Below are 107,744 nucleotides of genomic sequence, written 5' to 3'. Positions count from 1 at the left end.
CGGGGCATCATTGTGTTCGGGGCCGATCTATGGGCCAGCGACTGGGAGGAGATGACGCCGGAGCAGCAATTGAAGCTCGTCACCGATCGCCTCGCCGCGAGCGGCAAGGGCATCATCCTCTTCCACGACAACAAGGCGCGCACGGCCGCAATGATGCCGGCGTTTCTGCGGTATCTAAGGGAGAACGGCTATCGGGTGGTCCACATCGTACCGGCTGGCGCATCACAGAAAAGCGCCGAAACGCGCTGATGCCGGAATGTCACGCCGGGGCAAAATGGGGTGATTTGGGGGCAATTAACACTCTGTTCATGCTACGGCGTGCAAAGATGAGGGCGGCTACGGCTGAACCGTTTTGAGCCATCTCCGACCTATCTAGGCGCCAATTGCATGGGGGCAGACGAGGTTCATGATCGGAAGTAGCGTTGTTTTGCGGACGCGATCGTGGATCGTCCTTTGTCTGGGAATGCTCACCGTCGGTTCGCCGGCTGCGCTTGCGGCCGACTGTCCCGGCCACCCCGACGCCCTCGGCACCTCCCGCACCCTCGTTGTCGATCCGCGCGAGCATCCGCTGATCGGCACCATGCAGTACCGCGAGACGCTGCCGCTGAAGGACCATGAGGTCGTCCTGACCTTCGACGACGGTCCGATCCCGAAATATTCCAACCAGGTGCTCAAGATCCTCGCCGACGAATGCATCAAGGCGACCTTCTTCATCGTCGGCAACCAGGCCAAGGCCAATCCGGACGGCGTGCGCAAGCTGGTGGCGGCGGGCCACACCGTCGGTACGCACAGCATGGACCATCCCCTGACCTTCGACCGGATGCCGATCGAGAAGGCCGAGGCGGAGATCAATGGCGGCATCGAATGGACCGCAGCCGCGATGACCGATCCCTCGCAGCTCGCCCCGTTCTTCCGCATTCCCGGCCTGATGCGCGCCGAGGGCGTCGAGAACCATCTGATCTCGCGGGGCATCCAGGTCTGGAGCGCCGACTTCCCGGCGGATGACTGGCGGCACGTGTCGTCCGACCGCGTCTACCAGCTCGCGATCCAGCGGCTGGAGGCCAAGGGTAAGGGCATCCTGCTGCTGCATGACATTCAGGCCCGCACGGTGGCGGCGCTGCCCAGGATCATCCGCGACCTCAAGGCGCGCGGCTATCGCATCGTGCATGTGGTGCCCGCCACCGCCGAGCGGCCGGCGACGCCGACCACTCAGGTCGAATGGCTGCTGCATCCGCCATCGGAGACGACGCCGATCGCGCGCTGGCCGCGCGTGCCGAACTTCGTGTTCACGCAGACCAAGACGCTGCCGGCGCCCGCGCTCGCCGACCTCAATGCGCAGGCCGAGCACCAGTCGCTGCTGCCGCGCCGGAGCAAGGGCCAGATGGACCTCGCATCCACCCTGCCCGTGCCCGGCCGCGATCTGTTCGCGATTCCGGAAGGCTCGGTCGAGGTGCTGATGTCGACGACCTTGTCGCGGCGCGCCGCGACCCGGCTTGCCATGGCGGCGGAGAGGCCCCACCCGGCCAAGGACAAGGCAGCACAGGGCAGAGCTGCGAAGGGCAAGACGGCCAAGCTGCACGGGCGGAGGACCGCCCAAGCGGCGCCGGCGGCAGAGGATCATGCCGCGCAGCCCGTCGACATCGTACCCAAGAACACCGCATCCAAGGGCGCCGCTTCCAAGGGTGCCGCTTCCAAGAGCGCAGCGCCCCGTCCGACCCGCGTCGCCAGCCTGAAAAAACGCGCTTAGGGCCGCTATTGCCGCATGATGGCGGCGACGCAGAGCAGCACGATCAGCGCCAGGAAGAACAAGTCCATGTAGGACTTGAGCTCGCCGTCGCGCCGCAGCCGCGCGACGTCGGCGATCACCTGCTTGCGCGCGCTGGTGCCGCCCGAACCGTCGTTGATCGGAGCCTGAAGGCGCTTGGTCTCGGCCTCCAGCTTCTCGATCTTCTGGAAGAAGTAGAACGCCCGCAGCGTCGAGGCCGCGCGCATGGCGGCATAGACCAGCACCAGGATCGCCAGGATCGCCCGGTTCGGATACTTCTCCATGAAGTTCAGGCTGAAATAGACCACAGCCATGAAGGCGAAATTGGTGAGGAAGCGATAGACGAAGCTGAGAAAGACCATGCTGGCTCGAACCTTGAGGGGGTCGCAACTCTACGATGTTGCAAAGTGCGGGATCGGGACCCAGACCGGAACGGCGAGCCTGGATACGGCCCGTCTACGCCAAGTTTGTTTCAACAAAGATACTGCCGCCCCCGCAACTAGCCGCCTTTTAGCCTGACGCGGCCATAAGGCAAGCCGGGGCTTGGCCCTGGCCTCGCGCGCGCGAAGGGCCCGCAACGGCTCAATAGCGATTTGGCCGAAGGCGCGGTAAACTGCGACCGCCGCCAGATGTGGGGTTCTTCCGATGCCGAAGAAGGGAATCACGGGCCACGACGACTGGGTTCTGACCGAGGCTCTCGCGACCGCCCTGGTCGCGCTGGAGCAGCTCGAGCCGAAGCACCAGCCGAACGCGCATATGGACGACATCCGCAAGCTGCTCGCCAACGGCAAGGAGCCGGCAGCGGTGAGCCTGCACCTCGCGCAGGCCAAATGCCGCCTGTTTCCCGAGCTCGACCCGTTGGAGATCTACCGGGAATACGGTATCGGCGATGAGTATGGCTGAGGCGGCGCGTCAGGGCAGCACAAGCCCTGCGCGGCGCAGCGGGTTAGTTTTGCGAGGTCTTCAGCAGCGGGCATTCGCTTTGGCTCAGCGGAAGATAGGCTTCCTCGGCAGGGATCGTCTCGACCACGCTGTAGTAGTCCCAGGGGGCTTTCACGTCCGCAGGCTTCTTGACCTCGACGAGATAGAAATCGTGCACCAGCTTGTTGTCGGCGCGCAGCCGCGCGCCCGGTGCATAGAAATCGTCTACCGGCATTGACCGCATCTTCTCCAGGACGGCATTGGTTTCATCTGTGCCCGCGACAGCCGCGGCCCTCAGATATTGCAGGACGGCCGAATAGACGGCGGCTTGTGGCGCGGTCGGCATGGCGTTGTGAAGCTTGTAGAACCTCTGGGCGAACGCCCGCGTCGCTTCGTTGAGAGCCCAGTACCAAGCGGTGACCGTGGTAAGGCCCTTGGCGGTTTCGGGACCCATGGCGTGAACATCGGTCAGGAACATGAGTTCGGCGACCGCCTTCTGAGGCCCCGTATTCATGCCGAATTCGTTCCATTGCTTCATCGAGGTCACGAGCTGTTCGCCGGCATTGGCGAACGCGATCACCTTGGCCTTTGAGGCCTGGGCCTGGAGCAAGAACGAGCTGTAATCGGCATTTCCCAGCGGATGAAAGACTGCGCCGAGCGACTTGGCGCCGCTCGCCGCGAGCACGCGCTGTGACACTTCGACCATGTTGCGTCCGAACGCGTAGTCGGACGCGATGAAGAACCAGCTGTTATATCCTTGCGACACCAGCCTGCGGACCGAGCCGGCGACCAGATTGTAATTGTCGTGCAACCACATCAGGCCGGTGGGCGAACATTGCCTGCCACCGATTTCGGTGGTTCCGACCGCAGAGTAGATAACGATCCTGTTCTTGTCGCGTGCGATCGACTGGATGGCGAGCGCAACGGCAGAATTTCCGACATCGGCCACCATGTCGATGCCGTCCACGTCGAACCATTTGCGGACGATCTGGGCACCGATGTCCGGCTTGTTCTGATGATCGGCGACGACAATGTTGACCTTGAGCCCAGGCGTGGCCTTCTGAAAATCCTCGACCGCCATCTTCGCGGCGACAACAGAGCCTGGTCCGGCAAGGTCCGACAAGGGTCCCGCCTGGTCGTTGATGATGCCGATGCGGATCACATCGCCGGAAAAATCGCCGGCCTGACTCCGTTCGGCGCATGCGACCGCCCCGAGCGTCAGGATGAGGCCGAAGGCCGACCGGCAAACCCGGATAGGCCATGACTTCGACGCGCCTGCGCGATCCACCATCTTCCCCTCCACTCTGCCCGCGAGGACTGCCGGCGATGACTGCCCTGAAATCGCCGGTGCTACCCCTCCTGGTGAACAACTTTCCTGACGAATTCCAGTCGACGCGCCTGCGCCGGCGCAACCCGCTCCTTCATGGCGGCCAGGATCGCCGCCGGTGCCGTATCCGGCGAGCCGGCATTGAATGGGGGTGCGGGATTGTATTCCATGCGGAGCTGGACCATTTCCGCTGCCGCGCGGCCTCTCAACATCGAGACCAGCGTGAGTGCAAAGTCGATGCCGGCGGTTATGCCGCCGCCGGTCATGCGGTTGCGGTCGATGCACACCCTCTCCCGCGACACCTCCGCTCCGAAAAACGGCAAGGCATCGGTCGCCGTCCAATGCGTGGCCGCGCGATAGCCTTTCAGGAGACCGGCTGCGCCGAGTACGAGCGAACCGGTGCAGACCGACGTGACGTATTTCGCGCCGCGCGCCTGCCGACGCAGAAAGGCAAGCACCTCCTCGTCCAGCATCAGCTCGTCGGTGCCATAGCCGCCGGGGACACAGATCACGTCGAGTTGCGGGCAATCAGCGAATGTGATGGTCGGCGTCAACGCGATCACGGAATCGCTCGGTACGGGCTCGATGCATTTCCAGATCAAATGCACCATGACGTCAGGCAGGCTGGAGAAGACCTGGGCAGGACCGGTGAGATCGAGCTGTGTAACGCGGGGAAACACCAGAAGGCCGATCTGCAACGGACCCGACATATCCAACCTCGACATCGCGCTTGACGACGTCAGCGTGCCATGTTGGCCTTGTGGTCGGAAACGGCGTAATTCCCTCATTTTTGGACGCGTCCATGATCGGCTTCCTGATCTTTCCCGAATTCCAGCTGCTGGATGCGGCCGGGCCGATCTCGGTGTTCGAGATCGCAAGACGTCACACGCCGAATGCACCGCGCGTGATCAACGTTGCGGCGAAGGCCGGGGCGGTGCGCAGTTCGTCTGGCACCGAGATGCTGGCGCGCAGCCTGCGATCGGCGAGCTCCGTTACGACTCTTTTCGTGGCTGGTGGAGAGGGCGTCGAAGCTGCGGCGCGTTGCAACACCACGATCTCCTTCATTCAAAGACTGGCGCGCCGTGGCGTGCGCATGGCCAGCGTTTGCTCCGGCGCCTATCTGCTCGCCGAGGCCGGCGTCCTCGATGGCCGCTGCGCAACCACGCATTGGTCCTGTACCCGCGACTTCATCGGGCGCTATCCGAAGGTCAGGCTCGAACCGGACCAGATCTTCACACGCGATGGCGGCGTATGGACTTCGGCGGGAATCACGGCCGGGATCGATCTGGCGCTCGCCATGATCGCGGAGGACCATGGCGAGGAGATTTCGCAGGCAACCGCCCGCCAGCTCGTGCTCTACCATCGCCGCAGCGGCGGCCAATCGCAGTTCTCGAGTCTTCTCGAGCTGAAGACGCCGAACGGGCGCTTCGGCAGCCTGTTGTCGTGGGTGCGCGAGAATCTGGATGCGTCTCTCACGGTCGAGGCGCTTGCCGAGCGCGCAGGGCTGAGCTCAAGGCATTTCGTCCGCTCCTTCATCGCCGAAACCGGATCTACGCCGACAAAGGCGGTCGAACGCTTGCGCGTCGAGGTGGCGCGGGAGCGGGTGCAGTCCTCCGGCGAGACGATCGAGCGCGTCGCGCGAACCACCGGCTTTCGCGACCCCGAGCGGATGCGAAGGGCCTTCATCCGGGCCTTCGGTCAGCCGCCACAGTCGGTGCGACGCTCCGCCCGGATCGCGAGAGCTCCGGAAGACCGGGTTTAAGGCCCGCCGGCGACCGATCCCGCAATCACCATGACCAGCGCGCCGAGGTCGATCTTGCCGTTGACGGTCAGCTCCTCCGAGCCCTTCGCGTCTGCCGCGCCCTGGACCTTCAGCGATTGCGGCCGGTCGGCGGCCTGGCGCTGCAACTCGCCGACGATCGCTTCCTTGAGCTTCTCTTCCAGCATGGGCTCTTCCTTCGCGGGTCCGTCCAGTCAAGACGGCAGCCCGCGCTTCGTTCCCGTCACGCAAACCGCGGCGGCAGGCTGTTGTGGATCGTGCAGGCGGCGATGGCGGCATGGCCGAACGCGACCGATATCTGGTGCAGGTCGGTGACGACGTCGCCGATGCCGTAGAGCCCGGTGATCGACGTGCGCTGATGATCGTCGACCTCTAGATAACCCTCCCCGGTATGGTCGGCGCCAAGCGCCATCGCGAGCTGCGAGCGCACCTGCGCACCCATGGCGGGATAGACCATCTCGAACTGCGCCGTATGGCCGTCGGCGAAGACGGCTTCGACGCCCTCGCCTCTTCGCCGCAAACGTAGATCGGGCGCGAAGACGACCTCGACGCCCGCCTCGGCCAGCCGTGACGTTGCCGACCGATCGTCATCCGGTCCGGTCGCGAGCAGCGTCACGTCGCGCGAATAGCCGCGCAGGAACAGCGCCTTGCCCGCGGCACGCGCGAGTGGGCCGATGACGCCGATGCGGCGGCCTGTCGCCTCGAAGGCGTCGCAGACCGGGCAGTAGCGCAACAGGCCGTCGGCGACGGCGGCGCGCCAATCGTCGAACGGCGGATGCGTGTCGACGATCCCGCAGGCGAGAATGACGGTGGCGGCCGCATGCGTGCGGCCATTCCAGCTCGCTTCAAAGCCATGTTCGTGACGCTGCAACGCGTTGACCTCGGCCTTTACGCGCGTGACGGCGAGATCGTGCAGCTGGGCCGACATCCGCTCGACCAGCTCGGTGCCGGACAGGCCGTGGACGAAGCCCGGGACATTGTGGCTGCGCGGGATCAGCGCCGCCCGGCTCGCGCCGGCGTCCACGACGCAGACGCGGCGGCGAAAGCGCGCCAGATAGATCGCAGCCATCAGTCCGGCCGGGCCGCCTCCGACGATCAGGCATTCAAGCTGCGCGCCGGTCATTTCGGGTTCGGGTCCGCAAGAGCGGCGCCGGGCTCCTCGAGGTGCCCGCTCCGCGCCAGCCGGACCGCGTTGCCGAGTGCGCGCGCCGCATTCTGCACCCCCTGCTGGAATTCGTGGTCCTCGTCGAGCTCGCGATGCGATGTGGCGTATGGCTCCCCGTAGCCGACATAGCCGTCGAGTTCGGCGTAGCGGCCCGCCGAGATCAGCTGCATGTCGGTCAGCCAATCGGACAAGGTCCGGCGCACGCCCTCGGCGCCGACCGCGTCGCCGTGAACGACGACGCCGAAATGGCGGCCGGCGAGATGGCGCGGATAAGGCCAACCCTTCAGCTCGATGGCCTTGGCTTCCGCGGCGTTCTTGCCGTGGGTCGAGGTCGGATCGGGATTGCCGCCGTCGGCGCAGACCATGCGGTCCATCATCGCCTTGAGCCCGGCGGGCACGTGATACCAGTTCACGGGGGTCACGATCAGAATGCCATGCGCCGCAACCCAGAGCGGATAGATCTCGTTCATCCAGTCCTGGGTCTGGCCCAGCGAATAGTTCGGATAGCAGCTGCACGGCCAGTGGCACAGCGGCATGGCGGTGCCGACGCAGGACTTGCAAGGATGAATGGTCTTGCCGAATTCCGAGGCGAGGCGCGACAGATCGAGGATGTCGACGGCAAATCCCATCTCGATGAAGACGGGCTCGGCCAGCTCGACCAGCCGCCAGGTCTTGGACATCTCGCCGGGGCAGGTGTGCTCGCTGCGGGCCGAGCCGTTGATGATCAGGATGCGAGGCGTCACGTCGGCATCGTCATGGCGCCGCTGCGCCTCCAGGATTTTTGCGCGCGCATCCAGCCAGTCGACGGCGAGATCGTAGTCGGGGTCGGCGAAGCCTGCGCCGGCCTTCCGCGTCAATGGTGCCTTGCGCGAATGGCTGTAGGCGTCCCAGGCCGCCGCGATGATGGCATCGAGCTCACGGCCGAGCGGAGCAAAGACGGGATCGACGAACTGACGCCTGTAGCGCCGCTCGAACTCCTCGCGCGACAGCTTGACGGGCGGCATCCCGTTGCGAATGTCGGCATCCGTCATGCTGGCTCCTGGCGAAGTCGGTGTCCTCCGACCAACCCGGCGCCCAGCGTGCGGTTCCCAACACTCTACCGGCGAGCAAGCTCCTGCGGCGCATCGAATTTGGCGATCCGTTGATCGAGCCGCCACAGCTCGATGCGATGCACCAGGACGAGCGAGGCGGCTTCGCGCTTGGCCTGCTCGTCGTCGTCGCAGACCAGGTTGATGCATCCGAACACGTGCCCGTCCGGATCGATCTGGAACGCGCGGTAATGCTTGATGCTTGCCACTATGATTGTCCTCGCCTTGGAGCGACGGGTGCGCTCAGCCAATCCGTGAGGTTCAAGGTCACTTCGTTCTGCTTGGCGCGGCGCAGCAGCATCTCGCGTTCCCGGCCGGGCGGCAGGCTGAGCGCGCGCTCGCGCGCGCTTTCGGCAAAGGCGGCCAGCCGCTCCTGAAGCGTTTGGGTCTGTTTCCTGCGGTTTCGTTTGGCGGTCATTTCACTTTCGCGGAAAATTCGGTTGTGGGGAAATAGGCCCCGGCGGGGGATCGGGCGCCGGGGCCCGAGTTCTCTTGTCACTCAAGTCGCTTGCCGGTTGAGGCGGCTCAGCCCGGCAACGATTGTAGCTTCCGTCGCAACGGCCGGTTCCAGCATTTCAATAAGTTAACGCTGCGCGATTTTGCGCAAAGCACAACGCAGGACCGATCGATCCGGACTGCGCCGGAACCGAAATGCTGATTCGTATGTTCAAGGACGACTTGAAGGAGGATCATCATGGCAAAAGCAGCATGGAAACGACCGGGCTCGCCGATCGGCCGCAAAGGCCCGCGCAAGGCAAATCCCGCCTACAAGCGCCGCGCGCGCGAGCCTTGGACAGCGGCGGATGTGAGCAAGCTTAAGCAGCTTGCCAAGGGCAACACGCCGACCGGCGTGATGAGCATCAAGCTGCGGCGCCCCGTCGCGGCGATCCGCAGCAAGGCGCAACGCGAAGGGATTTCGCTGCGGCCGGTCAACCGCTCGCCCTACAACCGGCGAAGCAAGGCCGCGAAGCGGCGCTGACGACAGGCACCGCCAGGCGCCGTCGACCTAGCTCGGCGGCTGCAGGCCCGGCGACCTCAGCCACTCGCTCATCTGAGACCCCGTTTCCGCCTGGCGCGCCTTGCGCAAGATCTCGTCGCGCGCCGCGCCGGGCGGAAGCAAGCTGGCCTGTTCGCGTAGCCGCTCCGCCTCAGCGGCGAGCCGCGCTTCCAGGGTGTCGATTTGCTTGAACCGATGTCGCGTCCTCATCAGGCGTCCTCCTGGTGCATGAGGTCGAGCGCGCCGTTGCGTTCCGACGGGGTTGGTGGCTTCCCGGCTGCATAGCGGGGCCGATGATCTAACGTTCCAGAAACGGAACGGTTGCAGTTTCTGCGAAAACACCGCAGTTACGATTCCTCGTTGTCGCGGCGCGCCTTGATCTCGGAGCGAAGCATGGCGCTGTCCATGACGGCCAAACGCAAATCGTTCACCGCATCGCCGTAGCGCCCCGCAACTCGTCTGTGCTGCTCCCGGAGGGCGCGGCTCTCTTCGATAGCGCGAGTGGCGCGGGCAAACAGGGCGTCAGGCATCCGTTACGATGCCACAACGCTCGAGCGCGCGCGCTTGCATAGGTTACTCAAATCGCGCCAACGGCTCAAAAAGCGCCGGCGATTAACCTGGATTAAGCCGTCACAACCCCGCCGGGACCGTTCTCGACCGCGCGCCCGGTGGCCCTGAAGGGGATTTACGGGCAGATCCCCGATTTGCTTAGCTGAAACGCCGCAGCGGGTGTACGGTGACATTATCACTGGCTGAGGCTCTGCCCGTAGGCGCCGGTGGCTGAGAGACCGATGGTGCTCCCGCCTGCGTGATCCAGGGGAGCGCTTGATGGCCAAGCAGATTCACCGTCTGTTGCAGTCGGACGAGAAGCACGTCGAGGAAGTTCGCAAGACAATCCGCAAGGCACGAGCAGCGCTGGAGCTGCCCCTGCCGGATACGTTTCTCGGCCGGCAAACTCAAGAGCCCTTTCCAAGTGAACACGATGTGCGGGACGGGCATCGGCATAAACCGGCCTGATTGCGAGCATGACGCCTGCGCCGGCCGATGTCAGTGAAGAGACTCGTCCGCGCCGCGCCGGAACGGCGTCACCGGACCGCTTCGGTCGTCCGGTACAGCCGCAGATAGCTCGGCGAATACAGCGCCGCGTTCTTGAGCGCATCGAGGTCCGGGATGGTCAACGTTCGCTCCCGCAGCACGATCAGCCCCGCCGCGCGCAGCTCCTGGAGCGTCCGATTGAGGTGGACGACGGAAAGTCCCGTAGCATCGGCGAGATCCATTTGCGTCACGGGCATGAGGCAGGATTTGCCGTCGACCATCCCCACCGGGCGCAGCCGCTCCATGATTTCGCAGAAAAGATGCGCGACGCGCTCCAGCGCGACGCGACGGCCGAGATTGATCGCCCATTCGCGCTGGATCGCGCTGTTGAGCAGCGTCTCGCACCAGAACGCTTCCGACAGCGTGGGGTTGTTGGCGAGGAGGTTCTCGAAGCGGGCGCGCTTGATCTCGGCATAGACCACGGGCGTCAGCGCCACGATCGAATGGTCCATTTCCGAAAGCAGGTAAGCGTGCGCATCGCAGCTCTCGCCCGGGAAGATGAAATTCACGATCTGTCGCCGGCCGTCCTCCAGCGTCTTGTAGCGGCCGAGCCAGCCCGACAACAGGATTCGGACGCCATCGACGGGATCACCCTCGGTGATCAGATCCTCGCCGGATCCGGCACGCTGAAGGCCCTCGAGCATGGCGTATTCCAGCGATGCGCGTGCCTCGCTCGACAACGGCCGCAACGCGCTCAGCCGGCGAACGACCGGCTCCAGGACGGTGCGATCGGCTGTCGACAACGGCATCAGGCGGCCACCACCGGTGTGTGGAAGGCACGCTTGGTCAGGGGAATGGTGATGGTGCATTGCAACCCGGCCGGGTTGAATGTCATCGTGGTCTGCCCCTTCAGCTCGAACGCCAGCGTGCGCTCCAGAAGCTCGGTCCCAAACCCTTTTCGCGGCCTTGCCGTCACGACCGGTCCGCCACGCTCGCGCCATTCGAACACCAGCTCCGCCAGATCGGTGCTCTCATCGACGCGCCAGGTCACCTCGATGCGCCCGCTCGGCTGACTCAAGGCGCCGTATTTGAGCGCGTTGGTCGCGAGCTCGTGGATGGCGAGTGCGAAGGTTTCGGCGGCCTTGGGCTGGAAGCGGACCTTGGGGCCCGAGACGCGCATCTGCTCGCCTTCCCTGGCATTGTAGGCGAGCAGCTCCTCGACCACGAGATATTCGAGATCGACGCCGCCTTCGGGATCGCGCGTCACCAACGCCTGGGTGCGGGCGAAAGCATTGAGACGGCCGTCGAGATGGGAGGCGTATTCCTCCACGGTCGAGCTCGTTTCCGCTGAGCGGCGGGCAATCGAGCGCACCACGCCGAGCGTGTTGCGAACCCGGTGCTGGAGCTCGGCCAGCAGCAGGCGCTGCCGTTCCTCGGCACGGGTGATTGCGGTCACGTCGATGAAGGTGACGACGACGCCTGCGATGAAGTTGTCGACGCTACGATATGGCAGGATGCGCACGATGTAACGCGTGCCGCTGTCCGGCGCGCTCAGCTCGCGCTCGACGCTGGCGAGCGTGCGCAGAACGCGGCGGACGTCGTCGTAGAGCTCCTCGATCGGGATGCGCGCCTTGATATGGCTGATCGGCCGGCCCGTGTCGGTCTCGACCAGATGCAGGAGCTGCGTGATGGCGGGCGTGAAGTTCATCACGCGCAGATCGTTGTCGAGGAAGACCGTGGCGATCTGCGTGCTCTCGAGGAAGTTCTTGAGGTCGCTGGTGGCGCGCGTCAGCTCCTGAACGCGGTGCGCCAGCTCGCCGTTCACGGTGGTCAGCTCCTCGTTGACCGACTGCAGCTCCTCGCGCGAGGTCTCGAGCTCCTCGTTGGCCGACTGCAGCTCCTCGTTCAGCGATTGATATTCCTCGTTCGAGGATTTCAGCTCCTCATTGGTGCTCTCGAGCTCCTCGATGGTCGCCTGGAGGCGTTCGCGCGTGGCGCGCAGATCATTCTCGAGGCGCTCGACGTGCTCGGTGCGCACCAGCGCGTTCGGATTGCCCTGGTCGGATTCGATCGCCCGCGCCGGGCCGTCCTTGAACAGAACGACGAAACTACGGTGGCCGCCCACGCCGTCCTGGATCGGCTCGACGGTGATGTCGACGAGGACGCGGTGACCGTTCACGCCAAGCTGCACCTGCTCGGCATGAACCGGCTCGTTGGTGTCGGCGGCGCGGCTGAGCGTGGTGCGCAATTCCAGCCTGAGATCGCGGTGCACGAGCTGCAGCAGGTCGAGCGTGGCGGCGCCCGCCGTCGGCTCGATGTAACGGCCGGTGCGCCCGGAGAAATGCAGGACCTGGAAGTTCTCGTCGGTGATGACATAGGCCGGCGCATAGCGCTCCGCGATGCGATGCGCGCGCCGCTCCAGGCCGACGTCGGGGCCGAACGAGCGCATCGTCGGCACCTCGACCGGCACCCTGCCCGCCGCAGTCGTGATCGGAAATTCCGGCGGCAGCCGCGTTCCGGTCTCGAGCTTCTTGAAGATTCGGGCGCGGCGATCGACCGGAGAGAACAGCTTCGGATGCCGGGTCACGTTCTCGGAATTGCCGAGGAACAGATAGCGCTCCGATAGCAGCGCGAAGTGGAACAGCGGAATCACGCGATTCTGCAGCTCGGCGTTGAGATAGATCAGCAAATTGCGGCAGGAGACGAGGTCGAGCTTGGAGAACGGCGCATCCTTGATGACGTTGTGCTGTGAGAAGATGCACATTTCGCGCAGCTCCTTCACCACGCAATAGGTATCGCCCTCGCGCACGAACCAGCGCGCCAGGCGCTCGCTGGTCATATCCGCCTCGACATTGGTGCGATAGCGGCCGACGCGGGCGGTCGCGAGCGCCCGTCCATCGATGTCGGTGGCGAAGATCTGGACCTGCGGCACGGAATCCATCCGCGCCATGTGCTCGCGCAGGAGGATGCCGATCGAATAGGCCTCCTCGCCGGTGGCGCAGCCGAGCACCCAGACGCGGACCTGCTGGCCTGCCGCCTTGCCCTCGAAGATCTTCGGAATGATCTGCGTCTCCAGCACCTCGAACTCGCGCTTGTCGCGGAAGAATTCGGTGACGCCGATCAGGAGGTCGTTGAAGAGGTACTGCGCCTCGTCCTTGTCGCTGCGAAGGTAATCCACATAAGCGGCGATGTCGTCGATCCGGACCACCTGCATGCGCCGCTGCACGCGGCGCAGGAAGGTGTTCTGCTTGTAGCCGTGGAAATCGTTGCCGGTCTTGTTTCGCAGGATGTCGGCGATGCGCGACAGCGAGCTGGCGGCCGCGGCGAGGACCTCGTCGAAGCCCTGCTTCTCCTCCAGACGCCTGAGATGACGGGCATAGACCTGGATGTGCTCGGGGATATCCTCGGGCGGCAGCACATAATCGGCAATCGCAGCGGGCGTGTTGCCGTCGAGATGCCCGGTCTCGTCCGCGTTTGCGATCTTCTCGGCGATCGCGAGGCCGCCGTGATCCTTCAGCGTCGCCGTGCCCAGCGTACCGTCGCCGCCGGTGCCCGCGAGGATGACACCGATCGACTGCTCGGCGCGCTCCTCGGCCAGCGAGACCAGGAAGCTGTCGATCGTGGCGCGTTCACCGGGCGCCTGCTCGGCCTTGCGGATCGCGAAGCGATCGCCCTGGATGGTGGTGATCATGGCCGGTGGACACAGATAGATCGTGCCGCCTTCGATCGGGTGGCCGTCGGCGATATCGGCGATCTTGCTGCCATTGGAATTCTGCACGACGTCGCGCAGCTGCGGCTCGTCGAACGCCTCGTGGTGCTGAAGCGCCAGCACGATTGCTTGATCGTCCCCGACGGTCAGCTTGGCGAAGAAGCGTTCGATGCTGTCCCGCGCGCCCGGCGAGGCGCCGACCCCTATGATCAGCGGGGTCTTGCTCTGGTGCTGTGCGTCGACCGGCTGGTCGCCGTTTTCGGTCATGGCTCTGGTCGCTCACTGGCTGGCGGGAACCCGATGGGCGCCCCGCCCTGCAAATAGCAGAATCCGATATTATCCCAACACATCAAAGGCAGAAATGTCCCGGGCGTCTATTTGCTCCAGCTAGCCCGATTCAGGGGACGAGCGCGAGTGGGCCGCCTGCTGCTGCGCTGCGTCGAGCGGCGCAGTTCGGGAGATCGGCGTCAGGCGCCTTACGCTTCCGAATTGACCTCGCGCTGGAGATAGGCCACGCGCTGCTCGATCAGGATGCGGTGGCGCTCCCATTCGACCAGCGTCTGCTTGAGCAGATCGACCAGCCGCTCCGCCTGACACGTGTCGTGACCGCCTGCCATGAGCTCGAGCAGCCGGTCCTCCTGATCTCGAACCCGCAGCCAGCCGCTCTCGATGTCGTGCTCCGCCTTCACCAGCAGGCGCTGCTCAGCATCGAGCTGCGCGGTGCGTTCGGCAAGGGAGATGGCCATGGCCGCGCCCTCACGCCTCCCGTTTGCCCACGGAAGGATCGAGCGACTTTAGCACGACGCGCCGGATCATGTCGGCATATTCGCGGTATTCGAGCGCCCGAGCCTCGTACATTTCGGCGACCGCAGCCCGGCCGCTGCGCCGGCCATCGGCGGCCATGCGCTGCACCAGCTCCGCCCGCTCCTCGATGATCCGCAATGCCACGCGCAAGGCTTCGTCGACGCGCCCCTCCTGCTCCTTGGCGAGCGCATCGGCGGTGAAACCGTGGCCGACCTGGCAGCGGAAACGCATCGGGCGGGCGTTCTGGACCTCCGAGAGCACCCCGCCGCAGGCTGGACAGGTCAGGGCGACAGGGTCAGCCATAGAAACGAGACTGTCACTTCCGATCCGCTCGCCGGCCGCGATCTCGACCTCGAGCCTGATCTCGGGCGGGATTGGCAGCGCGGCGCCGGCCTGCTCCCTGACGAGCTCGGACAGCACGTCACCCATTGTGGCGCCCGGAACGCAGAGGTCGACCGTGGTCGCCTCCATGGCGCGCCGCGGCATCTCGTCGGAGATCGCATCTGCGGGGTCCTGCACCATGGCCAAGCCGCCGCAGCGCTTGATGGCGTTGAGGCCGGCCGCACCGTCGGACAACAGGCCGCTCAGGAGCACGCCGATGACGCGCGGCCCGTGATAGAGCGCGGCCGAGCGGAACAACGCATCGATCGCCGGCCGCACCATGTTCTCGCGCGGGCCGCGGCCGAGGAAGATGCGGTCCTCCGTGAGGAGAAGGTGATGGTCAGGGGCCCCCAGGTAGATCTGGCCGGGCTCGATCTTCATGCCGTTCTCGGCCTGCCGTACCGGGAGCGGCCCGGCACTGCCGGCGACCGTGGAGAGGATGCCGATGCCCTGCGCCGGAATGTGCAGGACGACGAAGACGGCTGCCGGCAAATCCGCGGGAAAACGGCCCAGAATCTGCTTCAATGGAGCGGTCGCCCCGGCCGAGCCCCCGATGACAATGATGTCGCGGTTGGCCATGGAACCCGCCTCCAATTGCATCGTTTGCTGTTTGCACCAAGGCGGATCGCCGGCCTATGTTCCTATGCGTTTGGAGGCCGAAACAGCATGGCGACGTCGCATCAGCGCGCAGAGCTCAAGGGGCGCCGCATTTTCGTGGTCGAGGACGAGTATTTTCTCGCCGATGACATCGGCAAGACATTCCGCGCGCTGGGTGCGGAGATCGCCGGTCCCGTCGGCCACCTCGAAGACGCGCTCAAGATCCTGCACGACGGCAGCGTCCTGGACGCCGCCGTGCTCGACGTGAACATCCGCAGCGAGATGATCTTTCCGATCGCGCGCGAGCTGAGAGCGCGGAACGTGCCGTTCCTGTTCACGACCGGATACGACAAGATCACGCTCGGTCCGGAGTTCCAGGACGTGCCGCTATTGGAAAAGCCGATCGATCTTGCGGCGATGGCACGGAAGCTGGCCGGGCTCATCGCCGAGCAGCCGATCCAGTGAACAGCGGTTGAACGGGTGCAACCGAGCGACGATCAAAATAAATGCGCGATGGCAAGCCAGGCGGTCACCGCCAGGCACAGGACAACTGCGGCGTAAGGTAGCGCGACGCGCAAGACGGCAAGCTCCCCCACTTCAGCTCATCATCATCCAGACGATTGCCACCATCATTACGAGAAAACCCGTAACCGCAGTCGCGACAAAGGCCTGTTCGATACGATCCATTGCCATCGCAGCCCCCGCTTGTTTCAGCCCGTGCAATTTGACGGTTTGAAGGCCGCGGCGCATTAGGCTATGTGAATCGAAGGTCTCCTTATCTCCGCAAGACGGTTCGCGCCGCTCCGCAGCATTGCGCGCGCGTCGCTTACGATCTTGCGGTACCCGGCTCCGCCATCTTGCGGTGCTGCTTGGCCAGCATCTCGTTCGGCGTGACGTTCGCAACCGTGGTCTGGATCTTGTTCTTCAGCCCGGTGACGATATCGGCCTCCCCGCGCAGCATCGCATCGAAACCCGCCTTGGCGACATCGTAGGCGCCGTCCTTCTTGTCGGTGCCGACCTTGGTGTCCATCATGTCGGCGCGGCGGAAGAACTCGGTCTCGGTCGCACCCGGCATCAGGCAGGTCACTGTGACGCCGCTGTCGCGCAGCTCCTCACGCAGCGCAAACGAGAATGAATCGAGGAACGCCTTGCTGGCGTTGTAGGCGGCCTGGAAACTGCCGGGCATGAAGCCGGCGATCGAGCCGGTGATCAGGATGCGGCCGGCATTGCGGCGGAGCATCTCATTGCCGACGCGGTGGATCAGATACAGCGTGCCGGTGATGTTGGTGTCGATGAGGTGCTTCACCCTGGCAAAGTCCTGGTCGAGGAAAGCCTTGCCGAGGCCGATGCCGGCATTGGCGAGCAGCGCGTCGATCGGCCGGTCGCCGATCGCCGCGCACAGCTTATCGACGCCCTCGGTGGTGGCGAGATCAGTCTCGACCGGCTCCACGCTGACGCCGTGCCGGCGCAGATCGACGGCCACCCGCTCGATCTGAGGCTCGTCCGCGGCGATGACGAGGTTGAACCCGGCCTGCGCGCAGCACCTGGCGAGTTCCAGACCGATACCGGTTGAGGCGCCTGTGACGACGGCGAGATGATTGGCGGGCATGCGGGAAATCCTTGCGATTGAGTCCTTGGAATCGAGGTGATCACGCTCAATCGCCGCCCTGCTCTCTCGTTCCAATTGCGTCGTCGTTCCTATTTGCGCAGGGCGAAGAATTTGCAGGCAGGCGATAGCAACCATCGTTCGTGCCTGGACTTAGATGGCACGTGGCTCAACCGGGAGGACGGACGATGAAGGCGCTGGTCTGGCACGGCAAGGAGGACATCCGGTGCGACACCGTCACTGACCCGGAGATTCAGGATCCACGCGACGCCATCATCAAGGTGACGAGCTGCGCCATCTGCGGCTCCGACTTGCACCTCTTCCACAATTTCATTCCGGGCATGCTGCCCGGTGACATCATGGGCCACGAGACCATGGGCGAAGTGGTCGAGGTCGGCTCGGGCGTCAACGGCAAGCTCAAGATGGGCGACCGCGTCGTCGTGCCGTTCACGATCATTTGCGGTGAATGCGACCAGTGCAAGCGCGGAAATTTCTCGGTCTGTGAGACCACCAACCGCAAGCGTCATCTGGCCGACAAGGTGTTCGGGCACGCGACGGCAGGCCTGTTCGGCTACACCCATCTGACCGGCGGCTATCCCGGCGGCCAGGCCGAATATCTCCGCGTGCCCTTTGCCGACGCCACTCACATCAAGGTGCCGGCGGGCATTCCCGACGAGCAATTGCTGTTCCTCAGCGACATCTTCCCGACCGGCTGGCAGGCCGCCGCGCAATGCGACATCGAGCCGACCGACACGGTCGCGATCTGGGGCTGTGGCCCGGTCGGACAGATGGCGATCCGCAGCGCCATCCTGCTCGGCGCCAATCAGGTGATCGCGATCGACTGCCTGCCGGAGCGGCTCAGCATGGCCGAGGCCGGCGGCGCCACCACGATCAACTTCGAGACCGAGAGCGTGGTGGAGCGGCTCCAGGAGCTGACCGACGGCAAGGGCCCGGAAAAATGCATCGATTGCGTCGGCATGGAGGCGCATGTGATGCCATCTCTGCCCGACACCCTGCTCGACCGCGCCAAGCAGATGGTGATGGCCGAGAGTGACAGGCCCCACGTGCTGCGCGAGATGATCTATGTCTGCCGTCCCGGCGGCATCATCTCGGTGCCAGGCGTGTACAGCGGCCTGTCCGACATGCTCCCGATGGGCGCCTTCATGAACAAGGGCCTGACGATGCGAACCGGCCAGACCCACGTCAACCGCTGGACCGACGACCTGCTCCGCCGCATCGAAGAAGGCGAGATCGACCCGTCCTTCGTCATCACCCACACCGTCCCGCTCGCCCAGGGACCGGAGATGTACCAGGTGTTTCGCGACAAGCGCGATTCCTGCGTCAAGGTCGTGCTGAAGCCCTGAGGAGCAAGCCATGTTTCACTTCTCCAACATCGTGCGTACCAAGGGCGACCCCAAGATCGTCGCGGGCGGACCGAGCCTGAAGCAGCCGGCGGACCAGCTCGCGCGCGCACTCGGCTGGTTCAGCATCGGCCTCGGCGTCGTCGAGCTCTTCGCACCGAGGCGCGTCACGCACACGCTGGGCATGGAAGGCCGTGAGACGCTGGTCCGCGCCTTCGGCGTGCGCGAGATCCTTGCCGGGATCATGTCGCTCTCGGTCGACAAGAACGCCGGCCTATGGGCCCGTGTCGGCGGCGACGGCCTCGATGCCGCCGCGCTGATGTCCGGGCTGACGTCGGACAATCCCAAGAAGGGCAACATCGCCCTGGCTCTGCTGATGGTCGGCGGCATCGCCGTGCTCGACTACCGCGCTGCGCAGGACACCAAGCCGCGCCGCCCGCCGCGCGATGCACGGCGCAAGCTCTATCCGAACCGCAGCGGATTCCCGAAGGGTATCGAGAGTGTCCGAACTGCGGCAAGGCAGATCGCGGGGCATGTTGGGCGCAACGAGGTGAAGCAAGGTGATGAGCGTCGAGTCCCGTGACGAAGCTGCGTGGTGGGAATCCGCCGTCATCTACGAGATCGCGCTGATCTCATTTCAGGACTCCAACGGTGACGGCAAGGGCGACCTTGCCGGACTGTTGTCGCGCATCGACTATTTGAAATGGCTCGGCGTCGATGCGGTGTGGCTGACGCCGATCCACAAGAGCCCCTTCCGCGACCTCGGCTACGACATCTCCGACTATTGCTCGATCGATCCCGCCTTCGGCAGCCTTGAGGAGTTCGATCGCCTGCTCGAGGCGCTGCACGGTGCGGGCATCCGGCTCATTCTCGACCTCGTCCCCAATCACACCGCGCACGATCATGCATGGTTCGTCGAGAGCGCAAGCTCGCGCAACAGCGCGAAGGCGGATTGGTACATCTGGGCTGATCCCGCCGAGAACGGCGGGCCGCCCAACAACTGGCTGAGCCGGTTCGGCGGCAGCGGCTGGGAATGGTGCGAGGCGCGCCGGCAATATTACTATCATTCCTTCCTGGTCGAGCAGCCCGACCTCAACTGGCGCAACCCACAAGTGCGCGCCGCGATCGCCGAGACCATGCGGTTCTGGCTCGACCGCGGCGTCGACGGCTTTCGCGTCGACGCCAGCGCGGTTCTGATCAAGGACCGGCTCTTGCGCGACAACCCGCCGAACCCCGAGGCCGAGGGCAAGCCGCCGCCGCAGCGGAACACGACGGTGTTTACCGACGACCGGCCCGAGACGATGGATTGCATCGAGTTCATCCGGGAGGTGATCGATGCCTATCCCGGGCGGATGCTGTGCGGCGAGGTCCAGGGCAAGACCGACCGCATCGGCCACTTCTACGGCAACGGCCGGCCGCGCCTGCATCTGCCGCTCAACTTCGCCCTGCTCGATTCCAAATGGGACGCCCTCTCGCTGCAGGCCACGATCGACGCCTATCTCAACGCCATCCCGGACGATGGCTGGCCGGTCTGGGTCATCGGCGGCCACGACAAGCAGCGGGTCGCGAGCAAGATCGGCGAGGCGCAGATGCGCGTGCTGGCGATGCTGCTGATGACGCTGCGGGGAACGCCGTTCTTCTTCATGGGCGACGAGATCGGCCGCAAGCGCGTGCCGATCCCGCCGGGCCGCGTTCACGATCCCTTCGAGAAGCTCGTGCCCGGCTATGGCCTGTGCCGCGATCCCGAACGCGCACCGATGCGATGGGACGACAGTCCCGACGGCGGCTTCACCACGGGCCGTCCATGGCTGCCGCTCGAGCCGCCCGATGGTGCGGCCAACGTCGCCGGACAGCAGCGCGACAAGCGTTCGATCCTGGCGCTGTTTCGCGCGCTGATGGCGCTGCGGCGCGAGCATATTGGTTTGCAACGGGGCGAATACGAACCGCTGCGGTCGCAGAACGATGTCCTGGCCTACAAGCGGCTGGATGGCCGTAACGAGATTCTGGTCGCGCTCAATATCGCGGCCGAACCGCGGAAATTCCACTGGCAAGGCCGCGGCCGTCTCTTGATGTCGACGCATCTGGATCGACAGGCCGAGCCGGTGCCGGATGCGTCCATCCTGCTCCGCGGCAACGAAGGCGTGATCATCACGCTCGAACCTCGGTGATATCAGCAGGAACCATCCGCGTTTCGAAGAGTCTCATCAATGCTTTCCGGCGTCTCCCCCCGCCGCCGGAGGCAGTTTGCAAGACCGCAGCCCCGGCGCCCACGCCCCCTTCAGGCGCCGGGGTAGCGGCGTGAGCCCGTCGGCAGGACATATCGGAGGCAGCTCATGGGCAAGACCAAAGGTCTGCAGCAACGGATCGCCGGCAAGGCCAAGCAGGCCGTCGGCGAAATCATCGGCGACCAGGATCTGCACGATGACGGCAAGGCGCAAGCCGAGCGCGGGCGCGCCGAACAAGACAAGCCGAGCGAACTCAATCCGCTGAAGAAGCTCAAGCAGCTGACGTGAACGCAGAGCCGCGACCAGCGCTCGCGAGTGGGGCGCGGCGCAGCATCGGCGAGCGGCGGCGTTCGCGCTGGATTGCCGCGGCCGCCCTCGGCCTGATCAGCAGCACGTTCTCGACCATCGTCAGCCAACTCTTCGCCGCCCGCATCGGCCGCGATGCCGCCGTCGACTGGATGACGGTCGCCGCAATTCCTGCGCGCGATTGGGCGATCAGCTCCGAGCCATCCTGGAGCGCAATCCTGACCGGGATCGCCTTTCACCAATGGGCCGATTTTTCCTGGGCGTTGGTTTTCTTTGGCGTGCTCGGACGCTGGACGGCCGACTTGCGGCCGATGACGATCCTGCTGCTGGCGCTGCCCTGGGCCGTGTTCTCTTCAGGCATGGAATGGTTCGTGCTGGTGCCGCTGTTTCCGTTTTGGCAGCCGCTGTTCACGCTGCAACAACCCTACTGGATCGGCCTGCTGGTCCACGGCTCCTCGGCCGTGATGTATCCTCTGTTCGCGCGCCTGCGCTGGAAGCGCGGGACTGCGCCTGACAGCGACGTGCGGTTCACCAATATGTGGATGACCGGCGCGCTGGCCGCGATTGCGGTGCTCGGTGCGGTCGCAATGTTCGGCGGTCACGGTTACGAGCCGCCGTGGATGGGCCGCGACAGGGATCACGACCAGGCCTACATCCGTCACATGACCACGCATCATGCCCAGGGCATCGAGCTGGCACGGACGGCGGCCGAGCGCGCGCAGGATCCACATCTGCGGAAGCTCGCGATGCTGATGGTCGCGAGCCAGACGGGCGAGAACCAGATCTTCGAGAATTGGTGGCTGAGCTGGTTCGACACGGAGATGCCCGATTGCAGCACCGAGGAGCGTGCGGCGATGCCGGGCTTCCTGACACCGGCCGAGATGCGCCAGGTCAAGACCGCGCCGCCGGACCAGTTCGACGCGCTGTTCGTCGAGGCGATGAGCAGGCACCACCGCGGTGCGGTCAGGATGGCCGACCGGATGTGGCACAGCCGCGGCGACCCTCGCCTGCGCATCATGGCGCACGCCATCCGCCACGCGCAGCAGGGCGAGATCGCACTGATGCACGGCACGAGCGGCGTCGCCGCCGTGACCACAGGCGTACGCAACATGCTCGGCGACAACGTCAATTGAGTGCGAGGAACCTTGATCGGCGAGCGGCTTGCTGCCTCCGCGATACCCCAAGCGAACGTATCAAACGTTAATGCTTTCCGCCGTCGTTCTCGGCCACACTTGGAGCCGATGGGGGATCGGAGATCAAATGCAGGCAGGATTTGCATTCTCGAAACTCGCCGACCGCCTGACGAGCCTCGTCGAACTGACCCCGGACCATCTCGATCTGCTCGCGGACATGCCGAGCAGCATCGCGCATTTCGGCGCGCATCAGACCATCCTGCGCCACGGCGATGAGGCAACGCAATGCTGCCTGGTGCTCCAGGGATATCTGTCCTGGCAAAATGACGAAAGCGCAGATGGCCAGATCACCGCGATCTGCGTGCCCGGCGACATCGCCAACCTGCAAAGCCTGTATCGCCCGCGCATCGAGGGCAACCTGACCGCACTCGGCCCCGCAATCGTCGCGCTCGTGCCGCACCGCTTCTTTCGCGAGCTCGCGGTGCGTTCTCCGGCGATGTCGCATGCCCTGCTGTTGATTCTGCTTGCCGATCACGCCATCCAGCGCAACTGGACGGTGAACCTCGGCAGCCGGGACGCATTGACGCGCGTGGCGCATCTGCTTTGCGAGATCACCGTTCGGCTGCAAGCCGTCGGGCTCGCCAGAGACTTCAGATTGTCCTCGCCGTTCACCCAGTCCGATGTCGCCGCGGCCTGCAGCATCTCCCCGGTCCATGCCAACCGCACCATCCAGGAGCTGCGCCGCTGCAATCTGCTGCAATGGCAGGGCAAGACCTTGACCATCACGGACTGGCCGGGCCTGGTCCGGCTTGCCGGTTTCGACCCGGCCTATCTGAACATGCGATCCGGCGCGGACGTTGCAATGCCGGCACATGTGAGACCGGTGACGGCCGACGTCGCCGTCGCTTGAGGAGCTTGCGCGGCTCGACGAGACCGCATCGTAGCTCCCTATTCTCGCCACACCTCGGCCAGCTCTTCTGCCGTCACCAGGTCGACCTGGCCGTGAAAGCGGGTGCGATACATCGTCATCAGCGCGTCGTGGCCGACGTCGGACGAGCTGCACAGCGCGTCCTCGATGATGACGATCCTGAAGCCGAGATCGACGGCGCTCAGGACTGTCGAGAGCACGCAGACGTCCGTTTCCGCGCCCGATATCACGACGGTGCCGACGTTCTTCTCGACCAGCAGGCTCGCAAGACCGGGATTGCTGAACGCGGAATAGGCCGGCTTGTCGATCACAGCGGCCGGCGGAACGAACCGGGCCAAGGCCGGCACGAGCTCCAGAGCCGATGATGGCAGATGCCTGCGCGTCGCCTGGCGCCAGCGGCGGAAATAGGCCTGCCACTGCCCAGGGCGATCCTCCGGATCCTGCGGGGTGATGAAGCGTGTGAAGATCGTTCTCTCCGCGTGGCGCGAAACGACCGAGACGATTGTCGGCAGGACGCGCTCCATCCACGGCGTCGCCCAAAGGCCGTCCGGAGCAAAAATGTTCTGCATGTCGATGCACAGGTGAACGGCGCCGCGGACCTCGGCAACATCGGACGTAGCGTCCCTCATCAGCCTCCACCTTCAAGCGCATTCGGCGACCAGTTGCGAATGCAAGGCGAGGGCTTTGGTTCCGAAGCGCCGCCATGCGGCGCGAACCTGGGCGAAAACCCGCCCAGAAAAGCTATAAAAATGAAGGTGGTGCGCTCGGAGGGACTCGAACCCCCACGGTGTTACCCACTGCCACCTCAAGGCAGCGCGTCTACCAGTTCCGCCACGAGCGCTAGGAGATGCCGGCCTGAGGTCGTTCGGGTGGCCGGATCAGCGGCCGCGGATCTAACAAATCCATCAGGGGGATACAAGCCTGCAAAGACCCTGAATTCCACAAGCTTGGCAGGAATTCTCACCTGCCCGGATCGGCCCTATCAAGGCCCTGGCCCTACCGGGTCCCCGGCGAGCGCGGCAGCATCTGCTTGACCTCGACCGCGATTCGGTTGCGGTCGACCAGCACGACGCCGGAGGCGACCGGCAGGTTATTGGCGAGCACCTTGACCTCGTCGGCCTCGGTTGCGTCCAGCTCGATGATGGCGCCGCGGGAAAGACGTAATACCTGATGGATCGGCATGGTGGTCGTCCCGAGGACGACCATGAGATCCACGGTGACTTTGTCGAGAGTGGGCACTGTCAGGACCGCCGCAACTTGGGACTTACGCCAAAGGACTTGGCATTTGCTCCTGATCATCACCACGTTATGGTTAGCCAATGGTTAATTCGCCCCAAAACCCCGGCCAAGAACGGCGTCAGGACCAGCGTCAACACCTCGATTTGACGTCGTTTTCCGCCGCGGGCGGCGAAGTCGTCGAATGGCGGATTTCGGACGCTCCGGTGCCCTATCCGGAGGCGATGGCGACCATGGAGGCGCGCGTCGCGGCGATTGCCGCGGGCGAGGCGCCGGAATTGGTCTGGCTGCTCGAGCACCCCCCGCTCTACACGTCGGGCACATCGGGCAAGGAGAGCGACCTGCTCGAAGCCCGATTCCCGACCTTCGCGACGGGGCGCGGCGGGCAGCTCACCTATCACGGGCCCGGCCAGCGCGTGGCCTACATCATGCTCGACCTCAAGCGCCGCCGGCCGGACGTGCGCGCCTATGTCGCGAGCCTGGAGGAGCTGATCCTGAAGACGCTGGCCGCCTTCAACGTCCGCGGCGAACGGCGCGAGGACCGGGTCGGCGTCTGGGTCAGACGCCCCGACAAGGGGCCCGAGCACGAAGACAAGATCGCGGCGATCGGCGTCCGCCTGAAGCGCTGGGTCTCGTTTCACGGCATCGCGATCAATGTCGAGCCGGAGCTGTCGCATTTCGCCGGCATCGTGCCCTGCGGCGTCGTCGACCCCCGCTACGGCGTCACCTCGCTGGTCGATCTCGGCCAGCTCGTGACCATGGCCGATGTCGATATCGCGCTTCGGCAGGCGTTCGAAGAGCTGTTCGGACCGACCCGCGCGCTGCTGCCGGAAACGGCCGTCTAATACTTTTTTCTGTTTGAGCTGACCGCGCACGCTCTCCGCCCCTGGCGGAATCAGCTACGCTTCATTCCGGTGTCGCCCACGCCTCCCCCCTCCGCCGGGAAAGCAGACCTCATGCCGGGCGAGTTGATCATCGGCCGACTGTTCGAGCGCCAGGCATAAGGAGGGGTTGCGATCCATGCTCGCACTGGGAGGTTTTGACGATGAAACTGTCTGCACCGATCTACCATCTGAAGCGCACGGCCAAGCGCCTGTCCCGCGATGCCGGCATTCCGCTCCACGACGCGCTTGACCGCGTCGCTGCGACGGAAGGGTTTTCCGCCTGGAGCATGCTTGCGGCCAAAGCAGCCGCACGGACTCCGGCGAGCAAACTGTTCGCGCAATTCCGTCCGGGCGATCTGGTGCTGGTCGGGGCGCGTCCCGGCCAGGGCAAGACGCTGATGAGCCTCGAACTTGCCGTCGAGGCCATGAAGTCCGGCCATCCCGCCGCGTTCTTCTCGCTCGAATATACCGAGAAGGATGTGCTGGATCGTCTGCGGGTGATCGGCGTGGAGCCCGCGCAGTTCGACAAGCTGTTCGAGGTCGATTGCTCGGACGTCATCAGCGCCGACTATGTCGTGAAACAAATGGCATCGGCGCCGCGCGGAACGCTCGTCGTGATCGACTACCTGCAACTGCTCGACCAAAGGCGGGAAAATCCCGATCTGACGGTGCAGGTGCGCGCGCTGAAATCGTTTGCGCGCGACATGGGGCTGATCGTCGTCTTCATCTCGCAAATCGACCGGTCCTACGATCCCGCGGTCAAGCCCTGCCCCGATCTCGGCGATGTACGCTTGCCGAACCCGCTGGACCTGAAGCTGTTCGACAAGACGTGCTTCATCAACGACGCCGAAGTGCAGTTCCGCGCCGCGAGCTGATGGCTTCAGGCCGCGGGTGAGATCGTTCACCCGCGGCCTCCGGCATCACGCCGCCTGCAGCGAAACCTCGAGCTTGCCGGCGATGTAGCGCCGTTCCTGGGTCAGGCCGCCGAAGCCGTAGGCGTCGCCCTTGACCTCGTCGACATGCAGGTAGGTCTCCGGATGCAGCGGACCCAGGATCTCGGCCATGCGCTTGAACATGGCGGCGAGATAGGCCGCCTTCTCGTCCTTGGTGTTGGTGCCCTCGGTGACGTGGATGTCGATCCAGTAGCTGGCGAGCTTCTGCTCGGCGAGCGACTTGCCGCCGGCGAACCAGTCGCCGGCATCGACCGACTTCACGATGATGGCGGTGACCTTCGGGTCCTTGTGCAGGATTTTTGCGGTGAGCTCGGACACGGCATTGGCGATGTCGGCCTTCAGCGACGGCGACTGGCGGGACGAGGTGTAGGACACGGTGATCAGCGGCATGGTGGTTCTCCCTAAGATGCCACGCGACCTGCGCGGCGTTGGTGAGAAGCTAGACCTGCGGGCGTCATTTTGGTATCTTATCTCTACTGATATCAATGATAACGATCTGTAATGACAGCCACGCTCGACATCGCCACCGTCCAGGCCTTCCTGCTGGTCGCCGACCTCCAGAGCTTTACCCGTGCCGCCGAAGCGCTCGGCACGACGCAGGCGGCGGTCAGCCTGAAGCTGCAGCGGCTGGAGACGCTGCTGGCAAAGCGGCTCGTGGAGCGCTCGCCACGCGCGGTCCGGCTCACCTCCGACGGCGCGGCCTTCCTCGATCGCGCCCGCGCGCTGATGGCGGCGCATGATCGCGCGCTGTCGGGCGACGCGTCAGCCGCGCAGTCGCTCACACTCGGCATCTCCGATCACGCCGCGGGACCCGAACTGGTGCCGCTGCTCGAACGGTTGCATGCGATGTCGTCGAACCTCACCCTCGCCGTCACCATCGGCTTCTCGCGCGAGATGCAGGATGCCTATGATGCGGGCGAGCTCGATGCAGTGATCGTGCGCCAGGAAGGCAGCCGCCGCGGCGGCGAGAAGCTGGCCGAGGACGAGTTTGGCTGGTTCGCGTCACGCCGCTTCACCCTGCCGAAGGGTGAGCCGCTGCCGCTCGCAACACTCGCCCCACCCTGCGGTGTCCGCGCCGTCGCCGTGCGCGCGCTCGACAAGGCCGGCCTTGTCTGGCGCGAGCGCTTCGTCGGCGGCGGCGTCACGGCAGTGGTCGCAGCAGCCCTTGCCGGGCTTGCGATCGCGCCGCTGGCGCGGCGGATCGCGCCGGCAGGGTTGGTCGACATCGGTCCTGCGCAAAAGCTGCCGAAACTCGGCAGCTCCAAGGTGATGCTGCATTCGAAGGTCAGCGATCCCGCCAAGCTGGCGGCGCTGCGTGCGGTGGCGGCGACGTTTCGGAGCGTGGCGACCGCCTAGCGAAACCACTGACCTTCCTCCCCGGCGTATCTGCCAGCGACGAACCAATAGACAAGTCCCGCGGAACCGCCGGCGAGAACAAACGCGGCGCCGAACGAGCCGGCGACCTGGAACAGCAGCGCGCAAAACAGCGATCCAATCGCGGCGCCCGAAGCCGCGTAGAACAATAGGGATCGGATGCGCAGCCGTTCGGCGAGCCAGATCACCGCGCCAGCCGGAAGCCCCGTTAACGTGCAGACGACAAGCAGCGTCAGCGGGAGCACGAAGATGAGCATCAAGGCGATGCCCACCAGTTGTCCAGCGCTATTCATGGCTCCAATGAAGATGGCCAGTATGATGGAATGCAGGACCGCAGATGCGGCCACGCATCCGCGGAACCAACCGTTCACAGCGCGAGGACATTCATCGCAGGACATGATACAACCTCACAAGATCGCCTCGAACGCACTGCGCAGCGTCTCGTGGCGGAACACGAAGCCGCGGCTCAGCGCCTTGTTCGGCAGCACGCGCTGGCCGCCGAGCAGCAGCTCGTCGGCAAAGCCGCCGCCGATCCGGCGGAGCAGGCCGCCGGGGATACGGAACACCGCAGGCCGGTGCAGGCGGCGGCCGAGTTCTTCCGTGAATTTTGCATTGGTGACCGGGATCGGCGCGGTGGCATTGACGGGACCCGCCAGATCCGGCGTCGCGATCACATAGGCGATCAGGCGGATCAGATCGTCGCGTTCGATCCAGGACATCCACTGCCGCCCGGTGCCGAGCGGGCCGCCGAGGCCGAACTCGAACGGCGTCAGCACGCGCGTGATGAAGCCGCCTTCGGTGCCGAGCACGAGGCCGATGCGCAAATACACCACGCGCACGCCAAGCTCCTCCGCCGGCCGCGCCGCTCCCTCCCAGGCCGCGCACAGCTCGTGGCTGAAGCAGGCGTGAGATTTGGCCGACTCGGTCAGCACCTGGTCCGCCCAAAGGCCGTACCAGCCGATCGCCGAGCCGCTGATCAGTACCTCTGGCTTGCGCGCGAGCCGCGCGATCAGTTTGACGATATCGCCGGTCATGTCGATGCGCGAGCCGATGATCTTGGCGCGCTTCGCTTCGGTCCACAGGCCGTTGCCGATCGGCTCACCGGCGAGGTTGACGATGGCATCGATCTGCGTGTCCGAGGCGAGCTGATCGAGGCTCGTGATCAGCGTCACCGGCGGCGGCAGCATCTCGGCTTTCGCGGGATTGCGGATCAGCGCGATGACGTGGTGCCCTGCCCCGCTGAGGCTTGCCGCAAGCCGGCTGCCGATGAAGCCGGTGGCGCCTGATATCAGCACGGTCTTGCGGCTGGGTAGCTTTTCAACAAGCCCGGCCGCCGGCACGCTTCGCATGCGGGCGAGCCGGTGCATCGCGGCAAAATCCCTGACGCCGCACAGCGCAGCGCCGAGTGCGCAGGCGATCGCGGCGATGCTGAGCAGACCCTGATAGACGACGGTCACGCCGACGGGCTGCATCGCCCAGGCGATCAGCACGGGCAGCAGCAGCACCAGGATGGCGCCGTAATTGATCGCAAGCAGCGTATGATTGATGCGCTCGCTCGGCGGCAGCTTGCGGCTCAGATCCTCCTCGACGAAATCCATCAAGGTGATGACGATCTCGGCGACCAGCACCGCGACGATCAAGACCGCCAGCACGCCGTGAACCTCGAGCCAGCCGAGCACCAGCAACAGCAGCGCATAGAGCATGTTGCGGATGCCGTGCAGCTTCAGCTCGAAGCGCTGCGACGGCCGCCAGGCCAGGCGCTCGGTGAATTCGTGGTGATAGAAGGTGTCGAACACTCCCATCACGATCTGGATGGCGATGAGTGTCCACAACAGCGGCGTCATGATACGGCCTCCTTGAACAGGACGGACTGATGGATCAGCGCGCCGTGACGCGGGTGAGTGACGTCGAGGGTGAAGCGGAAAGCGCCCTCGCCGAGATCTCGATGCGTCACGATCAGCTCGCCCGGCGTCAGCCAGCGCGGCAGCGGAAGCCACAGGCGTCCAAGCTGAAGGCCGTAGCCGGCGCTGCGAAAGATCAGCACCTGATCCTCGACCGCGATGCGCAGCGCCATCGATACGCCGAAGCCGACATATTCCTCGAGCCCCGTCGGACCGGCAAAACGCTTGGCGGAATGGATCACCTGCGGAAAGCCGCGCTTGCGCGCGCAGATGCGCGTCCAGGTCTGACCGCCGGTCGCGCCGTCCTCGGTGACCGTGACGATCATGGGCACACCGATGTCGCGGCCGGTGGGCAATGGTCCGCCGATCAGGCGCGCGGCCTGCGCGAACCACCAGCCGAAATCGCTGAAGGCGAGCTCGTCGACCACGCCGACATAGACGACACTGTCGCCGTCGGCGACGCGTTTCGAGAAGCGCCGCCAGGTCGCGAGCGGCAAGCGGCCCCAATCCTCGTCCGACAGCAGCGCGCGGAAACGACGGTCGTCGAGCAGTCTCGTGTGAGCGGAGGTCGATGCGTTGGAGCCTGATAGTCTTGCCGACGTCATCACACCCTCCTCGACACTATTTGACCTTGCCCAGCGGCAGCAGGTTGGCGATCTTCTCGCCAAGCCGCATCAAGGCGACCAGCCGCGGCCGCGGCACTTTCAGCATCTGCATGAACCAGTGGTCGGCGAGCTCGGTGAACGCGAGCATCTCCTTCAGGCGCTTGGCCGCGACGGGACTGATGCCGGGATCGTCCGTGGCATCGGATACGCAGGCGCGCAGCGCTGCGATCGCCGGGTCGATCTCCCGCTCCTTGCGCCGCGCCGCGATCCTCGCGGCGATCTCCCAGATGTCGGTCTCCGCCTCGTAATGGTCGCGGCGGTCGCCCAGGATCGGCACCCGCCGGATCAGGTTCCAGGCGAGCAGCTCCTTCAGCGAGTTGGAGACGTTGGAGCGTGCCATGCCGAGCGTGTCGGCGATGTCCTCGGCGGTCATCGGCGCCTCGGCGAGATAAAGCAGCCCATGAATCTGGCTCACCGAGCGATTCACTCCCCACTCGTCGCCCATATCGCCCCAATGCAGGATGAAGCGCTCGACGGCGGCGGGAAGTTTCTTCTTTCCGGTTATTTCTGTCATGACAGAAACATCTGACGAACCCGATTTCTTGTCAAGAAGAAGCCTTGCATACGGCCCCCCAGGCCTGCCTAAAAATGTCCCAGATGGCGGGAACCATCCCGACCTCTTCGGCGTTTGTTCCCGTCGAGGCGGGGTCCGGAATGGCCGAAAAGTTCAGTCAACAGAGAGACCTGTTCGAGAGCGAGCGCAGTTTTCGGCTGTTGGTTGAGGGTGTCGCCGACTACGCCCTCTATATGCTTGACCCAAACGGGACCATCACCAGCTGGAACATCGGCGGCGAACGCATCAAGGGTTACCCCCCCGAAGAAATCCTCGGCCAGCATTTTTCCCGTTTCTACACCGAGACCGACCGGGCCAATGGCAAGCCGGCGCGGGCGCTCGGAATCGCGCGCGAAAAGGGCCGATACGAGGAGGAAGGCTGGCGCGTCCGCAAGGACGGCACGTTCTTCTGGGCGAGCGTCGTAATCGACCCGATCTACGAGGACGGCAGGCTGATCGGCTTCGCCAAGATCACACGCGACATCACAGAGCGCCGCAATGCCCAGCTCAAGCTCGAGGCGATGCAGAAGCAGCTGGCCGAGTCGCAGAAATTCGATGCGCTCGGACAGCTCACCGGCGGGGTGGCCCACGACTTCAACAATCTTCTGATGATCATCAGCGGCAGCCTTCACATCCTGAAGAAGAACGCCGCCGACGACCCCAAGCTCGAGCGCGCCATTTCGGCGATCGACACCGCGACCAAGCGCGGCGCAGCGCTGACCAACCAGCTTCTCACCTTCGCCCGGCGGCAGAGCGTCAACCCGCAGGCGATCGATTTTGCCGAACGCGTCGCGGCCATCCGCGAGGTGCTCGACGCGGGCGTCGGCAGCTCCGTGCGTATCGCCTTCGACATTCACTCCGACACCTGGCCGATCAAGGCCGACGTCTCCGAGCTCGAGACCGCGCTGCTCAACCTCGTCATCAATGCCCGCGACGCGATGCCGGACGGCGGCACGGTGACGATCGCGGCACGCAACGTCGTGCTGAATGAGGCGCCCCTCGTCGGCGATTTCATCGCGATCGACGTCCGCGATACCGGGCTTGGAATTCCCTCCGACGTCCTCGACAAGATCTTCGAGCCGTTCTTCACGACCAAGGCGATCGGAAAAGGCACGGGCCTCGGCCTTTCGCAGGTCCACGGCTTCGCCCACCAGGCCGGCGGCACGGTGAAGGTGGCAAGCGAGCTCGGCAAGGGCACGACATTCACCATCGTCCTGCCGCGCGGCACGGATGTGCCGTCGCGGGAGACGGCGGGAACGGCGTTCCGCGGCAGCGGCACGGTGCTGCTGGTCGAGGACAATCCCGATGTCGCGCTGGTCAGTATCGGTCTTCTGGAGCAGCTCGGCTATCAGGTGCGCCGTGTCGCCGATGCCGAAGCGGCATTGCGCGAGATCGAGAGCGACGGCGTCGATTTCGTGTTCTCGGACATCGTCATGCCCGGCAAGATGGACGGCCTCAGCCTCGCCCATCACCTCCGCCAGATCCGTCCCGGCCTGCCGATCCTGCTCGCCACCGGTTACAGCGAGGTCGCCGCCGGCGTGCGCGGCGATTTCCCGATCCTGCGCAAGCCCTACGAGATCCACGAGCTGAGCGAGGCGATCTCGAAACTGCCAAGGTGAATGTTTCTTCTTCACCTCTCCCCGCTTGCGGGGAGAGGTCGAATTCGATCGCAGATCGAATTCGGGTGAGGGGGTACAGGTCTTTCTACGACCGCTCGCGTTGAGAGAAGCCCCTCACCCTAACCCTCTCCCCGTAAGAACGGGGCGAGGGAACGCACCGCCTGCGGGGAAAGAACACCTACACCGTCGGCAGTACGGAAAACGCTTCCCCTGCCCTGCGCAAATTCAGCTCATCCACGCTTGCGGTTTCACTGGTGACACTGTCGACGCGCGAGAGCGGCGGGCCGTGGCGGCACAGCGCGACCATGTCGGCAACGTGCGTCGGCGCACCCGCGAACAGCGCTTCCACGCTGCCGTCACGGCGGTTGCGGACCCAGCCTTCGAGGCCACACGCGGCGGCCTGGAACTCCACCCAGGCCCGATAACCGACGCCTTGCACGCGGCCGCGGATCATGACCTGGAGAATCACCCGGCTCATGGCTTCGATCCGAGCCAATCGGCGCTACGCGTCTTGACCGCGGCCTCGCGCGCAACGCGGGCCATCAGCTCCGACGATGCCACGCCCTTGAGGCTCTTTGGCGCCGTGCCCTCGCGCAACGCCTTCTGCGTCTCGTACACAGCTTGCGTCGCCGCGGCGATCGGCGCATGGCCCTGCAGCGCGATGCGGACGCGCTGACCCCCGAGATAATCGAGCCCGCTCAATTCCTCCGACGCGCCGCCGAGCACGATCGGCAGGCGCGTGGCGGCGGCGATGGCTTCGAGCTCGGCACGCGACTTGACGCCGGTGAAAAACAGCGCGTCGACGCCGGCCGCCTCGTAAGCCTGGGCGCGGCGAACCGCATCATCGATCGAGGTGATCGCGGCTGCGCCCGTGCGGCCCATGATGACCAGCGAGGGATCGCTGCGGCCGGCGAGCGCCGCCTTCATCTTGCCGACGCCCTCTTCGAGGGAGATCAGCTGCGCCTTCGTCTCACCAAATGCCGCCGGCAGCAGCGTGTCCTCGATGGTGAGGCCGGCCGCGCCGGCCGTCTCCAGCTCCTGCACCGTGCGGCGCACGTTGAGCGCATTGCCGTAGCCGTGATCGGCATCGACGAGCACCGGCAGCGCGGAGGCGCGGGACATCCGCCGCATCTGCTCGGCGAGCTCGGTGAGCGTGATCAGCGTGACATCGGGGTCGCCGAGCACGGCGAGAGAGGCCACCGATCCGCCGAACATGCCGAGCGGAAAGCCGAGATCCTCGGCAATTCGGATCGAGATCGCGTCATAGACCGAGCCGGGATGGACGCAAATTGGGCCCGACAGGGTGGAGCGCAGTTTCTCGCGGCGGGAACGAAAGGCCATGGTGCCCTCTCAATTGTTGCGACGCAGCCGCAACATACTCCGTCATTGCGAGCGCAGCGAAGCAATCCAGAATCTTTCCGCGGAGGCAGTCTGGATTGCTTCGCTGCGCTCGCAATGACGGTGTTGATGGGGCCCGACGAGAGCCCCACTCACACGCTTACGCAAACTCCAGGATCAGCGCGTCGACCGCAAGTGTCGCGCCGGCGCTGGCGTGAATCTTCTTCACCGTGCCGTCCTGCTCGGCGCGCAGCACGTTCTGCATCTTCATGGCTTCGACCACGGCGAGCGTCTCGCCGGCCTTGACCTCCTGCCCCTCGTTCACCGCGATCGAGACGACGAGGCCCGGCATCGGGCAGAGCAGCTTCTTGCCGCTGTCGGAGGCCGTCGTCACCGGCATCAGCCGTGCGGAGGTCGCCTCGGCCTCGGTCCAGACATAGACCGGGACCTCGACGCCCTGATGCGCGAGACGGATGCCGTTCGGAATCGGCCGCGCCTGCACGGCGACGAACTGCCCGTCGATGGTGCCCTGCCAGACCGGATCGCCCGGCTTCCACGGCGACTGCAACAGATGCGCAGTGCCGGCCTTGCCGTCGGCATCGATGAAGCGGATCGCGATCGCCTCGCCTTCGCGCGCGACCTCGAGCAGGATCTCCTGGCGGTCGAGCCAGACTGCGCGACGGCGCTCGCGCTGCACGACGCGGCCGCCCATCTGGCCGGAGATCTGCCGCTTGCGCGCCCCCAGCACATGATCGATCGCGGCGCCGACCGCGGCGATGCGCCGCGCGACCTCGCCTTCAGGCACCCGCACCGCAAAGCCCTTGGGGAATTCCTCGGCGATGAAGCCGGTCGAGAGCCGGCCCTCGCGCCAGCGCGGATGATGCATCAGCGCCGACAGGAACGGGATGTTGTGGCGGATGCCATCGACATAGAACGAGTCCAGCGCGGTGGCCTGCGCCTCGATCGCAGCCGCGCGCGAAGGCGCATGGGTGACGAGCTTGGCGATCATCGGATCGTAATGGATCGAGATCTCGCCGCCCTCCTGCACGCCGGTATCGTTGCGGATGGTGATGCCGTCCTTGCTGGCCTCCGCCGGCGGACGATATTTCACGAGCCGCCCGATCGAGGGCAGGAAGTTGCGGAACGGATCTTCGGCATAGAGGCGCGATTCCACCGCCCAGCCCGTCAGCGTGACGTCCTTCTGCGCGATGGCGAGCTTCTCGCCGGCGGCGACGCGGATCATCTGCTCGACGAGGTCGACGCCGGTGACGAGCTCGGTGACGGGATGCTCGACCTGGAGGCGCGTGTTCATCTCCAGGAAGTAGAAGCTCTTGTCCTGGCCTGCGACGAACTCGACCGTGCCGGCGGAATCATAGTTCACGGCCTTGGCGAGCGCGACCGCCTGCTCGCCCATCTTGCGGCGGGTCGCCTCGTCCAGCAGCGGCGACGGCGCTTCCTCGATGACCTTCTGGTTGCGGCGCTGAATCGAGCATTCGCGCTCGCCCAGATAGATCACGTTGCCATGCTTGTCGCCCAGCACCTGGATCTCGATGTGGCGGGGATCGACGATGAACTTCTCGACGAAGACGCGGTCGTCGCCGAACGAGGCCTTCGCCTCCGCCTTGGCGAGGTTGAAGCCCTCGGCGACCTCGGCCTTGGAATGGGCGATGCGCATGCCCTTGCCGCCGCCGCCGGCGGAGGCCTTGATCATGACGGGGTAGCCGATCTCGTCGGCGATGCGGACCGCGTGCTTGTCGTCCTCGATGACGCCGAGATAGCCCGGCACGGTCGAGACTTTTGCTTTTGCGGCGGCCTTCTTGGACTCGATCTTGTCGCCCATTGCCGCGATCGCGCCGGGGTTCGGGCCGATGAAGACGATGCCGGCGGCTTCCAGCGCGCGCGGAAACGCCTCGCGCTCGGACAGGAAGCCATAGCCGGGATGCACGGCCTCGGCGCCCGTCTTGCGACAGGCCTCGACGATCTTCTCGATCACCAGATAGCTCTCTGCCGCGGCCGGCGGGCCGATCAGCACCGCCTCATCGGCCATCTCGACATGAAGGGCATCGCGGTCGGCCTCGGAATAGACCGCAACCGTTTGAATTCCCATCTTGCGGGCAGTCTTGATGACCCGGCAGGCGATTTCGCCGCGATTGGCGATCAGAATGCGTTTGAACATGCTTTTCTTGAGTCTCGACCTTGGGCGGGACCCCTTCTCTGGCCGTTCGAGCCTATGGGAGGGGCCGTGTGGCTCCCGTGGTACATCAAAATGGGCCGGAGGCAACGGTCTAAATCCGGGGACTCTGGCGTACCAGCGCAAGACCGAAATGGGCCACCCGGCGCGCCCTGGGCACGCCGTGCGGCATCCTTAGGGCTTCCCAGGCTTGGCCACGTCCCGGACCAGGTCATGGATGAAGCCCAGCTTGCCGACCACCGCGGACGACAGGATAAAGGGATAGAGGTCGCGCAGGCCCATGGCGCGGTTGACGCTGTTCATGGCGAAGGTGAAGGGCAGCCATGCGTTCACCAGCGCCTCGACATCCCTCGCTTCGTAGGGGTTGAAGCGGATGCGCGCGGTCAACTCCCCGCCGCGGTCGATCTTGGGACGCACCTCCATGCCGAACTCGGCGGCCATTTCCAGGGTGTCGACGATGTGGAGGTAATGCGCCCAGGTCTCGGCAAAATCCTCCCAGGGGTGGGTCGTGGCATAGGCCGAGACGTAGTTCTGCTGCCAGTCCGGCGGCGGCCCTTCGGCGTAGTGACGCTGCAACGCCTGGCCGTAATCGACGGAATCATCGCCGAAGACGGCGCGGCACTGGTCGAGCTTGCCGCCATCGCGCACCAGCACGTCCCAGAAATAGTGCCCGACCTCGTGGCGGAAATGCCCGAGCAGCGTCCGGTACGGCTCGCCCATCTCGAGCCGGCGCCGCTCGCGCTCGATGTCGTCGGCCTCGGTCAGTGCGATCGTGATCAGGCCGTTGTCGTGGCCGGTCATGACCTTCTCGCCGCTGTGCGGATCATCGGCGAGAAAATTAAAGATCAGGCCATGCTCGGGATTGTCCTGGCGGGTCTGGAGCGGCAGCTTCCAGCGGATCAGGGAATAGAATAGACGGTGTTTTGCCACCTCCAGCTCGCGCCAGCCGGCGAGCTGCGCCGGATCCGAGAGGTTTGGCACCGTCCCATTGTGACGGCAGGCGCGGCAATAGCCAGTGGTATCGGCGGCGTCGGTCAGCCAGTTGCAGGCGTCGTACTCGGCATTCCGGCACAGCATCCGGCTTTCGCCCTTGTCGGCGAGGATTCTCCATGCCGCCCCGTCGGCCTCGATCGCCGACATCGTCTCCTTCTCCGGCAGGAAGGCGATCCGATGGCCGCAGCGTTCGCAGGCGCGGTTCTCGAAATAGAGGACGTTGCCGCAGGCCTGGCAGACAAAGAGCTTCAAGATTTAGCCTCGTGGGAAAGGAAAGCTTGTAAGAGAGCTGGCGCCTCGCGACGACGCATCAATCAGCCGATCGTTCCAGTATTCGGAACAAATTGCCAGACCGGACGTTGCCACCGCGTACTTCTCCACGTTCAGGCTCGCGCCACCATTTCCGGGCACCACCTGCCCTCTAAACAATGGCCATCACGCCCCGTCTGTGTGAATATCGGTCCGGCACGCGCGCACCTAGATGACAACGGCCGATGCCTTGAACGATCCCTTGCCCGAAACCATCGCCGCCGAAAGGCTGCGCCAGCACCTCGAAGACGTCGCGCGCGAGCGCGACAACGCTTATCGCGCGCTGCAGGAGCGCGAGGCCGAGCTGGCGCGCATCCAGCGCATCGGCAAGGTCGGCGGCGTCGAGGTCGATTTCCGCGAAGGCTTCAAGAACCGTCGCTCGCCCGAATATCTGATGATCCACGGCCTTCCGCCGGAAGCCGCCGAGGAGTCGCACGAGGATTGGGTCAACCGCATCCATCCCGACGACCGCGACGCCACCGTCAAGCATTTCTTCGACGCACTCGCCGGAGCGAGCGAAGACTATAGCGCCGAATACCGCATCATTCGCCCCAGCGACGGCGAGACCCGCTGGATCCGGGTGGTCGCCAAGATCGAGCGCGACAAGGACGGCCGCGCCATCCGGCTCGTCGGCGCCCATATCGATATGACCGACCAGGCGCTGGCGCGCGAGACACTGCGCGAAAGCGAGGAGCGCTTCCGGCTGATCGCCGACAGCGCGCCGGTGCCGATCTGGGTCACCAAGCTCGACCGCAAGCGGTCCTTCGCCAACCAGGCCTATGTCGATTTCGTCGGCCTGCCCTACGATCAGGCCATCGATTTTGACTGGCGCAAGGTGCTGCACCCCGACGACCTGCCGCACGTGCTGCAGCAATCCGTCCAGGGTGAAGCGTCCCTCAAGCCCTTCGTGCTGGAAGCGCGTTACAAGAACGCCAGCGGCGAATGGCGCTGGCTGCGCTCGGAATCGCAGCCGCGCTGGGATGCGACCGGCAAGCATATCGGCTTCATCGGCGTCGCCCACGACGTCACCGTCGCCAAGCAGGCCGAGATCGAGCTCAGGCGGCTGAACGAGACGCTGGAAGAGCGCATCGCCGAGCGCACCGCCGAGCTCGAAGCCAACCAGGCGCGGCTGCGCGCGATCCTGGAGACCAGCAATCAGTATCAGGGCCTGGTCAATCTCGAGGGCGAACTGGTCTACGCCAACAAGACCGCGCTCGCCGGCATCAAGGCGAATTCCGCCGACGTGATCGGAAAGCCGTTCTGGGACACGCCCTGGTTCACCGGCACCGACGGTATGAGTTGCGCCGTGCGCGAGGCCTTCGAGACGGTGCTCAAAGGCGAACCCGTGCGGCTGGAGATGCGCCTGCGCCTTCCCGTCGGCGAGCGCGATTTCGACTTCGGCATGCGCCCCGTACTCGACCGCCACGGCGCCATCACCGGCGCCGTGCCCGAGGCGGTCGACATCACCGAGCGGCGTCGCGGCGAGGAAGCGCTGCGGCAGTCGCAGAAGATGGAGGCGATCGGTCAGCTCACCGGCGGCGTCGCGCACGACTTCAACAATCTCCTCACCATCATCCGCTCGGCGACCGATTTCCTGCGCCGACGCGAGCTGCCGGAGGAGCGCCGCCGCCGCTACGTCGATGCCATCTCCGAGACGGTCGAGCGCGCCTCCAAGCTGACCGCGCAGCTTCTGGCCTTCGCGCGCCGCCAGCCGCTCAAGCCGCAGATCTTCAACGTCGGCAGTCAGGTCGAGGGCGTGGCGCAGCTGGTCCGCCCGCTGGTCGGCGGCCGCATCGAGATCGCCGTGGAGATTCAGGACGCCGATTGCTTCACGGTGGCCGACATCGCCCAGTTCGAGGCGGCGCTGATCAACCTCGCCATCAACGCCCGTGATGCCATGGACGGCGAAGGCCGCCTCACCATCGCCGTGCGCAAGGTCTCGGGAATCCCGAGCCTGCGCGCACAATCGGCGCGCGGCGGCGACTATGTCGCGATCTCCGTCAGCGACACCGGCAGCGGCATCGCGCCGGAACATCTCGACTCGATCTTCGAGCCGTTCTTCACCACCAAGGAGGTCGGCAAGGGCACTGGCCTCGGTCTCAGTCAGGCCTTCGGCTTCGCGAAGCAGTCCGAGGGTGACATTGCGGTGACGAGCACGCCGGGCAAGGGCGCGACCTTCACCATCTATCTGCCGCGGGCGCAAAGCCCGGCGACGGACAAGGAAGCCGCGGCGCTGAGCCACGAGGCGGCCACGACCGGGCGTGGCTATCGCGTGCTCGTGGTCGAGGACGATGACGAGGTCGGCCGCTTCTCCACCGAGCTCTTGGAGGATCTCGGCTATGTCGTCCGCCGCGCTGCCAATGCGAACGCGGCGCTGGCGATCCTCGGCGAAAACGAATTTGCCGTCGACCTCGTGTTCTCCGACGTCATCATGCCCGGAATGAACGGCGTCGAGCTCGCCGGCATCATCCGCGAGCGCTATCCGGGCCTGCCCGTGGTGCTCACCTCCGGCTACAGCAACGTGCTCGCCGAGAACGCCCACCGCGGTTTCGAGCTGATCCAGAAGCCGTATTCGGTGGAATCGCTCTCGCGCATCCTGCGCAAGGCGATCACGGAGAAGCTATCGGTGGCAAGGTGAGTGTGACATTCGCTAGAAGCAGCCACAAATTCCGTCATTGCGAGCGCAGCGAAGCAATCCAGACTGTTCCTGCGGCAAGACTCTGGGGGAAGACAGCCGTTCCGACATCGGTTATCGATGCCGAATGACTGACCGAACCTCAAGGACTGACCGTGCCGTCTAACGCCATCTGGGCCTGGAGCATCACCGCCGTCGCGACCGCAGGCGTCATCATCCGGCCCCTATCCCTGCCCGAGGCGATCTGGGCCGTGATCGGCGCGAGCGCGCTGGTGCTGCTCGGCTTGCTGCCGTGGCAGGACGCCCTTGTCGGCATCGAGAAAGGTGTCGACGTCTATCTCTTCCTGATCGGCATGATGCTGATCGCCGAACTGGCGCGGCTTGAAGGCCTGTTCGATTATCTCGCCGCGCTTGCGGTGGAATATGCACGTGGCTCGCCGCAGCGGTTGTTCCTGCTGATCTACCTCGTCGGCACGCTGGTGACGGTGCTGCTCTCCAATGATGCCACCGCGATCGTGCTGACGCCGGCCGTCTATGCAGCGACGCGCGCGGCCGGCGCGAAGCCGCTGCCCTATCTGTTTGTCTGCGCCTTCATCGCCAATGCCGCGAGTTTCGTGCTGCCGATCTCCAACCCCGCCAATCTCGTCGTGTTCGGCGCGCACATGCCGCACCTGACGGAATGGCTGCGCCTGTTCGCCCTGCCCTCGGCGGCGTCGATCCTGCTGACCTACATCGTGCTGCGCCTGACCCAGCACCGCGCGCTGAAGGAAGAGACGATCGCGCGCAGCGTACCGCATCCAAAGCTCGGACGCGGCGGCAAGCTCACCGCAATAGGCATCGTCGCGATCGGCATCGTGCTGGTCACGGCGTCGGCGCTGGACAGGCAATTGGGTCTGCCGACCTTCGTCTGCGGCGTGGCGACGGCCGCCATCGTGCTGCTGATCAACCGGCAATCGCCCTTGCCCGTGCTGCGCGGCGTGTCCTGGAGCGTGCTGCCGCTGGTCGGCGGGCTCTTTGTCATGGTCGAAGCGCTGGTGAAGACCGGCGTGATCGCGCAGCTCAGCGCGCTGCTGCATCAGGCGGTGGCGCAGTCCGTGACGAAAGCCGCCTGGAGTGTCGGTATTGCCACCGCGCTCGCCGACAACATCGCCAACAACCTCCCGGTCGGCCTCGTCGCCGGCTCGGTCGCCGCCAGCGATCATCTGCCCGCGCCGGTGGTCAGCGCCATTCTGATCGGCGTCGATCTCGGCCCCAATCTGTCGATCACCGGCTCGCTCGCCACGATCCTCTGGCTGGTCGCGCTCCGGCGCGAGAAGATCGAGGTCGGCGCCTGGCCATTCCTCAAGCTCGGCCTGCTGGTGACGCCGCCGGCCCTGATCGCGGCGTTAGCCGCCGCGATCAGATAGCACTCGTCTTCAGTCGTTCTCGTAGCCGTAGACTTCCGGCAGGATGAAGATTGCCGCGAGCAATCCGATCAGCGGGAAGATCGCGACCATCAGCGTGGCATTCGCCTGCCCGATCGCGGCAAACACCGTCGGGAACAGGAAGATCGCCAGGAACGACGGCAGCTTCACGAACATGTAGGCGAAGCCGCTTGCGGTGCCGCGATATTGCGGACGGGCGACCATGGTCGGGATGGTCATGCAGTTCGAGGCGTCCCAATAGTGGCCCCACAGCATGCCGGCCGCGGCGAACGGCAGCAGCATCTTGTTGTCGGTGTAGAGCGCGAACGCGGCGACCAGCAGCGATACCAGCACGATGGAGAAGCCCGCGATGGAGATGCCGCGATGGCCGATTTTCGGCGTCAGCAGCGGCCCGACCCATCCCGACAGCGCTGCGAAGGAAAACAGCGCCATTGTCACCAGGTTGATGCCGAGCACGCTCGACACGCCGACCATCACGAACAGCACCGGCAGGTAGAACGCGAAGGTCGAGAACTCGCTGGCCTGCGCGAAGCAGGCGATCCAGCCATACAACGTGGCGCGCCAACGAATCGGATCTTTCTTGAGGTCGGCGAGGAACGCGCGGGTGCTGGTTTTGGGAACCACGACGTCCCGATCCGGCAGCATGTCGAGATTGTCGTTGAACATCTCGCGCGCGACCTGCTTGGCTTCCCGATAGCGGCCCTTCTGCACCAGCCACACCGCCGTCTCCGGCACGTCGTGACGCATGATGAGGATGATCAGCGCCGGCACCGCGCCGAGGCCGAGCGTCACGCGCCACAGCATCTCGTGGTTCATGTCGACCAGAAGGAAGATTACGATGACGCCGATGGTGAGGACCTCACCGACGGCGAACATGAACTGCCAGCGGTTGCCCATGACCTCGCGCTCGCCCTTGGCCATGGATTCCATGATGTAGGTGTAGCCGGTCGAGATGTCCGAGCCGAGCGGAATGCCGAGCAGGAAGCGGATCACGACGAGCCAGCCGACGCTGGGCACGAAGGCTTGCGCCAGCGCCAGCACAATGAACAGCACCATCGTGACCAGGAACATCACGCGGCGGCCGATCTTGTCCGACAGCCAGCCGCCGAGCAGCGCACCGATCAGCGCCCCACCTTGCGTGCCCGCGGCGGCAAGGCCGAGCATCAGCGGATCGGGATTGTACTGCTCCTTGATGAAGATCAGCACGAAGGCGATCGAATAGAGGTCCCAGGCCTCGACCAGGATGGAGGCCATCATCAGCCAGCCGACCTTGTTGCCCTTGGGACTGTAGTTCGTGATGAGGTAGCGGACGGCGGCTTCGCTCGCGGTCGCTTGTGGCATCGCCATCGTTGACATTCTTCTTCCTTTCTTCAGAACTCTCTAAAGCGCGATGAGATCAGGATCTCATCGCGCTTTAGCTTGTTGTGTTGTGCATGATCGCTTCGGAAAACCGCTGCACACTTTGCGCGAGCGCGGCCCTTCGGGTCCGGACCATGCTCTACGCACCGAGCAGCGGCTCGATGCTGCAATCGAGCAGGCGCGGATCGATCCCGGCCTCCATCCCTGAGAACATCTCGCCCATGTAGTCGATCAACGCATCGCTCGCCTTCACCGCGTCCTCGACGCGGCGGTTGGCGACGGCTGCAAGAATGGCGAGATGATGATCGATCGTGCCTGACAGGTCCGCCTGCCCCGGCATGAAGCGGTGGTGGATGTAGCCGATGCGGCGATACAGCGTGTGCAGCGGCCGAAGCGTGTGCACCAGGAACGGCTCGCCGGCGGCCTCCAGCACCAGCGCGTCGATGCGGCGGTCGAGGCTGTTGAACTCGTCGAGTGTCAAAGTGGCGCGACGTTCGCGCAGCAAACGCTCGATGTGCAAGGCCTGGTTGCGGTGGGAAAGACTGGCGCGATCCGCCGCGAGGCGAATGACAAAACGCTCCATGTCGCGTCGCAGGCCGAGCAGCATGCGTTCGCGCGCCAGATCGATCGGCGCGATGTTGAGGCCATGACGGGGCCGGATGATGATGAGGGTGTCGGCGGAGAGACGATTGACGGCGTGATGCACCGGCGTGCGGCCAAAACCGGTGATTTGCTGCAATTCCAGCATGGTCATGAACTGGCCGGGCTTGAGCTCGCAATGAACCAGGAGCTCTTCGATCCTTTGATAGGCCAACTCGAAAAAGTTGAGACGATTGCTGCGGGAGCGCCGGCCTCCGCCGTCATCCTCGTCTTTCACCACTTCGAGCGCGCGCTTGCGCCGTGCCATGTCGTCCTCCCGTCAGCCCGCGCTCTCGTTGCAGGATGGCGCCCTGGTTGTGGCACCCTTAAAACATGTTGTGATATATTACAAGCAGGCGTAAGACGTCGGCATGGCCTGCAACATGTTGCAGCGCAAAATGAGACGTCGGGTGCGAAGCGCCTTTCGATGGGAGGATAGTTGCCGTGAAGATCACGTCGATCGAGACACTGCGCACCGAGGAATTTTCCAACGTCATCTGGGTCCGCGTCCACACCGACACCGGCATGATCGGCCTCGGCGAGACCTTCTACGGCGCGGGCGCGGTCGAGGCGCAGATCCACGACACCTTTGCCGGCCGCCTGCTCGGCCGCAATCCACTGCACATCGAAGCGATCCATCGCGACATGCTCAACCTGCCGATGGCGCAGTCCTCCACCGGCGTCGAATACCGCGCGGCCTCCGCGATCGACATCGCGCTGTGGGATCTGTTCGGCAAGGTCTGCGGCCAGCCGGTGCACCAGATGCTCGGCGGCCTCTGCCGCGACAAGCAGCGCATCTACAACACCTGCGCCGGCACCCAATATGTGCGCTCGACCAATATCAGCCCGGTGGCCAATTGGAATCTCGGCGCCTCCAAGGGGCCCTATGAAGATCTCGACGGCTTCATGAACCATGCCGATGCGCTGGCCGAAAGCCTGCTCGAAAGCGGCATCTCGGCGATGAAGATCTGGCCGTTCGATCCGGCGGCGCAGGAGAACAAGGGCCTCTACATCACCGCATCGCAGATGAAGCAGGCGATCGAGCCGTTCGAGAAGATCCGCAAAGCGGTCGGCGACAGGATGGAGATCATGGTCGAGCTGCACTCGCTGTGGAATTTGCCGACTGCCAAGCAGATCGCCCGTGCGCTCGAGCCGTACAAGCCGACCTGGTACGAAGACCCGATCCGGATGAACTCGCCGCAGGCGCTGGCCGAATATGCCCGCTCGACCGACGTCTGGGTCTGCGCCAGCGAGACGCTGGGCTCGCGCTTCCCCTACAAGGACATGCTCGACCGCGATGCCATGCATGTGGTGATGGCCGATCTGTGCTGGACCGGCGGTCTCACCGAAGGCCGCAAGATCGCGGCGATGGCCGAGACCTATCACCGGCCCTTCGCACCGCACGATTGCATCGGCCCGATCGGCTTCATCGCCGCCATCCACATGTCCTTCAGCCAGCCCAACACCCTGATCCAGGAATCCGTGCGCGCCTTCTACAAGGGCTGGTACAATGAGCTCGTCACCACGATGCCCACCATCAAGGACGGCTATGTCTTCCCGATGGAAGGTCCCGGCCTGGGCGTCGACCTTCTGCCAGCCGTCTTCGCGCGCACCGATCTCATCGTGCGCCGCTCCAACGCTTGAGGATCTATTGAGATGAGCACCGCCCTCTTCGACCTTTCCGGCCGTACCGCGCTCGTAACCGGCTCCTCCCGCGGCCTCGGCCGCGCCATTGCCGAGGGCATGGCCAAGGCCGGCGCCAAGTTGATCATCAACGGCGTCGATCCCAAGCGTGTCGAGCAGGCCGTCGCCGAGTTTCGCGCCGCCGGCCATCAGGCCGAAGGCGCCGCCTTCAACGTCACCGATGAGGCCGCAATCGTGGCGGCGTTCAACGACTTCGACAAGAAGGGGATCGCCGTCGATATCCTCATCAACAATGCCGGCATCCAGCACCGCAAGCCGCTGGTCGAGTTCACCACCGACGAATGGCGCAAGGTGATCGAGACCAACCTTACCAGCGCCTTCGTGATCGGGCGCGAGGCGGCCAAGCGCATGATCCCGCGCAAGCGCGGCAAGATCATCAATATCGGCTCGCTCGGCAGCGAGCTGGCGCGCCCCACCATCGCGCCCTACACCGCCGCCAAGGGCGGCATCAAGAATCTCACGCGCTCGATGGCGGTGGAATGGGCCCAGCACGGCATCCAGGCCAATGCGATCGGACCGGGCTACATGCTGACCGACATGAACGAGGCGCTGGTCAACAACGCCGACTTCAACAACTGGCTGATGGGCCGCATCCCCTCCAAGCGCTGGGGCAAGCCGGATGAGCTGGTGGGCGCCGCGATCTTCCTCGCCTCGGACGCGTCGACCTACGTCAACGGCCAGATCATCTATGTCGATGGCGGCATGATCGCCGCGATGTGACCGCCAAGACAGCGAAGGAGCAAGCCATGCGCGCCGTCGTCATCCACGCCCCGAAGGACCTGCGGATCGACAATTATGCCGATCCGGCCCCCGGCCCTGGCGAGGTCCGCGTCAAGATCGCCAATGGCGGCATCTGCGGCTCGGATCTGCACTACTACCATCACGGCGGTTTCGGCGTCGTGCGGATCCAGCAGCCGATGGCGCTCGGTCACGAGATCGCCGGCGTCGTTGCGGATGTCGGTGACGGCGTCACCAGCGTCAAGCCGGGCACGCGCATCGCGGTCAACCCGAGCAAGCCGTGCGGGGCGTGCCTGCATTGCCAGGAGGGCCTACGCAACCAGTGCCTCGACATGCGCTTCCTCGGCAGTGCGATGCGCTTTCCCCATGTGCAGGGCGGCTTTCGCGAGTTCATCACGGTCGACGCGACGCAGGCCGTGCCGATCGCGGACAAGCTGTCGTTGGCGGAAGCTGCGGTCGCCGAACCGCTCGCGGTGTGCCTGCATGCCGGCAAGCAGGCCGGTCCCCTGCTCGGCAAGCGCGTGCTGATTACCGGCTGCGGTCCGATCGGCGCGCTGATGATTTTGGTCTCGCGTTTCGGCGGTGCATCCGAGATCGTTGTCACCGATGTCGCCGACGCCCCGCTCGCGGTCGCGAAAAAGCTCGGCGCCACGCATGCCATCAACGTCGCGACCAATGCCGCCGCGCTCGATCCCTGGCGCGCCGGCAAGGGCGTGTTCGACACGCTGTTCGAAGCCTCCGGCAACCAGGCCGCGCTCCGCACCGCGCTCGACGTGCTCAGGCCCGGTGCGACGCTGGTGCAGCTCGGCCTCGGCGGCGAGATGACGCTGCCGATCAATTCGATCGTCGCCAAGGAATTGCAGCTCCGCGGCACCTTCCGCTTCGATCCCGAATTCGAGCTCGCGGTGCGCCTGATGGGCGACGGCCTGATCGACGTCAAGCCGCTGATCACGGCCACCATGCCGTTCGAGAACGCCGTCGCCGCCTTCGAGCTCGCCAGCGACCGCTCGCAGTCGATGAAGGTGCAGCTTACCTTCTAGGTGCGTCGTTGGCCTGCTGGCTGTCGATCAGCCGGTCGCTGATCAGCCGCACCGCCCCGCGCTTCCAGGAATAGTCGGCGCCCATGCGCAGGCCACTGTCGCCGCGCGCCAACACCGCGCCGGTTCTGGCGTCGCGAACCTGGAAGCCTAGCGTGTATTCGGTGCGGCTGACGCGGCGCACCACGCCGATCAGCGATTGGTCCGCACCGAGCTTGCGTGCAATGGAAGCCTCGCAGCCGCCGCAATCCCGCAAAGCGCCGGTTTTCCCCGCCTCTCCGCTAACGTCGACGATCCGGTAACGGCCGGAATGCCCGAGCGCCTCGCGCACACCGCCAGTGACCTCCGCGAGATATGACGCATCTGACGCAGCGGACGCGCCCGCTGAAGCGGCCGTCATGTCCTCGAGCTCGAAATCGAACACGGCAAGCTCGACCGGCGCAGGCGTGCCGAGCGCAGCCATGACCTCGCGAGACACAAAGATCTCGGCGCGCTCCCATGCTTCATCATTGTCGCCGCGGAAGCTGTAGAGCTTGTCCAGCACGAGCGTCTTGGCGCCGACGTTGATCACGGCGACCTTGGCCCATTGCACCAGCGTGCTCGTCTTCTGAATGCCGCCGACCACCTTGAACGCCGCGCCGTCCTGGGCCGAGGGCACCAGCCGATAGCGCCCACCCTCGCCGATGTCTCGTCTGAGTGCGGCCATGAACGCCGCCAGCCGCCGCTCGTGGGCGGCGGTCTGGTTGGTCGGCTCGGCCGAGGTGTCGGTGTAGCTGAAATCGTCCATGGCAACCCCGATGGCGGACTGCGCAGCGACGGGCGAGCAGGAGAGGAGGAAGAGGAGGAAGAGGAGACAGGCAGAGAGAACCGGCCGGGAGCGGTGCATGAACGGACCTCGTGGATGGAACGCAAATCTGCGCGGGCCACCTCACGCCCCGCAGCCGTCGCCGTCCCGACCAACGCCGGGAAAATTTCACGACGTTGCACTGCGGCAAGTCGGGAACGCTTCCCGCCGCTGGCGTTCTGCCCTTTAATGAGGCGCGACAAGCCCGTTCGCACCAGGTGCAAGCCGATGTGGAATCGCCCGAGGTTCGATCTCAAGGTCCGTCTGACGCTGCGCGTCGCCGCAATATCGGCCGCCTGCTTCGCCGCGATCTCCACCTATTTCCTTGTCACGGCTGACCGCGCCGCGCATGCGCGCATCGACGGCATCGCCGCCATCGTGGCGAAGACCCTGGAGCTGCAGCAAGGCAAGGTGCAGTGGGCGGCAAGCCCTCGCTCGGACTTTCCGAACCTCGACCCGGTGTCGGCCCATGTCATGACGCCCGGCCTGTGTCTTGGATTCCGTGGGCCGAGCGGCGAGATGCTGCAGCGTTTCTGCAGCGGCGCGCCTGCCCCGGCCAGCCCGCCGCCGCAAGCCTTCGCCGCCTTCTATCGCGGCCTGTTCGACCCCGGCCGCGAGGCGGCGCGGCCCGTGATCGTGCGCGGAACCAAGCTCGGCGAGACCGTGGTCTCGCTCGACCCGGCGGTGCAGACGGCGGACGCCTGGCACGAGGCCGGCCGCCTGATGATCGCGCTTGCGATCGCGCTGCCGCTGCTCTGCGCGCTGGTCTATGCCGCACTGGCCCGCGCGCTGCACCCCACCCGCATGATCGGCAGCGGCCTCGAACGCATCGCCGCCGGCGACCTCACCGCCCGGCTGCCGCCATTCGACCTCGCCGAGCTCTCCGCCATCCGCGACGTCTTCAACCATCTCGCCGAAAGCCTCGACACCGCGCTCGCCGAGCGGAGCGAACTGACGCGGAAGCTGATCGCGCTCCAGGACGAGGAGCGCCGCCATCTCGCCCGTGAGCTGCATGACGAATTCGGCCAGTCGCTCGCCGCGATCCGCGCGCTGGCCGCATCCGCCCGCCAGACTGCGGCGCAGGACTGTCCCGGCTTGCTCGGCGAATGCGACAGCATTGCCCGCACCGCGACCGGCATGATGGAGACGCTGCGCGGCGCGCTGTTCCGGCTGCGGCCGCCCGATGTCGACGAGCTTGGCCTCGTCGCCAGCCTCGAAGGCCTGGTCTCGGGATGGAACGGCCGCAGCCGCGGCCAGCCCCGCTTCGAGATCCGGTTCGACGGCGCTTTCGAAGGCGTACCCGCCGCCGTCAGTGCCAACCTGTATCGCATCGTGCAGGAGGCGCTCACCAACGCCACCAAGCATGCCGGCGCAACGAAGGTCAGCCTGCATCTGACCATGGCCGACAGCGAGATCGCGCTCGCGATCGAGGACGATGGCCGGCCGAACGAAGCTGCCGCCAAGTCCGGTATGGGCCTGCTTGGCATGCGCGAGCGCGTCGCTGCGCTTCGCGGCCGGCTCAGCTTTGAGACCGGCCCTCACGGCTCGGCGCTGCGCGTAATCATTCCGCTCGCGGCTGCCGCGTCTGAGGCCCTGGAGCATGCGGCATGAGCGCAGTTGAAGCGACGATCCTGCTGGTCGACGACCATTCCGTCGTCCGCGAGGGCTATCGCTCGGTGCTCCAGAAACAGCCGGGCCTGCGCGTCGTCGCCGAGGCGGCCGACGGTGCGGAAGCCTATCGCCTGTACAAATCCGAGACGCCCGACCTCGTCATTATGGACCTCAGCATGCCGGGCATCGGCGGCATCGAGGCGGTCAGGCGGATCAGGCAGTGGGACAAGACTGCGCGGATTCTCGTTTTCACCATGCACGAGAACGCCGGCTTTGCCGTGCAGGCGATCCGCGCCGGTGCACGGGGTTACGTCACCAAGACCAGTCCGCCCGAGACCTTGGTGCGCGCGGTCAAGGACGTGCTCGCCGGCAAGATCGCCATCAGCCCCGACATCGACCACGAGCTTGCGCTGAGCCGCATCAGCGGCGAGACCTTGGCCGCCGACGTGCTGACGCCGCGCGAGTTCGAGGTGCTGCGGCTGCTCCTCGCCGAGAACACGACGGAGGAGATCGCCGAGACGCTCCACGTCAGCCCGAAGACGGTGGCGAACCTGCATTCCCTGATCAAGGACAAGCTCGGCGTCGGCTCCGACATCGAGCTGGTCCGGCTGGCGCTGCGCCAGGGCATCTTGACCGAGGTCGATCTCGGCGAGGCCTGATCGCGGCGTGGCCGCAGATCACTCACGCGCGACCACCGAGTCCAGCCACGCGCAGTTGAGCGGCGGCACGCGCGGATCGGCGACGCGCACGCCGCGGGCAGCGGCGTCGAGCCGCATCTCGCGCATCCGCTTGCGCTGCTCTTCGGGCATATGCAGCCGTTCGTGACCCCACAGGGAGGGCCCATCAAAGGTCTCGTGCGGCTGCCAGGTCTCGGGATCGATGACGCGTCCGCCCCAGCCGTACTCGATGAAGAAGCCGGACGGCGTATTCACATAGAACGAGGTCATGTGGTCATTGGTGTGCCGGCCCAGCGTGTAGGCGATGCGTCCCTCGTCCATTTGCGCGAGGTCGTAGCCCTGCCCGACATCGTCGAGGCAGCCGAGCTCGACCATGAAGTGATGCATCGCCTTTCGCCCCGAGCCGACCATCGCAAAGGAGTGGTGGCGGCCGTTGACGTGGAAGAAATAGAGCCCGTAAGGCTTCAGCCCGAAATCGGAGACGTGAAAGCCGAGCACGTCGCGATAGAACGGCAACAGCGGCTCGACGTCCTCGACGTTGAGCACGACATGCCCCATGCCGAGCGCCCCGGTGCGGAAGCCCGAGATCGGGCGGCCCGGCCTGAACGGCTCGCTCGCAAGCTCCGGCTTGCAAAAAGCCTCCAGCCGGTTGCCGGCGGGATCGGCAAACGCGATCAGCTCGGCGACATGCCTCTCGTCAGCGAGCGCGCGCGAGCCTCGGACCACCTTGATGCCATGGCTTTCCAGCCGTCCAGCCAACTTGTCCAGTTCGGCCGTCGAAGGAACTTCCCATCCCATCACCGCAAGGCCGGCATCGCTGCCGCCGTCGACGATCAGCCGCTGCTTGCGGTCGTCCATGCGGAAGGCCCGCATCTTGCCGCCGCGATCGACCTGCTGCATGCCGAGCAGCCCGGTCGCCATCCGGCTCCACTGGTCGAGCTGGGACGAACTGATTCCGACATAGCCGAGCGCTGCGATTTCCATCGAATTCCTCCCGAAGGCATCGCGGCCGCCGTATTGCGGCGAGCTTGATACCAGCCGCGCGCGATCCTACGGTGGCGTTCCGCAATCGCCTCGCGTTCGCAACGACAATAAGCGCGCCGCGATATGCCACAAGGGAGGAAGTACGAAGTGTCCAAGGAGCGGACGCGGAACGGCCAGCCTCGGCAGTCTGAGGGCGTCCGCGCCTTCAAGCGCGGGCTCGACGTGCTGCAGGAGGTCAACCGCTCCGGCGGCATCCGCGCCGGCGACGTTGCCCGCGCGCTCGACTTGCCCCGACCCACCGTCTATCGCCTGCTCGAAACCCTGGAGGAGCTCGGCTATATCGCCCGCAGCGCCAGCGACGATCGTTTTCGCGTCACCCGGCGCGCGTTGAGCCTCGGCGACGGCTACGATCCCGGCGTGGTGATCTGCCAGGCAGCGGCGCCTTATCTCGCCGATCTCAGCAAGAAGCTGGTCTGGCCGGTCGATCTCTCGACTTACGAGAACGCGGCCATGGTGGTGCAGGAGACCACGCATTCTCGCAGCCCGCTCTCGATCGACCGCGGCATGATCGGCAAGCGGCTGCCGATGCTGCGCACGTCTGCGGGCCGCGCCTATCTCGCCGCCTGCCCCGCGCGCGAACGTGATCTCATCATCAATCATCTCCGCCGCATCGACGAGGTGGACGACCGCCCCTTCCTCGACCAGGGCCGGCTCGACCGCATGATCGCCGAAACCGCCGCGCGAGGTTACGCCATCCGAAGCGAGGGCGAATACAATCCCAAGACGGCATCGATTGCCGTTGCCATCGTGCGGGACGGCGCCGTATTCGGCTGCATCTCGATCATATGGATCCGCTCGGCGCTGGGGATCGACGAAGCGGTGGCGCAGTTCGCGAACCAACTGCTGGACACGGCGTCGGCCATTCCTGTCGCGGGTTAGAGATCGTCCGCTGGGCGGACACTTGGCACGCCGGCGTTGAAGGGCCGGCCTTGCCTGGGGAAAAGATACCCCATGCAAGATAAATCCACCCCAAAAGAGTTTGACGTCGTGATCGTCGGCCGCGGGCCGGTGGGTGCCACGCTCGCCAACCTGCTCGGCCTGTGCGGCGTGCGGACGCTGGTGCTGGAGCGCGAAGCGCGGACCTATCATCTGCCGCGCGCGGTGCATTTCGACGATGAATGCATGCGCGTGTTCCAGACCATCGCTCTTGGCGACGCGATCCTGCCGCATGTCATTCTCAGTCCCGGCATGCTCTTTCTCGATGCCGCCGGCCGCATGCTGCTGGATTGGTCCCGTCCGCAGACGTTGACGCCGATGGGCTGGCATCTCAGCTACCGCTTCCACCAGCCGGATCTGGAGGACGTGTTGATCGGCGGCCTCGCCCGCTGGCCACACGTCACCTTGCAGAGCCGCTGCGATGTGTTCGCGCTCGATCAGGACGAGCACGGCGTGCGCGTCCGCTACGAAGACCTCTCCAACGGAAGGCTCAGCGAGGTCCGCGCCGGATATGTGATCGGCTGCGACGGCGCCCGCTCCCTGGTGCGCCGCTTCATCGGCTCGGGCATGGACGACCTCGGCTTCCACGAGCGCTGGCTGGTCATCGACGTTCTGCTCAAGCGCACGCGCGACGACCTCGGCGACTACAGCCTCCAGCATTGCGATCCCAGTCGGCCCGCAACTTACGTGCGCGGCACCGGCACGCGGCGGCGGTGGGAGATCACGGTTCTGCCCGACGAGGACTCGCAGGAGGTCGCACAACCCGCGAAGGTCTGGGAGCTGCTGTCGCGCTGGATCACGCCCGACGATGCCGAGATCGAGCGCGCCGCGGTCTACACGTTCCATTCGGTCATCGCGCAGCAATGGCGGAACGGGCGATTGCTGCTCGCGGGCGATTCCGCGCACCAGACCCCGCCCTTTCTCGGCCAGGGCATGTGCGCCGGCATTCGTGATGCCGCGAACCTCGCCTGGAAGCTAGCGAGCGTGATCCGCGACGGCGCCGCACCAGATCTGCTCGACACCTATCAGAGCGAACGCCTGCCGCATGTGCGCGAGTTCATCGAGCTCGCCATTCGCCTCGGCGGTGTCATCAACACCAAGGCGATCGAGGCCGGCCTTGCCGCCGGCGAGGCGCGCGAGAACGCGCCGGTCAAGCTGGAAGTGAAGAAGCCCCTGCTCGGCCCCGGACTAGGGTTCGGCGACCTGCCGCTCGCCGGACATCTCGCACCGCAATTCATGCTGAGCGACGGACGCCGCAGCGACGACCGGACCGGCTATCATCATGTGCTGCTCATCGAGACGGCGGCCGCGCTGCCGTCGCGCCTCGCGCTGTCGCAGACCGGGATCGAGATCCTCGCCGGCGACGAGGCCGAAGGTGTCCGAGACTGGCTGCGCGAGCACGGCATCATCGCCGCACTGGTTCGTCCCGACCGGTACATCCGCGGCACCGCCTGCAACGAGGCCGAGCTCGACCGCCTCATCGCCGCCATCGCGCCTTCAATCCAAATTCCTTCAGCCCAAGCGCCCTCCGCGGCCTGACTGAACCTTCTCGAGGACCTTTCATGAAGCTGCTCTCATTCAGTGTGGACGGACGCTCCTCCTTCGGCGCCGTCAAGGACAACGGCGTCGTCGATCTCGGCGCGCGGATGGCGGGCTGCACCACGTTGCGGCAGCTGCTCGAAGCCGGTCGCCTCGCCGAGGCGGCAAGACTGGCCGCCTCCACGGCCCCCGATCATGCGCTCGACAAGGTCAGCTTCGCGCCCGTGATCCCTGATCCCGGCAAGATCATCTGCGTCGGCCTCAATTATCGCGATCACGTGGCCGAGACCGGCCGCACCGTCACCGAAAAGCCGGCGCTGTTTGCGCGCTTCGCCTGTAGCCAGGTCGGCCATCTCCAGCCCATCGTGAAACCAGGGGTGAGCGACGACTTCGACTATGAAGGCGAGCTCGCGCTCGTCATCGGCAAGGCGGGCCGTCACATCCCCCTTGGCAGCGCGCTCGATCACATCGCCGGCTATTCCTGCTACAACGAAGGCAGCATCCGCGACTGGCAGCGCCACACCAGCCAGTTCCTCGCCGGCAAGACCTTTGCCGAAAGCGGCAGTTTCGGTCCGTGGCTGGTGACGACGGACGAGATTCCGGATCCGTCAAAGCTCACCTTGCGGACAAGGCTGAACGGCAATGTCGTGCAGAACACGACGACGGATCTCCTGATCACCGCCATCCCCGAGCTGATCGTCTACATCTCCACCATCTGCCCGCTCCTGCCCGGCGACGTCATCGTCACGGGCACGCCGGGCGGTGTCGGCGCCAAGCGCACGCCGCCGCTGTGGATGCGGCCCGGCGACACCGTCGAGGTCGAGATCTCCGGCATCGGCACCTTGCGCAACACGGTGATCGCCGAACCGGCCTGACCGCCAAGACCAATCCATCAACGATAAACTTGAGGAAACGCCATGGGCACGACCCGCACCAGCTCCGCCGCCACGCTCCTGATCACACTTGCGCTCGCGGGCTCCGCCGCGCGGGCCGAGATCAAGGGCGACGCCATCCGCATCGGCGTCCTCACCGACATGAACGGCGTGTTCGCGACCGCCATGGGCCCGGGCTCGGTCGAAGCGGCGCGGATGGCCGCCGAGGAGTTCGGCGGCAAGATCAACGGCAAGCCGATCGAGATCCTGCAGGCCGATCACCAGAACAAGCCGGATCTCGCCGCGTCGCTGGCGCGAAAATGGTTCAGCGACGGGGTCCAGGCGATCGCCGATGGCGGTAGCTCCGGCGCGGCGCTGGCGGTGCAGGAGCTGGTGCGCGGCAACGGCAAGATATTCCTCATCTCCGGCGCCGGCGCGAACCAGCTGACCGATGACGCATGCGCCCCAACCAGCGTGCAATGGACCCAGGACGCCTATTCCACGGCGACCGCCGTGGTCTCCGGCATCATGCAGACCAGCAAGGAGCCCTGGTTCTTCATCACCGGCGACTACGCCTTCGGCCATTCGATCGAGGTGACCGCCCGCGAGCGCATCGCCGCACTCGGCGGCAAGGTCGCCGGCAGCGTCAAGGCGCAGCTCGGCACGCCCGATTACAGCTCATTCCTGCTTCAGGCGCAGTCGTCAGGCGCCAGGATCCTGGCCATCAACGTTGCCGGCGACAACGCGACCGCGATCAAGCAGGCCGAGGAGTTCGGGCTCGCCAACCAGGGCATGAAGATCGTGCCGATGTCGTTCCAGAACGTCGACATCGAAGCGGTTGGGCTCAAAGCGACGCGCGGTGATCTCATCGTCACCTCCTTCTTCGAGGATGTCTCGCCGGCAGCCCGGAAATTCTCCGATGCGTTCCATGCTCGCCGCAAGGCGATGCCCTCGCAGATCCAGGCCGGCGTCTATTCCGCCGTGCGCCACTATCTGCAAGCCGTGAAGGACACCGATTCCGACGAGGGCGCCGTCGTGATGGCCAAAATGAAGGCGACGCCGGTGTCGGACGCCTACACCACCAACGGCCGCATCCGCGAGGACCAACGCATGGTGCACGATCTCTATCTGGTGCAGGTCAAGACTCCGGAGGAATCCAAAGGCCCGTGGGACTTCGTCAAGCTGGTCGCGACGATCCCGCCCGACCAGGCCTTCCGCCCGCTCGATCGCAGCAAATGCAGCCTGGTCGGCAAGTAAGGCGCTTGGAAAACGCCTCAAACAAGACTTTGACCGTCAGGCGAGATAGCGCGCCAGATAGCCTTCCATCGCGTAGAGCGCGCAGAGCGCGAGGCTCGACCACACCGCCGCGCTGAAATACAGGAACATCCAGGTCAGCTCGCCCTTCCAATGCGCGATGTCGTGGGTCACCACCCAGCGCGTCGCAACGTCGTGCAGACCTTCGAGCAGGCCCAAGAACCTGCCGCCCTCGGCGTGCCCTGCCCGCCAACGGCTGAGATACATCGGCACGTCGACGGTGACGAGGAAGGCGAGGAAGCAGGCGATGCCGACGATGCCCGCGATCAACGCCCAGCGCACCACGCCCTGGAATTCCGGCATCAGGCGGCACAGCGCGATGCCGGCGAGGAAGAAGGTCACCGCCCATAGCGAATTCTCGATCGCGTTGTAGAGATAATTGGTGGTGACCACCGCGTACCAGGAGAAGCACTCGGCGATGATGATCACCGGAACAATCACCCACGCGATGTTCACCGCCGTCTCGGCGCCGGTCATGGTGCCCAGCTGATGCAGGATGATCGCCCATTGCGCGGCGAAGCAGACCTCGGCCACGGTCGCAACCGAACGTCCGACGAAGACGCTGGAGAGCCAGGTGTCGAACAGGCAGATGCGCTGCACGTCGGCGCGCGGCAGCACCGAACGGAACGCGCAGCCGAACACATAGCCGGCGCACAGCAGGAACATCAGCCCGATATCCGAGCCGCCACTGATGCTGCCTGCGACCGTCGGGTAGAACTCACGGTACAGCATGAACCAGACGAGGATGTTGGCACTGCTCACAAGCGTGAGGGATCCCCACCACCACACGAGGGGATTTGACCGCGCCTGCCACTGCAACATGAACCGCTCCGCAAAATTTATCGATCTGACATGTCGTCGTAATAATCCTGTCACAGAACGGCATGCAACCACGACAAAAATCTGTGTGTGCCCTGTCGTTCCAGCGGTGCCCGCAACGGGAAAACGGGCGGCCAGGGAGCGTCCACATACCGGACAATTTTGCCGCAGATAGCGAATTTATTGGACATTCGAAATCTGTCGGTCTGATATTCCGGGGATGGCTCCGACCGGCTCCTCCAAACCGCAGCATCCGCTCTCCTCCGCCGCAGCCGTGCTGGCGGAGAGCGCCGACGACGCCGCTTTCGCCACCACGCTGGCCAAGGGGCTGGTCGTGCTCGAGGCGTTCAAGGCCGGGAGCACGCTGCTGGGCAACATGGAGCTGTCGACGCTGACGGGCATTCCGCGCCCGACCGTGGCGAGGCTGACCCATACGCTGGCCCAGCTTGGCTATCTCCGCTACGACGCCGAGCGGTCGAAGTACCGCGTCGGTGCACGGGCGCTGCGCATGGCGCATCCTCTGCTCGCCGGGATGCAAGTCCGCCAACTGGCGCGGCCGATGATGCAGGAGCTGGCGCACAGCGTCCGCGGGACGGTCTCCATCGGCCTGCTCGATGCGACCTCGATGATCTATGTCGAGACCGCTCGCTCCGGCGATGTCGGCCCGCACGTGCCCGATATCGGCATGCCCATTCCCGTCGTGATGACCGCCATGGGCCGCGCTGCGGCGGCGGCCCTGCCGTCGGCCGATGCAGACCGGCTGGAACGGAATCTCGCGGCCGAAGATGCCGGCCTGTGGTCGGCCGTCCGCGACAAATACCGCGCCGGGATCGCGCAATGCAAAAGCCGCGGCTTCTGCACCTGCTGGGGCGAGTACATGGCCTCGATCCACGCCGTCGCCGCGCCGCTGTTTCATGTGAGCGAATCGAAGCAGTCGTTCTCGATCAATTGCGGCATCCCTGCCTTCCGGCTCCAGCCCGGGCAGCTCGAGGGCGAAATCGGTCCGCGCATCGCGGCGCTCGCCGACAGCGTCCGGGCCGTGGTCGGAGCGGCGATGCCCACGGCCGAGACGCGCAAGCAAAACAAGAAGAGCGCCAGGACATGAACAAAAGAGCTGGCGCCCCATCTCCGGGAGGCCATCATGACCATCACACGCCGAGCATTGCTGGGCGCCGTCGCCGTCGGCGTCTCGGCCTCGTCATTTTCCGCCTACGCTGAGGACGTCTGGCCGTCGCGGATGGTGCGGCTGATCTCGCCTTACGGTCCGGGCGGCTCCAACGACATCTCGCTGCGCTTGCTGGCCGAGGAGTTCAGCCGCAGCCTGCGCCAGCAATTCATCGTCGAGAACAAGCCCGGCGCCGGCACACGCATCGCCAACGACATGGTCGCCCATGCGCCTGGCGACGGCTATACGATCCTCTACGTCGCGGCGCCCTACGCCACCGCCGAGGCGCTATTCGGCAAGCTGACCTATGAGCGCGGGGATCTGCAGCCGATCGCGATGGCCGTGATCGCACCGCTGTTCCTCATCATCAGTGCCGATGCGCCGTTCAAGACGCTTCCCGACTTGATCGCCTACGGCAAGTCGAAGCCGGACGGACTGACCTTCGCCTCTCCCGGCGCCGGCTCGCAGCCGCATCTTGCCGGAGAGCTCCTGTTTCGCGATGCCGGCGTCAAGGGTCTCAACATCCCGTTCCGCGGCGATGCCGCCTCCTACACCGAGCTGCTCGCCGGACGCGTCGATGCCACGCTGACCGCGCTGCCGACCGCCCTGCCCTACATCCAGAGCGGCAAGTTCACTGTTCTCGGCGTCGCTTCGGCCGATCGCAGCGCGCTCTACCCGCAGGCGCCGACGCTGCGCGAGCAGGGCTTTCCCAACGTCGTCGCCGCCGGCTGGTACGGCTTCATGGTGCCGTCCACGACGCCGCGCGCCGTCGTCGACAAGCTCCAGGCCGAGGTTCTGCGCGCGCTCGCCGAGCCTGCGATCAAGGACAAGCTGACGGCCCAGGGCCTCGAGGTGCGTGCCGGCACCGCGGCCGAGTTCGGCCAGTTCATCGACGCCGAGACGCAGAAGTGGGCCAGATTGATCCGCGACGCCGGTCTCAAGGGCGAGTAGGAGCTGGCGCTGCTTCTCGCACTGGACTGAGGTGGCGAGAGCCCGTTTGGCCGGCGCCTAGCGCCCTTCGGCGTAACGGCCACCGCCGCGGATGAGACCGTCGCGTTCCTCGGCGTGGCGCTGGTATTCGGAGATCGCGCGGTTGGCCATGCGGATTCGATTCGTGTGTCCCTTCTCGACCATCACGGTGATCCGCTGCGCCAGGAACACGCAGGCCTCGAATTCGTCGCGAATGGCGCCCGTCCGCACCAGAAAGTCCCAGGCGATCTCGTAGGCCTGCTCCGCCGCGGGATTGCGATAGTCGCTGAAGATGATGTGCGTCATCACTGCCAAACCCTGATGGCAGCGATCGTTCCTATGGCTCGCGCATGCGAGGGAACCGGCAGCGCCGCGCGTGAATGCGGCCCCGGCGAATTGCCGCCGGAGCCGGATCGCATGTGCAAGCCGCTGAAGGCTGAATCCAGAGCGCGTTCAACTGGTCATCCGTCGTTCGGGATGATGCGATACATCGATGCCCGAACAATCGCCTCGTATCACCGCTTCATCCCCGCCACATAAGCCGCCAGCTTGTCGAGCGTCTGGTAGCCGTATTCGACGGCGCCGAAGCCGATCATGCCGTCGCGCTGCTCGGCGCTCGAGGCCAGTTGCCGCATCATCAGCACGGTCTTGCCGTTGCTCTGCTCGGCAAACGTGACGGTGAAGCGGAACATGCCGGGATCGTCATCCTGGTCGAGGCCGTGATCCATCTCCATCAGCGACGGCCGCTCGATGCGGCGGAAGCGCATCCGGTTCGGATAGACCGTGCCGTCGGGCCCGATCATGTTGAAGCGCCAGACGCCGCCGACACGCACATCGATCTCGAAGGTCTCGACCTTGAATCCCTTCGGGCCGAACCATTGCGGCAGATGCTTCGGGTCGGACCATGCCTCGAACACCAGATCGCGCGGCGCATCGATCACGCGCGACATCACGATCTCGCGGTCGAGCGACCATTGCGACAGAGCGGGGTTGGCAGAACTCGTCATGATTAGGAACCTTTCCGTTTGGTTGTCTTGGACGGCCGCTTGGCGCCCGCCCTTTCTTTCTCTTTCTTGAGCTTCATCACATAGGCCTCGAACCGGTCGAGCCGCGCCTCCCAGACCGCGCGCTGCTGCTGGAACCAATCCTCGGCGCCGACAAGCGCGTCCGCGCTGAGACGGCAGGTGCGCACGCGCCCCGATTTCTCGGACTGAACGAGCCCGCTCGTTTCCAGCACATGGATGTGCTTCATGAAGCTCGGCAGCGCCATGTCGAAGGGACCGGCGAGCTCGCCGACCGACGCCTCGCCCGCGCACAGCCGCATCACGATGGCCCGCCGCGTCGGGTCGGCGAGCGCTGCGAAGATCTGGTCGAGATGGGGCGATTGGTTAGCCATGAAGCTAACTATACACCCGGGATCGCGGACGTCAACAATTGTTAGCCTGATGGCTCAGTTTCGTCGATCGATGGGAACCCACAACGCGCAATTGTGAATTGGGACCTCGCCCCCTCCTCGCTAAACCATATCCGGGGGCGCATCAGCATGATCGATCAGAGCACGTGCCGCCTGTTGTCATCTCATCCCCGATCACCCGGCGAAACTTCGCCCGCGCCGCATTCATTCCGGTTGCGATGGCGCTTTGCCCGCCCCGCGCCTCCGCGGATTCCGACATGATCGCGCAGATGCGCGACATCGTCGCCGGCGCGCTGGCGCCGACCGCGATACCGGACCATGCGGGCGGCCTCGCCGCCGCGCTCTATGCCGGCCGCCATGTCGAGTTCTTCAGCTACGGGTTCGCCGACGATGCCGCCAGGCGGCCGGTGACGCCCGATACGCTGTTCAACCTCGCCTCATTGCGAAAGCCGTTCGAGGCCACGCTCGTGGCGCTCGGCGTGCTGCGCGGCGAGCTGCGGCTCGACGATCATCTGCCGAAATATCTGCCCGAGCTGACCGGCAGCTACATCCGCAACGTCACTGTTGGCGAGTTGGCGACGCACAGGTCGGGGCTGCTGCTCCCGACCGATCATCCGCCATGGCCGAACGAAGAGTTTACGCGCGAGCAGTTCATCGCGACGCTGAACGCCTTCGAGCCGGCGCCCGGCGTCGCACCCGGCCGGCAACGCGTCTACACCCATGCCGGCTACGTGCTGCTTCAGCTCGTGCTCGAGCGCCGCTACGGCATGCCGATCCAAGCGCTGATCGAGCACCGCATTCTCCGCCCCCTCGTCATGCACTCAACTTTCGTCCCCGAGCGCGGCCCGGACAATCGCGCCATCTTGGACGAGGCGGCGATACAGCGCGTGGTCCAGGGCTATTCCGACCAGGGCACGGCAATCGGCCCGATCGGCAACCAGCAGAGCTATTTCGACTTTCCCGGCACCGGGCAGATGTTCTCCTCGGCGCGCGACCTCGCGACGTTCGTCGCCGCCTGCGTCGACGGCCGCGCGATCGATCCGCATTTGCGCGAAGCCCTGCGGCTGACGCAGCGCGAGGCCTTCCATGTCGATGAAAAATTCGGCCAAGGCATGGCCTGGGAGACCGTGCGCCTCCCAGGTGTCACCATCGTCGACAAGCCCGGCGGGCTCAACAACGCCTCCGGCTATATCGGCCTGGTGCCGGCGCGGCGGATCGGCATCGTCCTGCTGGCCAATCGCGGCGAATATCCGCACGAGATCGCCCGCTACAAGATCCTGCCGGAACTGGCGAGGCTCATAGCCTCACATTGAGACGGCCGCCTCAGACCGAGCGCATCAGCCCGCCATCGACGCGGATGTTCTGGCCGGTGATGTAGGCGGCGCCGTCGGAGGCCAGGAACGAGATCGTCGCCGCGATCTCCTCGACCTTGCCGTAGCGCTTCATCGGCACGCTGTCGCGTCGCGCGTCCTGCTGCGGCAGGCTGTCGATCCAGCCCGGCAGCACGTTGTTCATGCGGACATTGTCGGCCGCGTAAGTGTCGGTGAAGATCTTGGTGAAGGCGGCGAGCCCTGCGCGGAACACCGCCGAGGTCGGGAACATCGCGCTGGGCTCGAACGCCCAGGCGGTCGAGATGTTGATGATGGCGCCGCCCTTCTGCGCCTGCATCAGCGGCGTGACCAGCCGGGTCGGACGGATCACGTTCAGGAGATAAGTGTCGAGGCCGGTGTGCCACTGCTCGTCGGTGATCTCGGTGATGGGGGCACGCGGCCCATGCCCGGCGCTGTTGACGAGCACGTCGATCCGCCCCCACTTCGCCATCGCGGCCTCGACGAGGCGCTTCAGGTCGTCGTTCGACTGGTTCGAGCCGGTGACGCCGATCCCGCCGAGCTCGGCCGCCAGCGCCTCGCCCTTGCCCGAGGACGACAGGATCGCAACGCGAAACCCGTCCGCCGCCAGCCGCCGCGCAGCCCCCGCCCCCATGCCGCTGCCGCCGGCGGTAACGAGCGCAACCTTCTCCGCTGCCATGACCGATGATCCCTTCAGTTGAGGCGAGCCGCAGGCTCGGCCTATCATGAGGCCTTCTACAGCCAGACCTGTCGGCAGGTCCATGGCCCAAGGCATCCATCACGAGCGGCTTGAAATGAGTGATCTGCAGATCCGCAATTTGCGCCCCGACCTCGCAATCGACTGGGCCGCGGCGGAGGGCTGGAATCCAGGGCTGGCGGATGCCGCCTGCTTTGCGATCCCCGATCGCCAAGGCTTCTTCGTCGGCGAGATCGACGGCGAGCCGGTCGCGACCGTCTCCTGCGTCAATTACGATGACCGCTTCGCCTTCCTGGGCTTCTATATCGTGCGCGAGCGCTTTCGCGGCGCCGGCCATGGCCTGCGCATCTGGAACGCAGCGATCGCGCATGCGGGCGCGCGCGTGATCGGCCTCGACGGCGTGGTGGCGCAGCAGGAGAATTACAAGAAGTCGGGATTCCAGCTCGCCTACGCCAACATCCGCTATGGCGGCACTGTTGCGGGATCCGCGAAGCCGCCGGCCGACGTCGTTGCGCTCGACAAGGTCCCGTTTGCGCTGGTGGACGCCGATGACGCGACCGTCTTCCCCGCCGCGCGCAGCGCCTTCCTGCGCGCCTGGATCAACACACGAGGTCACGTCGGCCGCGCGTTGCTGCGCGAGGGCAGGCTCGCCGCATGGGGCGTGATCCGTCCGTGCCGGACGGGCTACAAGCGGCCCGCTCGTCGCCGACGACCGCACAGCCGCGGATCAAGTCGTGCAGGCCCTGCTCGGAAGCGCGGGCGCGGGCGAGGTCTTCCTCGACGTCCCCGCCATCAATTCCGCCGCAATCGCGCTCGCCGAGGAGCTCGGCCTGAAGCCGGTGTTCGAGACGGCGCGGATGTACACCGGGCCGATCCCGCCGCTGCGGCTCGACCGCGTCTTCGGCGTGACCAGCTTCGAGCTGGGTTAACTCAATAGCAGCGCATGATGTTGACGGTGTGCTCGCTGCCGCCGCGGCCGGGCACCGTCACCTGCTCCGTCGGGCAGCTCGGCACATAGGGCCGATCGGACGGCACGACGTTCGGCGGATAACGATGCGTCCAATCCCAGGGCACATCATAGGTGTAGGTGTAGCGAACATCGGCGGAGAGCGACTGGTTCATATCGGCGAAGGGCTGGCTGTAGCCGGCGCCGTCGTAGAAGTATCCGCCGCCGCCCGGCCAGTAGACCCAGGGCGCGCTGCGGCGGTGGAACCGGGCGCCCGGCCCCACGTGCGGACGGGCCGCGTGCGGCGGGGCGGCTGCTGCTGCGACGCCTGGCGCCGCGGCGCCAGCGGGTCTGGAAAAACTGTCAGCGGAGCTCAGCAGCAGCATAGCGGCGCTGAGCGAGGCGACCAACGCCCCATGTGATCTGGCAATCATGATACGCACCACACTGGTTTGGCTTTGCGAAAGCAGCTCCCCGCGGGGAGGCTAGGCCGGGCCGTCGCCCACCCGCAAACGTATAATTAATTATTGGTTAAGGCACGCGATTAGCCGGGAACCGGGTGCGGCAGAACGCCCGGAATTCGCGTCTGATTTCAGCGACTTCGTCCCGTCAGCGGCCCTGCTGCTTGCGCAGCCAGTCGAGCATGTCCTGCGGGCTTGCGCTGCCCTGTGTCACGATCGCGGTATTGCCGCCGCTGCGGCGATAGACCGTCGTGCGCCCGGGCTGCTTCTCGATCTTGACCTCGGCCTGCGCCGGATCACCGCTCTGCGTGATGACCGAGGTGCCGTTCTCGTCCTGGACCACGGTGGTATGACCGTCGCCGGCCCCGGCCGGCGCCATTGCAACCACGCTCATGAATCCCAGTCCGGATGCGAGCAGAAGCAGCTTCATGTCACACCTCGGCCGAACTGGAAGATCGCCAGCCAGTTGAAACGCCCGAACTGCCTCACCGCTCCCGTGTTCATGTCTCCGATCTGGAGCAGGAGCGCGTTGGTCGAATTGCCGATCTGGGTGATGTCGGCGGTGTTGGTCACCCCGGATTGACCGATCGCCGCATTGGTGGTGCCGCCGACCTGGATCACATTGGCATAGTTGCGCGTGCCGTTCTGGATGATGGTCGCGTCCACCGTGCCGGTCCCGCCGATCTGGATCACCCGCGCGATGTTGATGCGGCTGTTCTCCTCGATCGTGACAGGCTGAACATTGTCGCCGAACTGCACGACCGTTTCGATGCTGACGTTCCGGTTGGTCACGCTGCGCTGGACGGTCCCGGCGCACGCCTGCGTCGCCGCACCGATGGCGGCGAGCATTGCCGCCAGGGCCAAAACCCGCCTCAGCACCTGACTGCCGCCTCGCATCGCGCTTCCCCGTTCGTTGTCGACACTGACGAGATCGCTCGCGCGTCAGGGGCCGGTCTGGACGATGGTCGAGGCGTTGACGGTGCCGAACTGCGCCACCGTGCCCGCATTCATCGTGCCGAGCTGGGATATCAGGCTGGTCGCCGACTGGCCGGCCTGGCCGACATAGGCGAAGTTGTTGCCCCCGGTCTGCCCGATCGATGCGGAACTCGTTCCGCCGAACTGCAGGACGCCCGTGGCGTTGTTGCTGCCGTTCTGCGTCACGGTCGCGCTGGTCGTGCCTCCGATCATGAACACGCCCGCCATGTTGAGCTGGCTGTTCTGGTTCAGCACGACGGGCGGTCCGCCGACCGAGACGATGGTCTTGATGTCGGCGGTCTGTGCTGTCGCCGAAAGGGCGCTGGCCAGGTACAGAGCGAGCGTTGCGGCACATGCGCCGCCCAGATGACGTTTCATGACATGCCTCACCACTTCGATCTGCTCACGGCGCCTGCTGGAGAACAGTCGATCCGTTCAGGATCCCGAGCTGTCCGACCCCGGCGGTGTTGTTCGCGCCGATCTGGCCTATCAGGCTCGAATTGGCGCCGCCGACCTGGCCGGTCAGTGCGGTATTGGTTGCGGTCGCAGTGGTGCCGCCCTGCCCGATCACCGCGGTGTTGACCGTGAGCAGCGAGCCCGTCTGCAAGGTGGTCGCGGTATTGGTGGCGCCGAACTGCAGCGTCGTGGCGCTGTTGCTGGTGCCGCCGCTCTGCGAAATGAACGAAGTGTTGGTCGTGCCGAATTGCAGCACGCTGGCCGAGTTGCCGGCCCGGGCATCGGCTGCCGTCAGTGCAGCGAATGCCGCAACCGTTGCAATGAAATAGGTGATCCGCATGTCATGTCCTCCGCGAGAATGAGCGAGCGTCGCAATTGATCGCCCTGCCCGGTTGCGGTGCCGGAATGGCCCGGACGCACCGACCTGGATGCGTCCGGCCCAAACGAACCGTGGCTTCAGTGCGCCGTCTGCGAGACGGTGCTGCCGTTGATGCCGAATGCACTGATCTGGCCGACGGCGGCGGCGTTGTTCTGAAGCGCGGCGGGCCCGAACGAGTTCTGGGTGATCGAGCTGCCGTTGTTGCCGAACGCCACCTGGCCGGTGGCCGCCGAGTTCTGCACGCCGACCTGGTTCACCGTGCTGCCGTTGTTGAGCGAGGCCGCGCTGGTGCCCTGCATCGTCGTCGCACTGTTGATGATGCCGAGCTGGCTGGTCGAGGACGTGTCGTTGGTGAGGCCCTGCTGCGAAACGCTCGAAGTATTCACGACGCCGACCTGCACCGTGGTGGAGGTGTTGGCGGCCTGAGCCGCGGAGGACAGAGCGAGCACGGCAACGGATGCAAAAAACAATTTACGCATGGAGTATCCCTTTCTGGCCAAGTTGTCTGACTGGTTTCGGATGCCTTCCCGGAAAAGAGGCCGACATCGTAGGGATAACTCTGAACCGATCGTGGCCTGCGCGACAGACTGCAGTTCATGCTAGTCGCTCCGGACTAGACGCTGCGTGTCGTCTCCGCTTCGCGCCCCATGCTGTCGACCAGCCGCACCACTTCGATCGGCGTACGCAGCTCCAGCTTTCGCATCATCCTGGTGCGATGGACCTTCGCCGTCACTTCGCTCACGCCAAGTCTTGCTGCGATCTGCTTGGCGACGAGCCCTTCGGCCATCAGCAGCATGATCTCGCGCTCTCTCGCCGTCAGCATCTCGACACGCTGGCGGGCTTCACGCACGCTGTCTTCGCGTTGCAGCCGCCTGCGGTCGCGCTCGATGCCGTGCCTGATGGCATCGAGGATCTCCTGCTCGCGAAAGGGCTTGGGCAGAAACTCCACCGCGCCGCGCTTCATCGCCTCGACCGAGACGCGGACGTCGGAGTAGCCGCTGATGAAGACGATCGGAATTGACACGCCCATCTCGGCCAGCCGGCGCTGCAGCTCGAGCCCGGTCGGCGACGTGCCGGGAAACCGCACGTCGAGCACGAGGCATGACGGCCCGGGCGAAACGGTCTCGGCGAGAAACTCTTCGGTCGAGGCGAACAGCTTGACCTGATGCCCGGTCTCCTCGCAGAGACTTCCGATCGCGGCTCGAATCTGGGCTTCGTCGTCAACGACGTAAACTGTGGCTTGATCTGAACTCATGGGGCTCCCCGGCTTGGGGCTCGATGAAAAGGCAACGAGCTATCCATTCTTCTTGCAAGCGAGATCAAGGTGCTTGGATGATTCGCGCAGATCGAGCGAAGCGCGTCGGTCCGCCGGTTCGAAGTCATAGGGCCAACACGCGCCGGAGACGAGTGAAGGCGTTCACATATCGGGCTTCGTGATGGGAGGGCTTCGATCTTGTCGCCGGCGGCATCGCGGCGGGACGATTTGGAGAATGCGGCAATGCTGCGTCGTCGGATCGCCGGCTGCGTCATGGCATCGCCACCCACGTGCCGACTCGCACGCCTGCTGCTGGCCGCTCTGGCCGGATCAGACGGGACGTTCAGTCAGCTTATCGAGTTCGATACCGCGCGCCTCGTATCGATACGCTCGGTATGCATCCCGATCAAATCACGAAAAGTAGCACCCCACCTGCTTTACTACTGGATGACGAGCCGCACCCGACCGTCAGCCCGGCGAGGACGACATACTGTCATTCGATACGACTTTCCATACTTTACAACCATAGCGAGCGTGCCACTTTTTCCCGATTCCCCGAAGTCATTTCAATCGGCGAGTTTTGATATGCGATTTGTGCCAGCATTTGCCTTGCTCGGAGCTGCGTGCGGCCTCGCTGCGATCTACGCCGGGCCGGGCATGATCGCCGGCGCCGCCGGGAGCGCGGCAGACACGGCGGCTCGCGCCTATGACCAGACCAGGCGGCTGCTGATCCCCTCCACCCGCGAGGTTCCGGCCTACGGGTCGGACGCACCCATGTTCCGCTATGCCTCGATCCAGCGCGGCAGCGTCGAGCAGACCGTCACCGTCACCGGCGCCCTGCAGCCGGTCAAGACGATCGAGGTCGGCTCCCAACTGTCGGGGCAGCTCGCCCGTGTCTATGTCGACTTCAACGACCCCGTCGCCAAGGATCAGCCGCTCGCTCTGATCGATCCGCGCAGCTTTGCAGCCAAGGTCGACGAGGCCAGGGCGTCGCTGGCCATCGCCAATGCCCTGGTCGACATCGCCAGGGCCAAGCTCGATCGCGCCAGGATCGATCTGCAGAACGCGAGGGGCAGCCGCGACGTGCTCGCGGCCAAGCTCGAGAGCGCGCAGGCGGTGAAGTCCTCGGCTCAGAAGACGCTGCAGCGGAAGCTGGCGCTGCAATCGCAGAACGTGGTGGCGACCACGGCGGTCGACGACGCGCAGACCGAGTTCACCGCGCGCCTCGCCCAGGAACGTGAAGCCGAGATCCTGATGTCCCTCAACTCCTTTTCGGTGGAGGGCGCGCAAGCCGACGTCCGCCGCATCGAGGCGGAGCTGCAGCAGGCTCGCATGGCGGTGCCGGAGAAGGCCGCCGTTCTCGCCGCGGCCCAGGCCGATCTCGACCGCACCGTGATCCGTTCGCCGATCGACGGCGTCGTGGTCGGCCGGTTCGTCAACGAGGGGCAGACGCTCGCGGTCGGACTGGAAGCACGCACCACCTTCATGGTGGCGCACCGCCTGGAGGACATGGAGATTCACGCGCAGGTCGATGAAGCCGACATCGGCCGCATCGCGCCCGGGCAGCACGCGCATTTCACCGTCGACGCCTACCCGGACCGCCGCTTCGAGGCGGTGGTGCGCCAGGTGCGCAAGGCGCCGCAGACCCAGCAGCACGTCGTCACCTACACCGTGGTGCTGGCGACCGCCAATCTCGACGGCGCGCTGCTGCCGGGAATGACCGCCCTGGTGAAGATCGTCATCGAACGCCAGGACGACGTGCTGAAAGTGCCGCTCGCAGCGCTGCGGTTCCAGCCGGCCGGCACACGGCCGGACGCCGCGGCACGTAGCGGCGTGTGGGTGCGCACCGCCGGCGGCGCGCTGCAGCGCGTCGCGGTGACGGTCGGCGCCGCCGGCACCGAGCAGGTCGCGCTCCGGAGCGGCGACCTCGTCGAGGGCAGCGAGGTCGCCGTCGGCCAGGCCATCCGCCCGGCCGGCATGGAAATTCTCGGCATCAGGTTCGGATCATGACCGCCTCGCCCCTCATCAGCCTCCAGTCGGTCAGCAGGACCTATCGCACCGAGGGCGTCGCGGTGGCGGCGGTGCGCAATGTCAGCTTCGATATCGCGCAAGGCGAGATCGTCGCGGTGATGGGGCCGTCCGGCTCCGGCAAGTCGACGCTGATGAACATGATCGGATTGCTCGACCTGCCGAGCGAGGGCGCGGTCTATCTCCAAGGCGCCAACGTCGCCGATCTCACGGAAGATCGCCGGTCGTCCCTGCGCGCCCGCAGCATCGGCTTCGTGTTCCAATCCTACAATCTGCTCGCGCGCCACGATGCCATCGAGAACGTCGCACTGCCGCTGGTCTATTGCGGCATCGCGCGCAAGGAACGGCTGGCGCGCGCGGAAGCGAGCCTTCAGGCCGTCGGCATGCTGCACCGGGCCCATCACTTCCCGCGGCAGCTCTCCGGCGGCGAGCAGCAGCGCGTCGCGATCGCGCGCGCACTGATCGCCTCCCCGCTGATCGTGCTCGCCGACGAGCCGACTGGCGCGCTCGACAGCCGCACCGGTGCCGAGATTCTCTCCCTGTTCGCCGCGCTCAACCGGACCGGCCAGACCATCGTCATGATCACCCACGATCCCGGCATCGCGACGCAGTGCCGGCGCACGATCCACCTGCATGACGGTGAGCTCGTCAGCGACGAAACCGTGGCGGAGCTGCTGCCGAGACGGAGCGCTGTGTCATGACGATGCTCCAGGGCTTTCAGATCGCGTTGCACGCCCTTCGCCTCAATCCGCTGCGCAGCTTCCTCACCATGCTCGGCATCGTGATCGGGGTCGCCTCGATCGTGACGGTGTTCGCGATCGGCGCCGGCGCGCAGCTGCGTCTGCAGGAGCAGATCCGTTCGATCGGCGCCAACGTGCTGATGATCACCCCCGGCGCGGTCTATCAGGGCGGCGTGCGTCTCAAGGACGGCAGCAAGCTGACGATGACCGAGAGCGACGTGCAGGCCATTCTCGAGCAGATCCCGGAAATCCAGGCCGCGGCCGGCTCCATCGCCGGGACGGCGCAGGTCATCCACGAGGGCAAGAACTGGAACACTACGATCAACGGCACGACCACCGGCCACTTCATGGTGCGCGACTGGCAGCTCGCGGCCGGGCGCTATTTCTCCGCCACCGAGGAAGCCGGCGCCGGCAAGGTCGTGATCCTCGGAAGCACGGTCGCGCGCGAGCTGTTCGCACCCGGCGACGATCCCATCGGCGCGCAGATCAGGATCATGAAGGTCCCGCTCGAGGTGGTCGGCGTGCTCGACCGCAAGGGACCCGCTCAGGACGACGTCGCCTTCGTGCCGCTCACCACGGCCAAGCTGCGCTTCCTCGGCAGCGCCAGCAACATCAACCGCGACTCGGTCGCCTACATCATCGCCAAGGTGGCCGCAGACGGTCAGATGGCGGGCGCGCGAGCGGAGATCGAGAACCTGCTGCGGCAGCGCCACCGCATCCCCGCCGGCCAGGACGACGACTTCAAGGTCCAGGATCCCGCCGCCGCCATGGAGGCGCAGCAGGGCGCGATCCGCACCGTCGCGTTGCTGCTCGTCGCCATCGCCTCGGTCTCGCTGCTCGTCGGCGGCATCAGCATCATGAACGTCATGATCGTGTCGGTCACCGAGCGCACCCGGGAGATCGGCATCCGCCGGGCGCTCGGCGGGCGGATGCGCGACATCCGTCTGCAGTTTCTCTGCGAAGCGCTCGTCCTCTGCCTGCTCGGCGGTGCCATCGGCGTCGCCGGCGGCATCACGCTCTCGATGACGGTCGCCCGCATGGCCGGGTGGGTTACCTCGATCGACGGCCAGGCGATCGGCCTGTCTCTCGTCTTCTCGATCGCGACCGGCCTCGTCTTTGGTTTTTATCCAGCTCACAAGGCGTCCAAGCTGAGTCCGATCGAGGCGCTCAAGACGGAGTGAGAGATGCCGGGATGTTCGCAAAGGCCAGGGAGGCAGCCATGAGCTCGGATCCGAAAGATTTGATCGCACCGACACCGCGCGAACGGGAGCTGATGACGCTGATCGCGCGGGGGATGCAGAACAAGAACATCGCCTACGAGCTCAACATCTCGGAGAACACGGTGCGGGCGCACATCGGCAACATCATGCGCAAGTACCGGCTTCAGAACAGAACGCAGATCGCGATCGCCTTTGCCCTGCACACCGCGCCGTCGTCGCTCCGCCGCGATCTCGCCAAGACAGGGCTCTTTCCGGCCGCGACGAAGCCGGCGCAGGCCCTTGCACCCAATCCACGGGCGCAGACCGCGCCGGATTGAATGGTTGCGGCCACAATCCCTTGCGCTGCCCGACGGGCAAAACACCCGATTTATGGGTCAATGGGCTCGGTCGAAAATATTCCGCTTTACCGAAATTCGGAAGTGACGTATGTGTCGGCTCAACCCGGCCCAAGGAAGAGGGGCGGATCGCGATCGTCACGAACGCGGGCCGGGGGGCGGTGGACGCGAGCCACATCGGCGCGAAAAGCTTCGCAGGGCGGAGAGCCGTGAGCGAAGACCGCGTGCCAACGACGGGTGCGGTTCGCGTACGGCAAAATCGTGTGGTCCTGACGCCCGGGGTCTGTGCGTCAAGTCTTGTGGTGATGTGAGCGGCCCAACCGGGCCCACGCATCAGCCATCCGCAAGGTGACGGGGGCAATAGTGCATCGCTCCCCGGGGAGAGCGCGACATAAGCCGTAAAACCACTGCGCAGGGAAGGCCGGATGTTTGGCTTCACCTGTATGCCGCTGTGCAAATTCTTGTTGCCACCTTTCGCACAGTGGACCGTGGGTGCCCGGCCGGCACCCGGTCTTCCCTGCGCCCTCTTTCAATCGAGGGTGAGACGACGAGCAAAGCTCGGGCGAAATGCGCCGCGAGGATGCGAAGCTGTGTCTGCGACGACACACTCGCTGTCATCGCCCGGTTTAACCGGGCGGTCCAGTACTCCGAGACAGTTATGGCTCAATCGATAGGCCGCGTCGTACTGGATTCCCCGCCTTCGCGGGGAATGACAGTAGCATTTGGAAAGCGATTTTCCTGCCACCCCGTCATTGCGAGCGCAGCGAAGCAATCCAGAGTCTCTCCGCGGATGCATCCTGGATTGCTTCGCTGCGCTCGCAATGACGGTGTTGAGGCAGGTGTGCGCCAAAACTCCCGCTCGTGTGCCCCGGACCAGAGCAGCGCCTCCCCGGCGATGCGAAGCATCGTCCGGTGCGGCGGTGCGCTGCAGAGCCGGGGCCCATGCAGCAGCGAGCGACGTCGCCTGCTGGGTCCCGGCTCTGCGCCGCATCGCTTGCGCGCTGCGTCGCGTCCGGGACACGAGCGTACCACTCCCCTCCCAGCCCTCCTGCATGGCGGCCACGGCCCTTGTAACAAAACCGTCATGCAGCGAAACTAAACGAAGCTGCGAGCCGCCAGCGCGGCCATGCCGCCTCACTGCAGGAGAGACCTTGATGCGCCGTTCACTGGTGTTGCTGTCCGCCGGACTGGCCGTGCTGTCCACCGGACTTGCCTCCGCCCAGAACAACACGCCCCGCAACCTGATCCTGTTCATTCCGGACGGTCTGCGCGCGCTGAAGGTCACCCCGGAGACGACGCCCGCGATGGCCGAGGTTCGCGACAAGGGCGTCAACTTCAAGAACCCGCATTCGCTCTTTCCCACCTTCACCATGGCCAACGGCTCGGCGATGTCGACCGGCCATTATCTCGGCGACACCGGCGTGTTCTCCAACACGATCTGGACCAACTACACCTCAGTACCCGCCGGCGACACCGTGGTTCCCTTCATCGAGAACGACGCCGTGCTCGGCGATATCGACGAGCATTTCAAGGGCGACTACCTCAACGAAGAGACCGTTCTGAAGATGGCCCGCGACAAGGGGCTGAGCACCGCGGCGATCGGCAAGGTCGGCCCGACCTACCAGTTCGACCACACCGATAAGCCTGAGAAGCCCGGCCTGCACTCGATCGTGTTCGACGATTCCACCGGCGGCAAGAACGGCGTGGCACTGTCGGACGAGGTGAAGGACGCTTTGACCAAGGCCGGCCTGCCCCTCGCCACGCCGCCGCGCGGCGACAATTCCAAGGCGGGCGACGCCAAGACGCCGGGCACCACTGTCGCCAACGTCGCGCAGCAGGCCTATTTTGCCGACGTCGCCACCAAGGTGGTGTTGCCGATGTTCAAGGCGCGCAACAAGCCCTTCGTGCTGGTGTTCTGGTCGCGCGACCCCGACGGCAGCCAGCACAACACCGGCGACAGCCTCAACCAGATCATGCCGGGCATCAACGGCCCGACCTCGATGGCCGGCATCAAGAACGCCGACGCCAACCTCGCCCAGCTCCGCAAGGGGCTCGACGAGCTCGGGCTCGCGGCCTCGACCAACATCATCGTCTCGGCCGACCACGGCTTCTCGACCATCTCCAAGGAGAGCAAGACCAGCCCGTCGGCCAAGGTCAGCTATGACGATACGCCCAAGGACTTCCTGCCGATGGGCTTCCTGGCGCTCGACCTTGCGAAAGTGCTCGACCTGCCCTTGTTCGATCCCAACGACAAGAACGTGAAGATCGAAGGCAACAAGCATCCCAAGGCCGGCAACGGCGTGCTCGGCAAGGATCCCACCAAGCCGGACCTCGTCGTCGCCACCAATGGCGGCTCGGACCTGATCTACCTGCCGAACAAGGACAAGAAGCTCGCCGCGAAGACCATCAAGGCGCTGCTCGAGCAAGACTACGTCTCCGGCCTGTTCGTCGAGGATTCGCTCGGCCGCTTCCCCGGGACGCTGCCGCTGTCGAGCATCAATCTGCGCGGCAAGTCGGCGACCCCGACGCCGTCGATCGTCGTCAACTTCCGCTCCTATGCCAGCGATTGCGGCGAGGCGCCGACCAATTGCTCGGTGCAGGTCGCCGACACCGTGCTGCGCCAGGGCCAGGGCATGCATGGCAGCTTCAGCCGCGGCGATACCATGAACTTCATGGCCGCCATCGGTCCGGACTTCAAAGCCGGCTATGTCGACGAGATTCCGGTCAGCAATGCCGATGTCGGCATGACGGCCGCGCAGCTCATGGGTCTGCGCAGCTCGCACAATGGCGGCCTGATCGGCCGCGTGATGTCCGAGGCCATGCCCAATGGCATCGTGCCGAAGGCCTATGCCGGCACGGTGAAGTCGAAGCCCGCCGAGGGCGGCCTCGTCACCGTGCTGAACTTCCAGCGCGTCGGCAGCCAGCGCTATTTCGATGCCGCTGGTTTCCCGGGTCGCACGCTGGGGCTCGAGGTGGACAAGCTTGGATTGGAGGACCGCAAACAAAAAACGGCGGGGAAATAACCCCGCCGTTCCCTCGCGTCCTCACGTGAGGCGCAAAATCTTACATCCCCAAAATCTTACATCCCAATGTCGAACACGTTCGGCAATTGGCCCGCCAGAGGCAGTGCAGTGGCGCCCAGGAAGGTCGCCACCATCGCCATCAGGCGACGGTTGTTCTGGCGCTTGCCGCGCATCTGGCCGGCAATCCACTCCAGCATCTCGCTATTGACCTTGGAGGCATAGGACGGCGCCCAGCTCTCGATCTCGGTGTCAGCCGACAGCGCGACGCTGCGCGGCGGCACCTTCAGGCCCGAGGCGCTGGCGGCATAATGGGCGACCGCCTTGGCAAGCAGGTCGTCGAACCGGCCGCCGTCGGTGCGTTCGGTCGCGGCCTCGTTGATCTCGAACAGAACTTCGGCCTCGGCGCGGCTGACCGGCTGGTCGTTGACGGCGGTCGCGGTGAGGATGCGCATGCACCAGGCGGTGTCATCGGCATCGAGCGAGCGGGAGAAATGCACCCTTCCCTTGGTGGTCGGGCCTTCGCCCGTGATCACGCCGTCACGCACGATGGAGAGGGCATGGGCTGCGGTATCGCGGCAGGACGGCACGAGGGACGACGACTCGGTAGGCTTAGGCGCAGCGGCAGACATAGTTCACTTCCAGACTTCTTCTGATCGACCAGCATTTTCATGCCGGCGTAAAGGGGTGGTTAACGATTCGATACGGGGATCGCGACTTTTCTAGATGGTTGCCAATTGGTCGCTATCAGGACCAATCTGGTTCTAGACGCGCCGGGCAAGCGTGATGAAAGTCATAAAAGGCATTATCGGGGCAATCGAGCCCGGGCGGCTCCGGTGGAGATGTTTCGTCGCAGGCGCCGCTGTAACAGAAAGTTGCTGGGAAATCGGCCCTTCGAAGAAAGAATTCACATTTTACTTGAGGCGGTTCACTTGGCGTTCACTTGGGCCGGCCAAGCGCTTATAATGGCTCCGATGGCCGAAGGTGTATTCTTCAGTAAATTCAACGAGATGAGGTAGAACCATGACACTTCCGATCGGCGCCACCGCCCCCGACTTCGAAGCCGAGACCACCGAAGGGAAGATCAAGTTCCACGACTGGATCGGCAACAGCTGGGCCCTCTTGTTCTCGCACCCGAAGGACTTCACGCCGGTTTGTACGACCGAACTCGGCGCTCTCGCCAAGCTGAAGCCGGAGTTCGACAAGCGCGGCGTGAAGCTGATGGGCCTCTCGGTCGATCCGGTCGATCGCCATGCCAAATGGTCGGATGACATCAAGGAGACCCAAGGCGCCGCGCCCAACTACCCGATGATCGGCGACATCGATTTCAACGTCTCCAAGCTCTACGAAATGTTGCCGGCCTCGACCTCGGGCGATCCCCTCACCCGCACGCCGGCCGACAACCAGACCGTCCGCAACGTCTTCATCATCGGGCCGGACAAGAAGATCAAGCTGGTGCTGGTCTATCCGATGACGACGGGTCGGAACTTCCAGGAGATCCTGCGCGTCATCGACTCACTCCAGCTCACCGCCAAGCATCGCGTCGCCACCCCGGCCGACTGGTCGCAGGGCGAGGACGTCATCATCGCGGGCTCGGTCTCCAACGACGAGGCCAAGACGATCTATCCGCAGGGCTGGAAAGAGCCGAAGCCCTACATCCGCATCGTCCCGCAGCCTAAATGACTTTTGGCGGTCGCGGATAGCGACCGCAAAAAGTCATCCCGGGGCGATGCGTCAGCATCGAACCCGGGATCTCGAGATTCCTGGGGTCCAACGGACCGCCTCGACTGCGTGGAATCAGGCCGCGTGCACGCGGTCGAGGAAGCTCTCGACCTCGGCCTTCAGATGCAGGCTCTCGCCCGACAGCGCCTGGGCGGACGCAAACATCCGGCTCGACGTCTCGCCCGTCTCGCTGGCGCCCTTGGCGGCGTGACGGACATTGACCGCGACATCGGCCGTGCCTGACACCGCCGCGCGCACGCTGGCCACGATGTTGTGAGTCGCGCTTTTCTGTTGCTCGACCGCGGCCGAGATCGAGCCTGCGATGCTGCTGATGCGCTCGATGGTCTGGCTGATCGCCTTGATGGCGGCGACCGATTCCTCGGTCGCAAGCTGCATGCTCTCGATCTGGCTCGATATCTCGTCGGTCGCCTTCGCGGTCTGGCCGGCGAGCGTCTTGACCTCCTGAGCCACCACCGCGAAGCCGCGGCCGGCATCGCCCGCGCGTGCAGCCTCGATGGTCGCATTCAGCGCCAGCAGATTGGTCTGCTCGGCAATCGAGGTGATCAGCTTGACGACGTCGCCGATGCGCGAGCCGGCTTCCGAGAGCTGCGCAATGCGCTGGTCGGTCGCTTCGGCCTGCCGCACCGCCTCGGCGGAGATCTCGTTCGATTCCTGCACCCGGCGGGTGATCTCGGAGATGGATTGGGACAATTCGTCGGAAGCCGAAGCCGCCGAACGCACATGCTCGGAGGCGCTTTCGGAAGCTCCCGCCGACTGCGCCGACAGATCGGCCGTGGAGCGCGCGGCGTCGGTGAGTTGTCGCGCTGCGCGCTCGAACTCGCCCGACGATGCCAGCACCTTGTCGAGAATGCCGCCGACACTGCCGCGGAACCCCTCGACGAAGTTGCGCAGCTCGGCCTTGCGCTGCTCGGCTGCGGCAGCGCTTGCCGCCGCCTGCTCGCTGCGCATGCGCGCCCGCTCCTGCGAGTTGCTCCTGAACACCGCGACCGTGCGGGCGATCTCGCCGATCTCGTCGGCCCGGTCCTCGCATTCGATCGCGACGTCGCCCTGGCCGTTGGCAAGCGCGGTCAGCGAATGCGTCACCGAGGTCAGCGGCCGGGTGATGCGACGGACAACCAGCAGGGTCAGGACCAGCACCAGAAGCGCGGCAAGCCCGGCGGCGGCTGCCATGCTCTCCATCGCCTGGGACAGCATGCCCTCGAACTGCGTCATGGGGATGCCGACATAGAGGATGCCGGCGACCTTGCCGGTGCCATCCGCAATCGGGAAATAAGCCGTCATGAACGTCTTGCCGAACAGCGTGGCCGGCCCCTTATAGGCCTCGCCCCGGCGCAGCGGGGCCTGCCCGGGATGATCCGCGGCAAGCTGGGTCCCGACGGCGCGGTCGCCATTTTCCTTTTTCACGTTGGTCGAGCGGCGGACGAACTGTCCGCTCGCCGCGTCGAACACGAACAGGGTCGCGTTGCCGCCGACATAGGACACCGACCGATCGACGATGGCGTGATCCTTGAGGTCGGGCATTTTCGGGATCTCGGCGCGGACCACCGCGCCGTCCCGGATCGTGATCTTGGCTTCGGGAACGGTCTCCGCAAAGGCCAGCGCCAGCGTGCGCAGATTGATCTCGATGTCGCGCAAGGCGCGGTCATTGAAGGCGGATGTCAGCGACCAATAGCCGGCGCCGACCACCAGCGCCGTGTTCATTGCGATCAGCAGCACCGCGCACAGGACGGCCTTGGTGCCGAGCTTGAACCGCGGCAGGAACTTCGCCGTTAGAAGATTGGACATGGATGGAATGACCCCCGTAATTCCTGCATATTGGTGCAATTGACTTACAGCCGCATTAACGGCGGTTCCCACCGCCGTGCGCGATACGGTTTCCAATTGGTAAACGAGGCCCTCCCTGACCCCGCCAAGTCAGCCATCCATCATCGTCTGGTTTCGCGACGATCTCCGCCTGTCCGACCACCCCGCCGTCGACGCCGCCGCCAACTCCGGAGCGCCGGTGCTTTGTCTCTATGTACTGGACGAGGCGGCGGGGCGAGCGCCAGGCGGCGCGGCACGCTGGTGGCTGGCGCAGTCGCTGCGAACGCTCGGTGCCGAGATCGCCGCGCGCGGCGGCTCGCTCGTCCTGCGCAGGGGATCGGCGGCCAAGGTGATCCCGGAGCTGGCGCAAGAGAGCGGCGCCCGCGCCGTCTATTGGAACGAAATCGCGCAGGCGCCTCATCAGGCCGTCGAGCGACAGCTCGAAGCGGCCCTGGCTAAGCTCGGCACGCACGCGCAAAGCTTTCCTGGCGACCTGCTGGTCCCGCCCGCGGCGATCCGCACCAAGGACGGCCGGGGCCTGCGCGTGTTCACCCCGTTCTGGCGCCGCGTGCTGGCGCTCGGTGACCCGCCCAAGCCCCTGCCCGCGCCGAAGCAGCTGCGCCCTGCGCCGCGCGTTGCAAGCGATCGACTGGAGGGCTGGAAGCTCGAGCCGACCGCGCCGGATTGGGCGGGTGGCCTTCGCGAGGCATGGACCTCCGGCGCCGCGTCCGCCCATCTGCGCCTGCGCGACTTCCTCAAGCACACTGTTGGAATGTATCCCGGCGACCGCGACCGCCCGGACCGAGAGGGCACCTCACGGCTGTCGCCGCATCTGCGCTTCGGCGAGCTCAGCCCGCGTCAGGTCTGGCACGCCGCCCGGTTTGCCGCGGCGGAAGATCCGGCGCTCGGGCAAGGCGTCGAAAAATTCCTGAGCGAGCTCGGCTGGCGCGAATTCTGCCGCCACCTCCTCCACGATCACCCCAACCTCGCCGCCGAAAACCTGCAGACGAACTTCGATCGCTTTCCTTGGCAGGCCGACAAACAAGCGCTCGCCGCCTGGCAGCGCGGGCGCACCGGATATCCCATCGTCGATGCCGGCCTGCGCGAGCTCTGGCACACCGGGGTGATGCACAACCGGGTGCGGATGGTGGTGGCCTCCTTCCTGGTCAAGCACCTCCTGATCGACTGGCGTCAAGGCGAAGCCTGGTTCTGGGACACGCTGGTCGACGCGGACGCCGGCAGCAATCCTGCCAACTGGCAATGGGTCGCCGGCTGCGGCGCAGACGCTGCGCCCTATTTCCGCGTGTTCAATCCGCAGCTCCAGGGCGAGAAGTTCGATCCTGACGGCGCCTACGTTCGACGTTGGGTTCCGGAACTGAAGGCCCTGCCGGCCAAGCTGATCCACCGGCCCTGGCAGGCGACGCCGATCGAGCTAGCGAGCGCGGGCATCACGATCGGCAAGACCTATCCGCAGCCGATCGTCGATCATGCCAGGGGACGCGAACGCGCGCTCGCCGCCTACGCAAAGATCCGCAAAGGTTGAGCGTCGCTTTGACACAATTTCGAAACCCGCTATCGTCATCGCTCCATACAAACCGTGGGGGACGATATGGACGACGAGAAGCCGATCACCGAACAGGCGATGGAGACGATCACCAGTGCCGTGGAAACGACCAAGGACGCGGCAGTCACTGCAGTCAAGCAGGTGAAGAAAGCCGCCAAGAAGGTCGCGAAGAAAGTAGCGCCGAAGAAGGCAGTCAAGAAGAAGGCCAAGAAGGCTGCGAAGAAGACGACGAAGAAAGCCGCCAAGAAGTCGTCCAAGAAGGCCGCGAAAAAGTCTGCGAAGAAGTCGGCGAAGAAAGCCGGCAAGTCGAAGAAGAAGGCCAAGAAGGCCAAGCGCTGATCGCACCGGCAGACGTCTCCGGGTGCGGGCGCGCCCGGAGACAGCGCACGCCTGCCCTCGCCGCTTGGCTGCGCGCCGGCCAGACGATGATCAGGCTGAGCCCGCCGTCAGGACCGCCGATTGACAACGAAGACCGCCGTGGCGCAGAGCGCCATGCCCGCAATGGCAATCGCGTCCAGCTTTTCTCCGAACAGCAGATAGGCCATCAGGGCCGTGACGGCCGGCACCAAATAAAACAAACTGGCGACCGAGGTCGCCGCGGCGTGGCGGATCAGCCAGTACAACAGCCCGATTGATCCGATCGAGAGCGCGACCGCGAGCCAGGCGAGCGCAAGCACGAACTCCTGCGTCCAGTGCACCACGCGATCCTCGAACAGGAAGGCGCCGATCGCGAAGAAAATGGTGACCGCCACGTACTGCACGAGATTTCCGGCGCGCCAGTCGATGTGATTGCAGTAGCGGCGCTGATAAAGCGTGCCGAGCGTGATGCTGACCAGCGAGACCACGGAGGCGAGCCAGCCGAGCCCGGCTTCGCCGGTCATCGGGCGGTTGTGCAGGATCAGCACCACCCCGCCGAGACCGAGCACGAGCCCGGCCCATTGCAGCGGCGTGACCCGTTCGCCGAGCCAGCGATTGGCAATGGTCGAGGTCAGGATCGGCTGCAAGCCCGGAATCAGCGCCGAAAGGCCGGCCGGAATCGAATGCGCGATCGCAATCGCGGTGCCGCCGAGATAGAAGCCGTGGACGAGGATGCCGGCGACCGCGCTGTGCGCGATGCCTGCGCGGTCCGGCCATTTCGGCCGCGCGATGCCTGCGATGATCGCCATCAACCCGACCACAATCGCCATGCGGATGGCGAGATAGGTCAAGGGATCGGCATTGTTGACGACGTATTTGGTGCCGATGAATCCGGTGCTCCAGAGCAGCACGAACAGGATCGGCGCGGCGCGGGCGGCCAGGGTTTCTTGATTATGGTTCATTGCGGCCCTCATTGCCCGACCGTCGGCCATGCGGCAATGCGAATTTCGTCGTGACGATGTTGCGCTGCGACGGACGATCGCGGTCCGGCTCAGCCGCTCACCATTCTTCCGGACAGGGATTGACGATCTTCCAGAGCTCGACGCCGTTCTTGATCTTTTTCATGTCGGTGGTGAGCCCGCCATTGCGGCGAATCCAATCCTTCACCGTGTCGGGGTAGTAGGACATGAGATCGGAGGTGCCCTCGGCGCTGGTGACCTTGATGCCGAAGGTGAACGCCTTGTCGTAATAGGCCTGGTGGAAGCCGAGGCTCGCGCGCGGCGTCACGCAGATCTTGTTCATCGGCACGATTCCGAGCACGAGCGTGCAGGCCGAATTGCAGATGCCGTCGATGATGACCCGCTCGCCCTTCTCGCGCACCCGCTTGTACTTGGTCTTGTACTCCTCGACATAGCCGCCGTGGTCGCGGGTGATGTGCAGCTCGGCGCGTGCCGGCGCGGCAGCGGCGAGGCAGAGCAACAGCAGACTCGGAAGCGTGATGCGCATGGCGAGATGACGGCGAAGGCCTTCAGGAATGCACCTGACACGAGGGACCGGCAAGTGATCCCCAGGTCCGGCGGCAGAATTCTTAACCGAATAGTCTTTGGTCATACTTGTGTGGGGAATTCGTTAAGCATCCCGAAAAGGCCAAAAATGGGCAGCTTTTGGCCGCATGTCCGGCAATTCTGTCACACCCACACGGAAATCTGCGGCATTGGCATTGATTTCGGCCCCCCGAAGCGATGCCCGACCGCTCGAAATTGCTATAACGGCTGACCTATTCGAGCGGGTTCCGGAGAATCGAGATGAGCAAGTTGACGCGTGTAGCCGCGGTTGCGGCCCTGACGGCTGCGGTCCTGGCCCCTGCTCTCGCCGAGGCGCACGGCCGCCACCGGTACCACCGCTCCTACGCCAACCCGCTGCCCTACCCGATCAGCTACCTGCACAATTACGGCCCCGGTATCACCCCTGGCACCTTCGCCTACTATGACGGCCCGGCGACCAACCACTGTTATCGCAGCGCGGCTGCTTATATCGGTCAGGACGGCCGGCGGCACCCCTGCTATTGAGGCGCCGCGGCCGCTGCGGATCGCTTATTTGGCTGCGCCCGACCGCAGCAATTGCTTCTCGATCTCGTAGACCGGCAGCTTGACGAGGTCCTTGCCGACCTCCCCCTGCAGCGCATTGCGCACGCCTTCCGAATAGTCGGCGCGGATCATGCCGAGCGCGCGCGGCGAGGCCACCATGGTCAGGGCCGTGGTCTCGCCGGAGCTGACGGCGGCATCGAGCCGGCCGGCCAGGCTCCGCAGAAAGGCGCGCTCGGCCTCGTCGTGCCAATCGGTCTGCTCGATCGAGCTGCGTGCGCCGCCGGCTGCGCCATGCGATCGGCCCGGCGCGGCTGACCCTTGAGCGGCGGTCGCGGGATTGGGCTGCTCATGCACCTCCCTGGTGTGCAGGTTCGGAAACATCTCGTCGCCGAGGTTTTCCAGAATGAGCGCCTTGCGCCCGTCGCACACGACCAGCCAGTCACCCTTGTCAATTCTCATCTTGTCCATTGCAACTTCTCCTTGACACTTGCAGACGCCGCATCCGGCATCAGAGTAGCTCTTCGAATTCCTCGAAGGACTTGCCGAACTGCGTCATCGCCTCCTCCAGATAGTCGGCGAGCACTGGCGTGCCGATCAGATAGGACGCGGTGCGCTGGTTGTGCGCCTGCGCAGCCTGAGCGCGCAATTGACGCCAATCGGAGAGATCAGCGTCGCCGCGGCCGAGCCAGGCCAGCGCCACGAGATCGATCTGCTCGTCAACATTGAGAGCGCGGATGAAGCCCGCGAGCTCCGCACGGTCGGTGGTTTCGCCGCGCCCGTCGCGGCCGTAGCTCATGTCATCGTCGCCGAAGTCCAGGACGACGCCACCCCCGCCCGCTTCGCTGTCGGACCGGCGCGATTTCGAGATGACGAAGAAGACCTTCTCCGGCGAGATCGACAGATCTGGAATGACTTGCATTCAGCTCACCTTGGCCGGCAACAGGCACCACGCCGCTGCCATGACGATGACAGTAAGAGCCAAGGCAAACTTGCGAATTGCGCAGGATCAAGGTCTAGTCACGGCATGGCCCGGCGACCTACGCTCCGCTGCCGAGCTGTGACTTGGGTCAGCTCGCTGAAGGTTTGTTCATCTGTATTACATTTCGGTTCGGCCACAATTTGATCAGAACAACCTCGATATCCTGCATCGCGTAAGCGGAGGAAGACATCATGAATCTCAAGACTGGCCTTTTGGCCGCGTGCTTGTTCGGCGCCCTCGCTGCATCGTCGACGGCATCCGCCATGCCCATCGCGCCTGCACCTGCGACACCGCAGGTCTCCGGCGTCGAGCAGGTCCGCATGGTCTGCGACGCCTGGGGACAGTGCTGGTGGCGGCCGAACTACTATGGCTACTACGGGCCGCGGCCTTACTACGGCCCGCGGTATTATCGGCCGCGCTATTACGGTCCGCGCTACTATGGGCACTACGGCTATCGCCGCTGGTGACGTTTGAAGGGGCCCTCGGGCCCCTTCGCTTTTGCGAGATCATCTTGCAGAGCGATCGCTGGCCTCGCCGCCGGCGAACCGATGGACCGAGAAGGTTGACGGTGACATTGACCGGACGGTCTTCATGACATGATGTCCGCAATACTACGGCCTGAAATTCCGTTTACTGAAACGCGATGTTTCGGCATTGATGGCGATGCATCGGCGTTCATTTGATTGTCTCATTTCAGCGGCCGGCCAGAATCATGTTGTTGGACAACCTCGTTCCCTCCTCCGCGCTACAACTGATCAGCTTTTCCGATGTCGACGCGTTTCGGCCGGTCGAGACGATGGAGGATGCGAGGAGCATTCCGCTCGACATCCCAAACTTCGCGGCGGCCCGGGCCATCGTTTCCCTGCCGGCGTGCCGCATCATCATGATGAGATCGTTCGCGCGAATCCTCGACACTGCCTATCGCATGCCGGGCGGGATGGTGATCCTGTCGATGACCGACGATCTTCAGGCCAACTTCAAGGGTGTGGATCTGGACGCGCGCTTCTTCGCTGCCCTCCGCGGCAACGATGAGTGCCATTTCGTCGAGCCCCGGACCAATCATCACGCCATGATCATCTTCTCCCCCAAACTGAGAGACCGTGGCTGGTTCGACCGCGCCGACCATTTGCGGGCCCATGTCGCGAATCGGCCCGCCCTGCTCCACACGCGACAGCTCCTGCTCGATATCCTGCGCACCGCGTCAGTGCAGCCGCGCCTGTTCGAGACGACGGAGGTTGCGGCCCATCTCCAGGAAGGCCTGCTGCTCGCGCTCGACGATCTGTTTCGAATCGATCCGATGTCGGATCGGAGCACCTCGGTCCAGGGCGAGCGGGCGATCAAGCTCGTGCAGCGCATCGACGACTACGTCGCGACCTTCCCGACCGCTCCGATCTATACGGCCGATCTCGCCCGCGAATTCGACGTCTCGATCCGCACGCTCGGCGGCGCCGTCAGCAAGGTGCGCGGCATGAGCCTGCACCAGTACATTCGCCTGAAGAGGCTGTGGGCGACCCGCGCCCGCCTGCTCAAGGGCGGCGGCGTCACCGTGACCAGCTGCGCACGTGCCCAGGGCTTCCATCATCTCGGCGAATTTGCCGCGGCCTACCGCGCGATCTTCCACGAGGCGCCCTCCGACACGCTGGCACGCGGACGGCAAAGCGGTGTCCCGGCAAGCTGAGGACGCCGCGCCCTCGCGGCGCTGACCCGTTCGCGTCGTTCCAGAACATATGCGGAACAGAGACGACTGGCGCGCTCGGAAGGATTCGAACCTCCGACCCTCGGAATCGAAATCCGATGCTCTATCCAGCTGAGCTACGAGCGCCCTGGCCCGGGTAGCGGGCCACCGAGATTCGCCGGCCGGCGCTGGCGAGGAGCCAGCTCACCCGACGGCGTTCGGATCGGTTCGAATTAGCAGAGAGGCCGGCCAATAAAAAGCCCTTCCCACCTCGATCGAGGCGGGCCGAAAGCGCCGTTACCAGGTCGTGCTGAAGAGGCCGAAATGCGGCTGCTGCGCGACCAGCATCATAGGACGGCCCGGCTGCGGCGCGGGATGCGTCCTGACGATCTTACGCTTGGGCTGAGCCTGCACCGGAGAAGCTTGAGCCTGGGAAGTCTGGGGCTGAGCGGTCTCGGAGGTCTTGGCCGTGGCGGTCCCGGCCCTCGGCGCCGGCGTGAACTGGGCGAAGGTCTCGCGCACCCGCATCTTGGCCGACATCTCGGCCAGAGCCGGCGACAGGCTTTCCTGTACCGCTGGCTGGGGAGCTGCCACTGCGGCGGTCTGAACCGCGGGTGCGCCAATCGTCGGCTGGCTGGTGTCGAGGACGACACGCTCAGGCATATGACGATCGGACCGGATTCGGATCAGCGGCTGGTCGTTGCCTGCGGTTGCGACCGCATGCGCCACGGGCGGCGCCGGGAAAACGAAATCCGCCGCGAACAGCAGTGCGAGCAAAGCTCCACCGACGAAAATGAAATACCTAAAGATGGGCATTGGCCGCGCTCCGCCCCCCGCATCCCCGCGTGGGCTCTCCTCGCCTCAACAGGCGATCTACCAATTGGTTCCTGGCCCAGCCGTTCGGTTCAAATGGTGATGCATGGTTTTTGGCCAAGGACCGCAGAGGGTAACTTTTCAGCTACCGGAACAGGCCGCCTTCATGCGCGGCGTGCCGCAACCAGCGAGCATTTTGCCTGATCGGCATTCACGTTGACGACGCCGATTGGGATACGCACAAAGGTCTTGCGGCTCTTCATGCTGACCGGATCCGCCAGCACGCGGCTGCGGTCGGTCAGATGGCTGCCGTCGCGCCGTGTGAAGGAGCAGACGATCTCGACATCCTTTACGGCATAGTCGTTGTCGTTTCGCAGCGTGAACGTCACCAGGGCTTTGGAGCCGAGGCCGCCGCGACGCCAGGTCTGCGATGAAATCCTGAGACGACCAAGTTCTGCCGTCGCCGGCACCTGTGCTTCGGAGGCCCCCGAGGCTATTGCCGACGCATCGCCGGAGGGAGGCGTTTCAACAGCCGCCAGCTCCGCCCCGACCGGCTCAGCACTGTTGCCCTTGGAAAGAGGCAACAGCATCCAGATGCCGCAGCCGACGATGATAGCCGCCAGCAGCCACAGAAGGGTTCGGCCAAATGAGACGCTTGCGATCGTCACTGCCCGTGCCAGTCGTTCGCCGCTGCCGGCGAAGCGCCCCAATCCGGTTCGGTCGATCTTGGCGTTCATGGATGCCCACCGATCGGAGCCGCAGCACCATCGAAGATGGACTCGGCCACAACTTACCTTAATCCGGCCAACGAACTAAGGTTCCCGCGGATCATGCGAGTCGGCAAGGCGGTGGCGACCACCGGCCGAGGCCGCTAACATGCGCCGCAACATCGAAAACACCCTCTGGAGACCATGAAATGCCATTCGCCGTCACTTGGGATCACGTCCATCTGCGCAGCCCCGATCCGGAGGCAACGGCGGCCTGGCTGCGGGACATCCTTGGTGGCGAGATTGTGCACGCGCCCGGACGGATCGACGTGAATCTCGGCGGCACCAGGATCTTCATCGCGCCGCTCGAGGGCGATGGCGCGGTCAACCCGCCGCCTCCGCACCCGCATCAGGGCCTCGATCATTTCGGCTTGACGGTGAAGGACATCGACGCCGTCGCGGCCGAGATCAAGGCCAAGGGTGTCACCTTCACGCGCGAGCCGACGACCATCCGGCCCGGCGTACGCATCTGCTTCATCCGCGGGCCCGAAGGCATCTCGATCGAGCTGCTCGAACGCGACAAGAAATACACCTGAGGCGCCGCCGGCCCTAACAGGCATCCGAGCCGGCGACGAGGTCACGCCCGAGGGCTAGGTCATGCTACCGGGCATAAAGCAGCGGATGGTGACGCCCATGTAGCCGTAGATTGGCCAGACCATGGTGCGTCCCACCCGGTTCGGCTCCGAGATCACGGCCTCCTCGGGCACGTCGACCCAGACGAGCTCCTGCTGCTGGCCATCGAGCGCAGAGCCATAGCGCGGGACGCGGACGCGATAATGCCCGTCCTTGCTGTCCCAGTCGGAGTCCGAGACCGCCGAACCATCGGCATCAGAGCAGCAAGGCCCCTTGCCGCTGCGCAGACTATCGAACCAGGACTTCAATTCGGGATTGGTGTTGGCGAACTGCCCGCGGTCGCGCGCATGCCCCGAGGAGGCTGCGAGCGCGATCAAGGCCAAAGCGCACGCCAGCCTCGTCGGGTTTCGCCGGCGTATCGCATTGCCAATCCGCCGTTGTTCGCTTTTGCAATTCGTGGGACGCACACTGTACAGACGCGGCTCATCGCCGCCGGAATCGATCCAGTTGGTCACGTTCGTCTTGCTCCAGCACCCCGCGGCCAGTGCAACAATGGTTATGCATTTCGCGGGCCAACTCTGATTCGCAACGTTAGGCCTCGCCGCACCATCAGAGCGTCATGATCGTGTCACGGACAAGCCGGGACAAGTACGGCTCGCAGGCCGCTGCCGGCCGGCAAACTGCCGCGTTGCGCGAGGAGATAGGCTTTGGCATAAAAGCCGGACCGGTTACGCCATTGGGCGATGGCGGCCGGCCTGCGGGACGTTATGAAGAACGGCCTCTATTCAATTCACGTGACCCTGCTCGATGGTCGAGTCGGCAAGGGCAGCGGCGTGATTCTTTTCCGCGACGGCAAGATTCTCGGCGGCGATGCCTACCTCTATTACACCGGCAGCTACACCGTGAAGGACAGCGGCACCTTCAAAGGCGAGGTGCTGGTGCAGCGGCACACCTCGCCTCGCGGCGATGATAATCCGCTGTTCGGCGGCCCTGCCCCGGTCGGCATCGGCGTCAGCGGCACCTACACCGACACGCGCGCGGAAATGACGGGCACAGCGCTGGTCGGCAAGGCCAGCCTGATTTTCGGCGCCACCCTGCATAAGCTCGCGGACGTCGACTAGCTATTCCGCGGCCTGTTCGAGCGGTGCAACGCGCGGCAGGATCATCTGGATGCGCGTGCCGCCACCCGGCTCGGAATCGAGATCGAGCCGGCCGCCGAGCCGATTGGTGACGATGCTGTAGACGATGTGCAGCCCGAGGCCGGTGCCGCCCTGGTCGCGCCGCGTCGTGAAAAACGGATCGAAGGCGCGGCGGCGGACGTCGAGCGACATGCCGCAACCATTGTCGGAGAAGATGATCTCGACGTTGTCCTTGCCGGACTCGCGCACCTGGATCTCGATCGTCCCGGGCCTTCCGTCCGGGAAGGCGTGCGCCACCGAATTCAGGAACAGATTGGTCAGCACCTGGCCGTACGGGCCGGGATAGCTGTTCATGGTCAGGTCCGGCTGACACTCGACGTTGAGCGTCAGATTATGCTTACGCAGCCCCGGCCGCAGGCTCATCACGACCTGCTCGGTGAGGTCGCCGAGATCGAAAGTCCGCTGATCCGAATAGTTGCGGTCGGCGGCAACCTGCTTGAACGACTGGATCAGCTCGGCAGCGCGGTTGAGATTGGAGACGAGCTGCGAGGACGCATCGCGGCTGGTGTTGAGGAAGTCGTTGAGCGTGGAGCGGCGCAGCTCGCCGCGCTCGACTTCGGCGCTGAACATCGCGGTCTTGCGCTCCAGCGCGGAGGCGACGGTGAGGCTGATGCCGACGGGATTGTTGACCTCGTGGGCGACGCCGGCGACCAGGCGCCCGAGCGCGGCCAGCTTCTCGGCCTCGATCAGCGAGGCCTGCGTTTCGCGCAAATTGCGCAGCGCGGTCTCGGCGGCTTCCTTGGCCTTGCGCATCTCCTGCTCGCCGCGCTTGCGCTCGCCGATATCGAGCGCAACGGTCACGATCCGCTCGATCTCGCCCTCGGGGTCGAGCAGCGGCAATTTGTTGACCAGCCATTGCCGCATGTTGCCGGAAGCGTCCTGGTACTCCTCCTCATAGAAACCGAGTCCCTTGCGGAGCTTGAGCACCCGCTTGTCGCTCTCGTCGGACTTTGCCGCGCCGTAGCGCGACATCAGGTCGGCCGTGGTGCGGCCGAGCGCCTCGCCGGGCTCGATGCCGAAGATGCCGGCCATGTAGCGGTTCATCAGCACGTAGCGCAGATTGCGATCCTTGACGTTGATCACCGCGGGCACGGTGTCGATGACCTGCTGGAGCAGGCGCCGGCCTTCGGCGATGGCCTCCTCCGCCCGCTTCTGGTCGGTGATGTCGCGCAGCGTGCCCTCGTAGCGGACGATGTTGCCCGCTTCGTCTCGCACGCCCGTGGCGCTGTCGGAGAGCCAGAGGATGTCGCCGCTGCGCTGGCGCACCTGATACTCGAATTCGCGCACCATGCCGTCGCGCGCCATCAGCCGCTGGTATTCGGCGCGCGCCTCGGGATGGACGTAGATTGTGTGGGCGATGTCGCTGATGCTGTCGATCAGCTGCTGCGGGCTGTCATAGCCCATCATGCGCGCCAGCGCCGGATTGGCGTTGAGGAGGTCACCGGCCGGCGTCGTCACATAGATGCCGTCGATGGAGCCCTCGAACAGTTTTCGGTAACTCTCCTCGGCGAGGCGCTGCTCGGTGAGCGCGCGCACCGCCGCCTCGCGCGCGGTGTCGGCCTCCTCCAGCGCGCGGCGGAACACTTCGGCCGCCCGCGCAATGTCGCCGATCTCGTTGTCGAGGTCGGCGGATGGAATTGAGGTGTCCTTCCGGCCGGCGGCGAGCGCGCGAATGGATCGCGCGATCTGAGCGAGCGGACGCACCGTCCGGCGCACCACGAACCACGCAGCGCCGATGCCGATGAGCACGCCGACCGTGCCGAGCACGATGCTCTGCCATCGCGCCTCGGTCAGCGTCCGGGCGAAGTCGCGCGACAGCACGTGGCCGCGCCGGGAGCTGACCTCACGCAGCAATTCGGTGACGCGGCCGATCAGCCGGCCTTCCGTTCCCAGTACCTCGCGATCGATGTCGGCGATCTGCCGCTCGCGGACGGCGACGGCCATGATGGCCTCGGCATAGTCGTTCACCGCCGACTTCAGCTTGGCATCGCCAATATCGAGCGCCCGCATTCCCTGTGCGGCCTGCTCGGCCGCGGACGGGTTGCGCGCCAGCAGTCCGAGCGCGATCCGGCTCTGCGCCTCGGACAGGCGGGACGCCAGCTCGCGGTCCGGGGTGCTTGCGACGGCTTCGTCGAATTGTTCGCGCAGCGGCGGCAGTCCGGCGAGCAGCTGGGCGCGGCGGTCGATCAGGGTGGAGATCCGCTCGAGGCCGGTGCGATAGGTCGCAAGCCGCTCGGTGACCCCGTCGATCATGTCCTGCTGCTCGGGCGCGAGCTCTATGCGGGTCTTCTTCAGGATATCGCTGAGCGTCGAGGCCGCCTCGCCGACCTGCTGGAACTGGATGCCGGCCCCGGGATCCGTGACGAAGTCGCGCGCGGCAAGGCGCAATTCGTTCATGCGGCGATCGATGTCCTCGGCGAGGTCGCCGACGCTCTGCAGCCGCTGCAGCTCGGCAAAGGTCGTGTCGATGTGCCGGATCGCGATCACGCTCGCCGTCGAGGTGACGATGATCACCGCCAGCACCAACAGGAAGCTGCCGAAGGTGAGCTGGCCGATGGAGAGCGAGAAGGTTCGCCTTTTCTCAGGGGGCGGCGTCAATTCGGCGGACATTGGTGGCTTGAGGACCGGACTGCTGGAAGTCCAATATACGACGTATTGCTGCCCGGGGGGAACATGCCTCGGGACGCGGAATATCGTTAATATCGGGACTTGCCGCCCGCCTCAGCTTTACGACAGTTTGACGCTGGCTGCCCTGCGGGCCGGGATCGTCATGGCGGCGACGCCGAGGACGACGCAGGCCAAGCCGATCCAGGCGGTCCGGCTCAAGGCCTCGCCGAGGAACGCGACGCTGATGGCGACCCCGATCGGCACCCGCAGGTAGGCCTGCGCGGTGGTGCCGACCGAGCCCAGGGTCTGGATCAGGCGGAAATAGATCACGAACGCCGCCGCGGTCGAAAACACCGCGAGCGCCGACAGTGCCAGCACCGAGCTCAGCGAAGGCGACAGCGTCCAGGGCTGCTCGATGATCAGGGAGGCCGGGATCAGGACCGCTGCCCCCGCCAGCAGCGAGCCGGCCGCGGGCGCCATGGGATCGAGGCCTTTGAAGCTGCGGCCGAAGATCGCGGCGCAGGCATAGCAGATGGTGGCGGCGACGATGGCGGCCTCGGCGATGAGGCCGCTGCCGATGTCATGGAAGGCATCGACGCCGACGATCAGCAGGATGCCGGCCATGCCCGCGACCACGCCGAACAGTTTTCGCGGCGTCGTCGCCTCGTGACGGGTGATTAGCGACGTGAGCAGGAAGGTGAAGATCGGCCCGGCCGAGTTGAGGATGGTGGCGAGCGCGGCGTCGACATGGCGCTCGCCCCAGGCGATCAGCGTCCAGGGGATGACGCTGTTGAGCACGGCCTGGAACGCGAAGCGCTGCCAGCTCGCGACATCGGTCGGCATTCTGATGCCCCGCATCCACATGATCACGAGCAGCAGCAGGCCGGCAATGGCCGTGCGCGCCGCGATCAGCGTGACCGGCGGGATGGTGGCGACGCCGAGCTTGATGAAGGTGTAGGAGCCGCCCCACAGCGTTGCGAGCGCGACCAGCAGGGCCAGCTCGAGCGCGATGTTGGTGTCCTGCCGGGTGTCCATGGTGCGCATTCCGTCCTTCTCGTGGACGGAATCTAGCGCCAACGCGGCCCTCGATACTTCGTTCAATATCGAAGTGTACTAGCCGACCGCCCCAACCTCGAACACCTCGCCGTCATAGCCGGCGTCGCGAGGGATGCGGAGCTGGCGGCCGGTTTCGGTCTTGGTCATGACCGGCATCACCGTGACGATGGAGAGGCCGCGGGCGTGCTCCAGCGCCGCACTCACGCTCGGCTGCTTGGCGAGCCGGATCAGGTTGCGCGTGGTCGGGAACGGCAGCTTGAAGCGGCCGCTCTCCCCGCCCTCCACCGCCTCGCGCGGCGAGATCCAGATCGAATCGGTGGACTCGCGGCCGTCATGCGCGCCGAGCTGGTCGGGCGGTGCTGCGGCAAGAAAGAACCAAGTGTCGAACCGTTTCGGCATACCCTCGGGCGTGATCCAGTGCGCGTAGGGCACGAGCGTGTCGAGCGCGAGCTGGAGACCGTGGTCGCCGAGAATGCTGAGGAAGCTGATCTTGTGCTCGTTGAGCGCGACGCGATGCGCGTCGGCGATCTCCCCTGCACGCTTGGCATCAACGGGCGCGCCCGTGTCCCTGGAGCGCGCCAGCAGGATGCCGCTTTCCTCAAACGTCTCGCGGATCGCGGCGATCCGAAAGCCGCGGTCCGCTTCGCTGAGGCCCTCGCCGCCCGAATAGAGGTCGGCGCGGGCGACGATCTCGTTGTCGCCGGCATCGACGCTGCCGCCGGGAAACACCAGCGCGCCCGAGTTGAACTCGATCTGATGATGGCGAACCATCATGAAGACTTCGATTTCCCGTGCTGCGCCGTCGCGAAGCAGCAGGATCGTCGAGGCCGGGCGTGATGATGATGTCTCGGCCATGCAACTAACCCGCGGCGCTGGATTGCGGGCCGAGATTGGCGCGCTTGTCGAAGCGGGCGACCCGCGACAAGAGATAATCGACCTCGGCCTTGGCCGTCGCCGTCATCGTCGCGCCGGGCTTGCGCTGCGCGCTGGAGGCGATGATGCCGCGCTTCTGGAGCACGTATTTGCGCACCGTCAGGCCGACGCCGGGCTGCTGCTCGTAGCGGATCAGCGGCAGATGCGCGTCGAAGATGTCATGCGCAGCGTCGCGCTTGCCGGCCTTGGAGAGGTTCACGACGTCGATCAGGAGCTCCGGGAAGGCGTAACCGGTCATGGCGCCGTCGGCGCCGCGCTCCATCTCGAAGTCCAGGAACGTGCCGCCATTGCCGCAGAGGATCGAGAGCGGACGGAGCGAGCCGTCCTTCTGGAAGCCGCGCAACATCGAGATCTTCTCCAGGCCCGGCCAGTCCTCGTGCTTGAGCATCACGCAGTTCGGATTGTCCATGACGATCTTGCGGATCACGGCGGGGGTGAACACGACCTGCAAGGTCAGCGGATAGTCCTGCAGCACCCAGGGCACATCCGGGCCGATCGCTTCCGCCGCCTGCTTGAAATAGCCGACGATCTGGTCGTCGGTGCGCAGCGACGGCGGCGGCGCGATCATGACGCCGGCCGCGCCCGCGTCCATCGAGGCCTTCGCCAGCGAGCGCATGGTGGCAAAGCCCGGCGCGGAAACGCCGACGATCACCTGCATCTTCTTGGCGCGCTTGACGTAGCGTACCGCCACCTGCTCGGCTTCAGTGGCATCGAGTTTCGGAGCCTCGCCGAGGATGCCCAGCACCGTGACGCCGTCGCAGCCAACCTCCTCGTAGAAATCGGTCAGGCGGTCGATCGAGCGCTCGTCGATCCGGCCGTCGTCGTGGAACGGCGTCGGCGCGATTGCGAAGGTGCCCTTGGCGTCGGGGGTGAGTTTCATCGTCTTTCCTTGTCTCTCTCTTTGTCGTCATTCCGGGATGGCCCGCAGGGCCAGGCCCGGAATCCATAACCACAAGCCGGGGTTATGGATTCCGGGCTCGCGACTTCGTCGCGCCCCGGAATGACCGTGTGGCTAAACCCGCCGCGCCCCCATCTTGATCTGCTCCTCGGAGAAGAAGATCTCCTTGGCGTGATCGACGATGTCCTGGGCCTTCCAGCCCGAGTGCGGCGGCTTCCAGCCTTCCATCTCCATCATCCGCATTTCGCGCACGCCGCGGGGCCCGGATACGCCCAGCACCTTGCCGGTCTGATCGCCCGACAAGTCGCTGACCATGTATAGCACGGCCGGCGCGATGCCGTCCGGCCCGAGTGCGGCGCCGGGGTTCTCCTTATAGCGGGGCAGGTCTGCGGTCATGCGGGTCAGGGCGCCCGGGGCCAGCGTCCAGATCCGAATGTTGTACTTGCGGCCTTCGATCGCGAGCACGTTGGACAGGCCCCAGATGCCGCCCTTCGCCGCGCCGTAATTGGTCTGGCCGAAATTGCCGATCAGCCCTGATGTCGAGGAGGTGTTGACGATGACGCCGCCGCCGTTTTCCCGCATCCAGCGAAACACCGGCAGGGTGCAACAAAAGGTGCCCTTCAGATGAACCTTGATGACCTTGTCCCAGTCGGCTTCCGACGCTTTTGCGAAGGTCTGATCACGCAAAATGCCGGCATTGTTGACGAGGATGTCGGCCCGGCCGAAGTGCTTGATGGCGTCGTCGAACACCGACTGGCCGCCTTCCATGGTGGAGATGTCGGCACCGTTGGCGACCGCCTTGCCGCCCTCGGCCTTGATCGCGTCCACCACCTGCTGCGCCATGGACTTGTCGGCTCCGGAGCCGTCGCGGGGACCGCCGAGATCGTTCACGACGACCGAGGCCCCTTCCCGCGCGAACAGCTTTGCATAGGCCTCACCGAGCCCGCCGCCCGCGCCGGTGATCAGCGCAACCTTGCCGTCGAGTAGTCCTCCCATGGTGGCGTCTCCCTGTTTTTGTTTCTTTCTAACCTCTCCCCGCCTGCGGGGAGAGGTCGGATCGCTCTTGCGATCCGGGTGAGGGGGTACAGGTCTCAAAACCGTCCCGACTCGTGGTGAGGGCCCCTCACCCCACCCTCTCCCCGCAAGAGCGGGGCGAGGGAGACGACGGCCGTACCGAGTTGCTAACCCAGCACCGTCTTGCCGTTCTTGATCACCGTCACCCCGCGCGACTTCACCTTGGCTTCGAACGAGATCACGTTGCCGTCCTTCCAGAGGTCCATGGTCACGGTCTCGCCGGGATAGACCGGCGAGGAGAACCGCGCGACATGCTGGCGGAAGGCGCTCGCGTCGTAGTCGGCATAGGTCTGGAGCACGCCGCGGCAGGTGATGCCGTAGGTGCACATGCCGTGCAGGATCGGACGCGGGAAGCCAGCCTTCCTGGCGAACTCCGGATCGGAGTGCAACGGGTTGCGGTCGCCGCAGAGGCGATAGACCAGTGCCTGGTCGGGGCGCGTGGTGATGTCGATGGTCTTGTCGGGGCTGCGCGACGGGATCTTATGCGGATCCGGCTGGGTCAGGTTCGGTCCGCCGAAGCCGCCATCGCCGCGGGCAAAGCGCGAGGCGACCAGCGTTGCCAGCTTGTCGCCCTTCTCGTTCTTCAGCACGGTCTGGTGAACGATGACGACGCCTTTGTCCTTGCCCTTGTCGTAGACTTCGAGCACGGAGGAGTCGGCTGTGATGTTCGCAGCGACCGGCAGCGGCTGATGGAAGGTGATGTCGCGTTCACCGTCGACCACCATGACGCGGTTGAGATTCATCTCGCCGGGCCCCGAGCCCCAAGCCGCGACGGAGGCGAAGGTCGGCACCACCTTCAGCGGGCGCGGCGTGTATGTGCCCTCGTTGACGAAGGCGAGCTCGTTCTCGTCCATGGGATCGGCGCCGAGCCCGATGCCGTAGGCGTAGAGCATCACCTCGCGGTCGGTGTAGGCGTATTTCTGGCCGAGGTTTTTCAGGCCTTTGAGCTCTTCGTATCTGGCGGACATGTTGTTTGTCTTTCTCCCAGGTATCTCCGCGAGCAGCGGCGCTCGTTAATGTGCCCTCTCCCCTTGTGGGAGAGGGCAACGAGAGCCGTGCCGCAAACTCATTTGGGTGAGGGGTTGCTTCCACATCGATAGCTCTCTCCGTTGAGACAGACCCCTCATCCGGCGCTTCGCGCCACCTTCTCCCACAAGGGGAGAAGGGAAGAATCTTAGACAGCCGTGAAGAACGGCAGCGGAGCGCCGTCGGTCGGCTTGAACACCACCTTCACCTTCTGGCCGATTTTGAGCGTCGTAAGATCGCAATCGACGAAATTGGTCTGCACCGACGGGCCCTCCTTCAGCGTGACGTAGCCGATGGCGTATGGGCCGGTCGGCGATTTCCGCATCAGGCTGTAGGTGTAGATCGTGCCCTCGCCGGAAGCCTGCTCCCACACCGTCTTGTCGGAGTAGCAGAACGGGCAGATCGAGCGCGGGAAGTAATGCGCCTCGCCGCAGGCGGTGCAGCGCTTGATCATGAACTTGCCCTCTTTCGCCGCGTCCCAGAACGCGGCGGTCTCGGGGTTCGTGACAGGAGCCGGATACTTTTTCACTTCGCTCATCACACGCGCTCCAGAATGGCCGTCGAGGCGGCGTGGCGGACGCCGAGCAGGCCGCCGGTGCCGTGGGCGATGGCGAGATCGCAGTTCTTGACCTGCACCTTCGGATGCGCCTCGCCGCGCAGCTGCCTGACAGCCTCGAGGATCTTGGTCATGCCGCCGCGGTTGACCGGATGGTTGCTGCAGAGGCCGCCGCCATCGGTGTTGAACGGCAGCTTGCCGACGCCCGAGATCAGATTGCCGTCGGCGACGAACTTGCCGCCCTCGCCCTTCTTGCAGAAGCCGAGGTCTTCCAGCTGCATCAGCACCGTGATGGTGAAGCTGTCATAGATCGAGGCGTATTTGATGTCCTTCGGCGTGATGCCGGCTTCCTCGAACGCGCGCGGGCCGGACCAGACGCCGGCAGAATATGTGAGGTCGAGATCCTTGCCGCCACGCGGACCCTTCATCGCCTCGCCATGGCCGATCAGGCGCACCAGCGGCTTCTTCAGGCTCTTGGCAATCTCCGGTGTCGTCACGATCAGCGCGCCGCCGCCGTCGGAGACGACGCAGCAATCCATGCGATGCAGGGGATCGGAGATCATCGGCGAGTTCAGCACGTCCTCGACGGTGACGACGTCCTTGAGCATCGCATGCGGATTGTATTGCGCATGGTGGGAGGCCGCGACCTTGATCCAGGCGAGCTGCTCAGAGGTGGTGCCATAGTCGTGCATGTGGCGCATGGCACACATGCCATAGGCATTGTGCGTGGTCGCCCCGTAAGCGGATTCGAAATCGGCCTCGGCGCCGGCTGCGCGGGGCGGCATCGCGCCGGTGCGCGGCTTGCCGGCGAGCGTAACGAGCGCGATCGAGCATTTGCCCGCGGCGATCGCCTCGGCGGCATGGCCGAGATGGATGATGTAGGAACAGCCGCCGGTCTCGGTGGAATCGACGTGGCGAAGCTTCTTGGTGTTCAAACCGAGATAATCGACCATCGGCCACGCGCCGCCGGGCGCATCGCCCGCGCAGAAATAGCCGTCGACATCGTCCTTGCTGATCCCGGCATCCTCGATCGCACCCTTGGCGACCTCGGCATGAAGCTGGGCGGTGGATTTGTCCGGCGCATGCCGGGTCGGGTGTTCGTAGATCCCGGCAATGTAGGCCTTGCCCTTGATGGTCAAAACTTCTGTCTCCGCTCGCGTCTCGTCTTGGCTCTTTTTTCTGAACCGCACCGGGCTGATTGGCAAGCGCGGAAATATTCCGCGCCGCGAGAGAGCGGCGGGTTGGCGCGAGAGGAGCGCATGGGAAATCCGGGCCCCGGATAGGAAGCGAACCGACTGCCGCGTCGTCATTGCGAGGAGCCCTTGCGACGAAGCAATCCAGAGTCCCTCCATTAAGGGATTCTGGATTGCTTCGCTGCGCTCGCAATGACGGAGTTCGCGGATACCGACGTCGCTCTTTCCACTCACAACTGAATCGCAGACACACGCCCGCATCCTCGCGGCGTATCTCGCCCAAGTTATGCTCCCGTCTTGCCTCCCTCCGGAAACAGAGGGCGCAGGGAAGACCGGGTGCCGGCTGGCACCCACGGTCCGCTGTGCGCGAATTGCGCGAAGAACAGATGCACAGCGGCATACAGGTGAAGCCAAACATCCGGCCTTCCCTGCGCAGTGGCTTTACGGCTTATGTCGCGCTCTCCCCGGGGAGCGATGCACTATTGCCCCCGTCGCCTTGCGAGTGACCCACAAGACTTGACGCACAGACCCCGGGCGTCAGGACCACACGATTTTGCCGTACGCGAGACCGCGCCCGTCGTGCGCGAGAGACTCGCGCGACGCAGCCCGCGTCCACCGCCGCTCACCCCGCGTTTCGTGACGATCGCGATACGCCCCTCTGAGAGGGATGAGGTGGCGGAGGGATACGACAATTCCGAATTTCGGTAAAGCGGAATGTTTTTGCGCGTGGGGATTGACTCGTCTCTTGGATGTTTCGCCCGGCAATAACACAAGGGATGGTGTCGTAGGGTGGGCAAAGCGAAGCGTGCCCACGTCTTTTGCGCAATCATGGCGAGGTCGTGGGCACGGCGCTTCGCGCCTTTGCCCACCCTACGGGACCTTGCGCCGTCCCAACCAGTTGCCTTCCGTCAGGTCGGGCTGTGCGGCACGGGCCTCAGCGGATGCCTCCGCAGCCCAGGGAAAATGCCCGTCGCGATCGGGGTACGCGACTTGCAGGCATTCGAACTCATCATTGCCGTAGAACCATCTGCTCCATCCGAGATGCGAGCGGTAGTGCTGCAACGCCACCGGAAGGAGCACGGCGGCGACATTCTCAAACAGCGCATCGGTGGGCTCGCCGACCAGCGGTCGCCGTCCTGCGTCGAGTTCGTGGTAGATCGTCCAGAACGTATCCTGGGCGGTCTGCTGCCCCATTGAAAACACGATCATCTCCGGAAACCTGAACTTCAGCCAGAATCCGGTCGTGTAGGCGAAGCCCGGTCCTTCGCCATCGGGGAAGACATGCGTGCCAAACCAGCCGTGATTGCGAACTTTCTCGACGAAGTTCTGCTCGTGCTTATCGAGCCGATCGGGAGGCGCATCAAGAGCTGTGAACATTGCTCGCTCGTCCGATACGAGGGGTGAAAGACAGACTCTTCGCTACGAGGCGGTGCTCGGGCTCGCGCGATAACGGAACGCGGTCAGCCCGGCCATTATCAGGCCGAGGACAAGAAAAACAGCGCCTCCCTTCACGCCAAAACTGTCCTGGTGTTGGCGCTCGGCCGCGTCGTCGACGATCAGGGGTCGCGCATCAGGTCTGCCCGTGAGATAGCGGATCCTGATCTGTCTGACGGTCTGGACGCCGTTGCGCGTGATCTGCCGCCAGAACGCCGGGCTGATATGGGTCGGTCCGTAGGCCTGCTGTCGTCCGCTCTTGTCGGTCCACGCCAGCGTCACGAGATAGCTCGGGGCCTCACCGGCCTTGTTCACCTCACCGTAGGCGCGGGTCACATCGGCGGTAGCTTCATCGCCATGGGCAAGGATCTCATTCAACGTGCTTTGCTCAATGTAGGAGTTCACCAGCATGTAGCCGCCGAACGGAAGCATCACAGCAGTCAGGGTCCCGAGGATGTAAGGAAAGGGACGTCTTGCTCCGGCGGCGATCGTCGCACTCCCCGGCCCGCCTCGACGCGCCGACCATGTCTGCCATCCGATCACGAGCATCAGGAGCACGGCGCAAACGCCTGCTCCCGCCGCCATGAACCTGGACGTGGACCGGATATGGTTCAGATGGTCGTCGAGATCCTCGACAATGACCGGAAGCGATGAATCGTCGTCAACAGCCTGAATGGGAATCGTCAGGAGCTTGAGCTGATTGCCAACCATGATCCGCGCCGCATAGGCAGCACTGACCGCAATGCCCGTGCGCTCGCGCTGGACGCCATCCCTGCCGGTCCACTGCAATCCGATCGACAGATTTTCGTCGACATAGCGCGGCCAGCCGCCGTCAAACACGAACGGAAACCGCGGCGAGACGACTTTGGCCGAAATGATCTTTCCGGTGGTGCCATAGCCATCGCGCATGACGCGTTCGATGGCATGCTGATTCCAGAACATCCCCAACGCCGCCAAAACACCGACGGCCAGGAACAGAATCAACACAGTGCGCAATGACATCGATCATCGCCCCGCATAGCGCAGGGCCGCATCGCCCGGCGCGCCTCACTATCGCAAGTTGCTGATATCGCGGCGCCACAACTCTTGTCAAACGGATGAATTGTCGTCCGCTGGCGTAGGGCGGATTAGCCGAAGGCGTAATCCGCCGTATTGATCGCCACGGCAATAGGTGTGGCGGATTACGCTTCGCTAATCCGTCCTACGAGACCGCCCTACTCCGCCGCGATCTGCCTTGGCGCAGGCGGCGGGTTGGCGAGGTCCGCGGCGAGCTGGGCGTAGCGCACCTTGGCGTCGGCGACCGCCTTCTCCTTCACCGGACCGTAGCCGCGGATGCGGTCGGGCAGCGACAGCAGTTCCACCGCGGTGTCGATCGTGACGGGCGACAACAGGCCGAGCACGGTGGCGACGTCCTTCTCGTAGCCGGCGATCAGGTCGCGCTCGAGCTTGCGGTCGGCGCTGCGGCCGAAGATGTCGAACGGCGTGCCGCGCAGGAACTTGAACTTGGCCAGCACGCGGAAGACGTTCAGCATCCACGGGCCGAAGGCGCGCTTCTTGGGACGGCCCAAGGCATCGACACCGCTTGCCAGGATGGGCGGCGCGAGGTTGAAATTGAACTTGAAGTCACCCTCGAACTGGTCGCGGAGCTGCTGCTCGAAGGCGCCGTCGGTGTAGAGGCGCGCGACCTCGTATTCGTCCTTGTAGGCCAGCAGCTTGGCATAGTTCACCGCGACCGCGCGCGGCAGTGCATCGCCACAGCCGCCCTTTGCCGCGGCATCGCGCACCTGGTCGACCAGCTTGCGATAGCGCTTGGCGAGACGAGCGTTCTGGTAGGCGGTCAGATGCTTGGCGCGATGCTCGATGACCTCGTCCAGCGTCATGGCATCCAGCGTCTTCGGCGCGATCACCCCGTCCGCGCCCTTCAGCATGTCGGCAAGACGCTGGGGATCGGCGACTGCGAGACGGCCGAGGCGGAAGGCTTCCTTGTTCATCTTGATCGAGACGCCATTGACCTCGATGGCCTGCTCGATTGCTTCCGCGGAGAGCGGCAACAGACCCTTCTGATAGGCATAGCCCATCATCATCATGTTGGTGGCGATGGCATCGCCGAGCAGCTGCTCGGCAGGCTTGGTGAAGTCGAAGAAAACCGAATCCTTGTGCAGCGCGGTTTCCAACAGCCCGGTCAGCTTGCGGGTCTGGAAATTGAAATCGCGGTTGAGGACGAAGTCGGCGGTGGGAATGACGTGGCTGTTGATGATGCCGCGGGTGCGGGTGGAGTCACAAAGGGTGATCGTGTCCTTGGCGACCGCGACGACTTCATCGGCGGCGAGCACGAGATCGGCCGTGCCGGTGACGATGCGCGAGCAGGTCACCTCGGCCGGATGATCCGACAGGCGGACGTGGCTGAGCACCGCCCCGCCCTTTTGCGCGAGGCCCGACATGTCGAGGATCATCGAGGCCTTGCCCTCGATATGGGCGGCCATGCCGAGCAGCGCGCCGATGGTGAGCACACCGGTGCCGCCGACGCCGCCGACGGCAATGTTATAGGGCTTGTCGAGCGTCGGGCGCGAGGCCGGCTCGGGCAGCGCGCCGATCTCGGCGAACTCGGCAGGCGCGCGGTGGCGCGGCGCGCCGCCGTCGATGGTGACGAAGGACGGACAGAATCCCTTCAAGCAGGAATAGTCCTTGTTGCAGGACGACTGGTTGATGGCGCGCTTGCGGCCGAACTCGGTCTCCAGCGGCTCGACCGAGATGCAGTTCGACTGCACCGAGCAATCGCCGCAGCCTTCGCAGACGGCCGGATTGATCATGACACGGCGCGCCGGATCCTCCATCAGGCCGCGCTTGCGGCGACGGCGCTTCTCGGCGGCGCAGGTCTGCACGAACACGATCGCGGAGGTGCCCTTGTATTCGCGGCACATCTTCATGACGTTGTCGAGCTCGTCGCGGTGATACTTCTTCACCCCGGGCGCGATGGTGTCTGCCGGGTAAGCGTCGGGATTTTCCGAGACCAGATAAATTTCGCTGATGCCCTCGGCATGAAGCTGGGCCATGATCTTCTGCGGCGAGAGATCGCCGTCATGACGCTGGCCGCCGGTCATGGCCACCGCGTCGTTGTAGAGGATCTTGTAGGTGATATTGGCCTTGGAGGCGATCGCCTGGCGGATGGCGAGAATGCCGGAGTGGAAGTAGGTGCCGTCGCCGAGATTGGCGAAGATGTGGTTCTCGTTGGTGAAGGGCGCGATGCCGACCCAGGGCACGCCCTCGCCGCCCATATGCGTAAACGTCTCGGTCGAGCGGTCCATCCACAGCGCCATGAAGTGACAGCCGATGCCGGCGAGCGCGCGGCTGCCTTCGGGGACTTTCGTCGAGGTGTTGTGGGGACAGCCGGAGCAGAAATAAGGAGTGCGGGAGACCGGCGCGACAGCCTGCATTTGCGTGGCCTGGCGGCCATTGAACCAGTCGGCCTTGGCACGGAGCATCTCCGCGATCTCGGGGTTGAGATCAAGTCGAAGCAGCCGCTCGGTGAGCGAGGTCGCGAGCGAGGCGACGCTGAGCTCGGCGGCGAAGGTCAGGAAACGCTTGTCGTGCTCGTCCATCTTGCCGACGATGCGGGGCCGGACGTCGTCGCGCCAGTTGAACAGCTCCTGCTTGACCTGGTTCTCGACGATCTCGCGGCGCTCCTCGACGATGAAGATCTCCTCGAGCCCGACCGCGAAGTTGCGCACGCCCTCCGGCTCCAGCGGCCAGGGCATGCCGATCTTGTAGAGGCGAAGGCCGATTCGAGCGGCGACCTCCTCGGTGATCCCCAGCTCGCGCAGCGCCTGGCGCACGTCCTCGTAGCTCTTGCCCGAGGCCATGATGCCGAAACGCGCGTTCGGCGAATCCATGGTGACGCGGTTGACCTTGTTGGCGCGGGCAAAGGCGATGGCGGCAAAGCCCTTGTAGTCCTGCAGGCGGCGATCCTGCTCGAAGCGGTCATCGGGCCAGCGCAGGTTGAGGCCGCCGGGGGGCAGCTCGAAATCGGTGGGGATGATGAAAGGCTTCATCTCGTCGGTGAGATCGATCTCGGCGGTGGTCTCCACCGTCTCCGTGATCACCTTCATGCCGACCCAGCAGCCGGAATAGCGCGACATCGCGATGCCGAGCAGGCCCATCTCGATCATCTCGTGGATGCTCGAGGGATAGAGGTACGGCATCAGCGCGGAGATGAAGGCGTGGTCGGACTGATGCGGGACGGTGGAGGATTTGGCGCCGTGGTCGTCGCCGGCAAGGCAGAGCACGCCGCCGTTCTTGGCCGAGCCCGCGGCATTGCCGTGACGGAACACGTCGCCGCAGCGGTCGACGCCCGGGCCCTTGCCGTACCAGATGCCGACGACGCCGTCGTATTTGGCGCCCGGCGAGAGGTTGAGCTGCTGCGAGCCCCACACCGCGGTCGCGGCGAGGTCCTCGTTCACGCCCGGCTGGAACTTGATGTTGTACTGCTCGAGATGCTTGCGGGCGGCGAACAGCTGCTGGTCGTAACCCCCGAGCGGCGAGCCGCGATAGCCCGAGATGAAGCCCGCGGTGTTGAGGCCGTTGGCGCGGTCGCGCCGGATCTGGGCCATCGGCAAGCGGACCAGGGCCTGGATGCCCGTGGTGAAGACGTGTCCGGTCTGCTGTGTGTACTTTTGATCGAGACTGATCGGACCCTGGTTGATGCCCATGCTTGTCCTCGCTTGCGCCCTGTTCAGGTCTTGCTGACTTAAGTCGTTGCCTGCCCGTTGTTTTTAGCTAGGGCGCGCCGACCACCTGCGCCACTCTATGTCGGATATTTCATGATCCGCACCACAAATCTGGACCAAAGGAAGCCTCGGGTAAAAATCGCAATTTCGTGGCCTGAAACACGTTGGCGATTTTCAATTTGTGTCACCATACCCCCGTCGTTGCGAAATGAATCGACGCTGCGTTCATGCGGGTGGGGTCGATTGGTCGCAGGAGAGACCGAGCATGCGGACGATTCTGGCCGGTATCGCGTTGTGCAGTGCAGTCGCCAGCGCGGCGATTGCCGAGCCGGCGCCGGAGCTGATCGCCTATGGCAAGGCGCTGGTCGAAGCCGGCGACTGCGCGGGCTGTCACACCGCCGATCCGGCCAAACCGTTTGCCGGCGGCAAACGCATCGACACGCCCTTCGGCGCGATCTACGCGCCGAACCTGACGCCCGACCGCGACACCGGGATCGGCGCCTGGGCGGATGCCGATTTCACCCGCGCCCTGCGCTATGGCATCGCGCCCGACGGCTCGAACTATTACCCGGCGTTCCCCTACCCCTACTTCACGAAGATGACGAAGGACGACACGCTGGCGATCCGGGCCTATCTCGGCAGCCTTGCGCCCGTCGTCAGCCGCAACAAGCCGCCGGAACTGCGCTGGCCGTTCGGCTATCGCGGCCTGATGCGGATCTGGAACGCCCTGTATTTCAAGCCCGGCCTGTTCGAGCCGGACCAGAGCCAGAGCGCGGCGTGGAACAGAGGCGGCTATCTCGTCACCGGGCTCGGCCATTGCGGCGCCTGCCATACGCCGAAGAATTATTTCGGCGCCGACAAGCAGGCGCAGGCGCTCTCGGGCAATGAGGTCGGCGGCTGGTACGCGCCGCGGCTCGACGGTGCCACCCGCACGGGGCTGAAATCCTGGAGCGAGGCAGACATCGCCGAATATCTGCAGAGCGGCCGCAACGCCAGGAGCCATGCCGGCGGACCGATGGCCGAGGTGATCGTTGGCTCGACGGCGAAGATGAGCGATGCCGATGTGCGTTCGATCGCGGTTTACCTGAAGAGCCAGCCGCCGGCGCGGCGCGAGACGATCGTGACGCCGCCGGAGGAAGCCGAGATGACGGCCGGACAGACCGTCTATGCGAAGCTCTGCGTCGCCTGCCACGAGACCGACGGCACCGGCAGCCCGCGCATCTATCCGCCGCTGCCGGGCAATGCGCTGCTGCAATCGGTCAATCCGTCCTCGACCTTGCGCATCATCCTCGACGGTGCTCACACCGTGACGACACCGCGCGCGCCGAACATTGGCGAGATGCCTGCTTACGCCAAGCAGCTGTCCGACGCCGAGATCGCCGCGGTGACGAACTACATCCGCAATTCCTGGGGCAATGCGGGCCCGCTGGTGACGCCGGCACAGGTGGCGAAGGCAAGGAAGGAGAAGTAGTCAGCTCTCTCCCCGTCATTGCGAGCGCAGCGAAGCAATCCAGCATCTTTCCGCGGAGGGACTCTGGATTGCTTCGCTGCGCTCGCAATGACGGCGTGGATGGAGCTATCGCTCCTCATCCCCCGTGAACACAAACTTCGGCATCTCCCATTTGTAGCGCACCGCAAGCAGGCGGAAGCTGATGCCGAGGACGAAGGTCAGGATGGTCCAGAGCTCCGCATTGAGCTTGAGACCAAACGCGGTGGCATAGAACAATCCCGTCACCACCGAGACGCTGGCGTAGAGCTCGGAGCGAAACAGCAGCGGCACGTCGTTGCAGAGCACGTCGCGCAGCACGCCACCGGCGCAGCCCGTCACCATGCCGGAGACGATGACGATGGGCAGTGTCGCATCCATCTGCCAGGCCACGTCGCAGCCGGCCATGGTGAAGACGACGAGACCGATGGCATCGAGCACGATGAAGGCGACCTTCAGCCGGTGCACGAGACGCGCAAACAGGATGGTGAGGAAGGCGGCGCCGCCGGCGAGCGCGAGATAGATGGGGCTCTGCACCCAGGCCAGCGGATAATGTCCGAGGAAGAGATCGCGCAACGTGCCGCCGCCGAGCGCAGTGATGCAGCCGAGGAAGCAGACCCCCAGCCAATCCATGCTGCGGCGTCCGGCGGCAAGCGCAGCCGTCATGCCCTGCGCGGCCACCGCCACAAGGGACAGGAAATGCAGCACGCTATCCGTCGGCGGCAGGCTCCACATCGCCGTGTTCCTCCTCCCCGATATGGAACTCAAGGCCCGGGGTCAGACAGAACAGGTTCCCGATTCCCCGGATGGGGGCAATATGCGACGAAAGCATCAGGTGGCGCGGAACAGAATCTCGCAGCTGTGGGTTGTCCGGGGGTCATAACCCGAGGAGATCCAATCGATGGCTGACGACCGTTTTCCCAACGATCCGTACCGCCCGAACCTCGCCGACGATGAGTATACTCGCGCGGCGCGCCGGGATGCCGACCTGCAGGCCGATCCCGAGCTCGGGGAAGGTCCCGCCTCCAGCGGCAAGATCGCACTGTTCGCGGTGGCCGTCGCCCTGGTGCTGGGCGCGGTGTTCTACGGCTTGAACAACACGACCACCGGCAACCAGGCGAGCAATGAGCCGGCATCGCGAACCGCTCAGCAGACCGCGCCGGCCAGTCCGGCCGCACCTCCCGGCATGCGTGACGTGACGCCACGCAGCAACACTGAGCCGGGCACGACCACCGGTGCCGCGCCGAGCAGGCCGGCCCCGACGACGCCGGCTCCGTCCGACGGCGCGAAGTAACATCTCGCAGTAAAGCGCGAGAGCGGCGGGATGCAACATCCCGCCGCTTTTCGTTTGGCTAAAGCGCGATGAGATTTGGACGAATCGTCATCGCGCTTTAGATCTTTGTTTGAGCATGATCGATTCGGAAAACCGCTTCACACTTTTCCGGATCATGTCTAGCCGAACATCTTGTTGAGCTCGCCACCGGGATAGCCGCCGCCGAGCTCGGTGAAGGTGCCCTTCTCCGCCATCTCCTTTGCCGCGCGCATGAAGCCGCCCCAGGCGGCGCGAGCCAGCGAGCCGCCGACGCTGATGCGGCGCACGCCGAGATCTTCGGCTTCCTGCAGCGACAGGCCGGACGCGCCGATCAGAAGATTGAACGGTTTTGGTGCGACAGCCTTCACCACTGCGGCGATGTCCTCGCGGCTCTTCAGACCCGGCGCATAGAGGCAGTCGGCGCCGGCATCGGCATAGGCGGTGAGCCGGTCGATGACGAGCTTGAGATCCGTCACGCCCCAGAGATACGCCTCGCATCGGCCGACCAGCAGCGTGCCGCTGTCGCCGATCGCCTTGCGCGAGGCCTTGATGCGCTCGACGGCCAGCGCACGGTCGTAGAGCGGCTTGTCCTTGTCGCCGGTGGAATCCTCGATCGACAGGCCGGCGACGCCGGTGCGCACACCGCGCTCGACATTGTCGGCGACCTTGTCGGGCTCGACCGCAAAGCCGCCCTCGAAATCGGCGTTCACGGGGATGTCGACGGCCGAGCTCAATGCTGCCAGATGCTGACAGACGTCCTCAACGGTGACGCGGTTGTCGGCCTTGCCGATGGTCCAGGCAAAGCCCGCGCTCGACGACGCAATCGCCTTGAAACCGAGATGCTGCAAGGCTTTCGCACTGCCGACATCGACCGGATTGGGCAAAATGAAGCAGCCGCTCTCGTGCATCTTCCTGAACGTCGCGCGCTTGTCAGCGGTCGTCACGTGCATGTTTCTCTCCCTTGTTGGCCGCGCAGAGATAGGCGTGCGTTCTCAACTCCGCCAGTGCGCGTCGTGCACGGCGCGGCTGTCCTTCGGGGCCTGCTCGCGGTCGGTCATGCCATAGTCCCGGATCACGCTGGCGATGCGCAGGTGATAATCGGCGAAGATCTGCGCCCTGCCCTTGGCCTGGGTGCGGCGGTGCTCCATGGTGTTCCGCCAGGCGGCGACTGCTGCCTCGTCGCGCCAGAACGACACCGACAGGATCTTGCCCTTCTCGGTCAGGCTCTCGAAACGCTCGACCGAGATGAAGCCGTCGATGGTCTGCAGCAGCGGCTTCAGATCGGCCGCGAGGTCGAAATAGTCCTGGCGGTGTTCCGGCTTGGGCCAGACCTCGAAGATCACGGCGATCATGGGCGTCTCCTGCTGTTGGTGGACTTACAATACCACCTTGCGCAGGAAGGTGCGTTCTTCGGCGAGGATGAATCTGTGTTCCTCGGCGAAGTGGAAGTTGGCCATGCCCTCGGAGTCCTGCCGCAGCCGCGCACGATAGGCTTCATAGGCGGCCAGGCTCTCGAAGCTGATCAGCCCGAACGCGATGTTGTTGGTGCCCTCGTGCGGCATGAAATAGCCGATCAGGTCGCCGCCGCATTTCGGGATGATGGTGAGCCAGCGCTTCGCATATTCCTCGAACTGGGCGCGCTTGAACGGATCGAGCTGGTAGCGGATGAAGACGGTGACGGTCATGATGGGCTCCTGTTTCCATGGCGTCATTGCGAGCGCAGGTCTCGTACGGTGGGCAAAGCGAAGCGTGCCCACGTCCTTTGTCCGCCACGACGATTGGTGGGCACGTCGCTGCGCTCCTTTGCCCACCCTACGGGCGCGCTCCTCGCAATGACGACTTGGTGAGAGGTTACGTCCTTGCCCGACGGCAATGCTTCGGTTACCATCGAAGCATGAAATCAGGACCCGACATCGCCATGGTCGCCTCGCTGGTCGGCGACCCCGCCCGCGCCAATATGCTCACGGCGCTGATGAACGGCCGCGCGCTCACGGCGAGCGAGCTGGCGCAGGAGGCCGGCATCACGCCGCAGACCGCGAGCTCGCATCTGTCGAAGCTCGAGGCCGGCGGCCTGATCGAGCCGGAGAAGCAGGGCCGCCATCGCTATTACCGCCTCACCGACGACGACGTCGCCGGCGTG

113 protein-coding genes, 2 tRNA genes and 1 pseudogene (2 of these 116 running past the window's edge) are annotated in these 107,744 nt (G+C 65.1%); 48 read left to right on the top strand and 68 right to left on the bottom strand.

The window, feature by feature from the left end; all coding sequences use genetic code 11:
- Both ACNJYD_RS16450 and ACNJYD_RS16445 read left to right on the top strand, forming a co-directional pair.
- On the top strand, window positions 1-249 hold the 3' end of the coding sequence (locus tag ACNJYD_RS16450) for a polysaccharide deacetylase family protein (RefSeq protein ID WP_260379459.1). It extends 558 nt beyond the left edge of the window; only the last 249 of its 807 coding nucleotides appear in the window; the start codon falls outside the window, past its left edge; the stop codon is at window positions 247-249.
- A gap of 157 nt (window positions 250-406) precedes the next feature.
- Window positions 407-1,747: a polysaccharide deacetylase family protein gene (locus tag ACNJYD_RS16445; RefSeq protein ID WP_439366935.1), complete on the top strand. Its 1,341-nt coding sequence runs from the start codon at window positions 407-409 to the stop codon at window positions 1,745-1,747.
- 5 nt (window positions 1,748-1,752) lie between these two features.
- On the opposite strand, the gene ACNJYD_RS16440 is transcribed toward ACNJYD_RS16445, so the two are convergent.
- Window positions 1,753-2,127 (bottom strand): hypothetical protein, encoded by a 375-nt coding sequence (locus ACNJYD_RS16440; RefSeq protein WP_172783330.1) that lies wholly within the window; start codon window positions 2,125-2,127, stop codon window positions 1,753-1,755.
- Window positions 2,128-2,410: 283 nt separating this feature from the next.
- On the opposite strand from ACNJYD_RS16440, the gene ACNJYD_RS16435 reads away from it, so the two are divergent.
- On the top strand, window positions 2,411-2,668 hold the full coding sequence (locus tag ACNJYD_RS16435) for a hypothetical protein (protein WP_172783329.1): 258 nt from the start codon (window positions 2,411-2,413) through the stop codon (window positions 2,666-2,668).
- A 43-nt stretch (window positions 2,669-2,711) separates the two neighbouring features.
- Here the strand turns inward: ACNJYD_RS16435 and ACNJYD_RS16430 are convergent, their stop codons facing one another.
- Window positions 2,712-3,977 carry an ABC transporter substrate-binding protein gene (locus ACNJYD_RS16430; RefSeq protein WP_439366933.1) on the bottom strand — a complete coding sequence of 422 codons (1,266 nt, stop codon included), beginning with the start codon at window positions 3,975-3,977 and terminating at the stop codon, window positions 2,712-2,714.
- 59 nt (window positions 3,978-4,036) lie between these two features.
- The gene (locus ACNJYD_RS16425) at window positions 4,037-4,723 is read right to left on the bottom strand and encodes a DJ-1/PfpI family protein (RefSeq protein ID WP_439366932.1); all 687 of its coding nucleotides are present in this window, start codon (window positions 4,721-4,723) and stop codon (window positions 4,037-4,039) included.
- A 92-nt stretch (window positions 4,724-4,815) separates the two neighbouring features.
- Between ACNJYD_RS16425 and ACNJYD_RS16420 the strand changes: the two genes are divergently transcribed.
- Window positions 4,816-5,775: a GlxA family transcriptional regulator gene (locus tag ACNJYD_RS16420; protein ID WP_172783326.1), complete on the top strand. Its 960-nt coding sequence runs from the start codon at window positions 4,816-4,818 to the stop codon at window positions 5,773-5,775.
- Here the strand turns inward: ACNJYD_RS16420 and ACNJYD_RS16415 are convergent.
- The 5 genes from ACNJYD_RS16415 to ACNJYD_RS16395 all read right to left on the bottom strand — a co-directional run bounded on the left by ACNJYD_RS16415 (window position 5,772) and on the right by ACNJYD_RS16395 (window position 8,464).
- A complete protein-coding gene (locus ACNJYD_RS16415) occupies window positions 5,772-5,960 on the bottom strand; it encodes a hypothetical protein (protein WP_172783325.1) in 189 nt (62 codons plus the stop codon). The genes ACNJYD_RS16420 and ACNJYD_RS16415 overlap by 4 nt on opposite strands.
- Before the next feature lie 56 nt (window positions 5,961-6,016).
- Window positions 6,017-6,916, bottom strand: a complete 900-nt coding sequence (locus tag ACNJYD_RS16410) for an NAD(P)/FAD-dependent oxidoreductase (RefSeq protein WP_439366930.1) — start codon at window positions 6,914-6,916, stop codon at window positions 6,017-6,019.
- Window positions 6,913-7,989 (bottom strand): flavodoxin family protein, encoded by a 1,077-nt coding sequence (locus ACNJYD_RS16405; RefSeq protein WP_439366929.1) that lies wholly within the window; start codon window positions 7,987-7,989, stop codon window positions 6,913-6,915. Before ACNJYD_RS16405 ends, ACNJYD_RS16410 begins: the two co-directional genes overlap by 4 nt.
- A 65-nt stretch (window positions 7,990-8,054) precedes the next feature.
- Window positions 8,055-8,255 (bottom strand): hypothetical protein, encoded by a 201-nt coding sequence (locus ACNJYD_RS16400; RefSeq protein ID WP_212255037.1) that lies wholly within the window; start codon window positions 8,253-8,255, stop codon window positions 8,055-8,057.
- Window positions 8,255-8,464: a hypothetical protein gene (locus tag ACNJYD_RS16395; RefSeq protein WP_172783321.1), complete on the bottom strand. Its 210-nt coding sequence runs from the start codon at window positions 8,462-8,464 to the stop codon at window positions 8,255-8,257. Before ACNJYD_RS16395 ends, ACNJYD_RS16400 begins: the two co-directional genes overlap by 1 nt.
- Window positions 8,465-8,740: 276 nt before the next feature.
- On the opposite strand from ACNJYD_RS16395, the gene ACNJYD_RS16390 reads away from it, so the two are divergent.
- On the top strand, window positions 8,741-9,025 hold the full coding sequence (locus tag ACNJYD_RS16390) for a hypothetical protein (RefSeq protein ID WP_439366928.1): 285 nt from the start codon (window positions 8,741-8,743) through the stop codon (window positions 9,023-9,025).
- A gap of 27 nt (window positions 9,026-9,052) precedes the next feature.
- Here the strand turns inward: ACNJYD_RS16390 and ACNJYD_RS16385 are convergent, their stop codons facing one another.
- Entirely contained in the window at window positions 9,053-9,253 is a 201-nt protein-coding gene (locus tag ACNJYD_RS16385) for a hypothetical protein (RefSeq protein WP_212255035.1), read from the bottom strand.
- A gap of 137 nt (window positions 9,254-9,390) precedes the next feature.
- Window positions 9,391-9,573 carry a hypothetical protein gene (locus ACNJYD_RS16380; protein ID WP_439366927.1) on the bottom strand — a complete coding sequence of 61 codons (183 nt, stop codon included), beginning with the start codon at window positions 9,571-9,573 and terminating at the stop codon, window positions 9,391-9,393.
- Between the two features lie 298 nt (window positions 9,574-9,871).
- Between ACNJYD_RS16380 and ACNJYD_RS16375 the strand changes: the two genes are divergently transcribed.
- On the top strand, window positions 9,872-10,060 hold the full coding sequence (locus ACNJYD_RS16375) for a hypothetical protein (RefSeq protein WP_439366926.1): 189 nt from the start codon (window positions 9,872-9,874) through the stop codon (window positions 10,058-10,060).
- 68 nt (window positions 10,061-10,128) lie between these two features.
- On the opposite strand, the gene ACNJYD_RS16370 is transcribed toward ACNJYD_RS16375, so the two are convergent.
- The 4 genes from ACNJYD_RS16370 to ACNJYD_RS16355 all read right to left on the bottom strand — a co-directional run bounded on the left by ACNJYD_RS16370 (window position 10,129) and on the right by ACNJYD_RS16355 (window position 15,551).
- Window positions 10,129-10,887: a Crp/Fnr family transcriptional regulator gene (locus tag ACNJYD_RS16370; RefSeq protein ID WP_439366925.1), complete on the bottom strand. Its 759-nt coding sequence runs from the start codon at window positions 10,885-10,887 to the stop codon at window positions 10,129-10,131.
- Window positions 10,887-14,054, bottom strand: a complete 3,168-nt coding sequence (locus ACNJYD_RS16365) for a CheR family methyltransferase (protein ID WP_439366924.1) — start codon at window positions 14,052-14,054, stop codon at window positions 10,887-10,889. The genes ACNJYD_RS16370 and ACNJYD_RS16365 overlap by 1 nt, the downstream gene beginning before the upstream one ends.
- A 209-nt stretch (window positions 14,055-14,263) precedes the next feature.
- On the bottom strand, window positions 14,264-14,533 hold the full coding sequence (locus tag ACNJYD_RS16360; protein ID WP_439366923.1) for a hypothetical protein: 270 nt from the start codon (window positions 14,531-14,533) through the stop codon (window positions 14,264-14,266).
- A gap of 10 nt (window positions 14,534-14,543) precedes the next feature.
- The gene (locus ACNJYD_RS16355) at window positions 14,544-15,551 is read right to left on the bottom strand and encodes a chemotaxis protein CheB (protein WP_439366922.1); all 1,008 of its coding nucleotides are present in this window, start codon (window positions 15,549-15,551) and stop codon (window positions 14,544-14,546) included.
- 87 nt (window positions 15,552-15,638) lie between these two features.
- Between ACNJYD_RS16355 and ACNJYD_RS16350 the strand changes: the two genes are divergently transcribed.
- Window positions 15,639-16,034, top strand: coding sequence for a response regulator (locus ACNJYD_RS16350; RefSeq protein WP_439366921.1), 396 nt, complete (start codon window positions 15,639-15,641; stop codon window positions 16,032-16,034).
- Between the two features lie 361 nt (window positions 16,035-16,395).
- On the opposite strand, the gene ACNJYD_RS16345 is transcribed toward ACNJYD_RS16350, so the two are convergent.
- The gene (locus tag ACNJYD_RS16345) at window positions 16,396-17,178 is read right to left on the bottom strand and encodes an SDR family NAD(P)-dependent oxidoreductase (protein WP_439366919.1); all 783 of its coding nucleotides are present in this window, start codon (window positions 17,176-17,178) and stop codon (window positions 16,396-16,398) included.
- A 185-nt stretch (window positions 17,179-17,363) separates the two neighbouring features.
- Between ACNJYD_RS16345 and ACNJYD_RS16340 the strand changes: the two genes are divergently transcribed.
- The 6 genes from ACNJYD_RS16340 (at window position 17,364) to ACNJYD_RS16315 (ending at window position 23,110) form a co-directional block, all read left to right on the top strand.
- Window positions 17,364-18,539 (top strand): zinc-dependent alcohol dehydrogenase, encoded by a 1,176-nt coding sequence (locus tag ACNJYD_RS16340; protein ID WP_439366917.1) that lies wholly within the window; start codon window positions 17,364-17,366, stop codon window positions 18,537-18,539.
- A gap of 10 nt (window positions 18,540-18,549) precedes the next feature.
- Complete coding sequence (locus tag ACNJYD_RS16335; RefSeq protein ID WP_439366916.1) at window positions 18,550-19,119, top strand: hypothetical protein; 570 nt, start codon at window positions 18,550-18,552, stop codon at window positions 19,117-19,119.
- Window positions 19,100-20,704: an alpha-amylase family glycosyl hydrolase gene (locus ACNJYD_RS16330; RefSeq protein ID WP_439366915.1), complete on the top strand. Its 1,605-nt coding sequence runs from the start codon at window positions 19,100-19,102 to the stop codon at window positions 20,702-20,704. Before ACNJYD_RS16335 ends, ACNJYD_RS16330 begins: the two co-directional genes overlap by 20 nt.
- Window positions 20,705-20,869: 165 nt before the next feature.
- Entirely contained in the window at window positions 20,870-21,049 is a 180-nt protein-coding gene (locus ACNJYD_RS16325; RefSeq protein ID WP_271499153.1) for a CsbD family protein, read from the top strand.
- Complete coding sequence (locus tag ACNJYD_RS16320) at window positions 21,046-22,200, top strand: DUF305 domain-containing protein (protein WP_439366914.1); 1,155 nt, start codon at window positions 21,046-21,048, stop codon at window positions 22,198-22,200. Before ACNJYD_RS16325 ends, ACNJYD_RS16320 begins: the two co-directional genes overlap by 4 nt.
- A gap of 127 nt (window positions 22,201-22,327) precedes the next feature.
- Window positions 22,328-23,110: a Crp/Fnr family transcriptional regulator gene (locus ACNJYD_RS16315; protein WP_439366913.1), complete on the top strand. Its 783-nt coding sequence runs from the start codon at window positions 22,328-22,330 to the stop codon at window positions 23,108-23,110.
- A gap of 38 nt (window positions 23,111-23,148) precedes the next feature.
- Here the strand turns inward: ACNJYD_RS16315 and ACNJYD_RS16310 are convergent, their stop codons facing one another.
- The 3 genes from ACNJYD_RS16310 to ACNJYD_RS16300 all read right to left on the bottom strand — a co-directional run bounded on the left by ACNJYD_RS16310 (window position 23,149) and on the right by ACNJYD_RS16300 (window position 24,367).
- On the bottom strand, window positions 23,149-23,757 hold the full coding sequence (locus tag ACNJYD_RS16310; protein WP_439366912.1) for a cysteine hydrolase family protein: 609 nt from the start codon (window positions 23,755-23,757) through the stop codon (window positions 23,149-23,151).
- Between the two features lie 127 nt (window positions 23,758-23,884).
- Window positions 23,885-23,969: transfer RNA gene (locus tag ACNJYD_RS16305), tRNA-Leu, on the bottom strand.
- Between the two features lie 155 nt (window positions 23,970-24,124).
- Complete coding sequence (locus tag ACNJYD_RS16300; RefSeq protein ID WP_018647371.1) at window positions 24,125-24,367, bottom strand: FliM/FliN family flagellar motor switch protein; 243 nt, start codon at window positions 24,365-24,367, stop codon at window positions 24,125-24,127.
- Between the two features lie 80 nt (window positions 24,368-24,447).
- Here ACNJYD_RS16300 and lipB point away from each other — a divergent pair, with 80 nt between their 5' ends.
- Window positions 24,448-25,209 carry a lipoyl(octanoyl) transferase LipB gene (gene lipB / locus ACNJYD_RS16295; RefSeq protein WP_439366911.1) on the top strand — a complete coding sequence of 254 codons (762 nt, stop codon included), beginning with the start codon at window positions 24,448-24,450 and terminating at the stop codon, window positions 25,207-25,209.
- A 200-nt stretch (window positions 25,210-25,409) separates the two neighbouring features.
- Window positions 25,410-26,123: a DNA helicase gene (locus ACNJYD_RS16290; protein ID WP_439366910.1), complete on the top strand. Its 714-nt coding sequence runs from the start codon at window positions 25,410-25,412 to the stop codon at window positions 26,121-26,123.
- A gap of 45 nt (window positions 26,124-26,168) precedes the next feature.
- On the opposite strand, the gene ACNJYD_RS16285 is transcribed toward ACNJYD_RS16290, so the two are convergent.
- Window positions 26,169-26,591, bottom strand: a complete 423-nt coding sequence (locus ACNJYD_RS16285; protein ID WP_271499163.1) for a tautomerase family protein — start codon at window positions 26,589-26,591, stop codon at window positions 26,169-26,171.
- Between the two features lie 111 nt (window positions 26,592-26,702).
- Between ACNJYD_RS16285 and ACNJYD_RS16280 the strand changes: the two genes are divergently transcribed.
- Window positions 26,703-27,557, top strand: a complete 855-nt coding sequence (locus tag ACNJYD_RS16280) for a LysR family transcriptional regulator (protein WP_439366909.1) — start codon at window positions 26,703-26,705, stop codon at window positions 27,555-27,557.
- On the opposite strand, the gene ACNJYD_RS16275 is transcribed toward ACNJYD_RS16280, so the two are convergent.
- Genes ACNJYD_RS16275 through ACNJYD_RS16260 form a run of 4 tightly spaced genes read right to left on the bottom strand, consistent with a single transcriptional unit; the run spans window position 27,554 to window position 30,655 of the window.
- Window positions 27,554-27,973 (bottom strand): hypothetical protein, encoded by a 420-nt coding sequence (locus tag ACNJYD_RS16275; protein ID WP_212255017.1) that lies wholly within the window; start codon window positions 27,971-27,973, stop codon window positions 27,554-27,556. The two genes, ACNJYD_RS16280 and ACNJYD_RS16275, sit on opposite strands and share 4 nt — an antisense overlap.
- Window positions 27,974-27,982: 9 nt before the next feature.
- Entirely contained in the window at window positions 27,983-29,419 is a 1,437-nt protein-coding gene (locus ACNJYD_RS16270; protein WP_439366908.1) for a TIGR01777 family oxidoreductase, read from the bottom strand.
- Window positions 29,416-30,081, bottom strand: coding sequence for a DUF4166 domain-containing protein (locus ACNJYD_RS16265; protein ID WP_439366907.1), 666 nt, complete (start codon window positions 30,079-30,081; stop codon window positions 29,416-29,418). The genes ACNJYD_RS16270 and ACNJYD_RS16265 overlap by 4 nt, the downstream gene beginning before the upstream one ends.
- A gap of 16 nt (window positions 30,082-30,097) precedes the next feature.
- On the bottom strand, window positions 30,098-30,655 hold the full coding sequence (locus tag ACNJYD_RS16260) for a GbsR/MarR family transcriptional regulator (protein ID WP_172783297.1): 558 nt from the start codon (window positions 30,653-30,655) through the stop codon (window positions 30,098-30,100).
- 140 nt (window positions 30,656-30,795) lie between these two features.
- On the opposite strand from ACNJYD_RS16260, the gene ACNJYD_RS16255 reads away from it, so the two are divergent.
- The gene (locus ACNJYD_RS16255; RefSeq protein WP_172783296.1) at window positions 30,796-32,313 is read left to right on the top strand and encodes a PAS domain-containing sensor histidine kinase; all 1,518 of its coding nucleotides are present in this window, start codon (window positions 30,796-30,798) and stop codon (window positions 32,311-32,313) included.
- 178 nt (window positions 32,314-32,491) lie between these two features.
- Here ACNJYD_RS16255 and ACNJYD_RS16250 read toward each other — a convergent pair whose 3' ends face one another.
- The 4 genes from ACNJYD_RS16250 to ACNJYD_RS16235 form a co-directional block, all read right to left on the bottom strand.
- Window positions 32,492-32,791 (bottom strand): acylphosphatase, encoded by a 300-nt coding sequence (locus tag ACNJYD_RS16250; RefSeq protein WP_172783295.1) that lies wholly within the window; start codon window positions 32,789-32,791, stop codon window positions 32,492-32,494.
- Complete coding sequence (locus ACNJYD_RS16245) at window positions 32,788-33,654, bottom strand: isocitrate lyase/PEP mutase family protein (RefSeq protein ID WP_439366906.1); 867 nt, start codon at window positions 33,652-33,654, stop codon at window positions 32,788-32,790. The genes ACNJYD_RS16250 and ACNJYD_RS16245 overlap by 4 nt, the downstream gene beginning before the upstream one ends.
- Window positions 33,655-33,811: 157 nt before the next feature.
- Entirely contained in the window at window positions 33,812-35,827 is a 2,016-nt protein-coding gene (locus ACNJYD_RS16240) for an acetyl-CoA carboxylase biotin carboxylase subunit (RefSeq protein ID WP_439366905.1), read from the bottom strand.
- A 189-nt stretch (window positions 35,828-36,016) separates the two neighbouring features.
- Entirely contained in the window at window positions 36,017-37,087 is a 1,071-nt protein-coding gene (locus ACNJYD_RS16235) for a zinc-binding metallopeptidase family protein (RefSeq protein ID WP_172783292.1), read from the bottom strand.
- Between the two features lie 229 nt (window positions 37,088-37,316).
- Between ACNJYD_RS16235 and ACNJYD_RS16230 the strand changes: the two genes are divergently transcribed.
- Window positions 37,317-39,782 carry a PAS domain S-box protein gene (locus ACNJYD_RS16230; protein WP_439366904.1) on the top strand — a complete coding sequence of 822 codons (2,466 nt, stop codon included), beginning with the start codon at window positions 37,317-37,319 and terminating at the stop codon, window positions 39,780-39,782.
- A gap of 152 nt (window positions 39,783-39,934) precedes the next feature.
- Window positions 39,935-41,185: an arsenic transporter gene (locus ACNJYD_RS16225; RefSeq protein ID WP_439366903.1), complete on the top strand. Its 1,251-nt coding sequence runs from the start codon at window positions 39,935-39,937 to the stop codon at window positions 41,183-41,185.
- 9 nt (window positions 41,186-41,194) lie between these two features.
- Here the strand turns inward: ACNJYD_RS16225 and ACNJYD_RS16220 are convergent, their stop codons facing one another.
- Window positions 41,195-42,559: an MFS transporter gene (locus ACNJYD_RS16220; RefSeq protein WP_172783289.1), complete on the bottom strand. Its 1,365-nt coding sequence runs from the start codon at window positions 42,557-42,559 to the stop codon at window positions 41,195-41,197.
- A 142-nt stretch (window positions 42,560-42,701) separates the two neighbouring features.
- Entirely contained in the window at window positions 42,702-43,469 is a 768-nt protein-coding gene (locus tag ACNJYD_RS16215; protein WP_172783288.1) for a GntR family transcriptional regulator, read from the bottom strand.
- Window positions 43,470-43,645: 176 nt separating this feature from the next.
- Here ACNJYD_RS16215 and ACNJYD_RS16210 point away from each other — a divergent pair, with 176 nt between their 5' ends.
- The 3 genes from ACNJYD_RS16210 to ACNJYD_RS16200 are packed head-to-tail and all read left to right on the top strand — an operon-like array spanning window position 43,646 to window position 46,683.
- Window positions 43,646-44,845 carry a mandelate racemase/muconate lactonizing enzyme family protein gene (locus ACNJYD_RS16210; protein WP_439366902.1) on the top strand — a complete coding sequence of 400 codons (1,200 nt, stop codon included), beginning with the start codon at window positions 43,646-43,648 and terminating at the stop codon, window positions 44,843-44,845.
- 12 nt (window positions 44,846-44,857) lie between these two features.
- Complete coding sequence (locus ACNJYD_RS16205) at window positions 44,858-45,625, top strand: SDR family oxidoreductase (protein WP_439366901.1); 768 nt, start codon at window positions 44,858-44,860, stop codon at window positions 45,623-45,625.
- A gap of 26 nt (window positions 45,626-45,651) precedes the next feature.
- Window positions 45,652-46,683 carry an L-idonate 5-dehydrogenase gene (locus ACNJYD_RS16200; protein ID WP_439366900.1) on the top strand — a complete coding sequence of 344 codons (1,032 nt, stop codon included), beginning with the start codon at window positions 45,652-45,654 and terminating at the stop codon, window positions 46,681-46,683.
- On the opposite strand, the gene ACNJYD_RS16195 is transcribed toward ACNJYD_RS16200, so the two are convergent.
- Entirely contained in the window at window positions 46,673-47,566 is an 894-nt protein-coding gene (locus tag ACNJYD_RS16195; RefSeq protein ID WP_439366899.1) for a DUF2380 domain-containing protein, read from the bottom strand. The genes ACNJYD_RS16200 and ACNJYD_RS16195 overlap by 11 nt on opposite strands.
- Before the next feature lie 186 nt (window positions 47,567-47,752).
- Between ACNJYD_RS16195 and ACNJYD_RS16190 the strand changes: the two genes are divergently transcribed.
- Both ACNJYD_RS16190 and ACNJYD_RS16185 read left to right on the top strand, forming a co-directional pair.
- On the top strand, window positions 47,753-49,135 hold the full coding sequence (locus tag ACNJYD_RS16190) for a histidine kinase (protein ID WP_439366898.1): 1,383 nt from the start codon (window positions 47,753-47,755) through the stop codon (window positions 49,133-49,135).
- The gene (locus tag ACNJYD_RS16185) at window positions 49,132-49,794 is read left to right on the top strand and encodes a response regulator (RefSeq protein ID WP_172783282.1); all 663 of its coding nucleotides are present in this window, start codon (window positions 49,132-49,134) and stop codon (window positions 49,792-49,794) included. Before ACNJYD_RS16190 ends, ACNJYD_RS16185 begins: the two co-directional genes overlap by 4 nt.
- Window positions 49,795-49,812: 18 nt before the next feature.
- Here ACNJYD_RS16185 and ACNJYD_RS16180 read toward each other — a convergent pair whose 3' ends face one another.
- Complete coding sequence (locus tag ACNJYD_RS16180) at window positions 49,813-50,796, bottom strand: VOC family protein (protein WP_439366897.1); 984 nt, start codon at window positions 50,794-50,796, stop codon at window positions 49,813-49,815.
- Between the two features lie 147 nt (window positions 50,797-50,943).
- Here ACNJYD_RS16180 and ACNJYD_RS16175 point away from each other — a divergent pair, with 147 nt between their 5' ends.
- From ACNJYD_RS16175 to ACNJYD_RS16160, 4 genes are all read left to right on the top strand, one after another.
- Window positions 50,944-51,735: a DNA-binding transcriptional regulator gene (locus ACNJYD_RS16175; RefSeq protein WP_172783280.1), complete on the top strand. Its 792-nt coding sequence runs from the start codon at window positions 50,944-50,946 to the stop codon at window positions 51,733-51,735.
- Window positions 51,736-51,807: 72 nt separating this feature from the next.
- Window positions 51,808-53,331 carry a bifunctional 3-(3-hydroxy-phenyl)propionate/3-hydroxycinnamic acid hydroxylase MhpA gene (mhpA, locus tag ACNJYD_RS16170; protein ID WP_439366895.1) on the top strand — a complete coding sequence of 508 codons (1,524 nt, stop codon included), beginning with the start codon at window positions 51,808-51,810 and terminating at the stop codon, window positions 53,329-53,331.
- 23 nt (window positions 53,332-53,354) lie between these two features.
- On the top strand, window positions 53,355-54,206 hold the full coding sequence (locus tag ACNJYD_RS16165) for a fumarylacetoacetate hydrolase family protein (RefSeq protein ID WP_439366893.1): 852 nt from the start codon (window positions 53,355-53,357) through the stop codon (window positions 54,204-54,206).
- Window positions 54,207-54,248: 42 nt separating this feature from the next.
- Window positions 54,249-55,460, top strand: a complete 1,212-nt coding sequence (locus tag ACNJYD_RS16160) for an ABC transporter substrate-binding protein (protein WP_439366892.1) — start codon at window positions 54,249-54,251, stop codon at window positions 55,458-55,460.
- 36 nt (window positions 55,461-55,496) lie between these two features.
- Here the strand turns inward: ACNJYD_RS16160 and ACNJYD_RS16155 are convergent, their stop codons facing one another.
- The gene (locus ACNJYD_RS16155; RefSeq protein ID WP_439366891.1) at window positions 55,497-56,339 is read right to left on the bottom strand and encodes a hypothetical protein; all 843 of its coding nucleotides are present in this window, start codon (window positions 56,337-56,339) and stop codon (window positions 55,497-55,499) included.
- 217 nt (window positions 56,340-56,556) lie between these two features.
- Here ACNJYD_RS16155 and ACNJYD_RS16150 point away from each other — a divergent pair, with 217 nt between their 5' ends.
- Together ACNJYD_RS16150 and ACNJYD_RS16145 are read left to right on the top strand one after the other, a co-directional pair.
- Window positions 56,557-57,441: an IclR family transcriptional regulator gene (locus ACNJYD_RS16150; RefSeq protein ID WP_439366890.1), complete on the top strand. Its 885-nt coding sequence runs from the start codon at window positions 56,557-56,559 to the stop codon at window positions 57,439-57,441.
- Window positions 57,442-57,477: 36 nt separating this feature from the next.
- On the top strand, window positions 57,478-58,452 hold the full coding sequence (locus tag ACNJYD_RS16145; RefSeq protein WP_439366889.1) for a Bug family tripartite tricarboxylate transporter substrate binding protein: 975 nt from the start codon (window positions 57,478-57,480) through the stop codon (window positions 58,450-58,452).
- A gap of 57 nt (window positions 58,453-58,509) precedes the next feature.
- On the opposite strand, the gene ACNJYD_RS16140 is transcribed toward ACNJYD_RS16145, so the two are convergent.
- The 3 genes from ACNJYD_RS16140 to ACNJYD_RS16130 form a co-directional block, all read right to left on the bottom strand.
- Complete coding sequence (locus tag ACNJYD_RS16140) at window positions 58,510-58,776, bottom strand: hypothetical protein (RefSeq protein WP_212254995.1); 267 nt, start codon at window positions 58,774-58,776, stop codon at window positions 58,510-58,512.
- A 209-nt stretch (window positions 58,777-58,985) separates the two neighbouring features.
- Window positions 58,986-59,477, bottom strand: coding sequence for an SRPBCC family protein (locus ACNJYD_RS16135; RefSeq protein ID WP_172783272.1), 492 nt, complete (start codon window positions 59,475-59,477; stop codon window positions 58,986-58,988).
- 2 nt (window positions 59,478-59,479) lie between these two features.
- Window positions 59,480-59,866, bottom strand: a complete 387-nt coding sequence (locus ACNJYD_RS16130) for an ArsR/SmtB family transcription factor (protein WP_212254994.1) — start codon at window positions 59,864-59,866, stop codon at window positions 59,480-59,482.
- A 275-nt stretch (window positions 59,867-60,141) separates the two neighbouring features.
- Here ACNJYD_RS16130 and ACNJYD_RS16125 point away from each other — a divergent pair, with 275 nt between their 5' ends.
- A complete protein-coding gene (locus ACNJYD_RS16125) occupies window positions 60,142-61,197 on the top strand; it encodes a serine hydrolase (protein ID WP_439366888.1) in 1,056 nt (351 codons plus the stop codon).
- Between the two features lie 10 nt (window positions 61,198-61,207).
- Here the strand turns inward: ACNJYD_RS16125 and ACNJYD_RS16120 are convergent, their stop codons facing one another.
- A complete protein-coding gene (locus ACNJYD_RS16120) occupies window positions 61,208-61,912 on the bottom strand; it encodes an SDR family oxidoreductase (protein WP_172783269.1) in 705 nt (234 codons plus the stop codon).
- Between the two features lie 115 nt (window positions 61,913-62,027).
- Between ACNJYD_RS16120 and ACNJYD_RS16115 the strand changes: the two are divergent.
- Window positions 62,028-62,859: pseudogene (locus ACNJYD_RS16115) on the top strand (GNAT family N-acetyltransferase).
- A 1-nt stretch (window position 62,860) separates the two neighbouring features.
- Here the strand turns inward: ACNJYD_RS16115 and ACNJYD_RS16110 are convergent.
- The 7 genes from ACNJYD_RS16110 to ACNJYD_RS16080 form a co-directional block, all read right to left on the bottom strand.
- A complete protein-coding gene (locus tag ACNJYD_RS16110) occupies window positions 62,861-63,310 on the bottom strand; it encodes a hypothetical protein (protein ID WP_212254991.1) in 450 nt (149 codons plus the stop codon).
- Window positions 63,311-63,485: 175 nt separating this feature from the next.
- On the bottom strand, window positions 63,486-63,767 hold the full coding sequence (locus ACNJYD_RS16105; protein WP_439366887.1) for a hypothetical protein: 282 nt from the start codon (window positions 63,765-63,767) through the stop codon (window positions 63,486-63,488).
- Entirely contained in the window at window positions 63,764-64,234 is a 471-nt protein-coding gene (locus tag ACNJYD_RS16100) for a curlin (protein WP_439366886.1), read from the bottom strand. The genes ACNJYD_RS16105 and ACNJYD_RS16100 overlap by 4 nt, the downstream gene beginning before the upstream one ends.
- A 45-nt stretch (window positions 64,235-64,279) precedes the next feature.
- The gene (locus tag ACNJYD_RS16095; protein ID WP_212254990.1) at window positions 64,280-64,690 is read right to left on the bottom strand and encodes a curlin; all 411 of its coding nucleotides are present in this window, start codon (window positions 64,688-64,690) and stop codon (window positions 64,280-64,282) included.
- Window positions 64,691-64,715: 25 nt separating this feature from the next.
- Window positions 64,716-65,108 (bottom strand): curlin, encoded by a 393-nt coding sequence (locus ACNJYD_RS16090; protein WP_260379686.1) that lies wholly within the window; start codon window positions 65,106-65,108, stop codon window positions 64,716-64,718.
- Between the two features lie 116 nt (window positions 65,109-65,224).
- Window positions 65,225-65,626, bottom strand: coding sequence for a curlin subunit CsgB (locus tag ACNJYD_RS16085; RefSeq protein WP_439366885.1), 402 nt, complete (start codon window positions 65,624-65,626; stop codon window positions 65,225-65,227).
- Between the two features lie 134 nt (window positions 65,627-65,760).
- Window positions 65,761-66,402, bottom strand: coding sequence for a response regulator transcription factor (locus ACNJYD_RS16080; protein WP_212254988.1), 642 nt, complete (start codon window positions 66,400-66,402; stop codon window positions 65,761-65,763).
- A 585-nt stretch (window positions 66,403-66,987) separates the two neighbouring features.
- On the opposite strand from ACNJYD_RS16080, the gene ACNJYD_RS16075 reads away from it, so the two are divergent.
- From ACNJYD_RS16075 to ACNJYD_RS16055, 5 genes are all read left to right on the top strand, one after another.
- On the top strand, window positions 66,988-68,412 hold the full coding sequence (locus ACNJYD_RS16075; protein WP_439366884.1) for an efflux RND transporter periplasmic adaptor subunit: 1,425 nt from the start codon (window positions 66,988-66,990) through the stop codon (window positions 68,410-68,412).
- Window positions 68,409-69,131, top strand: coding sequence for an ABC transporter ATP-binding protein (locus ACNJYD_RS16070; protein WP_439366883.1), 723 nt, complete (start codon window positions 68,409-68,411; stop codon window positions 69,129-69,131). Before ACNJYD_RS16075 ends, ACNJYD_RS16070 begins: the two co-directional genes overlap by 4 nt.
- Window positions 69,128-70,351 carry an ABC transporter permease gene (locus ACNJYD_RS16065; protein WP_271503029.1) on the top strand — a complete coding sequence of 408 codons (1,224 nt, stop codon included), beginning with the start codon at window positions 69,128-69,130 and terminating at the stop codon, window positions 70,349-70,351. Before ACNJYD_RS16070 ends, ACNJYD_RS16065 begins: the two co-directional genes overlap by 4 nt.
- A 38-nt stretch (window positions 70,352-70,389) precedes the next feature.
- Entirely contained in the window at window positions 70,390-70,707 is a 318-nt protein-coding gene (locus tag ACNJYD_RS16060; RefSeq protein WP_439366881.1) for a response regulator transcription factor, read from the top strand.
- 1,172 nt (window positions 70,708-71,879) lie between these two features.
- Window positions 71,880-73,748, top strand: coding sequence for an alkaline phosphatase family protein (locus ACNJYD_RS16055; protein WP_172783256.1), 1,869 nt, complete (start codon window positions 71,880-71,882; stop codon window positions 73,746-73,748).
- A gap of 56 nt (window positions 73,749-73,804) precedes the next feature.
- On the opposite strand, the gene ACNJYD_RS16050 is transcribed toward ACNJYD_RS16055, so the two are convergent.
- Window positions 73,805-74,377 (bottom strand): hypothetical protein, encoded by a 573-nt coding sequence (locus ACNJYD_RS16050; protein WP_172783255.1) that lies wholly within the window; start codon window positions 74,375-74,377, stop codon window positions 73,805-73,807.
- A 391-nt stretch (window positions 74,378-74,768) separates the two neighbouring features.
- On the opposite strand from ACNJYD_RS16050, the gene ACNJYD_RS16045 reads away from it, so the two are divergent.
- Window positions 74,769-75,428 (top strand): peroxiredoxin, encoded by a 660-nt coding sequence (locus ACNJYD_RS16045; RefSeq protein ID WP_172783254.1) that lies wholly within the window; start codon window positions 74,769-74,771, stop codon window positions 75,426-75,428.
- 114 nt (window positions 75,429-75,542) lie between these two features.
- Here ACNJYD_RS16045 and ACNJYD_RS16040 read toward each other — a convergent pair whose 3' ends face one another.
- Entirely contained in the window at window positions 75,543-77,273 is a 1,731-nt protein-coding gene (locus ACNJYD_RS16040) for a methyl-accepting chemotaxis protein (RefSeq protein WP_212254984.1), read from the bottom strand.
- Window positions 77,274-77,442: 169 nt separating this feature from the next.
- Here ACNJYD_RS16040 and ACNJYD_RS16035 point away from each other — a divergent pair, with 169 nt between their 5' ends.
- Both ACNJYD_RS16035 and ACNJYD_RS16030 read left to right on the top strand, forming a co-directional pair.
- A complete protein-coding gene (locus ACNJYD_RS16035; protein ID WP_439367482.1) occupies window positions 77,443-78,834 on the top strand; it encodes a cryptochrome/photolyase family protein in 1,392 nt (463 codons plus the stop codon).
- Window positions 78,835-78,900: 66 nt separating this feature from the next.
- Window positions 78,901-79,194 (top strand): histone, encoded by a 294-nt coding sequence (locus tag ACNJYD_RS16030; protein ID WP_439366879.1) that lies wholly within the window; start codon window positions 78,901-78,903, stop codon window positions 79,192-79,194.
- Window positions 79,195-79,301: 107 nt separating this feature from the next.
- On the opposite strand, the gene ACNJYD_RS16025 is transcribed toward ACNJYD_RS16030, so the two are convergent.
- Together ACNJYD_RS16025 and ACNJYD_RS16020 are read right to left on the bottom strand one after the other, a co-directional pair.
- A complete protein-coding gene (locus ACNJYD_RS16025; RefSeq protein ID WP_172783250.1) occupies window positions 79,302-80,174 on the bottom strand; it encodes a DMT family transporter in 873 nt (290 codons plus the stop codon).
- A 97-nt stretch (window positions 80,175-80,271) separates the two neighbouring features.
- Window positions 80,272-80,718, bottom strand: coding sequence for a hypothetical protein (locus tag ACNJYD_RS16020; RefSeq protein ID WP_439366878.1), 447 nt, complete (start codon window positions 80,716-80,718; stop codon window positions 80,272-80,274).
- A gap of 299 nt (window positions 80,719-81,017) precedes the next feature.
- Here ACNJYD_RS16020 and ACNJYD_RS16015 point away from each other — a divergent pair, with 299 nt between their 5' ends.
- Window positions 81,018-81,281 carry a hypothetical protein gene (locus ACNJYD_RS16015; protein WP_172783249.1) on the top strand — a complete coding sequence of 88 codons (264 nt, stop codon included), beginning with the start codon at window positions 81,018-81,020 and terminating at the stop codon, window positions 81,279-81,281.
- Window positions 81,282-81,305: 24 nt separating this feature from the next.
- Here ACNJYD_RS16015 and ACNJYD_RS16010 read toward each other — a convergent pair whose 3' ends face one another.
- Window positions 81,306-81,767 carry a host attachment protein gene (locus ACNJYD_RS16010; protein ID WP_439366877.1) on the bottom strand — a complete coding sequence of 154 codons (462 nt, stop codon included), beginning with the start codon at window positions 81,765-81,767 and terminating at the stop codon, window positions 81,306-81,308.
- A gap of 40 nt (window positions 81,768-81,807) precedes the next feature.
- Window positions 81,808-82,218 (bottom strand): DUF3775 domain-containing protein, encoded by a 411-nt coding sequence (locus tag ACNJYD_RS16005; RefSeq protein WP_439366876.1) that lies wholly within the window; start codon window positions 82,216-82,218, stop codon window positions 81,808-81,810.
- A 251-nt stretch (window positions 82,219-82,469) separates the two neighbouring features.
- On the opposite strand from ACNJYD_RS16005, the gene ACNJYD_RS16000 reads away from it, so the two are divergent.
- Window positions 82,470-82,745, top strand: coding sequence for a hypothetical protein (locus tag ACNJYD_RS16000; protein ID WP_172783245.1), 276 nt, complete (start codon window positions 82,470-82,472; stop codon window positions 82,743-82,745).
- Between the two features lie 245 nt (window positions 82,746-82,990).
- The gene (locus tag ACNJYD_RS15995) at window positions 82,991-83,956 is read left to right on the top strand and encodes an AraC family transcriptional regulator (protein WP_260379695.1); all 966 of its coding nucleotides are present in this window, start codon (window positions 82,991-82,993) and stop codon (window positions 83,954-83,956) included.
- A 67-nt stretch (window positions 83,957-84,023) separates the two neighbouring features.
- Here ACNJYD_RS15995 and ACNJYD_RS15990 read toward each other — a convergent pair.
- From ACNJYD_RS15990 to ACNJYD_RS15980, 3 genes are all read right to left on the bottom strand, one after another.
- Window positions 84,024-84,100, bottom strand: a tRNA-Arg gene (locus tag ACNJYD_RS15990).
- A gap of 150 nt (window positions 84,101-84,250) precedes the next feature.
- Window positions 84,251-84,769 carry a hypothetical protein gene (locus ACNJYD_RS15985; protein WP_172783243.1) on the bottom strand — a complete coding sequence of 173 codons (519 nt, stop codon included), beginning with the start codon at window positions 84,767-84,769 and terminating at the stop codon, window positions 84,251-84,253.
- Between the two features lie 161 nt (window positions 84,770-84,930).
- On the bottom strand, window positions 84,931-85,503 hold the full coding sequence (locus ACNJYD_RS15980; RefSeq protein WP_172783242.1) for a hypothetical protein: 573 nt from the start codon (window positions 85,501-85,503) through the stop codon (window positions 84,931-84,933).
- Between the two features lie 179 nt (window positions 85,504-85,682).
- Between ACNJYD_RS15980 and ACNJYD_RS15975 the strand changes: the two genes are divergently transcribed.
- Window positions 85,683-86,069: a VOC family protein gene (locus tag ACNJYD_RS15975; RefSeq protein WP_439366875.1), complete on the top strand. Its 387-nt coding sequence runs from the start codon at window positions 85,683-85,685 to the stop codon at window positions 86,067-86,069.
- Between the two features lie 54 nt (window positions 86,070-86,123).
- On the opposite strand, the gene ACNJYD_RS15970 is transcribed toward ACNJYD_RS15975, so the two are convergent.
- Window positions 86,124-86,621, bottom strand: a complete 498-nt coding sequence (locus ACNJYD_RS15970) for a hypothetical protein (RefSeq protein ID WP_439366874.1) — start codon at window positions 86,619-86,621, stop codon at window positions 86,124-86,126.
- A gap of 252 nt (window positions 86,622-86,873) precedes the next feature.
- Here ACNJYD_RS15970 and ACNJYD_RS15965 point away from each other — a divergent pair, with 252 nt between their 5' ends.
- Window positions 86,874-87,227, top strand: coding sequence for a GrlR family regulatory protein (locus ACNJYD_RS15965; RefSeq protein ID WP_260379699.1), 354 nt, complete (start codon window positions 86,874-86,876; stop codon window positions 87,225-87,227).
- Here ACNJYD_RS15965 and ACNJYD_RS15960 read toward each other — a convergent pair whose 3' ends face one another.
- The 11 genes from ACNJYD_RS15960 to ACNJYD_RS15910 form a co-directional block, all read right to left on the bottom strand.
- Window positions 87,228-89,915: a PAS domain S-box protein gene (locus tag ACNJYD_RS15960; protein ID WP_439366873.1), complete on the bottom strand. Its 2,688-nt coding sequence runs from the start codon at window positions 89,913-89,915 to the stop codon at window positions 87,228-87,230. It abuts the gene before it with no gap.
- 117 nt (window positions 89,916-90,032) lie between these two features.
- On the bottom strand, window positions 90,033-90,947 hold the full coding sequence (locus ACNJYD_RS15955) for a DMT family transporter (RefSeq protein ID WP_439367481.1): 915 nt from the start codon (window positions 90,945-90,947) through the stop codon (window positions 90,033-90,035).
- Between the two features lie 78 nt (window positions 90,948-91,025).
- Window positions 91,026-91,823 (bottom strand): NUDIX hydrolase, encoded by a 798-nt coding sequence (locus tag ACNJYD_RS15950; protein WP_439366872.1) that lies wholly within the window; start codon window positions 91,821-91,823, stop codon window positions 91,026-91,028.
- 4 nt (window positions 91,824-91,827) lie between these two features.
- Window positions 91,828-92,781: a dihydrodipicolinate synthase family protein gene (locus ACNJYD_RS15945; protein ID WP_439366871.1), complete on the bottom strand. Its 954-nt coding sequence runs from the start codon at window positions 92,779-92,781 to the stop codon at window positions 91,828-91,830.
- Window positions 92,782-92,913: 132 nt separating this feature from the next.
- The gene (locus tag ACNJYD_RS15940) at window positions 92,914-93,795 is read right to left on the bottom strand and encodes an SDR family oxidoreductase (RefSeq protein ID WP_260379702.1); all 882 of its coding nucleotides are present in this window, start codon (window positions 93,793-93,795) and stop codon (window positions 92,914-92,916) included.
- 185 nt (window positions 93,796-93,980) lie between these two features.
- Complete coding sequence (locus ACNJYD_RS15935; protein ID WP_439366870.1) at window positions 93,981-94,841, bottom strand: MaoC/PaaZ C-terminal domain-containing protein; 861 nt, start codon at window positions 94,839-94,841, stop codon at window positions 93,981-93,983.
- 206 nt (window positions 94,842-95,047) lie between these two features.
- Window positions 95,048-95,437, bottom strand: coding sequence for a Zn-ribbon domain-containing OB-fold protein (locus ACNJYD_RS15930; protein WP_439366869.1), 390 nt, complete (start codon window positions 95,435-95,437; stop codon window positions 95,048-95,050).
- Window positions 95,437-96,594, bottom strand: coding sequence for a thiolase domain-containing protein (locus ACNJYD_RS15925; RefSeq protein ID WP_260379705.1), 1,158 nt, complete (start codon window positions 96,592-96,594; stop codon window positions 95,437-95,439). Before ACNJYD_RS15925 ends, ACNJYD_RS15930 begins: the two co-directional genes overlap by 1 nt.
- Window positions 96,595-97,518: 924 nt before the next feature.
- Window positions 97,519-98,025 (bottom strand): DUF4262 domain-containing protein, encoded by a 507-nt coding sequence (locus ACNJYD_RS15920; RefSeq protein ID WP_439366868.1) that lies wholly within the window; start codon window positions 98,023-98,025, stop codon window positions 97,519-97,521.
- A 42-nt stretch (window positions 98,026-98,067) separates the two neighbouring features.
- Window positions 98,068-99,084: a hypothetical protein gene (locus ACNJYD_RS15915; protein WP_439366867.1), complete on the bottom strand. Its 1,017-nt coding sequence runs from the start codon at window positions 99,082-99,084 to the stop codon at window positions 98,068-98,070.
- 212 nt (window positions 99,085-99,296) lie between these two features.
- Window positions 99,297-102,788: an indolepyruvate ferredoxin oxidoreductase family protein gene (locus tag ACNJYD_RS15910; protein ID WP_439366866.1), complete on the bottom strand. Its 3,492-nt coding sequence runs from the start codon at window positions 102,786-102,788 to the stop codon at window positions 99,297-99,299.
- 283 nt (window positions 102,789-103,071) lie between these two features.
- On the opposite strand from ACNJYD_RS15910, the gene ACNJYD_RS15905 reads away from it, so the two are divergent.
- Window positions 103,072-104,277 carry a cytochrome c gene (locus ACNJYD_RS15905; protein ID WP_439366865.1) on the top strand — a complete coding sequence of 402 codons (1,206 nt, stop codon included), beginning with the start codon at window positions 103,072-103,074 and terminating at the stop codon, window positions 104,275-104,277.
- 105 nt (window positions 104,278-104,382) lie between these two features.
- Here the strand turns inward: ACNJYD_RS15905 and ACNJYD_RS15900 are convergent, their stop codons facing one another.
- A complete protein-coding gene (locus ACNJYD_RS15900) occupies window positions 104,383-105,027 on the bottom strand; it encodes a trimeric intracellular cation channel family protein (RefSeq protein ID WP_172783230.1) in 645 nt (214 codons plus the stop codon).
- Window positions 105,028-105,193: 166 nt separating this feature from the next.
- On the opposite strand from ACNJYD_RS15900, the gene ACNJYD_RS15895 reads away from it, so the two are divergent.
- On the top strand, window positions 105,194-105,586 hold the full coding sequence (locus ACNJYD_RS15895; protein WP_172783229.1) for a hypothetical protein: 393 nt from the start codon (window positions 105,194-105,196) through the stop codon (window positions 105,584-105,586).
- 158 nt (window positions 105,587-105,744) lie between these two features.
- Here the strand turns inward: ACNJYD_RS15895 and ACNJYD_RS15890 are convergent, their stop codons facing one another.
- From ACNJYD_RS15890 to ACNJYD_RS15880, 3 genes are read right to left on the bottom strand one after another with little or no spacing between them, the layout of a single operon-like run.
- Complete coding sequence (locus tag ACNJYD_RS15890; RefSeq protein ID WP_439366864.1) at window positions 105,745-106,554, bottom strand: isocitrate lyase/PEP mutase family protein; 810 nt, start codon at window positions 106,552-106,554, stop codon at window positions 105,745-105,747.
- 42 nt (window positions 106,555-106,596) lie between these two features.
- Complete coding sequence (locus ACNJYD_RS15885) at window positions 106,597-106,956, bottom strand: antibiotic biosynthesis monooxygenase family protein (protein ID WP_172783227.1); 360 nt, start codon at window positions 106,954-106,956, stop codon at window positions 106,597-106,599.
- A gap of 24 nt (window positions 106,957-106,980) precedes the next feature.
- Complete coding sequence (locus tag ACNJYD_RS15880) at window positions 106,981-107,289, bottom strand: NIPSNAP family protein (protein WP_439366863.1); 309 nt, start codon at window positions 107,287-107,289, stop codon at window positions 106,981-106,983.
- A gap of 209 nt (window positions 107,290-107,498) precedes the next feature.
- On the opposite strand from ACNJYD_RS15880, the gene ACNJYD_RS15875 reads away from it, so the two are divergent.
- Window positions 107,499-107,744, top strand: partial view of a winged helix-turn-helix domain-containing protein gene (locus ACNJYD_RS15875; protein ID WP_172783225.1) — the beginning only. Its footprint extends 444 nt past the window's final position; only the first 246 of its 690 coding nucleotides appear in the window; its start codon is at window positions 107,499-107,501; its stop codon lies beyond the right edge, outside the window.

The sequence above is a fragment of the Bradyrhizobium sp. SPXBL-02 genome (genome assembly GCF_051853065.1).
Lineage (GTDB): Bacteria > Pseudomonadota > Alphaproteobacteria > Rhizobiales > Xanthobacteraceae > Bradyrhizobium.
The sequence above is the reverse complement of the archived record's forward strand: the minus strand, read 5'-3'. Positions and strand labels throughout refer to the sequence as shown.

What these genes read in the sequence shown, in the direction of transcription:
- ACNJYD_RS16445 (WP_439366935.1), top strand. Translation starts at nt 407, where the DNA reads ATGATCGGAAGTAGCGTTGTTTTGCGGACGCGATCGTGGATCGTCCTT.
- ACNJYD_RS16440 (WP_172783330.1), bottom strand. Translation starts at nt 2,127, where the DNA reads ATGGTCTTTCTCAGCTTCGTCTATCGCTTCCTCACCAATTTCGCCTTC.
- ACNJYD_RS16435 (WP_172783329.1), top strand. Translation starts at nt 2,411, where the DNA reads ATGCCGAAGAAGGGAATCACGGGCCACGACGACTGGGTTCTGACCGAG.
- ACNJYD_RS16430 (WP_439366933.1), bottom strand. Translation starts at nt 3,977, where the DNA reads ATGGTGGATCGCGCAGGCGCGTCGAAGTCATGGCCTATCCGGGTTTGC.
- ACNJYD_RS16425 (WP_439366932.1), bottom strand. Translation starts at nt 4,723, where the DNA reads ATGTCGGGTCCGTTGCAGATCGGCCTTCTGGTGTTTCCCCGCGTTACA.
- ACNJYD_RS16420 (WP_172783326.1), top strand. Translation starts at nt 4,816, where the DNA reads ATGATCGGCTTCCTGATCTTTCCCGAATTCCAGCTGCTGGATGCGGCC.
- ACNJYD_RS16415 (WP_172783325.1), bottom strand. Translation starts at nt 5,960, where the DNA reads ATGCTGGAAGAGAAGCTCAAGGAAGCGATCGTCGGCGAGTTGCAGCGC.
- ACNJYD_RS16410 (WP_439366930.1), bottom strand. Translation starts at nt 6,916, where the DNA reads ATGACCGGCGCGCAGCTTGAATGCCTGATCGTCGGAGGCGGCCCGGCC.
- ACNJYD_RS16405 (WP_439366929.1), bottom strand. Translation starts at nt 7,989, where the DNA reads ATGACGGATGCCGACATTCGCAACGGGATGCCGCCCGTCAAGCTGTCG.
- ACNJYD_RS16395 (WP_172783321.1), bottom strand. Translation starts at nt 8,464, where the DNA reads ATGACCGCCAAACGAAACCGCAGGAAACAGACCCAAACGCTTCAGGAG.
- ACNJYD_RS16390 (WP_439366928.1), top strand. Translation starts at nt 8,741, where the DNA reads ATGGCAAAAGCAGCATGGAAACGACCGGGCTCGCCGATCGGCCGCAAA.
- ACNJYD_RS16385 (WP_212255035.1), bottom strand. Translation starts at nt 9,253, where the DNA reads ATGAGGACGCGACATCGGTTCAAGCAAATCGACACCCTGGAAGCGCGG.
- ACNJYD_RS16380 (WP_439366927.1), bottom strand. Translation starts at nt 9,573, where the DNA reads ATGCCTGACGCCCTGTTTGCCCGCGCCACTCGCGCTATCGAAGAGAGC.
- ACNJYD_RS16375 (WP_439366926.1), top strand. Translation starts at nt 9,872, where the DNA reads ATGGCCAAGCAGATTCACCGTCTGTTGCAGTCGGACGAGAAGCACGTC.
- ACNJYD_RS16370 (WP_439366925.1), bottom strand. Translation starts at nt 10,887, where the DNA reads ATGCCGTTGTCGACAGCCGATCGCACCGTCCTGGAGCCGGTCGTTCGC.
- ACNJYD_RS16365 (WP_439366924.1), bottom strand. Translation starts at nt 14,054, where the DNA reads ATGACCGAAAACGGCGACCAGCCGGTCGACGCACAGCACCAGAGCAAG.
- ACNJYD_RS16360 (WP_439366923.1), bottom strand. Translation starts at nt 14,533, where the DNA reads ATGGCCATCTCCCTTGCCGAACGCACCGCGCAGCTCGATGCTGAGCAG.
- ACNJYD_RS16355 (WP_439366922.1), bottom strand. Translation starts at nt 15,551, where the DNA reads ATGGCCAACCGCGACATCATTGTCATCGGGGGCTCGGCCGGGGCGACC.
- ACNJYD_RS16350 (WP_439366921.1), top strand. Translation starts at nt 15,639, where the DNA reads ATGGCGACGTCGCATCAGCGCGCAGAGCTCAAGGGGCGCCGCATTTTC.
- ACNJYD_RS16345 (WP_439366919.1), bottom strand. Translation starts at nt 17,178, where the DNA reads ATGCCCGCCAATCATCTCGCCGTCGTCACAGGCGCCTCAACCGGTATC.
- ACNJYD_RS16340 (WP_439366917.1), top strand. Translation starts at nt 17,364, where the DNA reads ATGAAGGCGCTGGTCTGGCACGGCAAGGAGGACATCCGGTGCGACACC.
- ACNJYD_RS16335 (WP_439366916.1), top strand. Translation starts at nt 18,550, where the DNA reads ATGTTTCACTTCTCCAACATCGTGCGTACCAAGGGCGACCCCAAGATC.
- ACNJYD_RS16330 (WP_439366915.1), top strand. Translation starts at nt 19,100, where the DNA reads ATGAGCGTCGAGTCCCGTGACGAAGCTGCGTGGTGGGAATCCGCCGTC.
- ACNJYD_RS16325 (WP_271499153.1), top strand. Translation starts at nt 20,870, where the DNA reads ATGGGCAAGACCAAAGGTCTGCAGCAACGGATCGCCGGCAAGGCCAAG.
- ACNJYD_RS16315 (WP_439366913.1), top strand. Translation starts at nt 22,328, where the DNA reads ATGCAGGCAGGATTTGCATTCTCGAAACTCGCCGACCGCCTGACGAGC.
- ACNJYD_RS16310 (WP_439366912.1), bottom strand. Translation starts at nt 23,757, where the DNA reads ATGAGGGACGCTACGTCCGATGTTGCCGAGGTCCGCGGCGCCGTTCAC.
- lipB (WP_439366911.1), top strand. Translation starts at nt 24,448, where the DNA reads ATGGTTAATTCGCCCCAAAACCCCGGCCAAGAACGGCGTCAGGACCAG.
- ACNJYD_RS16290 (WP_439366910.1), top strand. Translation starts at nt 25,410, where the DNA reads ATGAAACTGTCTGCACCGATCTACCATCTGAAGCGCACGGCCAAGCGC.
- ACNJYD_RS16285 (WP_271499163.1), bottom strand. Translation starts at nt 26,591, where the DNA reads ATGCCGCTGATCACCGTGTCCTACACCTCGTCCCGCCAGTCGCCGTCG.
- ACNJYD_RS16280 (WP_439366909.1), top strand. Translation starts at nt 26,703, where the DNA reads ATGACAGCCACGCTCGACATCGCCACCGTCCAGGCCTTCCTGCTGGTC.
- ACNJYD_RS16275 (WP_212255017.1), bottom strand. Translation starts at nt 27,973, where the DNA reads ATGTCCTGCGATGAATGTCCTCGCGCTGTGAACGGTTGGTTCCGCGGA.
- ACNJYD_RS16270 (WP_439366908.1), bottom strand. Translation starts at nt 29,419, where the DNA reads ATGACGCCGCTGTTGTGGACACTCATCGCCATCCAGATCGTGATGGGA.
- ACNJYD_RS16265 (WP_439366907.1), bottom strand. Translation starts at nt 30,081, where the DNA reads ATGACGTCGGCAAGACTATCAGGCTCCAACGCATCGACCTCCGCTCAC.
- ACNJYD_RS16260 (WP_172783297.1), bottom strand. Translation starts at nt 30,655, where the DNA reads ATGACAGAAATAACCGGAAAGAAGAAACTTCCCGCCGCCGTCGAGCGC.
- ACNJYD_RS16255 (WP_172783296.1), top strand. Translation starts at nt 30,796, where the DNA reads ATGGCCGAAAAGTTCAGTCAACAGAGAGACCTGTTCGAGAGCGAGCGC.
- ACNJYD_RS16250 (WP_172783295.1), bottom strand. Translation starts at nt 32,791, where the DNA reads ATGAGCCGGGTGATTCTCCAGGTCATGATCCGCGGCCGCGTGCAAGGC.
- ACNJYD_RS16245 (WP_439366906.1), bottom strand. Translation starts at nt 33,654, where the DNA reads ATGGCCTTTCGTTCCCGCCGCGAGAAACTGCGCTCCACCCTGTCGGGC.
- ACNJYD_RS16240 (WP_439366905.1), bottom strand. Translation starts at nt 35,827, where the DNA reads ATGTTCAAACGCATTCTGATCGCCAATCGCGGCGAAATCGCCTGCCGG.
- ACNJYD_RS16230 (WP_439366904.1), top strand. Translation starts at nt 37,317, where the DNA reads ATGACAACGGCCGATGCCTTGAACGATCCCTTGCCCGAAACCATCGCC.
- ACNJYD_RS16220 (WP_172783289.1), bottom strand. Translation starts at nt 42,559, where the DNA reads ATGTCAACGATGGCGATGCCACAAGCGACCGCGAGCGAAGCCGCCGTC.
- ACNJYD_RS16215 (WP_172783288.1), bottom strand. Translation starts at nt 43,469, where the DNA reads ATGGCACGGCGCAAGCGCGCGCTCGAAGTGGTGAAAGACGAGGATGAC.
- ACNJYD_RS16205 (WP_439366901.1), top strand. Translation starts at nt 44,858, where the DNA reads ATGAGCACCGCCCTCTTCGACCTTTCCGGCCGTACCGCGCTCGTAACC.
- ACNJYD_RS16200 (WP_439366900.1), top strand. Translation starts at nt 45,652, where the DNA reads ATGCGCGCCGTCGTCATCCACGCCCCGAAGGACCTGCGGATCGACAAT.
- ACNJYD_RS16195 (WP_439366899.1), bottom strand. Translation starts at nt 47,566, where the DNA reads ATGCACCGCTCCCGGCCGGTTCTCTCTGCCTGTCTCCTCTTCCTCCTC.
- ACNJYD_RS16190 (WP_439366898.1), top strand. Translation starts at nt 47,753, where the DNA reads ATGTGGAATCGCCCGAGGTTCGATCTCAAGGTCCGTCTGACGCTGCGC.
- ACNJYD_RS16185 (WP_172783282.1), top strand. Translation starts at nt 49,132, where the DNA reads ATGAGCGCAGTTGAAGCGACGATCCTGCTGGTCGACGACCATTCCGTC.
- ACNJYD_RS16180 (WP_439366897.1), bottom strand. Translation starts at nt 50,796, where the DNA reads ATGGAAATCGCAGCGCTCGGCTATGTCGGAATCAGTTCGTCCCAGCTC.
- mhpA (WP_439366895.1), top strand. Translation starts at nt 51,808, where the DNA reads ATGCAAGATAAATCCACCCCAAAAGAGTTTGACGTCGTGATCGTCGGC.
- ACNJYD_RS16165 (WP_439366893.1), top strand. Translation starts at nt 53,355, where the DNA reads ATGAAGCTGCTCTCATTCAGTGTGGACGGACGCTCCTCCTTCGGCGCC.
- ACNJYD_RS16160 (WP_439366892.1), top strand. Translation starts at nt 54,249, where the DNA reads ATGGGCACGACCCGCACCAGCTCCGCCGCCACGCTCCTGATCACACTT.
- ACNJYD_RS16155 (WP_439366891.1), bottom strand. Translation starts at nt 56,339, where the DNA reads ATGTTGCAGTGGCAGGCGCGGTCAAATCCCCTCGTGTGGTGGTGGGGA.
- ACNJYD_RS16150 (WP_439366890.1), top strand. Translation starts at nt 56,557, where the DNA reads ATGGCTCCGACCGGCTCCTCCAAACCGCAGCATCCGCTCTCCTCCGCC.
- ACNJYD_RS16145 (WP_439366889.1), top strand. Translation starts at nt 57,478, where the DNA reads ATGACCATCACACGCCGAGCATTGCTGGGCGCCGTCGCCGTCGGCGTC.
- ACNJYD_RS16140 (WP_212254995.1), bottom strand. Translation starts at nt 58,776, where the DNA reads ATGACGCACATCATCTTCAGCGACTATCGCAATCCCGCGGCGGAGCAG.
- ACNJYD_RS16135 (WP_172783272.1), bottom strand. Translation starts at nt 59,477, where the DNA reads ATGACGAGTTCTGCCAACCCCGCTCTGTCGCAATGGTCGCTCGACCGC.
- ACNJYD_RS16130 (WP_212254994.1), bottom strand. Translation starts at nt 59,866, where the DNA reads ATGGCTAACCAATCGCCCCATCTCGACCAGATCTTCGCAGCGCTCGCC.
- ACNJYD_RS16125 (WP_439366888.1), top strand. Translation starts at nt 60,142, where the DNA reads ATGATCGCGCAGATGCGCGACATCGTCGCCGGCGCGCTGGCGCCGACC.
- ACNJYD_RS16120 (WP_172783269.1), bottom strand. Translation starts at nt 61,912, where the DNA reads ATGGCAGCGGAGAAGGTTGCGCTCGTTACCGCCGGCGGCAGCGGCATG.
- ACNJYD_RS16110 (WP_212254991.1), bottom strand. Translation starts at nt 63,310, where the DNA reads ATGATTGCCAGATCACATGGGGCGTTGGTCGCCTCGCTCAGCGCCGCT.
- ACNJYD_RS16105 (WP_439366887.1), bottom strand. Translation starts at nt 63,767, where the DNA reads ATGAAGCTGCTTCTGCTCGCATCCGGACTGGGATTCATGAGCGTGGTT.
- ACNJYD_RS16100 (WP_439366886.1), bottom strand. Translation starts at nt 64,234, where the DNA reads ATGCGAGGCGGCAGTCAGGTGCTGAGGCGGGTTTTGGCCCTGGCGGCA.
- ACNJYD_RS16095 (WP_212254990.1), bottom strand. Translation starts at nt 64,690, where the DNA reads ATGAAACGTCATCTGGGCGGCGCATGTGCCGCAACGCTCGCTCTGTAC.
- ACNJYD_RS16090 (WP_260379686.1), bottom strand. Translation starts at nt 65,108, where the DNA reads ATGCGGATCACCTATTTCATTGCAACGGTTGCGGCATTCGCTGCACTG.
- ACNJYD_RS16085 (WP_439366885.1), bottom strand. Translation starts at nt 65,626, where the DNA reads ATGCGTAAATTGTTTTTTGCATCCGTTGCCGTGCTCGCTCTGTCCTCC.
- ACNJYD_RS16080 (WP_212254988.1), bottom strand. Translation starts at nt 66,402, where the DNA reads ATGAGTTCAGATCAAGCCACAGTTTACGTCGTTGACGACGAAGCCCAG.
- ACNJYD_RS16075 (WP_439366884.1), top strand. Translation starts at nt 66,988, where the DNA reads ATGCGATTTGTGCCAGCATTTGCCTTGCTCGGAGCTGCGTGCGGCCTC.
- ACNJYD_RS16070 (WP_439366883.1), top strand. Translation starts at nt 68,409, where the DNA reads ATGACCGCCTCGCCCCTCATCAGCCTCCAGTCGGTCAGCAGGACCTAT.
- ACNJYD_RS16065 (WP_271503029.1), top strand. Translation starts at nt 69,128, where the DNA reads ATGACGATGCTCCAGGGCTTTCAGATCGCGTTGCACGCCCTTCGCCTC.
- ACNJYD_RS16060 (WP_439366881.1), top strand. Translation starts at nt 70,390, where the DNA reads ATGAGCTCGGATCCGAAAGATTTGATCGCACCGACACCGCGCGAACGG.
- ACNJYD_RS16055 (WP_172783256.1), top strand. Translation starts at nt 71,880, where the DNA reads ATGCGCCGTTCACTGGTGTTGCTGTCCGCCGGACTGGCCGTGCTGTCC.
- ACNJYD_RS16050 (WP_172783255.1), bottom strand. Translation starts at nt 74,377, where the DNA reads ATGTCTGCCGCTGCGCCTAAGCCTACCGAGTCGTCGTCCCTCGTGCCG.
- ACNJYD_RS16045 (WP_172783254.1), top strand. Translation starts at nt 74,769, where the DNA reads ATGACACTTCCGATCGGCGCCACCGCCCCCGACTTCGAAGCCGAGACC.
- ACNJYD_RS16040 (WP_212254984.1), bottom strand. Translation starts at nt 77,273, where the DNA reads ATGTCCAATCTTCTAACGGCGAAGTTCCTGCCGCGGTTCAAGCTCGGC.
- ACNJYD_RS16030 (WP_439366879.1), top strand. Translation starts at nt 78,901, where the DNA reads ATGGACGACGAGAAGCCGATCACCGAACAGGCGATGGAGACGATCACC.
- ACNJYD_RS16025 (WP_172783250.1), bottom strand. Translation starts at nt 80,174, where the DNA reads ATGAACCATAATCAAGAAACCCTGGCCGCCCGCGCCGCGCCGATCCTG.
- ACNJYD_RS16020 (WP_439366878.1), bottom strand. Translation starts at nt 80,718, where the DNA reads ATGCGCATCACGCTTCCGAGTCTGCTGTTGCTCTGCCTCGCCGCTGCC.
- ACNJYD_RS16015 (WP_172783249.1), top strand. Translation starts at nt 81,018, where the DNA reads ATGAGCAAGTTGACGCGTGTAGCCGCGGTTGCGGCCCTGACGGCTGCG.
- ACNJYD_RS16010 (WP_439366877.1), bottom strand. Translation starts at nt 81,767, where the DNA reads ATGGACAAGATGAGAATTGACAAGGGTGACTGGCTGGTCGTGTGCGAC.
- ACNJYD_RS16005 (WP_439366876.1), bottom strand. Translation starts at nt 82,218, where the DNA reads ATGCAAGTCATTCCAGATCTGTCGATCTCGCCGGAGAAGGTCTTCTTC.
- ACNJYD_RS16000 (WP_172783245.1), top strand. Translation starts at nt 82,470, where the DNA reads ATGAATCTCAAGACTGGCCTTTTGGCCGCGTGCTTGTTCGGCGCCCTC.
- ACNJYD_RS15995 (WP_260379695.1), top strand. Translation starts at nt 82,991, where the DNA reads ATGTTGTTGGACAACCTCGTTCCCTCCTCCGCGCTACAACTGATCAGC.
- ACNJYD_RS15985 (WP_172783243.1), bottom strand. Translation starts at nt 84,769, where the DNA reads ATGCCCATCTTTAGGTATTTCATTTTCGTCGGTGGAGCTTTGCTCGCA.
- ACNJYD_RS15980 (WP_172783242.1), bottom strand. Translation starts at nt 85,503, where the DNA reads ATGAACGCCAAGATCGACCGAACCGGATTGGGGCGCTTCGCCGGCAGC.
- ACNJYD_RS15975 (WP_439366875.1), top strand. Translation starts at nt 85,683, where the DNA reads ATGCCATTCGCCGTCACTTGGGATCACGTCCATCTGCGCAGCCCCGAT.
- ACNJYD_RS15965 (WP_260379699.1), top strand. Translation starts at nt 86,874, where the DNA reads ATGAAGAACGGCCTCTATTCAATTCACGTGACCCTGCTCGATGGTCGA.
- ACNJYD_RS15960 (WP_439366873.1), bottom strand. Translation starts at nt 89,915, where the DNA reads ATGTCCGCCGAATTGACGCCGCCCCCTGAGAAAAGGCGAACCTTCTCG.
- ACNJYD_RS15955 (WP_439367481.1), bottom strand. Translation starts at nt 90,947, where the DNA reads ATGGACACCCGGCAGGACACCAACATCGCGCTCGAGCTGGCCCTGCTG.
- ACNJYD_RS15950 (WP_439366872.1), bottom strand. Translation starts at nt 91,823, where the DNA reads ATGGCCGAGACATCATCATCACGCCCGGCCTCGACGATCCTGCTGCTT.
- ACNJYD_RS15945 (WP_439366871.1), bottom strand. Translation starts at nt 92,781, where the DNA reads ATGAAACTCACCCCCGACGCCAAGGGCACCTTCGCAATCGCGCCGACG.
- ACNJYD_RS15940 (WP_260379702.1), bottom strand. Translation starts at nt 93,795, where the DNA reads ATGGGAGGACTACTCGACGGCAAGGTTGCGCTGATCACCGGCGCGGGC.
- ACNJYD_RS15935 (WP_439366870.1), bottom strand. Translation starts at nt 94,841, where the DNA reads ATGTCCGCCAGATACGAAGAGCTCAAAGGCCTGAAAAACCTCGGCCAG.
- ACNJYD_RS15930 (WP_439366869.1), bottom strand. Translation starts at nt 95,437, where the DNA reads ATGAGCGAAGTGAAAAAGTATCCGGCTCCTGTCACGAACCCCGAGACC.
- ACNJYD_RS15920 (WP_439366868.1), bottom strand. Translation starts at nt 98,025, where the DNA reads ATGTTCACAGCTCTTGATGCGCCTCCCGATCGGCTCGATAAGCACGAG.
- ACNJYD_RS15915 (WP_439366867.1), bottom strand. Translation starts at nt 99,084, where the DNA reads ATGTCATTGCGCACTGTGTTGATTCTGTTCCTGGCCGTCGGTGTTTTG.
- ACNJYD_RS15910 (WP_439366866.1), bottom strand. Translation starts at nt 102,788, where the DNA reads ATGGGCATCAACCAGGGTCCGATCAGTCTCGATCAAAAGTACACACAG.
- ACNJYD_RS15905 (WP_439366865.1), top strand. Translation starts at nt 103,072, where the DNA reads ATGCGGACGATTCTGGCCGGTATCGCGTTGTGCAGTGCAGTCGCCAGC.
- ACNJYD_RS15900 (WP_172783230.1), bottom strand. Translation starts at nt 105,027, where the DNA reads ATGTGGAGCCTGCCGCCGACGGATAGCGTGCTGCATTTCCTGTCCCTT.
- ACNJYD_RS15895 (WP_172783229.1), top strand. Translation starts at nt 105,194, where the DNA reads ATGGCTGACGACCGTTTTCCCAACGATCCGTACCGCCCGAACCTCGCC.
- ACNJYD_RS15890 (WP_439366864.1), bottom strand. Translation starts at nt 106,554, where the DNA reads ATGCACGTGACGACCGCTGACAAGCGCGCGACGTTCAGGAAGATGCAC.
- ACNJYD_RS15885 (WP_172783227.1), bottom strand. Translation starts at nt 106,956, where the DNA reads ATGATCGCCGTGATCTTCGAGGTCTGGCCCAAGCCGGAACACCGCCAG.
- ACNJYD_RS15880 (WP_439366863.1), bottom strand. Translation starts at nt 107,289, where the DNA reads ATGACCGTCACCGTCTTCATCCGCTACCAGCTCGATCCGTTCAAGCGC.